Source organism: Paenibacillus sp. 276b (assembly GCF_900107875.1).
In the GTDB taxonomy this organism is placed as follows: domain Bacteria; phylum Bacillota; class Bacilli; order Paenibacillales; family Paenibacillaceae; genus Paenibacillus; species Paenibacillus marchantiae.
The window spans coordinates 1-115343 of record NZ_FNRR01000004.1 but is presented as its reverse complement, the minus strand read 5'-3'; the positions used below and the strand labels follow the sequence as shown (position 1 = coordinate 115343).

The following is a 115343-nucleotide window of genomic DNA, read 5'->3' as shown; positions in this document are numbered from 1 at the left end:
ACAAGCTTCTCAAATGAACTGGCTGCCGTATCAAACGTATGATTGTACACCACATCCATAATGACTCCGATCCCCTTCTCATGAAGGGCGAGTACCATCGATTTGAACTCTCGAATTCTTGTCTCCGGCTCATCTGCACGGGATGCATAAGAACCTTCTGGAACGTTGTAGTGGAGCGGATCATATCCCCAGTTATAACGTGAGCAATCGGAAGTCCCGTCATCTTCCTTCGATTCGTCCACTGTCGCAAAATCAAAAACCGGTAGCAGATGTACATGTGTAATTCCCAGCTCAGCCAAATGATCGATCCCCAGTGTATTCCCGTTTGAATCGTGCAAACCTGTCTCGGTAAAAGCAAGATACTTTCCTTTGTGCCTCATGCCGGATGACTCATGGATCGAGAAATCGCGCACATGCAGCTCATATAAGACCGCATCTACCGGGCTCGCCAGTTTTGGACGAATATCCTCATTCCAGCCATTCGGGTGGGTCTGTTCCAGCCTGACGATGACTCCCATTTCTCCATTCATGGTCACAGCCCGTGCATAGGGGTCAACCGCTATCTCCTGCCGTCCGTCCTCAAAGGTGGCTCTATACATATAACGATAACCGCTCCACTCACCTTCGAGCTTTAGGGACCAGATGCCCTGATCCTGTTTGTTCATTGGTATTTCTTTCTGTTCGTCCTGATTCTTCTGTTCATTGGGACTTCCCCCTGTTGAAGGCGGGTAAATCAGCACATCCACCTGCTTTGCGGCAGGAGTCCACACTTTGAAACCACAGGCTTGTGGTTCCATCGTGACACCCAGATCTCTTCCTTGGTATGTATCTAATACGTTTAATACGTCTAACTTGTGATGGTCATCAATCATGCTGTATATTCCCCTCTCGATGAGCAATAAAATGAATGTGAACAAATGCTCCTTACCTTTTATACCCCTTCTGTCACCTAACCATAATCTCGGGGAAGAAAAAGAACATAAAAAACAAGCCATGCTTCACGTCATTTCACGCAAAACACAGCTTGTTCTTCAAATTACTTCCCGTTTAGCTGGGCATAAGACGCTTCAAATTCGGAAATGAGCTGTTCGCCACCGGATTTTCTCCAGTTCGCCACTTCCTGCTCCCATCCAGCATCATCGATTTTGCCCATAATGTATTTGGTCTGTGCATCCCAGATCATCTGGTCCAGCTCCTGGCCTCGCTCAGTATAGATGGCAGAAGACAAGGTCAGCGCCGGATTTGGAATAGCATACTGCTCATTCTCACGTGCCATCTTCGTGCCCTTCATACCGATTGGTACATCGACAAGTTCAGGCACGTTATATCCTTCAATGCTTAGCAGATTGTCACGATAAGGCTTCACTTCACGCTGATACCCGTCGAAGTCCTTGAACTCGGTTTTGCCATCCGAAGTCTTCGTATAGTGCACGTCTTCCAGACCACGCAGCTGAAGCGTACTCAGTGGTTCGTCCATCAGTTGATCCAGGAACGTCAGCACCTGTTTTAACTGTTCTTCGTCCGGTACGGAAGCTTTGGGAATGACAAGCATGCCATAGTTCCCTGGTTCCCCGGCAATTCGAATGCCATCCGGTCCTTGGAACGGAGCCACATCAATCTCGCCATCAGGCACGTTTGGTGTCAGCCGCTGTTGAAACGACTTTCCGTTCTGAGCAACACCGTTCAGCTTCATAGCTACAAGACCGGAGTCGATTTTTTTGTCCGCATCAGAAGGGTCCAGCGCTGGGAAGTCACTGTTGATCAATCCCTCACTGAACTGACGCTTGAACAGCTTCATCGTGTCCACATATTCTGTGGTCAGGAATTCAGGGGTAAGTTTACCCGCATCGTCCACACCCCACTTGTTCACCCCACCAATACTTACGGCGATCCGTGTCAGCGGAGAGGATACTCCTTCGTTGTACTTTTTGAATAGTACCGTTCCATACGTATCTTCCTTGCCGTTACCATCAGGATCATCCTTGCGAATGGAGCGCATCACTTCGTACCAGTCATCCAGCGTTTTTGGTACATCCAGCTTAAGCTTGTCGAACCAGTCCTTGCGGTACACCATGGCTGTACGCCCAATATCGCGGAAGTTGGGTACCCCGTAGACCTTTCCTTCGATCTTGATATTGTCAAAATAAGCCTCGGATTGGGCAGACAGGTTCTTATAATCCTTCAGATAGGGTCCAATTTCCCAGAACAGCCCCGTTTTGGCTGCGTTAAATGTTGTGGGTACATAATTCACACGCATGATGGTCGGCATCTCGCCCGAAGCTACCATGACATTAACTTTATCATCAAAAGCAGACTGCGGAATCCACTGTACACTGACATCCGTATTCGTATATTCCTCAATCTTTTGTTCAATCCCATTCTCCTTGGCCGGCACATCACCAACCTGCATCAAAGAAATCGAAATGGGAAGCTTGCCTTCCCCTGCCGCAGGCGCTTTTTCTCCCCCACAGCCTGCAAGCAGCCCGGCGGACATTGCACCAACCACGACCAATCCGCCTAAACGGGACATCCGACCTTTTGGACTCATGAACCATCTCTCCTTTGGATAAAGGTTATGTACATAAGCACTCCGATGACAGAACAACCTTCTGATCGCTGTTATCCCCAGATTTTTTTGATTCCCTTCTTCAGCAGGGAAAATCCGGTGATAAGCGTATGCTTCCGATGCAGCTTTCTTTCAGAAAGCTTTTAGGCGAACGCTTCGCTTCCTCAAGTTATTTCTGTCCTCTCCGTTCTCATGTACATGTTAGTTGGGCTTGTAAAGTTCCATTTCCACTCCTGCCAAAATAAATGGAGCAACCGATTTCGGATCATTAATCCGAATGGATTCAGTTACATAATACTCGTACGACCCGTCACGATACGGGGTACCGCCCAGACCTGCCCCACCGTTACACTGCGTCAGGGACAATACACCTTCACGGTCCGTTTGCAGCAGATGCAGCAGCAGACCCTGATACCCCTTTTCTGCGATAGCTTTAAACTTGCCACTCAGATAACCCTTACGTACGCCCTTCGCAAGTGCATACACAAACATTGAGGTTCCCGAAGCCTCCAAATAATTACGCTCACGCCCCGGCTGATCGAGCAAATGAGGCCATAACCCGGACTGTTGGTCCTGTACATGTACAAGTGCATTCGCTACACGTTCGAAAATCCCCACAATCTGACCCCGCTGCTCATGATCTACAGGCAGATGATCCAATGTATCCACTACCGCCATCACATACCAGCCCATCGCCCGGCTCCATACATGCGGAGAGCATCCGGTTTCTCCCGAGCTCCAGCGCTGTTCCCTGCTCTCATCCCAGGCATGGTACAGTAGACCGCTGCGTGGATCACGTGTACGTTTCTCCACCAGCAGTAGCTGTAATGCCGCCTTGTCAAACCACTTCTCCTCGCCAGTAACCGCACCATATTGCGTCAGGAACGGCGTGGCCATATACAGCCCATCCAGCCACATCTGAAACGGGTAGACCTTCTTGTGCCAGAATCCGCCTTCACTCGTACGAGGCTGTCCCTTAAGCTGTACCATGAGCAAATCCGCGGCTTTACGGTACTTTTCTTCGCCCGTTTTGTCCAGCAATAGGAACAGCGATTTCCCCTGGTTAATCTGGTCCAGGTTATATTCCTCAACCGCATAGGAACGAATCGAGCCATCTTCCTGAATGAAGTTATCCATCAGTTCATGAATGTAATCGAAATATTTCTGTTCTCCGGTATGGGTGTACAGCTCTTCCAGCGCTTTCAGTAGACAACCATTTTCATAATGCCAGGTAGGGTACAACTCATGATTGCGATAACTTTCCATGAACTGTTCAGCCATCCGTACCGGTGTGAATTGCAGGGTTTCTTTCATGATGTTCCTCCGCTTCCGGCTTTTTATTTAGCCTGTTTTTTGTAGTCTTCGGCATATTCCTCACGAATTTTGGTACCGCCCGCATTGCCCCAATTCTCGATCTCCTGTTTCCAGCCATTTTCATCGATTTTGCCCATAATATATTTGGTCTGCGCATCTGCAATCATCTGATCCAGATCTGCCCCACGGTCGCCATAAGTAGACGAATACAAGGTTAATGCAGGGTTTGGCACAGCGTGTTCGGCCAGCTCTTTGGCAAGTTCCGTACCCTTCTCACCGAGTTCGGTATCTTTCAATTTCGGTACGTTGTAACCTTCTACGTAAGGCAAGTTATCACGATATGGCTTCACTTCACGCTGGAATGCATCGAAGTCGCTCATCTCCACCTGGTCCTCGCCAGCCTTCTTATAATGTTTGTCTTCAATACCACGCATCAGCAGCGTTGCCATCTCCGGGTCCATCAATTTATCCAGGAAAGACAACAGGTTTTTCAGCTCGTCTTCCGATTTCACCGTCGCTTTCGGGAAGGCCAGAATACCGGAGTTACCCGTCTGCCCCGCCACACGGTCGCCACTCACACCAAGCAAACCTGCAATGTCTACTACGCCATCCGGGTCATTCTTAGAAAGACGCTCTTGTTGGCTCTTTCCGTTCTGGGCGACACCGATACGCATGCCGACAACACCTGTATCATATTTCTTCTCCGCTTCTGTGGAGTCAAATACGGCAAAGTCCTGATTCAGCAGTTTCTCGCTATACAAACGTTTCAGCAAATCCAGCACCTGCATATATTCCGGTGTCATGAATTCCGGCGTAAAACTGCCGTCATCTTCTACCTTCCACTTGTTTGGTGCACCAAAACTTACGCCAAGACGTGTAGTGAAGGAATATTGATCCTCGTTATACTTTTTGAAAAGCATGAGTCCAAACGTATTATCCTGACCGTCTCCATCCGGATCGGAGGTCGCCAGCGTCTTGATCGTTTCATACCATTCATCCGGTGTCGTTGGTACCTTGAGATTCAACTTATCAAACCAGTCTTTACGGTAAATCACCGTTGCACGGGCAATATCAGAGAATACGGGTACCCCGTAGATTTTGCCTTCCACCTTGATATTGTCAAAGAAACGCTCGTTCTGTGCAGACAGATTTTTATAATCCTTCAGCAAAGGTCCAACTTCCCAGAATACATCGTTACGCATCGCACTGGTTACGGTTGGGTTATACTGTACTTTCACAATTTTGGGCATATCGCTTGATGCAATCATGACATTGATTTTGTCATTGTAAGCCGAAGCCGGAATCCACTGAATGTCTAGTTTGGTGTTCGTATACGCCTCAATCTTTTGCTGGACCTCATTGCCTTTGCTCGGTACGTCGCCCACCTGTGCTATTGCAATGGACACATTCTGCACGCCGCCCTCGGCATCCTGACCTTCATCCGATCCGCATCCTGCCAGCAGGCCTGTTACCAATGCCAGTGTGCTCAAGACAGCTACGGCTTTCTTTTTTGTTGCTTTCATTAAACGAAAACCTCCCCTTTTTTATACAGTCATGAACCCGTTTTGATGTACAACCATGCGCAATTTCAACCTTTTACCGATCCCAGCATCACTCCTTTGGCAAAGTGTTTTTGCAGGAATGGATACACCAGCATGATTGGAATCGTGGAGAACACGATAACGGCCATGCGTATGGTGAGCGGCTGAATCTCGGTCTCTTCGATACTGGTATCCCCGATCCGGCTCTGAGCCAGGATGACAATCTCACGCAGCCACACTTGTACGGGCCACTTTTCACTATCGTTGATATAAATGACAGCGTTGAAGAAGCTGTTCCAATGAGCCACCGCATAAAAGAGAGAGAATGTAGCCATTGCTGGCATCGACAAAGGCAAAACAATACGGAACAATACGCCAAAATCGTTACATCCATCGATTTTGGCGGCATCCTCCAGTTCATCCGGAATGGCTTGGAAGAAGTTCTTAAGTACGATCAGGTTGAACGCACTAATCGCGGTAGGCAGCATCAAAGACCATAATGTATCCGTCAGGTGCAATGATTTTACGACAAAGTAGGTTGGAATCATCCCACCGCTGAACAGCATGGTGAACAGTACACCCAGCAAGATCGGCTGGCGTCCACGCAAGTATCTTCTGGAAAGCGGATACGCCATAAGCGAAGTGAACAACAGGTTAAGCAGTGTTCCGATTACAGTGATATAAATGGATACACCCAGACTGCGAATCAATGTGTCTGTAGAGAAAATGTAACGGTAAGCAGCGAGGGAGAATTCTTTTGGAAAAAGAATGAATCCTCCCTTAGCCACTTCATGCGGACTCGTAAACGAGACGGCCAAAATATAAATGAACGGGATAACGGTCACGATTCCGATCAAAAGTAGAAAACCATGATTGAGGATATCAAAAATCCGGTTGCCCCACGTTTTATCCTGTTGCATCTTAATGTTCACTCCTGTCTGGTGAAGAACGTCTGCTGCCAAGCGTTAGTAGACGCCTTCCTCCCCGAATTTTTTGGCCATCGTGTTGGCACCCAGTACAAGTGCCAGTCCGACCACCGACTTGAACAAACCAACAGCAGCACTATAACTGTACTGTGCCTGTGTGAGACCTTTGGTGTAGACGTAGGTATCAAATACCTCACCCACATCCCGGTTCGTCGGCGTGAGCATCAGGAAGATTTGTTCAAAGCCTGTATCCAGGAAGTTACCCAGACGCAGAATGAGCAAAATAATGATTGTACTGCGGATGGCAGGCAACGTAATATGCCATGTCTGACGCCAGCGATTGGCACCATCCATCCGTGCAGCTTCATAGAGCTGTGTATCTACACCGGAGAGTGCCGCTAGGAAAATAATCGTACCCCAACCTACCTCTTTCCAGATGGATTGTCCAACAATCATCGTTCGAAACCAGCCGGGCTCAAGCAGGAAAGCCACTTTTTGTCCCGTCAGGTTATAAAGTAATTCGTTAATAGCGCCGCCCTCGGTTGTGAACAGCATGTAGAACACACCAACCACAACAACCCAGGAAACAAAGTGTGGAACATATACCAGCGTCTGTACAAATCGTTTGAAACGTTCACGGCGAACTTCATTCATCATGAGTGCCAATACAATTGGCAGCGGGAAGAAGAACACCATATTATAAATCGCTAGCAAAAACGTATTCCGGAACAAAGTCCAGAACTGCGGTTCCCCGAAGAAACGCTGGAAGTGCTTAAACCCTACCCAGTCGCTGCCCAGAATGCCCTTGTAAGGCGTGTAATCCTGAAAAGCCATCGTAATACCGTACATGGGTATGTATTTGAAAATAACAAAGTAAAGCACGCCCGGTATCAACATAATATAGAGCCACCGGTTTTTGATGATGTCCCTCCACAGCAGGTTTTTGTCACTGCGGGTAGCGGGTCGTGTCCGAGCCGCCGTTTCGGCTTTCATAGTGTCTTCCTCCCCACATTGGAAACGATTACAAAATATCACTTCCTGAATTCATGTCTTCATTGTGGAGGATAAATGGGTAACTGGCTATGGTCTCATTTTAGCTTCTTGTTTTCCCTTATGCAGCAAGGGTTTAAGGCATTTGTAATTCTGGAATGCTCCTCTGAATGAACCACATTTAACCTCCGATATTCCTGTCTTAACTCTGCTGCAAACGCAGAATAAAGGCTGACCTTGAAACAAAGAAAAACCTGCCTGCCATGGCAGGCAGAGCAGGTTGCTTTTATCGCTGCTGCTCCCGGTATTTTCCGGGGGTAGTTCCCGTAATTTTACGAAATGTACGGATAAAAGCAGTAGGGTTGGTGTAATTGAGTTTCTCGGCAATCTCCGATATTTTCAGGTTGGTCGTCTGCAGCCAGGTTTTGGCTTTTTCCATCCGGTATTCGGCAAGGTATTCCGTAAAGTTCACACCAGCCTCCTTCTTGAACACACGGCTCAGATAGACTGGATGAAAATTCAGTTCTTCTGCGCAAGCTTCCAGCGACAATTCGCGATCATATCGCTCCTCGATCAGCCGAATCATGCGCCGGGCAATATTCAGATATTGAGATTCTTCCTGTTCACGCCAGAATCGAATGACAGGGTGAAATAAACATTTGCGGAACCAGTTCGTCATTTCATCCAATGTGGATAACTTGAGTAGTCGAGCCATAGAGGCCTTTTCGCCCAACACTTCCGCAACATTCCCACCCTGCTCCTGTACAAGCTGATACACACGGGACAACAGTTGAACCATTATAACGGGGTATTCGCTGAAGTGCAGCTTCTTGTCTGAGAGCAATCCGAGATACCGCTTAAAGTACGCATCGGTTTTCTCCTCGTCCCCTTGCTTGAGTGCAGAAGCCAACTGGTCTTCAATCATCCTGAGCTGTGTATATAACGCTGCCTCCGTCTGACCTCGCGGCTGAATATCCTCGTAATGCAAAATAATACGGCTGCCCAGACTTACCCTGCCTTGCAGAGCCTCACGACTCTCCTGGTAAGCCCGTGGCGAATCACCTATTGCAGAATAGGAACGACTAATACCGATACTTACAGGCAGATTCAGATAGGTCACAACCCGCTCACGGATCAATTCCGCTTGAGTGTGCATCCACTCTTTTAGCTGTACTTCATCATCCAACACGGATGCCAATACCGTAACCTGGGCGTCATCAATCATGACAGATGCAAAACGAATATCAGAGGGCAGCAGCTCACCGACCATATTGTTTAACGCAAACAGCAGCAGATCCCGGTCCTGCTCCTCATACCTTGTCCCTTCAAGGGTATCGATCTGAAGTGTAAGTAGCCCAAGTCTGGACCATGAGGTTGGAAAATCGTATAACTGACCCTGATATCTGAAGTCATCTTCCGATATTTTGCCTGTAAGCAGTTTTGTCATAAAAAATTCCTGCAAATGAACATGCTGGCCCTTCATCTGCTCACGCATCGTCTTTTCCGAGCTGAACAAGGTCGATAATCGCTCTTCGATGTATATAAATTCATCCTGACGGCGTCCCGACGGAGCCAATGGAGAATCCAGTCCTTTTGTAAACTGCAGAAGTCTGGAAATGGGAGAATACATCTTGCGACTGCCGTAGATGGCTACTAATCCCGTCAAACATAACATGACTAATGTAGCCACTCCCGTAACCAATGCAATTTTCTGCGATTGGGCGGTTATCTGACTCAGCGATACAACGGATACATACAACCAACCATTGAGTGGGGATTGCCTGTAGCTAACTGCCACCTGACTTCCCTCGACCTCTGCACTGAAGAAACCCTCCGACTGTCCTGTCGTTTGTACCTTTTCATGGATTTCCTGATTCAGCGCGTCGTATTTCCCGTCTTGTTCTGTATCGTTGAGAAAATATTTTTGCTCCCGATCAAGGACGTACATATCCCCTGAATTCGGATTTCGACTTAGAAATGTACTTAGCTCTGTATCGGCTATGTCTATAACCAGAAATCCCTTGGGTTTCACATTCGTTGGTATCATCGGAATCTTGAATACCATGCTTACCACGTTGTCGGATGAAATAAGAGTAGGTGCGTGTTCTGGCGTTGCTTCACCAACTCCCGCCGATACCGGAACACTTTCTTTGGTTGAACTCACATTTTGCGTTACCCAGAACAGGCTGTTTGTATATTTCAAATAAGAGCCTATCCGGTCCCGAATACTGAAATCATCCAATTTTCCAAAAGAACGCATCGAAACGACCCAGTCTTCATCCAGATTCACGAGATAGGCCTGATCGATATTAGTAACCGATTGCAGATTATTAAATCCGGAAGTCAGATCACGAATTTCCTGAAATTCGCTGCTGTCCAGCGGTTTTTTCATCGCTTGTAATACCAGTGGAGAATTCACATATTGGATGGACGATAATTGCAGGCTGCGCAATACTTGCTCTACCCGCATTTGGGTCTGATGCAGAATCTGCAAATTACTCTCCCGGACCTTCTGTTCAATGTCACGTGAAGCAATCGAATAGGAGACTGAACCAATAACAATGACCGGAAGGGCTCCGAGAATCATGGTAAAACAGAGCAAACGCAGCAGGTATTTAGGCAAAAAGAGCATCCTCCTTTGTGCATTTTGCGTTATTTGATCGAGAACGATTTCGGAATCACTACCCGATCTAATGCAAAACGTATGTATAATATCGCTTTCATTGGATTAATTTACTATTGTTATTTTAAAACCCATTGTTATTCAAGTCCACTATTTATTATTGAAGGTTGACTTCAAGGCAATTTCCAGTTTATATTGGTTGCATATTCCTCAATCAAAGGAGAGATTTTGATGTCGGTGAGCGTTCTTAACTAACTAGTTTCATATTCAGGAGTTTGGCCTTCGATTCACTTGTGCCTTGTGGCATACGTGTATTTCATGATGCGCCATTACCCTGTACTTAGTTAAGAACAGCGGATATCATAAATCGCCTCCGGGATTGTACGTGTCCGGGTCTATTTCCGCGCTGTGTTCAGCGTGGATTTTTTTGTATAGACCTATAACGGGCCCTACTTTCCCGTACGTTAAGGGCGGAGAATGACGTTTGTTCATTCTCCGCCCTTTTTGCGTTTTCCGGGAATATGTCCCATCGCTTTAACCGAAATTCCATTTTATATCCAAGGAGAGATCAAGCATGAATGAAAAAACGTTAACCAGTCTGGGTTATCCCCAAATTCAAAAAAACGTTGCAGCCTGTGCCCTATCCTATTTGGGCAAACGTTACGCAAGAGACATGAAGCCAATGGTCGACGCTTCTCTGATTCAAATGCGGCTAGAAGAGACCGCTGAAGCGGCTGCTTTGATTCGTTACGGTGCCAGTGTGCCCATTCCTTCACTGGATGGCATGGAGACCATCATGGATCTGCTCGGCACCGGTTATTTATTTACGGAACGTGATTTCAGCAATCTCGCCCAATTTCTGCGCAGCTGCGCACAGCTTATGAAATACATGGAGGGCAAATCCGAAGTGGCCCCCACAGTTAGTCGCTACGCTTCATCCATGATATGGATGGAATCCCTGCTCAGCGAGATTGAACGCTGTATCCATAGTGGACGCATTCAGGATCAGGCGAGCAAGGAGCTGATACGTATTCGTAAAAAAATGACGGTGAATGAGGAACGCATGAAGCGCAAGCTGGATTCTCTAATAAGCAAACACCGCTCCATCATGCAGGAAAATGTGATTAGTCAGCGTGGTGGAAGAACCGTGCTGCCCATTAAGAAAGAATTCCGCAAACACGTTAAAGGCAGTGTGCTGGATGAATCAGGAAGTGGCCAAACCGTATATATTGAACCTGCTGAATTAGTAGGTCTGCAAATGGAGCTGTCTTCACTGCAAGCCGAGGAATCACGGGAGGAGATGAAAATTCTCGGTGACTTAACCTCCCTTGCAGAGTCTTATAATCGTGAAATTTCGTTAAATACGGAAACGGTAGGGATTCTGGATTTCCTATTTGCCAAAGCGAAATATGCGGCCACCATGGATGGACGAACTGTACGCGTCAATGCCATTGGACGCGTTCGGCTTCATCATGCCCGCCATCCGTTTATGGGTGCATCCATGGTTCCGCTTGATTTTGCAATTGGTCAAACTTATTCCTCGCTAATCATTACCGGGCCGAATACGGGTGGCAAAACGGTTGCACTCAAAACATTGGGTCTGCTCACATTGATGATGCAATCTGGTCTGCTTGTGCCTGTCGCTGAAGATGGCGAGATGGCCGTGTATCATGAAATTGCTGTTGATATCGGCGATGGACAGAGCCTGGAGCAAGCACTCAGTACCTTTTCTGCACATATTCGCAACATGATTGGCATCCTGGAGCAAGCCGATTCATCGACACTTGTGCTTATTGACGAGATGGCCTCCGGTACCGATCCCGGTGAGGGAGTGGGACTCTCGATCGCCATGCTGGAGGAGCTGCACAGCCGTGGAGCTACCGTTATCGCTACAACCCATTTTGGGGAAATCAAACATTTTGCAGCATCCACGCCTGGATTTGAGAATGCAAGAATGGAATTTGATACGGTCTCTCTTCAACCTCTTTATCGATTGCGGATCGGAGAAGCCGGGGACAGCTATGCCTATTCCATTGCACTGAAATTGGGTATGCCACAGCGTATTATTGAGCGCTCCAAGCTCATTTCAGATCAGGGTGTCTCGCAAAGTGTCTCTTCCACCTCCTCTCCATCCGTGCCTAACGTAAGTTCAACGTCATCGCAAATAAACAGCACGGTTGAACAAGAACAATTGAATGAAGCAAGGAACACGATAAAACCTATCAGCCCGTCCGTACAGACTGGAACTAGAAAGCAATCTGCTGATCGGCCTGAAACATTAGAACCCGCGCCCCCTGCCAAAGCATTCCGAAAAGGGGATCGCGTCTATGCAGCTTATCTGAACCAGTCAGGCATCGTATGTGATGTGGAGGACAGTCGCGGAAATATCGGAGTCATGCTGCGTGGACGTAAAGTCAAAATTCATAAGAAACGTCTAACTCTGCACATCTCCGCAGATGAACTATATCCGGGTGACTATGACCTCGACATTGTGCTGGAGTCCAAAGAGAACCGAAAGAAACGCAAACTGATGAGTCGCAAGCATGTGGAAGGACTGAAAATTGAATTGCCTCCTGAAGAATAACCACAGGATTGATATAATGGGTTGAGTTGCTATACTTTAATAAACCTATCGATCGTTCGTGGTGAAATTCATGGGGGAAGGGAGACTCGTATGTCTGTTGAGCAGGATACAAAGAAGGTCACTCCAGAAGTTCTCATATGCCCTTTGTGCGGTGAGCCCAATGGCTGCTCCTATGCGGCTGGTCGTCCTCATTCAGAATGCTGGTGTAACCGGGCTGTGTTCCCAGAAGGGGTATTTGACCCCATTCCGGCAGACCAGCGCAGGAAGTCCTGCATCTGCGAGGCATGTCTGGATACGTATAAAAAGAAGACAGAGCAAAATAAAGAGCCCCACAGTTAACCCTGTGAGGCTCTTCTTCAATCAATATTATTTTGTATTGAAATACAGAACGTTACTTCTGCATTTGTTGATAATGCGCTACAGCCTGCTTCAGTACAGGATGACTCTCATCCATGGACGTATACTGGCTGAGTGCTGCTTCAATCCCTTTTTGCTGGATCGTAGTCTGGAGTTCCACCGCTTCCGGGTCTTCGGATACGTCAAACTTGCAGGCAGCGGCCATACCCATCGCCAAAAGTGTTGTCTCCGTTCCATACTCGTAAGCCTGGAGAGCTGGGCGAACCAGACGGTCATTCGGGGACAGTTTCCGCAGTGGAGAACGTCCTACACGAGTTACCTCATCCGTCAGATGCGGGTTAACGAACCGTTCCAATATTTTGGCAATGTACAACTGATGATCGTCGGCATTGAATCCAAAACGCTTCACCAAAACGGCTCCGGTTTCCTGCAAGGCACCATATACGATGGATTTGACTTTTTCATCGGCAATAGCCTTCTGAATTGTATCAAACCCGTTCACATATCCAATATAAGCGGCAATACAGTGTCCCGTATTTACGGTAAACAGCTTCCGTTCGATATAAGGCTCCAGATCATCCACATACATTACACCCTCAACCGGTTTGAACGCAGGGGCCATTTGTGAACGGTCAACAACCCATTCATAGAAAGGCTCTACCTGTACATGCAATGAATCTTCATGATGCTGAATCGGCACAATCCGATCTACGGCAGAGTCCGGGAAATACACGTACTGATCCGCAAGCAGGCGAGTCCGCTCATCAAGCAGGCCATATACATGTTCTTTCAGCTGAGTGCTGGCTCCAATTGCATTTTCACAGGCAATAATGTGAAGGGGCTGGAAGACATCGCCCGTTCCCAGTCTGGACGTAAGTCCTTTGGCAATACCGGGAGCAATATGTTTCAGAATGTTCACACCCACTGCAGTTGTGATCAATTCAGCTTCTGCAACATTCTGAGCAACGGTATCCAGATTGGTTCCATCGATTGCACTCACACCGGTAACTTTCTCCAGGTCTTTGGCCTCGTTAGCCAGTTCAACCGTATACTCTCCACGCAGCTCTAGATCCTTAACCAGCTCCTGATTAACGTCGGAGAAAACAACATTGTAGCCTGCACGGGACAGAATCAAACCGATAAAGCCACGTCCAATATTACCTGCTCCAAAGTGAAGGGCCTTCATAGTTCCATTTCACTTTCCAAAATAGTGATGACTTCTTCAGCGGTTTGAGCATGACGCAAAGCTTCCATGTTCTCTTCCTCGGCGCAGATGACTGCGATGCTGGTCAGGATCTCCATATGTTCTCCACCTTGAGCGGCGATACCAATTACCATATACGCTTTTTCTTCCCCAAAATCAACACCTTGCGGGAACTGAATGACGGAAATGCCTGTGGACAGGATGAATGATTTGGATTCCTTCGTGCCGTGTGGAATCGCAAGTCCGTTGCCGACATACGTGGAGACAATCTCTTCACGCTCCAGCATTTTGTCGATGTATTCAGCGGTGATATGTCCCGCGTCTTTCAAAATTTGACCTGCCATACGAATCGCTTCGTATTTGTCCTGAGCCGTTGCATTCATGATGACTTTATCTTTAGTTAACACACTCATGTTTGAATACCTCCAATTTCGGTTTTGCTGCGGTAAAATCCCGCAAGTTCTTGGGACAAGTAATGAATAAGATCATCCCGGTTGCCTTTTTCAAGTAATGCAATCATTTCTTCCTGCAACAATAGCGCACTGATTTCACTCAGTACCTCCAAACTTTCCTTCGATAACTGTCTGGGTCCAAGCATCAAGAGCACATGGCTGACACCTGCCGGGTCTTCCGGCGTGCGTAGAAGCGGCTCTGTCAATTGGAACAGCGTAATTGAAGGACTGTGAATGCCATCACTGCGTGTATGAAACAGAGCGAGGGAAGTTCCGGGAATCTTCTGACTTCCAACAGCTTCACGCTCCTCCAGCAGCCTGGCAATCTCATCTGGATTATTCAATACACCGGATTGATGCAAAACGCTGCACATGGCGTAAGCCGTTTCTAAAAATCCGATCTCCTGATTATCCAGCGGGAACACCTGAAACTTGCCGATTATCTGTACGATTTCAATCAGGGTCGCTTCCAGTCCAACCGGATCGGAAATTCGTCCTATTGTCCTTGAGTCTGCTTCAGGTGGGGGACTATGTTCCCGCTGAAGCGTCGTTGTCCTGATGAAGTGTCTTAAACGTTCACTTTCTTCTGCCGTCAGCAGTGGGCTCACCTTGTAGTATTGATGTTTATCCATCGGCAGATCCACAGTAGAGAGAACCAAATCATATTCCGTCTTCGGTATACGTGCGGCTTCATACCAGGACACGCTGTCCACAATCCGAATTTCGGGAATTTCCTTGGACAGACGGCTCGATAACATCCGTGAAGATCCGATCCCACTCGTACAGACGACGACAGCCCTGATTTCACGCTTCAACACCCGCAGCCGTTCAATGGAAGCACCGAAGTGCATTACCAAAAATCCGATCTCCTCATCCGGCACATCCGTATTGGGCCAAGCCTCTCGCACGGCTTTCTTTACATCCTCAAACAGTGATTCATAATCCTTGCGGATCTGCTGAAGCAACGGATTACGGATAAGCTGCCGCCCATCCATACGTTCCAGCACCGGCTCCATATGGGCAATCAGACCTTCACGAAGCAGACGATCCTCATGGAACGAATAATGAGTTTTCTCCTGCATCCGATCTGTAAGGGAACGAACCATGTCGAGTAAGACCAGATCGTCTATGGGCAGCAGACGCGAGGAATGAATCGATTGCTCGATTTCAACTAGCAGCCCGTGAAAATAAGCCTGCTCCTCGCCCACAAACTCCAGCCCAAGCTGGGCAGATAGAACGCCGCACAACCGTGAAGCCAAATATTCCGGCACCTTCCGCTCATCTTGCAGTGGATTTCCAACGTCATTTTTGTCCTGTTGTGTGCCCCGGCCTATGCCAAAACCTTTGCGAATCCGCACAACGGCTACAGACAATTGGATCAGCAGCTTCATGTATTGACGTTCCGGGATATTTTCCAACCACTCAATATCCGGCTGCCATAATGCATTTTCGACCGTAAGTACATCCTCATGCCCTATCATTTCCAGAAGTTTACTGTTTACTTTGGAAACTCCCTGCTCCGCTTGTCTACCGAATAAATCGGATTCATCCAGATATTCAAGAGCGAGCGCGGAAATAGCCATGCGATGAGCGAGCTCGCTTCCATTGATCTTGACCCCATATCCACGTCTGCGAACCAGCTTCAAGCCAGCCAGCTGAATGCGTGGTTCCAGATCGTCCAGATCATTGCTTGCCGTAGACACGGTTACCTTCAGATCTGTGGCCAATGCAAGCAGCTTCACAGGCTCGGATTCATCCAGCAAAATACAAAGCATGAAGAGTTTACGCTCTTCGGGCGTAAACTCCACATATTCGTTAAGCTCAAGTTGTTGACGCAATACGGCCAAATCATCGGAACCGGGATCAATTCGAACCCCGGTTCCCGATTTTTTTTCCAATCTCATGCCAAGGGGCTCAAGCCATTGTTCAATCATCTGCAACTCTCGATGTACGGTACGAGTGCTTACTTTGACCACAACAGCTATATCGCCAGCAGTTACCTCATGAGGATGCTCCAGCAGGAACTCCACGATCTCACGCTGTCTCCTTGTAATATTACTCATCAGGAGTCGGATTTGAGGCGCTCCACCAGTGCCTCATATTCAGGACTCTTCAGGAAGTTATCGATGGAAATATGCTCTGCATTTGGAGCCACGGATTTGGCCCGGTCAGTCAATGTTTTCTGTGTGATGACGATGTCGGCATCTTGTGGAATCTCACTGATCGCCGTGTTGGTTACAGCGACATCCACACCGGCTGCCTTCATTTTCTTCCGCAGAATCGAGGCACCCATGGCACTCGAACCCATACCTGCATCACAGGAGAATACAATTTTATTGATATCCGTTTTTACTGCCGAAGAAGCAATATCGGCTGCACGGTCAGCTTCACGATTGTCTTTATCAACGGTGAGGTTACCCGTTTTGCCCTGATTTTTCATATCTTTCATGCGGTTGGAAGCACTATCCAGATCTTCGTCATCCTTCTGTTTACCTGTTTTGAGCAGTATGGATGCCACGAGGAAGGAGATGACCGCAGCTACGGCTACCCCGGCAAACATGCCAAGATATCCACCCTTAGGCGTTAACAATGAGTAGGCAATGATACTTCCCGGTGACGGTGCAGATACCAAACCAGCTCCTGTCAGCATGAAGGTCAATGTACCCGCCACACCACCAGCCATCGCAGCCAGAATCAGTATCGGTCTCATCAGAATGTAAGGGAAATAAATCTCGTGAATCCCGCCAAAGAAATGAATGATTACAGCACCTGGAGCGGAAGATTTGGCTGATCCGCGACCGAAGAAGCAGTATGCCAGCAAAATGCCGAGTCCAGGTCCTGGGTTGGATTCAAGCATGAATAATACGGATTGCCCCAGTTCTCTTGCTTGATCCGTACCAATCGGTGTCAGAATCCCATGGTTGATGGCATTGTTCAGGAATAATACTTTTCCTGGCTCAATGATCAGGTTGACCAGCGGGAGAAGACCAGCATTCATCAAAGCTTCTACCCCAGCCGATAACACCTTGCTAATCGCTTCAACGAAAGGCCCGATGCCTTTAAGGGCTAGAAGGGCCAAAATCCCACCAATAATACCAGCGGAGAAGTTGTTAACCAGCATCTCAAACCCTGATTTAATTTTGCCATCGACAGCTTTGTCAAATTTCTTAATGACCCAAGCTCCCAATGGTCCGGCAATCATAGCGCCAAGGAACATTGGAATGTCACTGCCGACAATAACCCCGATGGTCATTATTGCACCGACTACACCACCACGTTGGCCGTGTACCATGGTACCGCCTGTGTAACCGATAAGCAAAGGCAGCAAATATTTGATCATTGGATCAACCAGCAATGCAAAATCTGCGTTAGGGAACCATCCTTTTGGAATGAACAATGCCGTAATCAAACCCCAGGCGATAAATGCACCCATGTTCGGCATAACCATACCACTCAGGAAACGTCCAAACTTCTGAACGCCGACCCGTATTCCTCCGCTTTTTTCGGACTTTGCGTCCACTGAACTCATATTGAAAACCCCCTCAACATATTAAACCTTAATTCCACTGAATTTTGACAACGATGATCCAGACGAACAAAGGTACAAATCTTCAATAAATCTTAATTTACAACCATATCGTAAATGAAAACGGTATCTTCTACAACGAAATGAAAACCTACTTCCGTCATGAACGTTGATGACAAGATTTAAATTTAAAGGATTGTCCCATGTTTGAACCTTGTATATGGAATGGAACCTGTTATTCCCTTTCATGTATCATACCCACGAAATGCCCCATTTTAATGACAAATGAAATTGTAAATTTATTCTATTTGAACGAGCTGTTTCTATCTCAATTAGAAATAATGATGAAACACGTTAATTGATATTCATTCCATCCCATTCGTCTGTTAACAACGAAAAAAGCGCAATTACCTCACCCTGTCCCAGGTGAGGCAATTGCGCCTAAGTATTCTCCGAATGAGCTGTATCACCATCCGGATCTATAATTAATCGATTCATTTTATTACGTTAAAGGACTTTTCCATCAAGCTGAAACTCCGTATCTAGCGGAAATTTGTACCTTAATATTATTCCGTATGTTTACGATACGCATCCGCGTTCATCAATGTGGAAAGTGCTGCTGTGAGGTCGCCCTCAACACGAATCTCGATCATCCAGCCTTCCTCATATGGGGAGTTGTTAACCAGCTCCGGGGAATCCTGCAATGCATCATTCACAGCAATAATCGTTCCACTGACAGGAGAAAACAAATCCGAAACGGTTTTGACGGATTCAATCGTTCCAATGCCGTCTTCCGCTTTTACATCCGATTCAAGGTCAGGCAATTCTACAAACACAATGTCACCCAGCTGATGCTGCGCGAACTCGGTAATGCCAATACGTACGGTATCCTCCCCTACGGTCTGCACCCATTCGTGCTCTTCACTGTACAGGAAATCACTTTTCAATTCGCTCATCGATATCCGCCTCGCTTTTCATTAATGAGTGCATGCGTTTCTTTGACCTTAACCTTTTTCCCAGAACATAGCGTATGATATTTTCGATTCAAATGTCAAGATACCTCACAATTTATTTGTTTTTCTTCCTTATATGCCTGTAACTCAAATGGACCCTCCCTACATATAATGGTGAATATTAGAAAAGTAAGCGCACTCTTTATAAATAGACGTACATTATAATGTTAATTAAAAATTTCATTCGGATTTTTTGTTCATATCTATGATATCGTTCTTGACATCAATAGACGATTCAGGCTTTAATGAGAGTAGTAAATGTGTTTAATTAGTCTATGCAATACCCGCGGATGAATGTAAAGGGAGAGATTACCCTTGACACCCGAATCAGGGTGTACATGCGGTAACGCCGAAGGAGTAAGCCACCGACAAGCGGAGGTGAATCTCTCAGGCAAAAGGACTTTTACGGGACGCAACTCTGGAGAGCATCTAATCGCCCTGTATGGGCGTTATGATCACCCAAGGGGAAACCTGCTGCATCATGCGGTGGGGTAACTCTCAGGTACCAAGGACAGAGCCTAAGAATACAGCGTGCTTCTGGCATGCCGATTCTTTGGCCTGTCCTTTTCCTTTTTCCCAAAAAAACGAAAACAGGTTATAGAGCGGCGCTGCCTATAGCGTCCTTACCTTACTTTTATAATAAAATATGATGCCAGATTCATTGATCCACGGTTATACACTCGGCCGGTTGACGGCCCATGACGAGGTGATTGGATGTCCGATTTGCTTAGAACCCCACTCTTTCCACTCTATCAGCAGTATGAAGGCGTACGATGCATTGATTTTGGTGGCTGGGAGCTCCCGGTACAATTCAGTGGAATTCAGAAAGAGCACGAAGCGGTGCGAGAACGTGCTGGATTATTTGATGTATCCCACATGGGCGAATTCACCGTACAAGGTGAACACGCAGAAGCTTTTTTACAGCACATGACCACTAATGATGTAACAACACTCGTTCCCGGGCAGGCCCAATACACGCTAATGTGTTATCCGGATGGCGGCGTGGTCGATGATCTGCTGATCTATAAACTGAAAGACCAGCATTATATGCTGGTGGTTAACGCCTCCAACATCGACAAGGACTGGGCATGGCTGCAACAGCACATGACGCCAGGCGTAACGATGACCAATGATTCGGATCAAACGGCGCTGCTTGCTCTGCAGGGTCCGCTGGCAGTGGATATTCTCAGAGCGGTGACAGACACCGATGTGTCTTCGATTGAGCCTTTCCGCTTTGTGGCAAATGCGAAGGTATGTGGCGTTTCATTGCTGTTATCCCGCACCGGATATACGGGTGAAGATGGCTTTGAGCTCTACGTTCCCGCGGAACAAGCTGCTGAGGTCTGGAACGGATTGATGCAAGCGGGAGAAGGTCACGGACTCGTTCCGACAGGACTGGGTGCCAGGGATACGCTGCGCTTTGAAGCCAAGCTGCCCCTGTATGGACAGGAATTGTCTGCAACCATCTCACCGCTGGAGGCTGGTGTAGGTATGTTTGTGAAGCTAAATGCAGGACCGTTTATCGGACATGAAGCCTTGTTGCAGCAAAAAAATGATGGGCCTGCCCGAAAGCTGGTCGGCATCGAAGTGCTGGAGCGCGGCATCCCTCGCCCTCATTATCCCATTTACGCCGAAGGCGTACAGATTGGTGAAGTAACCACAGGCACCCAGTCGCCTACGTTAAAACGTAATCTGGGGCTGGCCTTGATTGACAGCAAATATGCTGCACTGGGTACCCCGCTGGAGATTGAGATTCGTGGCAAGAAACTGAAAGCCGAGGTCGTGAAGACCCCTTTTCATAAACGGACACGTGCGCCAAAGACACCTACTCAAGGAGCTGATCAAGCATGAGCAAGCATCGCTACATTCCCATGACCGAGCAGGATCAGAGTGCCATGCTGGCAACCATCGGCGTGGAAACGATTGAGGATCTGTTCCATGACATTCCACAGGAGATTCGCTATCAGGGCGAACTGCCTGTTTCCTCCAAACTGGATGAATACGCACTGACACGTCATATGTCGAAGCAAGCGGCAGCGAATGCCAACTTCGAGACACACGCCAGTTTCCTGGGTGCAGGCATTTATGATCACCACGTTCCCTCCGTCATTAATCATGTCATTTCCCGTTCCGAGTTCTATACAGCCTATACACCCTATCAACCCGAGATCAGCCAAGGAGAATTGCAGGCGATTTTCGAGTTTCAATCCTACATCTGTGAGTTGACAGGCATGGCTGTAGCCAATGCCAGCATGTACGATGGTGCAACTGCATTTGCGGAAGCAGGCAATCTGGCCGCAGCGGCAACCCGCCGCAAACAGCTGATTGTGTCACGTACCGTGCACCCCGAATCCCGTCAGGTATTGCAAGCTTATGCTCACGGCCTCAATCTGGAGATTGTTGAGATTGGATATCAAAATGGTGTAACAGACTGGGATGCCCTGCAAGCCGCCGTGTCCGATGACACCGCAGCCGTCATGATTCAAAGCCCGAACTTCTTCGGCGCCGTGGAAAATGTAAAACAGGCCGCAGACCTTGCGCATGCGCACAAGAGCCTGCTCGTGGTCAGCGCCAACCCGCTATCGCTGGGTCTGCTGGAAGCCCCAGGCAAGCTGGGTGCTGACATCGTCGTTGGCGACGCGCAGCCCCTTGGCATCGCCGCTTCACTCGGCGGCCCAACATGCGGATACTTCGCCGTATCCCAGGCTCATATGCGCCGAATTCCTGGCCGAATTGTAGGCCAGACAACGGACCGCAATGGCAAGCGTGGTTTTGTACTCACGCTGCAAGCACGGGAACAGCATATCCGCCGTGAAAAGGCGACGTCCAACATCTGTTCCAACCAGGCGTTGCTCGCGCTGAGCGCCTCTGTATATATGTCCATTATGGGTAAACAAGGCATGATCGACGTTGCTGATTTGAATTTGCAAAAGAGCCATTATGCCCTTAACACGCTTACCGCAATTCCAGACGTCTCTCTTACGTTTACCGCACCTACGTTCAATGAGTTTGTTATCCAACTGCCTGAAGGAACAAATGTGGAACCGCTGCAACTGAAATTGCTCGATGTGGGTTTCATTGGCGGGTATGAACTTGGCCGTGATTATCCCGAGCTCGCTGGACATATGCTGATTGCGGTTACTGAACGACGCAGCAAGGAAGAGATCGACGAATTCGCACGTGTATTGGAGGGATCGCTGTGACTCAGGAAACGACAACAAAGACAACTACGACGACATCAGCACAAGGACAATCGGAAACGGTAACCTCTATCTCCACTTCGGGCCAACCTGAAACTATCACAACAGACACTAACCAGGCTGCCTCTCCAGCACCGGAGCAATCGTTGATTTTTGAACTCAGCAGTCCGGGTCGGGTCGCTTATTCGTTGCCTGAATGCGACGTTCCCCGTCAAGCTGTGGATTCCCTGATTCCCCGGGAAATGCTTCGGTCGGAAGCAGCAGCATTGCCTGAGGTTTTTGAAGTTGACGTCATTCGCCATTACACTGCCCTGTCTCGTCGTAATTTCGGGATAGATAACGGATTCTATCCGCTGGGCTCTTGTACGATGAAATATAATCCGAAGATTAATGAGGATGTGGCCCGTTACAACGGGTTCGCCAAAATTCATCCATATCAGCATGAATCCAGCATTCAAGGTGCACTTGAACTGCTCTACACGTTGCAAAATGACCTTGCCGGACTTACCGGGATGGACGCCGTTACGCTGCAACCGGCCGCTGGTGCACATGGCGAATGGACCGGGCTCATGATGATCCGTGCTTACCACGAAGGTCGTGGTGAACGGCGTACGAAAGTCATCGTACCCGATTCTTCTCATGGGACCAACCCGGCAAGTGCAACCGTAGCAGGTTTCGAAACGGTAACGATTCCTTCCCGCGCAGACGGTCTGGTAGATCTGGACGCACTTCGCGCAGCTGTTGGTTCGGACACCGCAGCGCTCATGCTGACTAACCCGAACACACTCGGACTCTTTGAAAAAGACATTCAGGAGATTGCCTCCATTGTGCATCAGGCAGGTGGCTTGCTGTACTACGATGGAGCCAACTCCAATGCCATTATGGGCATCACCCGACCTGGCGATATGGGCTTCGACGTGGTGCATCTGAATTTGCATAAAACGATGAGTACTCCGCACGGCGGAGGTGGACCTGGTGCCGGCCCGGTTGGTGTGAAGAGCCGCTTGATTCCATTTCTTCCGAAACCGATGGTCATCAAGAATGATGAGGGTATATATGCATTGGATCGCGAAGGTGATCAATCCATTGGCCGGGTCAAAGCTTACTATGGTAACTTCGGTATTCTGGTCCGCGCCTATGCCTACATTCGTACTTATGGACCTGAAGGCTTACGCCGGGTATCTGAATGTGCGGTGCTCAACGCCAACTACATGATGGCCCGTCTCGCACCTTACTACGAGATTCCGTATCCAGGCGTGTGCAAACATGAATTCGTTATGTCTGGCCGGGGGTTGAAACAGTATGGTGTACGTACACTGGATGTTGCCAAACGATTGCTTGATTTTGGGTATCACCCGCCAACCGTGTACTTCCCGCTGAACGTCGAGGAGTGCATCATGATCGAACCAACCGAAACCGAGAGCAAAGAAACCCTTGATGGGTTTGTCGATACGATGATTCGCATTGCCAAGGAAGCAGAAGAAACGCCTGAACTGGTACTCAATGCCCCTTACGGCACACCGGTTACCCGTCTGGATGAAACAACAGCAGCCCGTAAACCTGTACTGAACTGTGCTTGCAGTTAAAAGCTAACCTCTAATAAACTAATGAAAACATATTCAGTCGTTGATAATCATTAATAAATGCCAAAAACAGCCGCATTTTGCTTTCTGCGCGGCTGTTTTCTTTATTGCTTATTAACCTGTCAGCTTTATTTTATCTTCTCCGGTCTAGGGCTTCCAATTGGCCCGTTCCTTCTTGCCCAATCGCGGACAGGTGTAACAATAGGAGCGACCTTGTCGTAAATATTGCAAGCAACAGACGTTTTTGATCGCAAGTCTCTTCGTAGGCTCCAGCGGATGATCAATCATCCGAACCCTGACACGAAGCGGATTCTTGGCCAGACCAAATACATCAGCTTCCAGACCATTTTGCAGCACCAGTTCATCAGCGGCAAACTGACGCAAGAGAGCTTCATCGTCTTGATACGTATTATGAATATTCTCCCTGTAGTTTTGCAGAGCCGTTGGCAACTGCCCCCACAACATGCTGACATGCAACCCAGAAGCTTTGGACAAACACTCCATGAGGGGACGTGCAGTCTGACTGTAAAAACGTCTTAATTCTGCTTCAAGCCAGACCGTTCTTTCCTCCGAATCCTTCGGAGCGAGAGTGACATCCATGTTCTCAAGTTGAAAAGCAATTCGTGTATACCCGGTTTCCTTCATCAAATGTATACTCAGATTGGCTAGCGAAAAATTCGGAGCTGCATCATGGACGGATATGGTATATTGCAGCGCAGCTGCCACATCACCGAACCAACTGGTGAAATAGGCTGCGGCAACCGTTAGATCCTGTCCCTCGATTAACTGTTGATAGGCGGACAAAAAGCTTCTCATTGCCTCCGGATCAACAATAGATTCTCCACATAGCGATGCCACGGGTACACCATTCAGTTCCTGTACAAGATTAAAGTGCTTCCCCAGTTCCTCACGAATCCGGTCATTCATCATTCGCCGAACAAACGATTCAGGTCATCCAGCATGGAAGTAGCCGCATTGGGTCCATACCCGCCAAACCACGAATCTGAAGCCACCTGGAATACCTGATTATTTTTAACAGCCTTCATGTTTTTCCAAATCCCCAAGGTCTGCAGATTGTTATAGATCTCTTCATTATCATTGATAAGGATAATGTAATCCGGATCGATTTCTGGCAGCTTTTCATTAGACAATACTTCATAGCGACTTTCAGCGCTTGTCACGGGGAAAACAGCCGGTCTGGAGAAACCGAAATCATCATAAAGCCATTTGTAGTCCATGTCTCCGTAATACCGAATATCATTTCTTATCCGCAATACCATGAGTGTCTTACCCTCTGCTTTGGCGTGAACTTTTTGGATCGCCTCAGCTTTATGCGTTTCATAGGTTTTTATCACTTCTTCTGCCTTTTCGTTCAGACCAAAGGCCGCCGCGGTAGCTCGAAATGCCGTCTGCCAATCAGGTGCCACATATCCATTCTCAAGCATGGCCGTTGGAGCAATTTTGGCATAATTCTCGTATTGCTCTTTGCTGTTCGTATCCGTCACAATCAGATCTGGTCCAAGAGAGAGCATTTTCTCTACACTGACCTTACCTTGATCACCGATGATAGCCACATCATTCAAGAATGGCTTCAAATATAACGGAAAATCTTCGTTCTGTGATTTCACTGTAGCTTGTGGCGTCATGCCAAGTGCAATCAGGTGATCCGTCAAATATGTCACTGTGGAAGCGATATTTTCTGGCTTTTGTGGTAATGTCTGCTCACCATTTGTATCCTTAAATGTAAACGTGGCATCTTGGGACTCTTCCGAAGCCGCTTGTTCCTGTTTCGTCGGTTCTGCCTCAGACGAACCTGACTTCTCTTTGTTGCCACAGGCCACAATCAATAATAGCACCGCAAGCAAAACTGCTGTTAACGTGAAGTAGCGTTGATTTCGTTGTTTCATTTTCTACAGATCCCCTTATTCATTCGTTATTCTGTTATTTTGTCTTCTGCCGTTCTCTCATTTCTCATTACACGTGTGCTTGTGATCCAGCCCTTTTCATTTCTTAGATTCATAAAAAACGAACTTCCATGCTGTGGAAGACGTATGAGCGCTTTGCAGTTCGTTGTATCCAACGAAGCGGGGATGGACTCCCATCTTGCGGTTCTCCAATTGCGATCATCCACGCACCAATAAAGATTGGCCTCCAGGACAGGAAGGCATGAATCATACCGAACGACAAACCAACCGTCCTCGTGCTTCTCCTCACATATTTCAATAAGCGCAGGTTTCGCTTTAACGATACTGTCTGCAAAAGCGAAGACCTCCTCGCATGCCCATGCCTCCTTGTAAGAATGCCCGAGACCCGGATGAAGGCTTAGTCTGCTATGGTTGTTGTTTGGATGACACTCCAGATGCTGCTCAAAAGACTTGTTAAATATGGTCAACGGAAAATGGGTATCATTACTACCGTTAAGCCATAACATCGGCAAGCGGCTTTCCGACAGATAAGTGGATGGATCCCACAATAGACGAACACGTTCTGCCTCTACCTCCCGCATGGATGCAAAGCTAAGCCCATAATAGGAACCCGGTTCATGCAGATACCCACAGCCATAAACGGGCATGGCAAAAGAAAGCCTGGTGTCTAATCCCGCAACCAAACTTGTGATGATGCCCCCCCATGAAATTCCTGTTATACCTATGCTCTGCTTGTTTACACCCGGAAAAGAGCGGAGCAATGAATGAGCCAATATTACAGCGGCTGCGGCATGATACATCCATTGATCTTCAACAGGCTGTTCGTAATCTGCAAATACACCCTGTTTCTCAGGACCACTCCATGAATGTGAAGGCCATTCCATCCGTTCGGTGTGCTCCTCATCCCCGAATGGAACATGCCCTTCCAGATCCATGGCTATCGCAGCATACCCTCGTGCCATCCATTCTTTCACCCAACTGCTAAAAGCTGTTCCCGCCCCACCGTGAACCAAAATTACCGCGGGAACTTCCTCGTTAGGAGAGACCGGACGCGGGATGCCGCAGTAGGCAAATATGCGAGTAGCACGACCTTTATATGACACACCCTCATAGAAGCAAGCATGTACGCCGGTATGTTGATCTTCGGAAACCGGGTATAATCGAGGTGCTTTAAACAATTGCTCTAGATTCCAAGGCGGCTTTCCAGAAATGGAATGTCACCTCCTCTTTACACTGATAATGATTTTCTTTCTCAATACGTATCATATCATTCATTGCTTCAGCTAAACATGGATATATAAACGGAGTGAACTGGACTTTAGTCAGCCAAATAACCGCATAAAATAAGATAGCGCCCGATCATGCGACCAAGCTGAATACTCAAACAATTTTTCTGTCCCCACCTCGTACACATGTCCATGCCGAACCGCTGTCAAACGATGCCACTGCTCACTGGCCTGAAGTGCCTTCCATTCCCGAGCCGCCTGCTGTGTGGAATCTACCATGATAATCAGCATATCTGCGTCGTATTTTTCCAGAGCTTCTTTAGTCACCGATTCAAAAACATTGATGTCATCGAGACGATGCGTAGCTGCCAATCTAAAATCATCATAAAGGACCGCGCCAGCATTGCGTTTGCCATATATCCGATATTCCGAATCCGTGATACGCCATATGTTGACGGTAGCTCCACCGATGTTACGTCTTACTTTGCGGTAGACCGCTTCCGCCTTGCCATCATATTCTGACAGCCACACCTCCGCCTCTGCCCGATGCTCCATGACTTCTGCAATCATTCGAAGCTGCTCGCGCCAGTCTGCGGATAACCAAGGGATGGCAACTGTCGGCGCAATCTGCTCCAGCTCTTTTCGCGCCCGCTCGCCCAGAATGTCAGTGCAGAAAATAAGCTCCGGCTCCGACGCACGCAATCGATCCACATTTTCTTGCCAGATCTGCCCTTCCCCCAGCTCATAAGAATGTAGACGAGTCATTCGGTTGTATAATTCATGATTTGGATAAAAGGCAGCAGCTTTCGGAAGCAGGCCAAGTGCCAGTAAACTGCCCGAGATTGGATCAGAGACACTTGCGATACTATATCTGCGGCTTTTGACAAACGCATTAGGCGAAAGTCCCATCTTCTGTTTGAATCTGCGGCTAAAATAAAATTCATCTTCATAGCCGACTCGGACCGCGGTCTCTTTTACACCATCACCTGACAAAAGGAGCTCCTTGGCCCGTTTCATTCTGACATCCATCAGATAGGCCGTCGGGGTCTTTCCTGTATATTGCTGAAATGCCCACGAAAAATACCCTGGACTCAGGCCAGCAAGCTTGGACAATTCATCTCGTTTTAATTCATGATCCAGATGTTCATTCATATAATCGGCAACACGGGCAATCGCAGAAGCGGTAGACTCAACGCTTTCCGGCTTGGCCTCCGCTTGAACAAGTGAAGTCATCAAACCGTATAATGCGGCCTGTCTATTGAAGTGTTCCTCGTCACCAGCGACCTCCAGTTGAAGCAATCGATCACAAGAGAGCGCGAGTTGATGCGGATCTTTGCACCAAAACAAACCCTCCATGAAAGCATGGGTAGCGGTCATCTGCTGTTCTCCGCCATATTCGTATACTTCGAAACGGACCATACAGCCTTTTAACGCCTGCTCATCTGCCGCCAGCTTGAACCTCTGTCCAGGAGCCAGCAAATAGACTTCCCCTTCATTCAATCGGGATATGTGTTCGTTCGATACCAAAGTTCCTGAGCCACTTGTACAAAGAATAGCGAAGTGTTCCGCTGTCGCTGCATGAACAATTTCTCCATTCCAGGACACTTCAAACGAATCGATACTGCTATATTTAAGCATCTTGCCTGCCTTTTTTTCATTGACCTTCATGGTAGCCCTACTTTCTCCCTCAGCATGATGTCCATTGTTTGAATTGTTCGAATATCTTAATGATAATGATTTTCAACCAAGATACAAACGGAAAAATGTAACTTCTCAGCAGAATAGTGATATCGGCCCAAAACAAAAAAAGCCGGTATCTGCTGTAACAACAGATACCGGCAAAATCGCTGCAAGACTGCAGCTTTTTTATCGGAAAAAGAAACCCTTAAAATCGGGTGGAAACCCCGTAAAATTACATTACGCTTAAATGCTTTGAACCAATTCAACGACTTGTTCAGCCGTTTGCATATCCAGTGCTTTGGCAGCAAGTTCTTGCATGTCTGCACGGGACAGCTTGGTGATCTGACTGCGAGCTGGCAGAATAGATGTTGCGCTCATGCTGAACTCATCCAGTCCGAGACCAAGTAGCAATGGAATTGCTGTTTCGTCTCCGGCCATCTCACCACACATGCCAACCCATTTGCCTTCACGATGCGCTGCATCGATAACCATTTTAACCAAACGTAAAATGGCTGGGTTGTAAGGTTGGTACAGATATGCCACTCGTTCGTTCATTCGGTCAGCAGCCATCGTGTATTGAATCAGATCGTTCGTTCCGATACTGAAGAAATCCACTTCTTTGGCAAATTGATCCGCCAGAACTGCAGTCGAAGGAATTTCGACCATGATTCCGAGTTGAATGCTGTCAGAAACAGCAATACCTTCAGCAACCAGCTTCTCTTTCTCTTCGAGCAAGACAGCTTTCGCTTCACGGAATTCACCAAGTGTTGCGATCATAGGGAACATGACACGCAGGTTACCATGTACGCTTGCACGCAGCAATGCACGCAATTGAGTACGGAAAATGTCCAGACGGTCCAGACACAGACGAACTGCGCGGAAACCTAGGAATGGATTCATTTCTTTTGGCAGGTCCAGATATGGAAGCTCTTTGTCTCCACCGATGTCGAGTGTACGAACAACAACAGGTTTACCTTCCATTTTTTCCAGTACAGCCTTGTAAGCATTATACTGAATGTCCTCGGAAGGAAGCTTGTCTCTGCCCATGTACAGGAACTCGGTACGGTACAGGCCTACAGCCTCGCCGCCATTCTCCAGAACACCAGCAACATCATTCGGTGTACCAATGTTGGCTGCCAGTTCCACATGAACGTTGTCCACCGTTACCGTTGGCTCATCACGCAGTTTTCTCCACTCGGCACGTTGTGCATCGTATTGCTCCTGTTTGGAACGATACTCAGCAATAACATCATCCGTTGGATTAACCAGTACGTGACCGTCCAAACCGTCAACGATAATCATGTCACCTTGTTTCGCTTGAGCCAGAATGTCCTTGGTTCCAACGACAGCCGGAATTTCAAGCGAACGAGCCATGATTGCAGAGTGAGAAGTACGTCCACCAATATTGGTTGCAAAGCCTTTAACATATTGACGGTTCAGTTGAGCCGTGTCGGAAGGCGTAAGATCCTCCGCAAGCACGATCACTTCTTCACTGATCTCAGCAGGACTCATGAATTCGATACCAAGCAAGTGATTTAGCACACGTTTGGTTACATCACGCATATCCGCAGCACGTTCCTGCAGGTAAGCACTCTTCATATTTTCGAACATTTCGATAAATTGCGTTGCTGTTTCGTTCAATGCGAATTCCGCATTAATCTTATCATCTGCAATTTTCGCTTTAACCGGATCAATCAGTTCCGGGTCATTCAGAATGAGCAAATGCGAAGCAAAAATCTCAGCTTTTTTCTCGCCAAGCTCTTGTAAAGTACGCTCTTTGATCGCCTCAAGCTCAGCCTGGGACTTGCCCAGAGCTGAGTCCAGTTTCGCGATCTCTGCGTCAACGTCGTTGATTTCGCGTTTTTCTACAGAGTAATTGGGATGCTCCAAGATAAACGCCTTGGCGATAGCAATACCCGCCGAAGCCGCGATCCCAGAGACATTAAGCATTAATTTCGCCCAGCCCTTCGTTAACCATAACGTCTGTCAGAGCTTGAAGAGCTTCAGCTTCTCCTTCGCCTTCAACGATGATGTTGATGGTGTCGCCTTGTTCCAGACCAAGGGAAAGTACACCCAGGATGGATTTCAAAGTTACTTTTTTACCGTTAGCTTCTGCGAAGGATTCTGCACCTTTGAATTTGTTTGCTGTATTAACCAGGGCTGTCGCCGGACGTGCGTGGATACCATCTTCGTCTGTAATTCTGAATGTTTGTTGCATTACAATCATCTCACTTTCAATAATTTAGTTTAGGCATTGCATATATTTACACTTGCTTGCCATCGTCGTAACACTTCTTATTTTATCTCAATAATCGGCTGATCGCCAATTTTCAGTAACCCACTTTTCGTAAGCGTTACTGTCGAGCCTTCTGGCAGGTTGGTGAAAATGATCGGAGAGATGATCGACGGAGCATTAGCTTTCACATACTCCAGATCCACTTCCATAATCGGCTGTCCTGCCGATACCAGGTCGCCTTCCTGCACAAGCACGTTAAAGCCCTGACCTTTCAGCTTCACCGTGTTGACACCTATATGAACAAGTACTTCCTTGCCTCCGTCAGACATAATGCCCACGGCATGTTTGCTTGGAAATACGTTAAACACCTTACCATATACAGGAGAAGTAATTTTGCCATCATGAGGCAGAACAGCAAAGCCATCACCTGTCATTTTCTCAGCAAAGACCGGATCAGGAACGTTTGTGATATCCATCAATTCGCCGTTAACTGGCATAACGATGTCTTCCTTAATAATACGTTCACCTTCTTCACCTTGCGCCTTTTCCTGTTCAGGAGCTGGCTTAGCCACAGCTGCTGGAGCTGGTGCCGGTGTCCGTCCTGCAATGATATCCTGCATTTGAGATTTAATCGTATCTGAACGTGTACCGAAGATGGCCTGTACATTATTACCCACTTCAAGTACGCCAGATGCACCCAATTGTTTCAAACGATCTTTATTTACACTGGATTTCTCATTTACTTCAATCCGCAAACGAGTAATGCAAGCATCCAGATGTTTGATATTATCTTGCCCGCCGAAAGCAGCAAGAATATTGTGAGGTAGATCATCCGTTGAACTTGAGCCTCCACCGCCCGAGGCAGTTTCAGGAGTTGCCTCTTCACGTCCTGGTGTTTTGAGGTTGAATTTGCGAATGATCAATCGGAATCCGAAATAGTAGATCACTGCAAGAATCAAACCTACGATGATAACATCCCACCACGGCGTGCGGTTCGGGATAATTCCGAAGATCAGGAAGTCAATAAATCCACCGGAGAATGTCATCCCGATTTTGACTCCAAGAATTTGCATCGTCATGAAAGACAAACCTGCAAAGATACAGTGTACTGCAAACAGGATTGGCGCTACAAACAGGAATGAGAACTCCAGTGGTTCTGTAATCCCTGTGAGGAACGAAGTCAGCGCAGCTGATCCCATGATCCCTGCAACATACTTTTTGTGCTCCGGTCTTGCTTCATGGTACATCGCAAGCGCCGCAGCTGGCAAACCGAACATCATGAACGGGAATTTACCAACTTGGAACGTTCCCGCTGTAAGGTTCACACCATCACGCAGTTGATTGAAGAAGATTTGCTGGTCTCCACGAATGACATCTCCAGCTTTGTTCACATATTCACCGAACTCAAACCAGAATGGTGAATAGAAAATGTGATGCAGACCGAACGGAATAAGTGACCGTTCTACCACTCCGAAAATGAACGCCGACAATGTCGGACTTGTATCTACCATGAAGTGAGATACAGCATTCAGCCCATTTTGAATTGGAGGCCAGATGATCACCAGAAGCAACCCGATTAAGAGGGAAACGACTGAAGTGATAATTGGGACAAAACGTTTACCTGCAAAGAAACCGAGGTAAGACGGCAGTTCGATTTTGAAAAATCGATTGTAACATAGCGCGGCGGTAATACCTATGATAATACCTCCGAACACGCCAGTACTCAATGTAGGGATACCCAAGATGCTGGCATAACCGGGTACTTCACCGATCATGGCCGGCGTAACACCAACAGCCGTACCCAAAGTCACATTCATGACCAGGTAACCGATGATGGCCGCAAGACCTGCGACACCTTCGCCTCCGGCCAGCCCGACGGCTACACCGACAGCGAACAGTAATGCCAGATTATCAAATACGATCTGACCCGCATTCATCATAATCGTCGCGATCGAGCTTACCCATGGGGTATCTAGCGCTGTAGCATATTGCAGAAAATCCGGATTTACAAGCATGTTACCGATCCCGAGCAACAAACCTGCTGCTGGAAGAATCGCTACGGGCAACATGAGAGCTTTACCTACTCTTTGCAATACACCAAAAAGCTTTTTAAACATTGCGTCGTATCCACCCTTTCTTTTAAATTTTTATGTTGTGAAGCAAGCAAGGGAAAACAAAAAAGGCACGAGTTAACAAAGCAAATTGGTCCAACCTTCGGGTATAGCATACCCGGTATAAGGTAAGAACAATCACGCTCTAGATAACTCATGCCTGATCGAATCAGTAACACGTCGTTTGTGTTTATTCAGTTGCTTGATTACGGAGACCATTGTAGCACCACTTCAAAAACGATGCAAGCCTTTACACGAAATTTGTCGAACCAGAATTCCAATGATGGAATTTTTTCACTTACTCTCTTCTTCTTTCCTTTGATTCAAGCGCTGCAAATGAATGGTCAAATAACCTACTTCCGCAGGATACACTGGGAGATTCAACCTTTTTTCCATCACCTTCGTTAGTTTCCATGCAAGCGAGTACATTTCAGGATATTCTAACTTCAACAGGGAATCCAATTTGTGGATTTCTTCCACTTTGTCTCCCCGACGGACACGCTCCAAGGCAAATCGAAGATGAGTCAGTAACCGGGAATAATCCAGTGACTCGGTCTCAAACGAATAATCCAGTTGGGTGGACACCAGGCTCACCAAATCAGTTATCAATTGCGAGTGCTCGCGAACTTGGGAAATATTTTGGTTGGTCATGGCACTGTAGATGTGAAGCGCAATAAAACCGATTTCATCCATTCCTAGATCTACGCCCAGTTTTTCTTTAATCAAACGAACCGCATATTCACCCATACGATATTCGTCAGGATAAATTTCACGGGTCTCATATAGAAACGGATTCTGGATAACAATCCCTTGTTCTTTCCGTTTTAATGCAAAAGAAATATGGTCGGTCAGTGCGATATGAATATGTTCGTTTAAAGGAACGTCCGTACGTTCTGCAATATACGTAATGACTTCGTTAATAATTTCGATCAATGCTTCATCCACTTGTGGAAGAAGCTGTTTATACTGCTCCTGCTCCTGCTGGTTTCTCAAAATGAACATCTTCTCCACAGCCATCAGTGGAATAATATCATTTGTTTTCCGATTGAAGCCGATGCCTTTACCAATCACGACAACTTCTCCATGTTCAGGATGCTGTGCAATAATTACATTATTATTTAGCGCTTTGGCTACTTGCAGGCTACTCAATATTTGCACCTCTTTTTCACACCATCTTAGGTGTGATTCAGTCACACCCTAGTAAGAAAGAAAAGACATCCGGAAGCGGGCAAACCGCGCCGGACGTCTCGCTTAAAAAGTAACAAAAATTCGCCTTAAGGTCAATAGAGCATGACTGCTTTATAATTCGTTGTCTTACTCGTCAACTCCAGCTTTTTCCACAATCTTATCGATTATAGAGGGAGTCGTTACAGGTTCACTCTGTTGGATAGCAACCGGTGCTGGTGTTTTAGGTTTGGTGAGGCCTTTAATTAACTGCTCCACATCAATGCCGGAAACGCTTTTGAGCATCTCAGGGGCCGTCGCCATGAGCTCAGTTACATAATTGCTTACACGAGTGGCGCCTTCACCTTTACCTGTGTCCACAACAGTCAGTTTATCAATCGCAGAGATCGGCTCCGCAATTTTACCAGCAAGTTCAGGCAGCATTTTGACGATGATATCGAGCACGGCAGCTTCGCCGAACTTTTGGAACGCCTCGGCCAGTTTTTCCTTCGCTTCCGCTTCTGCAAGTCCTCTCAGACGAATAACCTCTGAATCCGCTGTACCTTTAGCGAGTTCTGCATCCGCCATAGCCTGCCCTTCAAGACGCTTCTGCTCCGCAGTAGCTTTTGCATGCGTTTCAATGGAGTACTGTACCGCATCGGCTTCACGCATTCTTTTGGCTTTATCCGCTTCGGCAGCCTGCTCCACCGCATAACGATCCGCTTCTGCCTTTTTCTTCACTTCAGCATCATACTGCTTCTCACGTACGATAATTTCTTTCTCTTGCAGATCAATCTCACGTTCTTTACGAACGAGTTCAACTTTCATTTCTTCCTCCACCACGGTTTGTCTCGCACGCGCTTCGTGGATATGGTAAGCCTGATCCGCTTCTGCTTTAGCAGTATCCTGATCCCGCTTAAACGTCGCTACTTTCAGTTCCTTCTCTTTTGCAGCTTCAGCGATATTCGTATCACGCAGCAACTCGGCTTTTTGCCCTTGCTCTTCTGCATTGGCCTTCTGAATACGTGCATCCCGCATCGCTTCCGCTTCCGCAATTTCAGCATCACGCTTGACGGCTGCTATCCTCGGTTTACCGAGGGCATCCAGATAACCTTGTTTGTCACGAACATCTTTGATGGTAAAAGAGACAATTTGCAGTCCCATTTTTTTCAGATCCCTGGCAGCTACACCTTGAACCTCTTGCGCGAAGCGATCGCGGTTACGGTATACTTCTTCCACCGTCATCGTTCCGAGGATGGCCCGCAAATGCCCTTCCAGAACTTCCTGTGCTTCGCCTCTTAACGATTCTACCGGCTTACCAATGAATTGCTCGGCTGCAGTAGCCACGTCTTCTATTGAGCTTCCGACCTTGATAATGGCGACACCATCGGCAATGACCGGTACGCCTTGTTCCGTGTATACTTCCGGTGTGGAAACGTCCAGCTTATGGGACAACAGTGAGATAAACTCTGACTGCTGGAATACTGGCAAGATAAATGCGCCGCCTCCACGAACAATTTTAATTTTGCGTCCGGAGTCATCGTCGGAAATATTTTTACTTCCAAGGAATGAACCCGTAACGATCATGGCTTCATCCGGCCCAACCGTTTTGTACCTCGCCCAGAACGCCAAACCAAGAATCAGAATAACACCGACAACTATTGCAGGAATCAACAATACATCCATATCCAAATTCAAATCACTCATTCCACATCTCTCCCCTTATTCATACATGACTGCTTACACTGCTAACGGTTAAACTACCTTAAACATCTTTAAGTACATCTTCATCCCATTCCGACACACGCAGCACGCCTTCGGTTACATCCACAACTACAACACGCGCTCCCGCCGCAATGGGACGATGTTCAAAGCTGGATGCCGTGTGCACCGTATTACCGGCAGCAATCTTGATCATGACTTCACCAAAACCTTTTTCCGGTACCGGAATGGTAATTTCTCCAATTTTCCCAGATAGCTCTTTCATGGAAAACGCAATGGAAACGTCACTGTTACGCATCGGCTTGATATATGCAAAGAATACCAGCATGGCTGCAGCAATACCTATAAGCAGGGATAGTATCAGTGCCGAAATCGCACTTATCGAGCTATAACGTGTCAGCATAATACCGGCTCCGCCAAAGGTTGTTATGGAACCAGCCAGCACAACAGGTTTGAAAAAATCAAGGCCTGGCAATTCAAAGGCCCCGTCCAGCAAGCCATCAATCAAGTCACCTAGCACAAGGCTGACGACTGCAAATATGGCTCCTCCGATTAGACACCCCCAATAGATTGACTCCATTCCCCGTTCCTCCTCTCTTCTGCCGCAATTCCATCCAACTGGGCATTCCTCATGTAAATAAATACGTAGCAACCCACTGTTATGTTTCAAAATCTTTCCTCATTTGGTTCCTAGACCCGATAATGGTTATTCTGGTTGAAAAATGGTCCAGTTCCTAGAACATTCTCCAATTCGCTCTTATTCACAACAAAAAAACCGCAAATCTCCGTTAAAGGAGACGTGCGGTTCAAGAACACATCGCTGTGTTTTTATGTTTTATTCTTATAGAGAAGCCTTGTAGATAGATACAACGTCTTCACGTTGCAATTTTTTGAAGTTACCAAATGGGCCGAAGAGCATGGCTTTGTCAGCCATCACTTCGATTTGGCTGTCATCGATATCATAATCAGCCAGACGGTTAGGCGCACCAATGGATGTCCAGAATTTGCTCAACGCTTCGATGCCTTCTTCAGCAATCTGTTTGTCCGATTTACCTTCAGGATTAACTTCGAACACATTGATCGCGAGACGTTTGAAACGATCCACATTGACGTCCACATTATGCTTCATCCAATGCGGGAACAGAATCGCGAGCCCTCCGCCATGCGGAATGTCATACACTGCGGATACCGCGTGTTCGATATTGTGAGTAGCCCAGTCACCAGCGAGACCCATGTTCAGTACACCATTCAATGCCATCGTTCCGCAGTACAGAATCGTTTCACGCAGTTCATAGTTCTCCAGGTCTTCAACCAAACGAGGGGCTGCATCCATAACTGTGCGCAGAATCGTCTCACAGAATCCGAGTTGAACCGGTGTGTTGGCATCCAGATGGAAGTAATGCTCCAGTACGTGGGACATCATATCAACCATGCCATAAACCGTTTGGTCCAGAGGAACGGTATATGTATTTACCGGATCAAGAATTGAGAACGCAGGGAACGAATACGCGCTGCCCCAGCCCAACTTCTCCTGTGTATCCTGATTCGTGATAACCGAACCGGCATTCATTTCCGAGCCAGTTGCAGCCATTGTCAGCACGGTTCCGAGCGGAAGAGCATCCTGTGCAACGGCTTTACGCTGGGCAAAATCCCACATGTCACCATCATATTTGGCACCTACGGCAATCGCTTTGGCACAGTCCAGTACACTGCCGCCGCCTACAGCGAGAATCAGGTCAATATTGTTCGTTTTGCAAAGGTCTACGCCTTTGTGAACCGTCGAAAGACGTGGGTTCGGTTCTACACCAGCCAACTCCGTAACCTCAGCTCCAACTTCCTTCAGCAAACCGATCACCTGATCGTACAAACCGCTGCGTTTGATACTGCCGCCACCATATACAAGCAGAACCCGTTTGCCGTATTTCGGCACTTCAGTTTTCAGTGCTTCCAGCTGACCTTTACCGAAAATCAATCGGGTTGGATTATAAAATTGAAAAGATCTCATATCTATTGTCGCCTCCAATGGAGTTTAGAATTTTTTAGTGCAACTCCAATTATAGTACCCCGTTTATAGAAAAACAAATCCATAGTCACTCACTTTATAACAACCCGTTGATTTGCAAGTGGGCTCGAAACATCTCGCTCGTTGAAGGCAAATCTTCAGCATCCACCCAGGTTTCTGAGGCCCATAATCCAGCCTGTTTGAATGCCCGCGGACAATGGATAAAGCACTCTTCCACATCCACAATGACAGCCGCACCAATCGTTTTACCGGTCCAGCCCATACTCGCGATAAATTCTTCATCCTTGGTAATGGACGCTGTACCATTAATGCGCAGCACTTCATTCAGACCCGGAATCAAAAAGAGCATGCCAATACCAGGGTTAGACAAAATGTTCAACAAGGAGTCTATCCGCCGATTGCCCGGGCGTTCGGGATAGATGAGCCGATATGTATCATAAACTTTTACGAATCCCGCTCCATCGCCCCGGGGTGACACATCACTTTTCCCATCACGATCGGACGTGGAGAGGAAAAATAATGGTGATATGGATAGAAAGTTCTGAACATGTGAATCCACAAATGAGATTGCCTTGTTACGCACATGTTCATGCGGTTCACCCACCATGCCTTGCAGTTCCTCAGCATCTGTGATCAACGGAATATCCAATGCCTTCTTTTCCATATTATTAACCCCATTTCCTCAATTCATTGTGGTACTCTAGGACTTCCCTCTATTATAACTGGCTCGGTAGTTCATTCCAATGCACACAAATGTCAAGAACGACAAGAACACCCGCTCATGATTGGGCGGGTGTTTTGGTTAGTTGACTACTATTCGGTGTATCCCATGCTGCTTACAAAACGACGGAAGGCTTGACGTCCCGCCTCATCATATTTGTACACACCTGCATGCTCCAGAATCTCGGCGAATTTCAAGCCGACTTCCTGTTGCACAAGCGCAACAGCTTGCTCCTTGTTCAGGTTGGGACCGAAACGTTCGATCAGTTCTTCTGCCCAGCCCAGATGTTTGTTCAACACATGTTCGGAAGCTTTGGCCGCCTCAGCAAGTTTGGTATCCCCAGAGAGAATATCCGCGATGCTGTCCAGCTCTTCTTTCAAACGACCTGGCAGGATTGCAAGCCCCATCACTTCGATGAGTCCAATGTTCTCCTTCTTCAGATGATGCATTTCACGGTGAGGGTGGAAAATCCCTTCGGGATGTTCATCATTCGTACGATTGTTCCGCAGAACGAGGTCCATCTCATATCCTCCGTCTGCACTGCGACGAACGATTGGAGTCACTGTATTGTGTGGAATCTGTTCTCCGTCAACCTCACTGAAGGCCTCAATCTCCACCGTAGAATCGCTGTACACCTTCCATGCTTCATAAACGGCATTCCCCGCTTCGAGCAACTCCGCCGGATCCTGTGAGGCCAGCCGCAGTACGGACATTGGCCATTTCACAAGACTGAGCGTAAGGCCCGGTGAACCAGCGTGGCGGAATACCGCCTCTGGCTTCGCATTTTGAATGGCAAAGGTATGGCGTCCACCCTGGAAATGGTCATGAGTCAGGATGGAGCCGCCAACGATAGGCAGATCGGCATTGGAACCGATAAAGTAATGCGGATACTCCCCCACGAAAGCCAGCAGCCTACGCAGCGTATCCTTCGTTAATTTCATCGGCACATGATCGTGATGGAAAATAATACAGTGCTCGTTGTAGTACACGTATGGCGAGTATTGGAAGAACCAAGGTTCGCCGTTCAATTCCAAAGGAATGACACGTAGGTTTTGACGGGCCGGGTGGTTGACCCGTCCCGCATAGCCCACATTTTCACGACAAAGTTGGCATTTCGGATATACCGGAGGCGGAAGCAGCTTTGCCATCGCGATTTCCTTTGGACTTTTCTCCGGCTTGGACAGGTTGATTGTAATCTCCATATCTCCATAAGCTGTATCCTGTGTCCAATACACATTCTTGGAGATACGGTCCATCCGAATGTAGTTGGAATGAATTGAAAGCTCATAAAATTGCGAGGTAGCCGCCTCAATGCCTTCGGTCTGCTCCGTATGACGGAATGCGCGCACCACCTCAGATGGACGTGCCATCAATTGACCCATAATTTTTGCATCGAGCAAATCACGGAACGTATCGCTATTTTCAGGAATAAGTCCAATGGTGAACCCATAATCAATTAACGTATCCAGCAATGGTTGGGGTCCATCCAACACCGTCTCGTTCAATACTCCAGCATACGGCTCGGAGAACCCAAACTGTTCTAGCAGTAGATTACGGCTGTAATCCCGATCCGCTTCTTCAATCAATTTGTTCTGCAAGGAAAATGCTACCAGACGTTCAATGGCATGCAGTGCTTCCTGCTGCTCCGGTGTCCGCTCTGTGGCACCTGCTGCAAGTTGAGTCTGTGACATATCGATGTTCGCCTCCTAGTTTTTTCCGTAGCCGTCAGGGTGGGACTGATGCCAGCTCCATGCGCTTTGAATGACATCTTCCAGATTGGTCCATTTTGGATTCCAACCCAGTACGGATCTTGCTTTGGCAGACGAAGCCACCAGTACAGCTGGATCACCCGCACGACGTGGTTCCTGTACAACCGGAATATCCAGTCCGGTTACTTTCTTAGCCGTCTCAATAACCTGTTTAACAGAGAAGCCTTGACCGTTGCCCAGGTTGAACACGTTGCTGTTCTCCCCTTTACGGAGATAATCTACGGCCCGCAGATGCGCATCCGCCAGATCACTTACGTGGATGTAATCACGTACACAGGTTCCGTCTTCTGTCGCGTAGTCGTCACCGAACACGGCGATGTGTGGACGTTGTTTCAATGCCGTTTGCAGTACGAGTGGGATAAGATGACTCTCCGGCTGGTGATCTTCACCGATTTTGCCGCTATCATGGGCTCCGGCAGCATTGAAGTAACGAAGGGAGACGTATTTGATTTCCTGTACTTTATCGAACCAAGACATCATGCGCTCCATCATCAGCTTGGTTTCACCATATACGTTCGTAGGCTCTGTGCGATCGCTCTCTTCAATCGGCACTTTCTCCGGCTCGCCGTAAGTAGCAGCCGTGGAGGAGAAGACGATGCGACGTACATTCGCTGCATTCATCGCTTCCAGCAGGCACAATGTGCCAAACACGTTGTTGTCATAGTATTTCACAGGATCTTTCATACTCTCGCCAACCAGTGAGTTAGCTGCAAAGTGGATGACTGCATCAATGGAGTTCTCAGCGAACAGCTTCGCCAGAAGTTCCTTGTCACGCAGATCACCTTCATACAATTTTCCGCCCAGCAGAGCTTCACGATGCCCTGTCTGCAAGTTATCCAGTACAACTACCTCTTCGCCACGCTCCAACAAAGCCGCTACCGTATGAGAACCAATATATCCTGCTCCACCTGTCACCAAAATCGCCATCTTACTTCGCCTCCTTCAATTCTTTAACGCCGTCGCCTACTCCGCATACATAGAACTCGCCTTTGAGACTGGTGCGTGCTTCATATGCCGCTCCAACTTCGCTTACAAAACGCTCTACATCGTCCTCATGCACAAGGGATACCGTACATCCACCGAATCCTGCTCCTGTCATGCGTGCACCTAGAGTGCCTGGAATCCGTTGAGCTTCTTCAACCATCACGTCCAGCTCTTCGCAGCTCACTTCATATAGATAACGAAGGGATTCATGAGAAGCATTCATCAGCTTGCCGAAGGTTTCCAGATCGTTATCACGCAGTGCATCCACTGATGCAAGTACACGTGCATTCTCTTCCACGACGTGCTGGGCACGCTGTCTTACCTTCTCATCCTTGATGTGATCCTGTAGTGTAACGAATTGTTCAGGTGTAAGTTGCGCCAGATAGTTCAGTGCAGGCAGTTGTTCTTTTAAAATGGCAAGTGCTTGCTCACATTGGGAGCGACGTTCGTTATAAGCCGAGTCCACCAACCCCCGACGTTTGTTCGTGTTACCAATGACCAGCTTGTAGGCACCCGTACGGAATGGTACTTTTTCATATTCAAGGGTGTCACACATCAGCAGGATCGCATGATCCTCTTCTCCATTAGCTACAGCGAACTGGTCCATGATGCCACAGTTGACACCAACGAATTCGTTCTCTGCCTTTTGGGACAGCAGCGCCAATTGAACCGTATCAATATCATTCAAACCTTCAAGCGACTGGATAGCAAACCCGGTAAGAACCTCCAGCGATGCGGAAGAGGAAAGTCCTGCGCCGTTCGGAATTTCTCCATGATAGAGGAAGTCATAACCTTTGGTTACTTTTACGCCTTTGCCTTGCAGTTCAACCATGACGCCTACCGGGTAATCCGTCCATTCCCCTGTTTTCTCTTTGCCAATGGAGGACGTATCCAGCGTTCCTTCATAGGGCATATTCGTGGAAGCCAACTGCAACTTGTTGTCCTCACGCTCACGGATAATCAAAGTGGTACCGAATTCAAGCGCAGCCGGAAGCACGTACCCCCCGTTATAGTCAATGTGCTCACCGATCAGATTCACCCGCCCAGGGGCATGGAACACACGGATGTCCGCTCCACTCTCTCCGTACTTGTCAATAAACTTTTGTTTCAATTCATTTATGTTCATTGCTGCTGCACCCCATCTCAATGTTGTTGGTTTTCTTAATGTTATTATACAAGAAGGCGGTTCCTCTTGAAATGCAACCATGTGTGTTCCATATGGATAAATGTGACCTTTCGACGTATAATGAATGGAACATCTAGGAAGGAAAGGAATGTCATCATGACTGAACAACGTAAGGAAGGTCTAACGGGGGATCCGATAAAACAAATTCCGGAAACCTCTGGCAAAAGTGGAGCACTCAGCTACTCGGTTGCCTCCAATCCTGTTTATTATGAAAAAGGGGCATTGCATGTCCTCTTTGCAGGGGCAAGCCAGACCCTTCCCGGTCACGCCCTTGGCCCGAAGCTATACGATTATTATCTATTGCATTATGTAGAAAAAGGAGCCGGTACGTTCCGTACTGAACTACATACCTACGAACTATCCGCAGGAGATTGTTTCCTTATTCAACCAGGGCAGCTTGTAAGCTACCAATCCCATGCCCGGAATCCCTGGCAATACCGCTGGATGGCCTTTACCGGCAGCCAGACTGCCAAACATATAGAGGAAGCAGGTTTCCGTCCGGAAAAATCCGTCTTTCATGCCGGTCCTTCCTGCGGTATTTCCGATTGGTTATCCGTGATGCAGACGGCTTTTGCCGAGCGAAAAGAAAGCTCTCATTTTACATCATTGGGTACGTTATATATGATTCTAGCCGAGGCACAAAATCACCTTTCTCAGGGGCAAACCTTAGTACCAGGTGAATCTTCCATACGACGAACTGTAAAACAGATGATTCAATACATGTCTACTCAATATGCCTACCCTGTCTCGATTGAGCAAATGTCGGCCAGTCTTGGCTATAACCGTGCTTACCTGTCCCGCATTTTCAAACAGGAAACCGGACTATCACCAGTTACCTACCTGCTTAAACTGAGGATCGACAAATCGCGCCAGCTGCTGCGGGAACGTCCGGATCTGTCCATTGAACAGGTATCGGCCTCCGTGGGGTTGCCAGATGCGCTGTATTTCTCCAAACAGTTCAAACGATTCCACGGGGAAGCCCCTAGTCTGTACAGGGAGAACATTCTTAACAGGCCCTTGCATCAAGCGACACGCCAAGTACCACCGAACCAGCGATAATCCTGTAATCAAATGTAGGATCTCCTATCGCCTAGGTCAGCATAAATAATAAAAGACAAAAAAGGTGCATCCCGCCATTATGGCTAAGATGCACCTTTTGAACTTTATTTATGATCCGGTTCTGGACGAAGAATCGATTCAATGCGCTCCAATTCCTCTGAGGAGAATTCCAACTGGCTGAGAGCAGCCACATTCTCTTCAATCTGCGAAGGACGACTTGCACCAATCAGCGCAGAGGTTACTTTGCCATCACGCAATACCCAGGCCAGAGCAAATTGGGCCAGACTCTGACCACGTGATGCTGCAATCTGGTTCAGAGCACGCACTTTGCGCAATGTCTCTGGCGAGATGTTGTTCTCATTCAGAAACACAGACGGGCCCTTGGCACGTGAATCTTCTGGAATACCGTTCAGATATTTGTTGGTGAGCACGCCTTGTGCCAATGGACAAAAAGCGATGCTGCCTGTTCCATACTCATCAAGTACATCCTGCAGCCCATCCTCAATCCAGCGATCCAGCATTGAATATTTGGGTTGATGAATCAACAGAGGTGTACCCAGACCTTTGAGAATCTCGGCCGCCTGCTTCGTCTGTTCTGCAGGATAGTTGGAGATGCCGACATACAATGCTTTGCCGGAACGAACAATATGGTCCAGCGCCATCATGGTTTCTTCCAGAGGTGTTTCGGGATCATAACGATGAGAATAAAAGATGTCTACGTAATCGAGACCCATGCGCTTCAAGCTCTGATTGAGACTGGAAACCAGGTTTTTACGAGAACCCCACTCACCGTAAGGTCCAGGCCACATATAGTACCCGGCTTTGGTGGAGATGACGAGTTCATCTCGATATGGCTTCAGATCCTGTGCCAAAACCTGACCGAATAACTGCTCTGCCGAACCTGCCGGCGGACCATAATTGTTGGCAAGGTCAAAATGCGTAATGCCCAGATCAAACGAACGGGTAATCATATTTCGGCCGTTCTCCGCATTATTAATGCCACCAAAATTATGCCATAACCCAAGTGAAATCGCTGGCAGTTTCAAACCTGAACGTCCAACGCGGTTGTATTTCATTGTTTCGTAGCGTGCATCGCTGGCTACGTAGACCATCATGAATCCCTTCTTTCCCCAGGTTCCGCCTCTAGTTCCCGGTCCGTATGCCGGAGAATGCGGTTATTCGGACTATGTCGACTTACGTTTAACCAAGAAGCTGGTCCACCTTATTCATTACCTCACCAATAGGGTCTGTAATCAGCAAATCAGCTCGCCTGTCGTAAGCCGTAGGTGTAGCGTTAAGCAAGACCGTATGTTTCCCTTGAAAATACGTAATCAATTGTGCGGCAGGATACACCGTTAGTGAAGTTCCACCAACCAGCAGCAAATCTGCCGAGGACAGTGCGTCAACCGAACGATATAATATCGTCTGGTCCAGTTCTTCTTCATACAGCACGACATTCGGCTTGATCACGCCACCACATGCAGTGCAACGAGGAACCGTATCTTTTGCCGTAATAATGTCATCCAACCCGTAAAATCTCTTGCAATCCATACAAGCGTTTCGATGGATCGAACCATGAAGCTCCAGGACATTGCTGCTGCCAGCCTTCTGGTGCAACCCGTCGATATTTTGCGTGATAACCGCCTGAAGTTTTCCTTCCTGCTCCAATCTGGCGAGCAGTCGATGGCAGCCGTTGGGCATCGCATCGGGATGAAGCATTTTGCCTCGATAAAAATCATAAAAAATATCAGCATGCTGATCAAAAAAATGTCGGCTCAGCAGCTCTTCCGGTGGGTAGGGTGAATGCTGCTCTGTCTGGTATAAGCCAGCGGCAGAGCGGAAGTCGGGAATCCCGCTTTCCGTTGAAGTTCCGGCCCCTCCGAAAAAAACAATATTTGAACTTTCCTTAATCCAGGCAGCCAGTTGTTCTGTTGCGTTCATCCTCTCTCCTCCTTTATGAGATCACCCCTGTGAAGAATATTCAGAGATGATTTTTAACTCATCATAATTTTGGATAATGGCATCGGCGTCATGTAAATAGTGGCTTCTCTCGATTTCTGGACAGAAACCAATCCTATAGGACACCCCTGCGTTACGTCCCATCTGCATATCCCCATTGCTGTCACCGATCACAACAGCCCCTTCAGGAAGAATATGTAATTCCCGGCAAGCCAGAACCGCAGCCTCTCCATCCGGTTTGCCCCGAGTCACCCGGTCACTTCCAACAACCGATGTAAAATACGACCGGATGCCCATCCACTCCAGATGTTCCTCGGCAGCAGCTGTGCTGTCCGAAGTGACGACTGCCATGGGAATCGATGCTTCCTTGCAGCTCTGCAAAAATACATTTAGTCCAGGCAGCGATTCAGCCATTTTTCTCTGCCGTACCTCACCCATGGCGACACTGGAAAAACGGCGGATCGCAGTGATTGCTTCATTCCAAGGCATGCCTGCTGCATACAACTGCCCTGCAAGCAAACCGTTGCTCTCGTCCACTGTGGCAATAGCCAATGGCCCTTGAAGATCATATCCGATCAGATGACCTTCACGATTGCGGACCGTACCCAGAACTTGCTCACGCTCCACCGTGAACGAGGCCCCAAGCTCTGACAGCTGTAATTCCAACTGATTCAGCAAAGAATCCGCCCACGGCCCCCATAGCTGTAAGAAATCCAGCAGCGTTCCATCCTTATCAAATAGAATGCCTCGGCAGGTAACTTGCTTACCATGAATTTGAAGCATGGACATACGTATCACCCCCAGTTCCCATCTGCTATGGATTCGTTCCATTCACCGTTGAAATTGCAGCTTACTTGATTGTATCCAGCCAGCCCACAGTCGTTTTAACCGTTTGAGACAGTTGTTCCTCTTCACTGACCCCAGCTTCGCCGTCACCGCTCTGGTGGCCATAGTCACCAAACTGAGAATGGTTACCACCTTCAATGGTGTAATACACCGTATCTTCTGGCAAATATGCCCGACCATTCTGATACTTTGTTGCATTCACAACTTCGTCATTCGTACCCAAGATGGATAACGCGGGTATCCCCAGTGACTTCACACTGCCTTTTTCATCCGGATAAGATGCCAGGAAAAAGATGCCCTGAAGTGCATCTGGATGCGAAGCCGCATAACGTGCTGCCATTGATCCACCAAGAGAATGCCCTCCCATAACAAATTGTTCATCTGGATAGGCTTTAATAATATCATCTGCGAGATTCTGCTTGATTACCGCCAGATTAAAAGGCATTTTTGCAATAATGGTATGATGTCCTGCTGCCGCAAGTTCATGGGCAAGAGGTGCATAACTTTCCGGTTTAACCAATCCACCTGGATAAAAAATAACACTCACCCCAACAGATTTGTCCGGTACAAAATCAATCCAGTTGTCTTTTTCAGTTACAGTCACCTGATTTGCAGTTTCCATGGCTGTCTGAGCCATCTCCTGTGGTCCATAAGGCGTAAACAGCTTCCAGGCCACAAACCCACATCCAATGACAATGAGCGCCAGAAGAACGAGCAGGAATTTCCCGATGCCCCTCTTCTTGCGCCCTGTATTATATCGGTTTCTCAACGTTCATCACCTTTCTGCACTTCCGCAGGTGCCGCGGCTTGCAGAACGGGAGCCTTCATTCCTGAGGCTCCCCTTCTTCATCATTCATCGCTATTCAGCCTTGGCCTTGCGGTAAGCATCCATATATTGTTCCGCTTTGCGGCGAACATGACTCAAGTCCCCCGTCTTCACTGCTTCCGCTGTAAGGTCCGAGCCAATACCTACAGCAACGGCGCCTCCCTTAATCCAGTCACCTAGATTGGACAAGGACACCCCACCAGTCGGCATGAAATTCGCTTGTGGCATAGGTCCCTTCATCGTTTTGATAATGGACGGATCGTAGAGATTACCGGGAAACAACTTCACAATATCCACGCCAAGTTCCAATGCACGTTGAACATCCGCAATGGTCATCACCCCTGGAAGAATCGGAATCCGGTACAGGTTGCAGATTTTCACAGTGTCCGGGTTCAGGGAAGGACCCACAACAAACTCGGCACCTGACATAATCGCGGCACGCGCTGTCTGAGGTTCAAGTACTGTTCCAGCTCCAATAATGGCAAATTTCTCTGGATCTTGTGTGTTCCAATGGTATACACGGCTTAATTTCTCGATGGCTTTGAGGGCACTAGGCACCGTCATCGTAATCTCGATAATCTTGATGCCACCCGCGATGGCTTGTTCGGCCATGGCGATAACCTGATCAGCAGAATCTGCACGCAGAACCGCAACAACCCCACTATCCGTTATTTTTTGTAGCAGCTGAAGCTTCTTCATTTCATTCTCTCCCTTGTCAATGTGGTTGTCTATTACAAGCCTTACATTAATGAACGAAGATGAGACATATATGATATCAGCAGCGACTAGCGCTCAACATGAGCTACATTGTTCAGCTTGGCCTCGACCTGCTCCCACGTCGGGAGCGCCTCCCAATCGCCAACAGCCTGTATAACCATGGAACCGGTCAAATTCCCGAGACGGGTAGCCTCCTGCGGAGAATATCCTTTGATAAGGCCGGACAAAAAGCCCGCACAGAATCCATCTCCTGCCCCAACCGTATCCAAGACATGATCTGCCTTGAAGTACGGAACTTCCGTTAGGGTACCATTCACCAATACGTAGGTCAAATCAGGGCCGCCCTTCACGATACAGACTGCATTCATGGCGGACAAACGCTCAAGTACTTTTTGATCATCTTCTTCGTTATACAGAAGTTTCATTTCGTCCAGACCCGGCAAGAAATAATCCGCTAGCTCAGCCAGACGAAGCAGAACAGGACGCGCTTCTTCAGCTGACCACAGTTTAAGACGCAGATTCGGATCAAAACTCACTTTCACACCAGCCTGCTTAGCTATATGTATAGCAGCTTCAACAGTAGCAAGTCCCGACGCGCTTATTGCTGCGGTGATGCCTGTAACGTGAAGGATTTGCGCACCCGCAATATAATCCGTGTCCAGGTCTTCAGGAGTAATCGCACTTGCAGCGGATAGCTTCCTATAATAGTGCACCGAAGCTTTCCCGGAAGCGTTCTCACGAATCATCAAACCAGTGGGCTCTTTGTCGCTCATCCTTGCTCTGGATACATCTACACCTTCACCACGAATTGCCTTCAAGATCATGTTACCGATCGGATCATTACCCAGGCGGCCAAACCAGCCGCTGGTATGCCCAAGCCGGGATACACCAATAGCCAGATTACTCTCTGCGCCGCCAAATGATTTGTCTAATGTCGCTGCATATTCGAGACCTCTTGTATCCTTTGCTGTCAGCAAACCCATGCTTTCGCCAAACGTAACAATTTCAGGGCTAGGGCGGGTATTCGTCGACATGAATTCTCCCCTCCTTATATTTACAATTTCTCATCTTCTTTCCCCATTGTCAGCCTCTATGCAACCGTTGTCAATCCCGGAGCGTTCATTTTGTTGTCACAGCTTTGAGAAAGGATAGCGCTTACTCTTGTGAAATATATCACAATGAATGTTACACATCCATATTACCCTTATTACAGAAGCAGATTGCAATCGCCAAGGGTTATCAGGGGGGGCTACAACATGAACAAACCGACCATCATTCACAAAGATCAGGATTCCTTTTTTTACAACTTGCGCTTCATGCTCATTGTCTGTGTACTAGCAGGCAATGCTCTCGAACCAATCATTACGCGTTTTGCAGGAGCAGAGGCTCTGTTTCTGTGGATATATACGTTTCACATGCCGCTGTTTGTATGGGTAACCGGCTACTTTGCCAGACATTCACTCAAAGGTACATCTGGCCGCAATGTACTTAAGCAAATTGCATTACAGTACCTTCTATTTCAGTCTCTGTATGCAGTAATGGATTTCACCCTATTCCACACACCGCATATGCGTTTGTCTTTCTTTGCACCTTATCTATTGCTCTGGTTTCTGGCAAGTCATTTCTGCTGGCGGCTGTTGCTTCGTCTTACACTCTCCTGGAAACCGATCTATAGATTACTGGGTGCCGTGATGTTGGGAGTATGTGCCGGATATTTACCCATTGATGGTTTCTGGTTGAGCCTCAGCCGAACGTTTGTGTTCCTTCCTTTCTTTGTTATCGGGTATGACTACGGAGCGTCCATCCGCTCCCATTTGCGATCCGGCTGGGGCCGAAGAATTGCAGCTACGTTATCTGCTGCTCTTCTTGGTTGGATTGGACTCGGAGGGTTCAACATTTCACCAGGCTGGTTACTGGGAAGCATGACTTACGCAGAGCTTGGACATCATGAGTGGTTTGCAGGAATTTACCGCCTCGGAATCTATGCACTTGAAATTGGATCAGGAGCATTATTTCTCGCCTGGGTCCCTTCATTAACATCCAGATTGACTGAATTGGGACGACGCACTCTGTATGTGTTCCTTTTACATGGATTTCTCGTTCGCTTGGCGGTCTGGTCCGGGGTTTACAACTATATGGAGACCAGCTTGTACATTCCGGTGATTGTCTCCATTGCGTTACTGTTCGCTATAACGCTGGCCCACCCAGCCGTCCGTCATGCCTTTCGGCCTCTCATTGAGCCCGATATTTCCCGCTTTCACTTCAACCATCAGGGGGTATTAAAACGTTCAGCATCCTGGTTTAGATAAACTGAAATCCTGCTCCTTTCCATTCAAATCGACTTGTTTCAGGCTGGAAATGTTGTGGTAAGTAGGAATACGCGCTACAACAATCTACTTATGATATAAGGAGTGATTTGTAATGGCACGTCCACAGACGTCTGAACACAAAATGAGTCGCGAGGAAGCGGGTAGATTAGGTGGCAAGGCTACATCCAAAAAGCATGATCGGAGCTTCTACCAAATGATAGGTAAAAAAGGTGGAGAAGCGACTTCAGATGCGCATGATTCTCAGTTCTATAAGGAAATTGGACGCAAGGGTGGAGAAGCAACTTCAGAAACTCATAATAAAGAATTCTATCGGGAGATTGGCCGCAAAGGCGGGAGCAGTTAGTCTATCCCCATAGGTAGCGGTGAAAGATCACCTGATGCAGTGCATCAAATCAAGAAAGCTTCATTCCACTAATGGATTGAAGCTTCTTTCTATTGAATTGTAGAATTATGACGACGGTTGTGATAGACTCTATAGAAAAACCGGGTTGTTCACGGGTTTAAAGCAGCAAAGAACTTCACAAACTACGGGAAGCTCGAAACCAGTATCACTGGTCAATTTTTTTAGAGTACGGATGAAATTAAACGACAGATGCACTGCCATTTATATTTCCATTCATGTTGCTCAATATTATAAATTTGGGGGGAAATACACCATGTCAGCCAAGAAGATGCGTTCCGATATGATCAAAAAAGGTTTTGACCGTGCACCGCACCGCAGTTTGCTCCGCGCAGCGGGCGTTAAAGAAGAGGACTTTGGCAAACCATTTATTGCCGTTTGTAACTCTTACATCGATATCGTGCCCGGCCATGTCCACCTGCAGGAATTCGGTAAAATTGTAAAGGAAGCTATTCGTGAAGCCGGTGGCGTTCCATTCGAATTCAACACCATCGGAGTTGACGACGGAATCGCCATGGGACACATTGGTATGCGTTACTCGCTGCCAAGCCGTGACATTATTGCGGATTCCGTGGAAACCGTTGTATCTGCACACTGGTTCGACGGCATGGTATGTATCCCGAACTGTGACAAAATCACACCAGGTATGATGATGGGCGCACTCCGCTGTAATATCCCTACCGTGTTTGTCAGCGGCGGTCCAATGAAGGCAGGTCGTGACAGCAATGGTAAAGCTCTGTCCTTGACCTCCGTTTTTGAAGGCGTAGGTGCTTATCAAGCTGGTAAAATCGATGATAAGAGCTTGCTTGAACTTGAACAGTTCGGCTGTCCAACATGTGGATCATGCTCCGGTATGTTCACTGCGAACTCCATGAACTGTCTGGCTGAAGCGATGGGACTGGCTATGCCAGGTAACGGAACCATCCTGGCTGTTGCTCCTGAGCGTCGTGAGTTTGTTAAACAATCCGCTAAACAACTGATGGAACTCATCAAATTGGATCTGAAACCACGCGATATCGTTACTGTAGAAGCCATCGACAATGCTTTTGCACTGGATATGGCTATGGGTGGTTCCACGAATACGGTACTTCATACATTGGCACTGGCTCATGAAGCAGGCATCGAGTATCCAATCGAGCGAATCAATGAAGTTGCTAACCGCGTTCCTCACTTGGCCAAATTGGCACCTGCTTCCGATCTTCACATCGAAGACGTTCACAATGCGGGTGGCGTAAGTGCAGTTCTGAACGAATTGCTCAAGAAACCAGGTGCAATTCATGGCGACTGTATCACGGTAACAGGTAAAACGATCCGTGAGAACGTTGAAGGTCAGGAAATCCAAGATACCAATGTCATCCACCACCTGGATAACCCGCATTCCGAAAAAGGCGGCTTGGCTGTATTGTTTGGTAACCTTGCACCACAAGGCGCCATCATCAAGGTTGGTGCTGTTGACGCTTCGGTTGGTGGATATCACAAAGGTCCTGCTATTTGCTTCGACTCCCAGGAACAAGCGCTCGAAGGCATTGCAAACGGCAAGGTAAAAGAAGGACATGTTGTCGTTATCCGTTATGAAGGACCAAAAGGCGGACCAGGTATGCCTGAGATGCTCGCTCCTACTTCCCAAATCGTAGGTATGGGCCTTGGTGCCAAAGTAGGTCTGATCACCGACGGACGCTTCTCTGGCGCATCCCGCGGAATCAGTATCGGACATATCTCTCCAGAAGCTGCTGAAGGCGGTCCAATCGCTTTTGTTGAAGAAGGAGACATCATTGAACTTGATCTGAACAACCGCATCATCGAATTGCATATCAGTGACGAAGAATTCGAACGTCGTCGCGCAGGTTGGAAAGGCTTTGAACCGAAAGTAAAAACCGGTTACCTCGCTCGTTATTCCAAACTGGTAACGAATGCAAGCAACGGCGGCGTACTGAGTATCTAATTCAAGTATGAGATATCCGGTGAATTTCTATATCGGAAACATAAATAAAGGGTTGCTCTTCAGCCGACTTCGGCGAAGGGCAACCCTTTTCTTTATTCATTTCGCAATCAGTTTCGTTCAGGTACAAGATCCTGTTCAGGAACCAACAATTCCTCAGAGGACTGTTCCGCCGTTGCAGCTACCAATGCGTGCTGACCATATCGATCCAGCAACACGTCAAGCGGCATGGCAATCATTTTTGGAACCAATTGTTCGGATCGCTGCTTCAGACGTTTCGTTCCTGCCGGATGAATGACGCTTAGCAGAAGTTTCAGATACACTTTGGATGCAGAACTGAACGGCCCAGGAGCCAACTCCCGAACCGTAAACCCGAATTTCTCCGGTCCCCGGTTAATCATGCTCACACCGTATAGAGCCTTGGCTGAACGAAGTTCAGGTTCAAGTGCGACCTGCCGGGCCAAATCAGGAAGTTGCTGTTCCATGGCCCGAATCATGCGAATGGCCAGATGCATACTTGAGCGTGAAGTCATACCTAGATCGAAAAGCTTTTTATTATCAAAATGAAGTTCAATAACCGGATCTCCGTTACGAATCACATGACCATCATTCATTTCAACCAATGCTCCATGATATACGCGGGAGCGGTAATGCAGCAATGGGTCCTCCGGTGACGCGGTATGCAGATGGTATACCCAATGAAACAACTTCTCCCACCCTAGCCACAAAGCAACAACCATCCGTTTCCAAGGGGATAAATGTGTTTGTGGTTGATTTGTACTTTTAGGTTCGCTCACCGTAACGCCTCCCATCAACGTATCGATGCGTACACTGTGCAACTGCTGCCTGTTTGCCTCCTGCAATACGACTTCGAGCGCCTGGAGCATCTGCTCCGGCGCGTGTGCATCAGCGCCGAGGGTAGTCCCTCGATCATGCAGCAACATGACCTCTCCGCCCCTTAGCTCCTTCAACATTCGTTCTGTCAATTTCTCAACGCCTACACTACTTCTCCAGTCCTCAAACATGGACGACCACAGAATAATCCGACGATCTTTTTTACTGAAAAAATCAAACAGATTCATAATCCCCCACGGTGGACGATAATAACAAGTTCTTACCCCCGTAACCTCCTGAATAATCTGACCTGTTCGTTGAATCTGATCTCGAACCGTACGCGGCCGCATCAACCAATTCGTTTTGTGAATATAATTATGAATTCCGAGAAGATGACCTTCCTCATGTATACGCTGAATGAGTTCGGGATGACGGGCTGCATGCTCCCCGACTACAAAAAACGTTGCCTTTGCCCCATACTGGTGTAGTAAATCAAGCAATCTGGGTGTGTATTCCGGGTCCGGCCCATCATCAAAGGTTAAGGAAAACTCCGTCTCACTTCTCCCGCGCCTGAACACACGAAAACCGAAAAATCTGCTAACTAAACTCGGAATAAAGGCGTAAAACGATGAAATGTACAATAACCACAGTAATATGCTCTGAAGTAAATTTGTCATGCTACAAACTCCCCGCTTCTCTTGCTGAATTACCGTGCCATAATATAGCACTAACCAAAATAAACCGCCTTTAATTTTATCATAATTCAGCCTTTTCTTGAATCCTCTTTTCCCAAAAAGATAGCTATCGTGTACAATAAATGCATCCTAATTTTTACCTTAATGACCAACAAAGGAGCCCTGCCCATGCTGCCGCTTTACAAAAAATATGGGCGCACCGTCTTTGACATTGCGCTGCTCGTATTAACCGTGTACTTTATCATGTACGGATTCAGTCGATTATATCAATTGGCTGCGCCAGTTTTTCTTTCATTTATAGTGTATTGGATGATCGAACCCCTGGCAAGATTTCTGCACCGCAAAGGATTGCCCAAAACCTTGGGCGCCGCTATTTCGGTTTTGTTGTTTCTTGCTGTTATTGTTGCTGCCTTTTTTGGATTGGGATTAATTATCGTATCCCAAATTTCTAATTTGCAGGATAATTTTCCTTATTATATCGAGATGGTCCAGCGTGAATTCACCAATCTGGTTTATTTTATTCAGGACAAGTCCGATGCTTTACCTGACGGAATAACCGAGAAGGTTAGTGACTATTTTGCTACACTGACCGGATTCCTGTCCAAATGGGTGACCAGTGGTGCACAAATCGTCATCGGTTTTCTCAGTTCATTTTCTTCCTTTATTACTAATTTCGGGATTGCCATTATTCTCGCGTTCTTTCTCAGTATCGAGATTGAATCCTGGAGGAAATTTGCCCGGGCCAAAACACCAAAAACGTTGAAGCTGGCTCTTGAATTTATGCGTAATCATGTGTTCAAGACGATCCGTTCGTATTTGAAGGCCCAAATGATTATGATGCTGATTACTTTTGTATTGATTTATGCAGGCTTGTTGATTCTTGGAACTGCCAATGCCTTCACCATCGCAGCCATCTGCGCCGTTTTTGACCTTGTGCCTTTGCTTGGTGTTCCAGTTATATTCATTCCGTGGATTGTGTATCTGTTCATTGTGGGAAATAGCAGCCTTGCGATTGGCTTAATTGTAGTCCTTGCTGTAACCATGCTGACACGCCAACTGCTGGAGCCCAAAATATCGGGTAATTCAATCGGAGTCTCTTCCGCATACTTGATGCTTTCTTTTATGCTGATCTCGCTCTCTGTCTTTGGTCTGGCCGGTGTGGTATTGTCTCCGGTGCTGCTGATTCTGCTCAAAGAACTACTGCAACAAGGATATCTCCAGCAATGGATTCACTTGCCGAAGGATGAATTCGAATCCTCCCCATTAGTGATGGACACACCGGGTAGCACCACCTCTGGTATGAATGCTGAGCCTTCGGTGCAAGAACCTGCTCCTCCCGGTAATCATGAGGATTCAGCCAAATAGTCCATCACTTTTCTGAACATCGCCGTTGCTTGATGACGGCTGCTTGGAGCAACGTTTTGGACAAGGACAGCTACAGCATATTTGGGTTGTTCCGTAGGTCCATACCCGATAAACCATTGATGGTTACGTTTCTCTCCATGCTGCTGTACCTGTGCTGTGCCTGACTTCCCTGCCACCTGCCACCGTGCATGTTGCAGGGATTTTCCCGTTCCGTCACTGACAACCTTCTTCATCCAAGATAACAGTTGATGCGCCGTAGCTGGAGAGATCCGTCCTGCCGAAGATGGTGAATCATGCATCGGCATATCCAGCATCGTATCGCCATCGGCATATCGGATACGCTGAACAAGGCGTGGAGCACTCACCTTGCCATCATGCAAGAGCGTAACGATCAGATTAGCCGCTTGTAATGGAGTCACCAGAACGTCCCGCTGACCGATAGCCGTCTGTACCTTGGCTCCTTCATCCAGAGGAGAGACGGATGGCAGTCTCACTCTTCCTGCGTCCTCATGATCAAAATGATGCAGTACCGTCATTCCTGCGATTTGCTTTCCCTCCCAGCCAACTGGACGTGCCAATCCCAAAGCATCTGCCGTACGTTCCAACTGCTCCATACTGAGCCGACGAGCAGTTTCAGCAAATACAATATTGCAGGACTCGGCAAACCCTTGCTCCAGATTCAATGTCCCATGCCCATGCTCCTTCCAGCAGGACAGACCATATTTCCCCCACTCGCCACCACAATGAAAAGTCTCCCTTTTGGATACTGCGTGATATTCCAGCGCGGCCGCTGCTGTAACGATTTTGAATATGGAACCCGGTACAGCCCCCTGCACGGCACGATTCGACCAAGCCGTTTGTTTAGGGTCTACATGCTGCGGATTATAGAACGGTGCCGAAACCATTGCACGTACGTCTGCATTGGCTGCATCCAGCACAACGATAGCTCCTTCCTTCATTCCGGACTTCTTCACAATCTGCTCTATCCCTTGCTGCACATCGATATTGATCGTCGTCTCTGCATGCAATGGATAGTGTGTATTGGAGGGGGCAATCACGCGTGGTTGGATATCCGGAATAACTTCTCCTGAACCTGTTACCATGCGTGTTAACAGAGTAGGCCCAATGCCCATCAATAAAGGCTCCATTGTTCTTTCCAACCCAGCTGCTCCAGATTTCATGGCAAAAGGCTGCTTCACCTCATTTTTGTGACCCGACTGCACATTCGAGAACCCAGGCTGTTCAGCAAGATAACCCAACCATTGCATGCCCGTAGCTGCTTGTCCATAACGTGTCATGAGAGGATACACACTCGCTCCGTCTGCCCTCAATTCACGTAGTCGGTTAACCTGAGAATCGGTCAACGTACTCGGCTGGTTGGCACCTGCTGTCCAGAAATGGGGTGCGTTCCCTTGATTCCATTCCTTTTGTAACGACTTCACATCAGTATGTAAGAGAGCCGCCAATTCCTTAACTTCCGAATTTGCCATTGTGGATAGATATGCATGACTTGTTTGATCTGAATGTGGAAAAAGGACCAACCCCCATTCCAGCTTGCCTGTTAGGGGTTGCCCCTTATAATCGGTAAACTGTCCTCGTCCCGTATCCAGTACCACTCCACGCTCTCGCTGCAATACAGACATTTCACGAACGGTACGTTGAAATCCTGGCATCGTGCGGTTGATTTGAATGCCCTGAACCCAAGCCAAACGAATCATAAGCAAAATAAACAAACCCGTAAGAAGAATACATGTAATATAAATGCGCCGCTTCAGTTGTACATGCATCAGGACACCCCGTTCAGCGTTTTGGCATAGTATTCTTTATTCGGAATGGAATTATTCGGCAACAACAAGAAAACCTGTCCCTTATTAGGGACAGGCTTCTCAAATGAAGCAAACAGGTTCAAATTAGACTGTAAAGCGAGACAATGTATCTTTCAATTCTGTCGATACATTCTCTAGTTTTGCTGACAAATTCACCAGTTGGTTGCTGATATTTTGTTGTTCACTGCTCAAGGAGGCAACTTCCTGGGACGTTGCAGAAGATTGTTCAGCTACTGCGCTGACATTACTCATCGCTTCGGACAACGTACCTTGAGATTGATTCAAATCTCCGATTGAGCCGGTGACCATGCTCAGACTCTCAACAAAAGCACCCATTTGTTGCTGTACTGAAGCAAATATTACATTGGTATCTTTTACGGCATCCATCTGTTCCTTAAATAATGGATAAGCTGCAGACAGTTGATCTACCGTCTCATTCATTTCGGTCATAATCTTGTCTGTAATGTCGCCGACCATATCAATGGACTGTCTTGATTGTTCAGCCAACTGACGAACCTCATTTGCTACCACCATGAACCCGCGTCCAGCTGTACCAGCACGAGCGGCTTCAATTGTTGCATTCAAGGAGAGAATGTTCGTTTGTTTGGTAATATTCTGCATGACGTCAAGCACCTTCAGAACAGAGGATGTGCTCTCTTTCAAGGAATCCACTTTGTTCACCAACGCACCAATCATTTCTTCTGTCTTCTGTGTTTTGGTCATCAACTGGTTCAGATGCTGTGTACCTGTCTGACTGGATTTCTCTACATGGCGGGCTGAATCACCCATTTGTTCATTTGCGGCGACCACACTCTCCATCTGACGGGAGATATTGTCGGTCAATTCGTTTCCACGCTCCGCTTCTGTTGCCAAACTGCTTGCTCCACCTGCAATTTCTTCAGTGGCAACGGCAATCTCTGAAGCAGAGACTGCTGTTTTCTTGGATGCACTGCTTAGCTCAGAAGCAGTATCCAATACTTCCTGTGCAGATCGGTTGGTTTGCTCCACGAGTTTCGTAATTTGCTCCATCATCAGATTGAATGCAGCCGATAATTGGCCAATTTCATCCTGGGAGCTATAAGGTGTACGCACCTTGAGGTTCCCTTTTGCACCTTCTTGCATCAGATCTTTCAATTTGCCCATTGGGCGGGCAATCATACGAACCATCCAAATACCGATCAGTATCGCAATAACGGCATCAATCAATGCCATCCACAAAGTCAGTGTAAGAATACCCTTGGCATCTTTCACCAGGATCGAAGTTGGAACCATCCCAATCAGTTTCCAATCGGATGTATCCATGGTGCTGTATGACGCCAGCATATTGGTTGAATTTCCATCCACCGTATACTCCGTATTCGTGCTGCCGGATTTTTCTTTCAACTCTTTTATAAAAGCCAAATCCGTATCTTTTCCTGTACGATCAGCAATCGTTGAAGCTACAACCTTGTTGTCCGGAGCAATGAGCTGGAGGACTGCGCCTTCACCCAAGTCAAGTGATTTCAATTGCTGCTCCAGAACCTCCAATTTCAATTCAATGATTAACACATAGGACTGGGTTGTCCCTTGCAGGTTCTTCATTGAACGGGCAATTCGGAACGTTGGTGTGCTGCCGTCCTCTTTGACTTCCGTTGGAAGCCAGCGATATCCACCTGCTTGTACCAACTCGTCGTACCAACTCTCATTCCGAATGTCGCCCATGGAAGAACTGCTGTTACCTGTGCCCATTGTAGATCTTGTTTCGTCTGTAGGCACAAGATAAATCGCTTCCATAGATTTATTCGTAAAAGCAATATTCGATAATTGTTTGTTGATGGAGCTTGAATTCACAAACGTATCATATGCTGACAAATTCTTATCAGACATCTTTTGAAGCAAGGACTGCATTTCCGGATCGAAGAAAATTTGTGTAGATGTGTCTACAAACCGTTCCAGGATAATGTCCATTTTTTGTTTGGTTTGTTCAATCGTTTCCTGATTTGATCGGGATGCATTCTTCTCAATCGTATCTTTGGCTTTAGCATAGGATAATAGACCTAAACCAATAACAAAAAACATGATTCCTACAAAAAAGACCAAAAACAGCTTGACGCCTACCGATTTAACCGGATTAGCCTTCTTAATCTGTGTAAACGTGGTTCCCCCAACATCTTTCCAGTTTTGATTCTTCAACTGGTTTTTGGTCTTGTTCCACCCCGACTTCAGCTTACCTGAGCCCAATGTAAAAGACTTTTTGCCTGAGGCATCCCCTGTCTTACTTTTAACACCTTTTTCTTTCTTCACTTTCTGAACCTTCTCGGGCTTAACCTTCTCGGGTATTTTCAACTCTTCCCCACTGTCCTTCTGCTTCTTTTGAACCAATCCCATTCACCTGCCAGTAATTTACTTGTTGGATTTTTCTTTCTCTCCCCTATAAATATGTAGTATTCGACAGCTTTCTCCTTTCCCCTTTCGTTTTTTCGAAATTTATTACAACTTTTTTCCTATTTTTCTATAAAAAAAAGACCCCCCTATACCGATATACGGAGGTCAAATTTGTAAATTTTATAACACTATATTGTTAAAACATAATATTATTTTGTTAAAAACTAGGCATTTGAACCTACTTCTTTTTTCTCATCATATCAAAGTAGGAAACAGGTTGATCCACCTTCATTTTTACACGCTGTAACGGGTGACGAGCTGCATCGAGCACATTGCCTTCTTCATCCTGCAGTTCCCCAACCACCTGTTTGAAAAAGTGGCCTCCCGGACCGAAAAATTCGATTTCCTGTCCAGGTTTGAAATGATTGCGCTGTTGAATGGTCGCCATTCCTGTAGCCGCATCATAGTCCATCACCAATCCAGCAAAGTCAAAAGGTACCGCTTTTTCTTCCGGTTCATAGATGTGATCCTCATGATCCGGTGTATCATAGAAAAATCCGGTATTCAGTGGACGATTCGCTGCCTTGTTCATTTCCTCTACCCACTCAGGCTTCAATACATAGTTCTCCGGGTCAGCCATATAAGAATCGATAGCCTGACGATATACGTTAACCACGGTAGCCACGTAGTGAATCGACTTCATGCGACCTTCGATTTTGAAGCTATCCACACCAACATCAATCAGCTCAGGAATATGCCCAATCATGCACAGATCCTTCGAACCCATGGAAAAAGAATTGTCCTGTTCCTGGAATAGGGGCAGCTGGTTCTCGCCCAATTTGAATGGTGCAGGTGCCTGCATTTGCATTTCTTCTTCGCTGACCCACACGGTATCTTCCCGGGCATCTTCAAAGAGATCATACTTCCAGCGGCAGGATTGGCAGCAGCCACCCCGGTTGGAGTCCCGATCCGTAAAATGGTTGGACAACACACAACGTCCGGAATATGACGAACACATCGCTCCATGAATAAAGGCTTCGATCTCGATATCCACATTGGCTTTGATTTCTTCAATCTCCTCAAAGCTTGTCTCACGACCAAGAACGACGCGTGGAAGACCTTCATCCTTCCAGAACTTCACAGCTTGCCAGTTCAAAGTGGATTGTTGTGTACTCAAATGCACTTCCAGACCCGGTACTGCACGCTGAGCCACTTCAATAATTGCTGGATCTGCTACGATAATAGCTGCAATTCCTGCATCATACAAGTTTTGCAAATACGCTTGAATACCTTCGATATCTTCATTATGAGCATAAATATTGGTTGCCACGAAAACTTTAGCTCCATATTTTTTAGCAAATTCCACACCTTCACGCATCTCTTCAAAGCTAAAGTTATCCGCGTTGGAACGCAATCCGTATGCCTGTCCACCGATATACACAGCATCTGCACCATAATGGATTGCAAATTTAAGTTTTTCCAGGTTGCCCGCCGGAGCAAGCAGCTCCGGTTTGTCCAGACGGTTACGTTTACCCGAGAACTTCCGCTGTACCGCCACTGTTTCCATGTTGTTCACCTCGTCTATTAATACACCTGTTCTTTATAGAAAAATCCAAACGACAATTCCCGTTCAGGGTCCTGCAACTGACGAACCTCGTCCAGCCATTCTTCACAAAATGCATAAGCATCGGCATCAGCTGCATAACTGTCCAGAGCTATACGGTATGCACGTACAACAGCTTCGTTATACGCAAGCGATTTTAACATGCCTTCGATTTTGAAGCTGTGTACCCCGGCCTCCATCAATAGATGAAGATCTTCGAGAATACAAATATCCTCCGAACTCATGATGTGAGTTCCGTTCAGATCTTCATAGATCGGGAACTTCTCATCCCGGCGTTCAGCCTCGATCAGAAATAAACCACGCTCTTTACCCAAATGCCCCTCTACAGGACGCCCCTGATGGGACATATAACTTTGCACCAGACTCCGTTTGGAATGATAAATGTTCGTCATGCCATGCACCTGAACCTGAGCTTCCACCTTCAGAAATGGAACCATCTCTGTAAGCTCGTCCATATTCAGCTCCCGAGCAAGCACGACACGACTCGCTCCTTTAGTTCCCCAGTAGTTGGCTGTTGCATAGTTGGTCGATGTCATCTCAGCGTTCCAGTGCAGCTGGATATGCGGAGCATGCTCCTTAATAGCGGCGAGCACAGATGGATCGTTGAACTCCACCCCATGAACACCGATTTTACCCAGTGCTTGAACATATTCAGGTAATTCCTTTAGCAGCTCGTTGGACATCAGATTGTTCATGGACACGTATACACGAGCCTGATGTTTCGCTGCAACGGCAACGACCTCTGCTGTTTCTTCCACACTGAAGCTGCCGGGAAGACGCATGCCGAAGCGATCATCCCCAATTAACAAAGCATCTGCTCCTGCTTGGAGCAGCACCTCTGCCTCTTTCACATTTGCCGCCGTAACGAGCAGTTCATGTTTCGTACTCATATACATCCCCTCCGCTTATTGCGCAGCCTTACTTTTGGCTATATTTTGCTGATGTTCCTTATACGTTTTGGCAAACAGATGTCCAGACGAGCCATCCTTTTTCGTCACATAGAACAGATACTCCGAAGCTTCCGGATTTAGCGCTGCCTCAATGGACGGAAGACTTGGACTGGCAATTGGACCTGGTGGCAAGCCTTTATTCAGATACGTATTATAGGGACTTTGCACCTTTAGATCCTTGAAAAACAACCGCTCCTTCGGCTTGTCGAGCAGATATTGCACGGTAGCATCAATCTCCAGCTTCATATCCTGATTAATCCGATTGTAGATTACACCTGCAACCAGAGCACGTTCCTCATCCACTACAACTTCTTTCTCCACCAGTGACGCAATGGTCAGCAGTTCATGCAGGGAAAGGTTCTTCTCTTGGAGCTTGGCTTCCAAATCAGGAATGGAATTAATCTTGGTCTGAAATTCTTCCAGCATCCGTTGCATCACATCATGCGTGGAACTTCCTTTTTTCAGCTCATACGTTTCCGGGAACAGATACCCTTCCAATACGTAGCGAAGTTCTTCATCCACTGGAATATTTTTGACGATATCTACATCAAAGGCCGAAGGATCATTGGCCAGCTTGATGAATTCATCTCGATCTACGACATGCTCATAAGAAAGCTTACCCGCCATTTGCAGAACAGTATAACCCTCCGGAATCGTAAATTTCACCATTTCCTCTGGTACAACTTCGCCACTACTCAACTTGCTAACAATCTCATCATATGTCACGCCAGGATTCATAGAATATGTACCCGCCATGAAATTAGAACCTAGGTTTTTCCACTTTAAATACCCTTTAAATGTTAACCCGCTTCGAATGAGGCCTTCCTCTTGAAGCTGATCCGCGATTTTCGAAGTTCCCGATCCGCTCTTAATCTCGAATACGACCGGTTCTGTAGAAGCTTCCACGGGACGCATCATACTCCATACGTAACCGCCTGCGCCTCCGGCAAGAACTACAATGATAAGCAGTATGACTACTATTGCTTTCCCTTTCAAAAAAGAAACAACTCCTTTACACAACCAAAAAGAGCGGACTTCTCCGCCCTCCCGGTTTCTTCAATTTGAAGCTGATTAATCTTCGTCAATGGGGAGTGTACATTCATCATACAGTTCCGAGATGTTCTCCCACTCATCATCATCGTCAATCGTAACTAATTCCGGCATGATCTGGCCTTCACTTCCCGGTAAAACCCGCAGAAGTTCAACTTCGTCATAAGGACGTAATGAACTGCGGAGCACCGCATACTGTTGGCCCTTCACTTCAAACTCAGCCAACAGGTCATACGGATGCGATTTACCGTTCTCTTCTTCCAGCTCAACGTGAGCACCAAAAGCCAGACGCAGCGAATCTGTCCATTTCAAGTCTTCGCGGCTGTATTCTGTCATTTAGTTCGCTTCCTCTTCATCTTCTGCAAGAAATGTATTAAACGTCTCCTCGACGATATCCCATTCGGCATCATCTTGGATGACGAAAAGTTTAATATCGTCGCCCTCTTCTTCATAACGGAATGCATAAACATCCGTCTCTCCATCTTCGGGTTCAACCGGAGCAACCATCATGTACTTGGCCTCCGAACCGTCCACTTCGAATTTCATGATGACTTCGAATTCCTCTTCATTACCCTCGTCATCCGCAATGTAAATAATCTCCGATTCTTCTTCCATACCCAGTTGATCTTCAGCCATTGTTGATCCCCCTCACCTTTTACTATTGGCATCCAAATAATTTTGCAAAATCAAGCTTGCGGCCATTTTGTCCACAACCTGCTTGCGTTTTTTGCGACTGACATCCGCTTCAAGCAACGTTCGTTCTGCTGCCATGGTTGTCAGCCGTTCATCCCAAAGGTGAACAGGTAAATTCAGTTCGCCCCGCAGGCGGTCGGCAAAAGCGATGCATATTTCACCACGCGGCCCTACGGTGCCGTTCATGTTTTTGGGAAGTCCGACTACGATCTCGCCAATCTCATGCTCACGCACAAGTTCAGCAATCCGAACGAACTCACCTTCATCCCGGCGGCGTTCAAGTACTTCCAATCCCTGGGCAGTCCAACCGAAGGCGTCACTAGCGGCAACTCCGATTCTTCGGTCCCCATAGTCCAAACCTAATATTTTCATCCATGCTCTCCCATCCTCAAGCCTGCTTAGGTCGATTAATAATCGCCTTCTCAAGCTTCAGGCTGTCTTCTGTCGGTTCATTTCCCGCTGCCTGCATAGCTGCATCACAGCGGAAGCGATGTACATTACCGGTGATTGGCCAGATAAGAACGAACAAGCTCTTCAATCAGCTCATCACGCTCTTTTTTACGGACCAGACTGCGTGCATTGTTGTGACGAGGGATGTATGCGGGGTCTCCAGAAATCAGATACCCGACAATCTGGTTAATAGGATTATACTCCTTATCCACCAGTGCATCATATACCGTGAGAAGAATCTCTTTGGAGGATGCTTCCTGCTCGTCGGCTTTCACATTAAATTTAACCGTCTTATCCATGGAGTCCATTGATGACACCTCGCTCCTGCATGAACATGGGGACCATGTCCTGCCGAATTGATTTCTGCTTATATAATAACATATTCTGACTGCCACAAGTAAACAAAGGATAAGCCAATTGTGTTTTTTGCTTGTCCTTTACTGGCTTCAGCATATTGCATCATTCGATTCCACTCGCTTTCGGGTACAAAATATAAACGAACAGAACCATTTCGATTTATATTTTGAAGATTGAAAGCCGCTCAATGGATTTATGCAATATGCCCGCTAACCAGTGAAACCGCCAGTTTCAACGCTTCATCCAGCTTGGTTGCATCCTTGCCTCCGGCTTGCGCCATATCAGGACGTCCGCCACCTCCGCCGCCGCATACTGCCGCAACTTCCTTGACGATTTTACCTGCATGCAGCCCTTGTTTTACTTGTTCAGCAGGGACAGCTACAACAAAATTCACTTTGCCGTCAGATGGAGCACCCAGTACGAGTACTGCATTAGGCAGTTTTACTTTCAATTCATCAGCCACTGTACGCAGTGCATCCATGTTCGGAGCATCCACACGAGCTGCAAGCAATTGTGTATTTCCTGCTTGTACCACTTGATCTGTCAATGCGCCTGCTTCCATGGCACTCAGTTTGCTTTGCAGTGATTCAGTCTCTCTCGCAGCTTCTTTCAATTGCTGATTCAAACCTTCAATGCGTTTAGGAACATCCGCCACATTTGCTTTGAGCAGGGATGCGGATTGTTTGAGCAATTCAAGCTGACTTTCTACATACAGATACGCGCCACGGCCAGTCACAGCTTCGATCCGACGTACGCCGGAGCCGATTCCGCTCTCGCTCAACAGCTTGAAGATACCAATCTCTGATGTATTGTTTACGTGACAGCCGCCACAAAGTTCCAAACTATAGTCTCCGACTTGTACCACACGTACGATATCGCCGTATTTTTCACCGAACAGTGCCATTGCACCCATTTCTTTAGCTTCATCAATAGCTTTCAGTTCAATGTTTACGTTCAGACGATTCCAGATCTGTTCGTTTACCTGACGCTCGATCTCTGTTAATTCTTCCGGCGTAATACTGCCGAAGTGCGAGAAGTCAAAGCGCAGACGTTGAGGCTCTACGAGTGATCCTGCCTGATTGACATGCGTTCCGAGCACATCTTTGAGCGCTTTGTGCAGCAAATGAGTTGCGGTATGGTTTTTGATAATATCGCCGCGTTTGGACGCATCCACTTCAGCTTTAATCACATCACCCACACGCAGTTCACCGGACTCTACAGTCACCAGATGTACGTGTTGTCCCAGCGGAGCTTTGAACAGACCTTGCACTTTCGCCGTTACACTGGCTCCGCGCAGCAAGCCCTGGTCACTCACTTGTCCGCCACTTTCCGCATAGAACGGAGTCTTATCAAGGATGACCTGGCATGTCTGTCCTTCGCTTACGGAGTCTACCAGTGCGTCACCAGCAACGATGGCTACCACTTTTGCTTCCGTCAACAGGTCATTATAACCAACAAACTCGCTTTTAACCGCAAGATCGGCAAGCGGTCCGCCTTGAACCTTCATGCTCTCGCTTTCTTGGCGTCCTGCACGTCCCAGCTCACGCTGCTTCTGCATCGAAGCATCAAAACCTTCACGATCTACCGTCAGACCATGCTCTGCTGCATAATCTTCTGTCAGGTCAAACGGGAAACCGTACGTATCATATAGTTTGAACGCTTCAGGCCCGCTAATAACCGTACGTCCTTCGGACTTGGCTGTGCCGCTGATATCCGCAAGAATAGCCAGACCATCTGTGAGTGTTTCGTGGAAACGCTCTTCCTCGGTTTTGATCACTTTAGCGATAAACTCCTGTTTGTCCACGACTTCCGGGTAGTACATCCCCATCACTTCACCAACAGTCGTTATCAGTTCATATAGGAATGGACGGTCCAGTCCCAGTACTTTTCCATAACGTACGGCACGGCGGAGCAAACGGCGAATGACATATCCGCGTCCTTCATTACTTGGCAGAACGCCATCACCTACAGCAAAGGCAACGGTCCGAATGTGGTCGGCAATGACTTTAAGTGCAACGTCAATCTCTACGCTGTCATTATATTTCACACCGGCAAGAGCCGCTGTTCTTTGAATCATTGGTTGGAACAGATCTGTGTCAAAGTTGGAATCCACATTTTGCAGAATGGATGCAAAGCGTTCCAGACCTGCGCCTGTATCAATATTTTTGTTCGGAAGCGGTGTGTAGCTACCGTCCTTGTTGTGATTGAACTGGGAGAATACCAGGTTCCATACTTCGAGGTAACGTTCATTTTCCCCGCCTGGATACATCTCGGGATCATTCATGTCGTTGCCATAAGCTTCGCCACGATCATAGAAGATTTCGGTACAAGGTCCACACGGACCTTCGCCGATATCCCAAAAGTTCTCATCCAGTTTGATGATACGCTCAGCAGGCAAGCCTACTTTTTCGTTCCATAGTTTGAAAGCTTCTTCGTCTTCAGGGTATACCGTTACGGAGAGACGTTCCGGATCAAAACCGATCCATTCTTTGCTTGTGAGAAATTCCCATGCCCAAGTAATCGTCTCTTCCTTGAAATAGTCTCCGATGGAGAAGTTACCGAGCATTTCGAAGAACGTATGGTGACGGCGAGTTTTGCCGACATTTTCAATATCGTTCGTACGAATACATTTTTGGGAGTTGGCAAGACGTGGATTCTCCGGTTTCTCCCGACCGTCAAAATACGGTTTCAATGGTGCCATACCCGCATTGATCCACAGAAGGGATGGATCATTATGAGGTACAAGCGATGCGCTTGGCTCGATTTTGTGACCTTTACTTGCAAAAAACTCTATCCATTTGGACCGGATTTCACTGGCTTTCATACGGAGTGCCCCCAATTAATTATAATAGTCCGGTGCGTATTCGCTCCGGGTTGTTAACAAGTAAAAATAAACACAAAAAACGCCCCTGATAGTCAGGGACGATTGTAATCGCGGTACCACCCTGGTTATTGCTGTTCATCCGCAGATGAAACAAACAATCTCCTCGTTGATGCGAAATAACGGTCGCTCCCGGCAGGGTTGTCCTGCACTCCGAAATCAGCTTTCCGCCGCTTCAACTTTCAAGACTCTTCCAGCCATCGGGCTCAGATTACATCTGATCCGAAGAAGTCTATTCTCTGAGGAAAGGAACCTCGGCGTACTTCATTTCATCATCGATTTCTTGTTCTAAACATACCCCTCCATTATATCGATATGCCTATATGGTGTCAACGCACCCTTTAGGACCAGACTGTTGCTACGATTAGTCCGTTCTTCTTTTGATGTAATAGGCAAAAAAGTGCTGCACAATGACCTTCAGAACAGCAAAAACTGGCACCGCTAGAATGAGACCTACTATGCCCGCCAGTTCGCCTCCCACAAGGAGCGCGAAGATAATCGACAACGGATGTAAATGCAAAGTCCGCCCTACCACCTGAGGGGAGATGACGTTGCTCTCCAGCACCTGGCACAGTGTGTTCACAATGACAACGAAGAGCACCATTTTGAACGATACCGTAGACGCCATCACCACAGCAGGAGCTGCTCCAAGAAACGGGCCCAAATAAGGTACGATGTTAAATACAGCGACAATGCTCGCGAGCAGCAGTGCATAAGGCATATCAATGACCATGTAACCAATGTAGGCAAAGATGCCCACAATCACACAGACGATAAATTGTCCGCGAATATAGTTTCCCAAGGCCGTGTCAATCTCTTTCATAACCGAAACAATGGCCTTGCGCCGTGAGCGGGGCAGGTACGCCACAATCGTACGCTCGAACACCTCAAAATCTTTTAACATATAGAAAATGAGAAATGGCACGATAAACACGTTGAACAACACATTAATGGTTGTCCCGATATTATCCATCAGCTTCGTAATCCCCTGTGTCAGCCGATCCTCCATCTGGAAAAACCAGCTGTTCATACCCGTGCGCACACTTGGCGGCATTAATTTGTGATCCATATTGTTCATCAGACTCTGAGCACGCATTGACAGTTCAGGCATATGCTCGTTCAGTTCCTCCAACTGTTCAATCAACACTGGAATCACATTCATCAAGATGACCCCGATACAGGTGAGGAAAAAAGCATAGATTAACAGCACGGCAATGGTTCGAGGGACTTTGCGCCCTCCCAGCATGCTTACAATCGGATTGAGAACATAGGATATGATGAGGGCCACGATAAATGGTGCCAGCACTGTTTTCAAAAATCCATATATATGAAGCAGTAATGGCCGCAGCAGCCATATAAAATACAGAATAATCAATCCGAGTAGCAGCCAGATGGCATAACGGAACAGCTTGTTTTTGGTTAATTGTTCCACTTGCATCTCTCCCTTTTGGACTGGCTCTGAAAGTCAGTATATGTAAGGAAGGGAATATTTATTAACACACAAAAAAAGCGTCTCCTTCATAACGAAGGAGACGCATCTTGTGATCCGGGTTAGCATATATTCATACAAGTTCCCTTGAACCACTATGTAACCGCAACTATATACATCTGTCATCATTTCATGACAGCATTCAATGACAGTCTTTGTCATGAAACCGCATATAGAAGAAGTTATGCTTCTTATTAAGAAGAAGCATGAAGATGAGGGAAGTCTTGCGGCAGCTCTTCCCCGAAGAACAGATCATCGAGGGAGCTGAGCGTGCCATCTTCTTCCACTTGGTATACGGACATTTTCTCACCGTTCACTGTTAATTCGATAAAGCATCCCCAGCAATAAAACTGGTGGGAACCGATTTTCCCAATATCTTTGGAACTACAGTTTGGACATTTCATATTCATTCACCTATCCATTAACAGAATGAATGGCATTTTCCAAGCGCTGTTCACTCAGCGGCGGCACCATAATGGCACTTTCCCCAATAGACATATCGCTTGTACATGGCAGCCATTTGCGGCCCTCAATCAAATCGGACACAAAACCGTCCGTAATTTCAATCCCTATTATTGTATTTCCCAACTCCTGGTCAAAATAAACATCAGAGACACGTCCAAGCAGCAAACCTTCTTCGGTGAGCACGGACATCTCCTTCAATTTAGACTGGCCGAGGAGGTACGTGTGTTTTATGTCGTCGGCTCCCGTTTTGCGGACAGCCTGTTGATTACGGATCATGACGGCATCTTCGCCGTAGGCAACGATATCTTGCCACTGCACGATTTTGACATGACTGGTAAACAGGCCTTTGTTTTCAAGTTCAATGCCTTCAATTTTCCAATCGTCATTCACAATGAAATCCTGGATTTTACCGACCTGCTTTCCATCCTCAACGTCAAAAACGGCAAGTCCGATCATTTCCTGAAGCTTCATCGCAGGGTCCCCCTCATCTTCTTATCATTAAATAGTCGCGGCGCTATTGCTAGGTATGCCCAAAGTTGATGAGTGGCAATCAGACGCCGATCATCAAAACCGCTTCTATCCAACCGATGAAATGGAACTTCTTCCCTCCTTCTGTTCCATGTGCAAAGAGCCCCTTAGGCTCTATTACGCAGTCGCCCAAGAATGGTTCCAATTTTTTCGGCGGTTATCATGATTTCTTCCGTAGTATTACCCAACCCCCAGCTAAAACGAATCGCGGAATGCAAAAATGTCTCCGGCAGCTTCATCGCTTTCAGCACATGGGATACTTCGAGGGAACCGGAAGTACATGCCGAACCGCTCGCAACTGCGATGCCTTCCATATCCAGATTCATGAGCATCGTCTCTGTGGATACTTCCGGAAAGCTGATGTTTAGGATATTAGGCAGCGTAAATTCCGGATGTCCGTTGACATGAAAATGCTCCGCCCCTACATGCTGCTCCAGTTGTTCCAGAAGTACTGATCGCAATGCCAAATCATGTTCACGGCGAGCATCCGCTTGTTCTCCTGATATTTTCAACGCCTCCGCAAAACCAGCGATACCCGCTATATTCTCGGTACCCGCCCGTCGTTGCCGTTCCTGAAGGCCACCATGAGATCTCGCTTCCAGTACAATTCCGCGCCGTACGTATAGTGCACCCACGCCTTGAGGGCCATTAGTTTTATGAGCAGAGAAGCTGATCAGATCCACAGGCAGTTCCTTGCAAGATATTTCCTGGGTGCCAAGAGCCTGAACTGCATCGGTATGGAACAAAATATCATGTTGACGAGCCAGTTCACCAATTTCGCGGATAGGCTGAATCGTACCCACTTCATTATTGGCATACATCATGGTGATCAGCACTGTGTCTGGCCGGATGGCATCTTTCAGCTCTTCCAAACGTATTCTTCCGTACTCATCTACAGGCAAATAGGTCACGTCATAGCCTTGTCGCTCCAACTCCTGACAAGTATGCAGTACCGCATGATGCTCAATGGCCGTTGTAATGATGTGCCGTCCCCGTTCATTTCTCGCTGAAACTGCGCCAAATATCGCCAGATTGTCACTTTCCGTGCCGCCTCCGGTGAATACGAGTTCATCTGGGAAACAACCCAAAGACGCCGCAATGACATCCCTTGCTCCACTGACGGTCCGTTTGGCTTCACGCCCAAAGGCATGGATACTTGATGCATTGCCATATTGCCCTGTCATAACTTTCATCATCGCTTCCGCGACTTGTGGGTGCATAGGTGTCGATGCGGCGTGATCCAAATATATTCTTTTCATTGATTTCACCCCGTTATATGTTGGACTTCCATATTTTCAAACCATTAAAGAAGCTTGTTGCACGGCTAAAGCCCCCAAATAGGGGGCTTTAGTGTGTCGTCTGTGATGCTCATCATCAACTATATTAGATATAGAACATGTAGCTGTCTTTTTGCTCCTGATCCTGGAATGTAATCAGATCCTTCAGCGTTGTTGAATCCAATACTTCTGCAATGCCATCACGGATGCGCAACCACAAATCGCGCTTCGCCGGATCATCTTCCTCCGTGAAATCCACTGGAGAGATTGGACCTTCCAGTACACGAATAACATCCCCTGCCGTTACGGTAGCAGGATCGCCTGCCAGAATGTAACCGCCGTAGGCGCCACGGATACTCTTGACCAGTCCTGCATTACGCAGGGGAGCGATCAATTGCTCCAGATAATGCTCCGAGAGCTGGTTGCGCTCGGCAATACTTTTCAAAGATGTAGGGCCTTCGCCTGTTCTGGCTGCCAGCTCCATCATGATTGTGAGCCCATAACGGCCCTTTGTCGATATTTTCAAAGGAGTCACCTCTTTCAATTTTCGAAAAAACAAGTTGTAAAACATAAAATAACAGGATGTGGTCCAAGACCGTCTTTCTAGGATCCGCCACAGCGGGATATGAAAAATACAGACCTATTCCCTCTAATCCTCCGTATTCCGATCATAACCCTCAGCTAATGTTAACATATCTGCATGCTTTATGGAAAAAAAAGATTGACGAAATTCCAAAATGTGCGCCTGTGGTGGACACTATCCAAAGTTGGCCGGGTGTATCGTAACTTGAGTCCGGTTATGCTAGAATAAGAAACGAAACACATTTATATAGAGAAATGGTGATAACGATGTCCAAAACAATTGAAAATACACGGGTCGTCGTTGGCATGTCCGGAGGTGTCGATTCTTCCGTCACCGCACTGCTGCTGAAGGAGCAGGGTTACGATGTCATCGGCATTTTCATGAAAAACTGGGATGACACGGACGAGTTCGGCCACTGTACTGCTGAAGAAGATTCAGAGGACGTACGCCGGGTTTGCGAACAGATCGGCATTCCTTACTACACTGTCAACTTCGAGAAAGAGTACTTTGATAAAGTATTTTCCTATTTCCTTGATGAATATAAGTCGGGTCGGACTCCGAATCCTGATGTCATGTGTAATCGTGAGATCAAATTCGGCGAATTCCTGAACAAAGCACTGGATCTCGGCGCTGATTATGTGGCTACAGGCCACTATGCTCGCCTCATTGAAGAAGATGGAACGTTCAAACTGCTGCGCGGTGTGGACAGTAACAAAGACCAAACGTACTTCCTCAATGCACTGAATCAGAACCAGCTGTCCAAAGCCATGTTCCCGATTGGTCATCTTCCAAAACCGGAAGTGCGCAAGATTGCAGAAGCAGCTGGCCTGTACACCGCGAAGAAAAAAGATAGCACAGGTGTCTGCTTCATCGGCGAGCGCAACTTCAAAGAGTTCCTGAGCAACTATCTTCCTGCCAAAGGTGGAGACATGGTTGATATTGCAACCGGAGAAGTGAAGGGCCGTCATGATGGTCTGATGTACTATACGCTTGGACAACGTCAAGGTCTCGGCATTGGCGGTTCCGGTAATGGTGAACCCTGGTTCGTGGCAGACAAGGATTTGGAGAAAAATCAACTGCTTGTCGTTCAAGGCGATGCACATGCAAGCCTGTATTCAACCGGTCTGACTGCAACAGGTGTAAACTGGATCGCAGGTGCAGCACACATGCCTAACGTACCATTCCGTTGTACCGCCAAATTCCGCTATCGTCAGCCGGATCAGGGTGTAACCCTGACATGGCAGGAAGATGGCAGCGTGGATGTACAGTTTGACCAACAGCAAAAAGCGATCACGCCAGGTCAAGCCGTTGTGTTTTATGATGGAGATGTGTGTCTCGGCGGCGGAACGATCGATCAGGTTCAAAAAGTGCCTGTACCGGCGCTGCAATAGATTCAATAACAGAAATGAATCCATCCCCATATGGATTTTGTATAATACCGTGTATTCCTATAACAAAAGCCATCTTTCATGTATACCATGACGGATGGCTTTTTTCCTTCTTTTTCCTGCAAAAAAAATAATTATTTTCACTTATGCAGCCAGCCACACTCCTGCAAAAGAAGCCGCAACCCCCAGCAGTACCGAACTGATGACGTATATAAATGCTCTTAAGTAACGTTCCTGCCCCATCAAACCAAGGGTCTCATATCCAAATGTAGAGAATGTGGTATACGCTCCGCAAAATCCAGTCCCCCAAATCACCCAGACTTCTTCCGGGATTGAAGCTGACTTATGCCAGCCATAGAGTAATCCAAGTAACAGAGAACCACTGATATTAATGACCCATGTCCCCCATGGGAAGGCCGTTCCGAGCGAACCGGATATCCATCGACCCAAACTGTAGCGAATCACCGCACCCAGCATTCCTGCAAGTCCAATCCAGATGATCATGGTGCAACACCATCCTGCGTCGGTTTACTCAGCATTCGCTGTCCAACTTTAATCCCCAATGCACACAGCAATAACCCTGCAAATACACTCACAACGAGGTATATAACAGCCTTACCCCACATTCCTCCCTCGGATAAACGGACCATATCGAGAGTAAAGGTGGAGAATGTAGTGAATGCCCCGGTAAACCCCGTACCAATTGCAAGACGAAGTTGAGGCGTTATTTTACCTGGAACAGCTATGGTGAAGAACCAACCCAAAAACAGGCTCCCGATGGCATTGATCAGCAGCACTGCCCAAGGAAAGCCCTCATTGGCTGCTGGCATCCATAACTGTATCCCATATCGGCATAACGTACCCAAAATTCCACCGATTCCAATATAGAATATTTCTTTCATCGTTCAAGCATCTCCCGGGTCATGGATCTTACAGCTCTCTGCGCCGCTGCTGGTTTAGACGAATCTTGGATTCATTGCCTTGTTCTGTTGCTTCATAGAAAATACGGCGTGAGAGCTGTTTCGGTAAATATTCCTGCTTCACATAATGGCCCGGATAATTATGAGGGTATTGGTAACCTTCATGTCCCAGCTTCACTGCACCGGAATAATGGGTATCCCTCAGATGAAGAGGGACTTCAGCCGATTTCACCTCATCAATGGCATTCATCGCTTTCGAGATCGCAGTGTACACCGCATTGGACTTCGGACTTTCAACAGCAAACAGGATCGCTTGGGCAATGTTCAGCTTGGCTTCAGGCCAGCCATTATTGCGATAAGCATCCAGCGCCCCAATGGCCTGGGTCATCGCTTGCGGATTCGCAAGTCCAATATCTTCACTGCTCGCTGCAATCAGACGACGTATAAACGTCATCGGGTCCATGCCCAGCTTCTCTACCGCATACAAAAACCAGAACAGTGCTGCATCACTGGAACCCCGGATACTTTTATGAAATGCCGACAATACATCATATTGTGTCGATTCATCTGCCTTCACAATCGGACGACGAATAGATTCTTCAGCTACATCAAGCGTAATGTGAATCGAGCCGTTCTTCTCTGGCGGTGTAGTCAGTGCAGCAAGTTCCAAGGCGTTCAGCGCACGCCGAATATCGCCATTTGCCATCGTCGCAATATGCTCCAATGCCTCCTCGTCTGCCTGCAGATCCATGAATCCCAAACCTTTATCCACATCCGTCAGTGCCCGGCGCATCGCAATCAGGGAATGCTCTTTGTTCAAAGACTCCAGCTGAAACAGCGTGGAACGGCTCATCAAGGCCCCATTCACATAATGAAAGGGATTCTCTGTCGTTGCACCGATAAAAATGATCGTGCCCTTCTCTACTGCAGGCAGCAGTGCATCCTGACGTGAACTATTAAAACGGTGTACTTCGTCGAGGAACAAAATGGTTTTTGTTCCGTACAACTGCTTGTTCGTTTGCGCCTGCTCGATGACTTCACGTACATCTTTGACAGAAGCATCCACCGCATTCAGACGGACAAACTGTCCTTGGGTATGCTGGGAAATAATATGTGCCAGTGTCGTCTTGCCACATCCCGGAGGACCATAAAGCAAGATAGACGAGATCTGATCCGCTACGATAGCGCGCCGAAGCAATTTCCCCGGTCCAATAATGTGTTCTTGCCCAATATATTCATCAAGACGCTCTGGCCGCATGCGGTCAGCGAGCAGTCTTGCTTGAGGTTCTGAATCTTGCTGAAACGAAAATAAATCCATTGCTCATCACTTCCTTAACGGATTGCCTTTACTTGTTCCTTATTAAATTCTGATTAATCGCTATTCTCTATCATATCATACTCCCGCGGCAGCATACCCATAAATGCGCCAAGCGCACTGCTGACAAAAGCATCCTTGCGCGTAATAAAATGAGTCATCATCCGATTCATGCCTGCCGGGAGTGTGTGCTTGCGCAGTGATCCATTTTCGATCTGATGCCGAATGACGATTTCGGGTAACAGTGAAATTCCCATACCGGATGTAACCCCGCTAATAATCGCTTCAAGGGTTCCAAATTCCATAATGACCGGACGGGTTACACCGCTAGCCGATAACCATTCCTCCAAAATCTGACGATACGAACATCCCATGCTGTAGACCAGAATCGGTTTACTGGTGAGTTCTTCATCTTCTGGTCCCATACCAGAGGAGACAACGAATAGTTCTTCATCGAATACGGGAGTAGAAGCAATATCAGGGTGATCACATGAACAACCGATAAACGCCCCTTCCAATTCATACCCAATAACCTGATCCATAAGCACTTGAGAGTTACCTGTATTCAAAGATAAGGAGACAGCCGGATGCTGTTTATAATATTTCGCAAAAAGCTCAGGTAAACGTACTGCTGCGGCAGTCTGCGTGGAGCCTATGCGTAGTGGTCCAGAAGGTTCAATTGTAGAGCTCAACGCTTTACCAGCCTCATCGAGCAGGCCTACAATTTTATCCGCATACGTCAGAAGCATCTCACCTGCTGGAGATAACGTCATCCCCCGATTATGACGAATAAACAGCACTGTCCCTACTTCGGATTCCAGATGTCGTATCCTTGCTGTCACATTGGACTGCACGTAACCGAGGCGCTCCGCAGCTCGGGTCAGATTCCCCTCTTGTGCGACACATTGAAATATCCTTAAATCCCCACTTTCCATAGTAACCTCCCAAATAAAACGATATCCATTCTGACATCATTTAAAATGATATCTAATCCATTAACAATCATTATACAGTATAGCTGCTTCGAGCTACAATCGGGGTAATCAGAACACAGCAACTTACTACTGGCTGAGTTCACTTAAGGAGTGTTAATAATGATGAACTGGACGAACACTGTAGCTTTGGTAACAGGAGGTGGTACGGGTATAGGCCGAGCTACCAGTATACTGCTCGCTAATCGTGGAGCAACCGTTGCCGTCAATTACTCCCGTTCCCAGGATGAGGCCGAAGAGACTGTACAACATATTCTGAATGCGGGAGGTCAAGCTTTTGCAGTTCAGGCTAATGTGGGTTCAGATGTCGAGGTTCGTCAAATGGTAGCCTTTATCACTAATAAAGTTGGCCCTGTGACCGCACTCGTAAATAACGCCAGCATTACGCATCATATCCCAATGAAGGATCTGGAATCCGTAACGGATGACATATGGAATGAACTATATGACGTTAATGTTAAAGGCATGTTTTACTGCGCACGAGCTGTAGCGAAAGGAATGCAGCAGGCAGGTCAAGGCGCAATCGTTAACCTAGGCAGCATCGCTGGCAGCACAGGATCTGGGTCCTCCCTTCCTTACGCAGTTTCCAAAGCAGCAGTACACGGTTTGACGAAGTCTTTGGCACACTCGCTATCCCCCGATATTCGGGTTAACGCTATCATTCCGGGTGCAGTCGCAACCCGATGGTGGGCAGGAAAGGAAGAACAAATGCATCGTCTGGGTGGTGAATTATTGTTGCAGCGAATAGCGGCAAGCGAAGACATTGCACATATGATATGCGCCGCGTTGGAGCAACCATCCATGACCGGGCAACTGATTACAGTAGATAGTGGTCAGACGTTATGAGCACGATAAGCCAAAGGGAGGAATCCTGATGAAGCCTTTAAAATATACGTTGCTGATCCTTGTTACAACTCTCATCATGGGAACCTCGTTTCCCGTAGGCAAAATCGGTATGATGTATGCTCCTCCCTTTTTGTTAATGGGACTTCGCTATATATTGGCAGGAGCACTACTTGCATGGCTCATCAGAAAACGCCCCATGCCTGTGGGGTGGAAACAGTGGATGCAAATCGCCGTAATCGGTCTGTTCCAGTCAGCGGGAGTGATGGGCTGTGCCTACTACAGCATGAACTGGATCAGTTCGGGAGAGTCCGCCATAATCACCTTTACGAATCCGTTGCTTGTCATCATCCTGAGTGCTGCTCTATTTGGTGTGTCCTATCGTTTTAGCCAGTGGACCGGTGTGGTTCTCGGATTTGTCGGAGTGGCGTTGACCTTTGGATTTCATCTGAGCTTGAGTCCTGGGACATGGATTGGGTTTGGCGGCGCTGTCTCCTTTGCTGTATCCACGTTGCTCATTAAGCGCTGGGGAGCTGCTCATGATACATTTGTACTTACCGCTTACCAAATGCTCGCTGGAGGGGCAGTACTGCTTCTACTGAGTGTGTTTACAGAGCAGCCTCATTTTATCGTAAATACAACGTCCATCGTTGTCCTGGTTTGGCTGACAATTTTCTGTTCCATCATTCAGTTCACCCTCTGGTTTTATTTGCTGCAGAACACAGATCCGGCCAAAACCAGTTCCTTTCTTTTTCTGGCACCGCTGTTTGGACTGCTGTCGAGCTTCGTCTTGTTGGAAGAGCATGTCGGCTGGATTGTGGGTGCAGGTGGGGTAATGATCTGTCTGGGCATTTTCCTGGTTAATCGTCATCCCGCCAGTCATAAGTCAGTTCTGGATAAACCGGGTTTGACCCAACGCACACCTGCAAGTTGACCAGCAGAAGAATAACAGCGAAACTTTAGGTTAGCCACTCGATAATAATACTCATCTGAAAAGTACAAAAAAGAGCATGGTGCTTTAACGGCGCCATGCTCTTTCTATATTCATGCTATGTTCAACAACAAGGATTCACTCTGCCTTGCTGTCAGGCCAACCCTGGATGGCAACAGACTCACCTTCCAGATTGTGGGTTGCAGCAGCATAGTCTGGCAATGGGCCGTCGTGGAATAACCACAGTTCATGCAATGCCCGTGTACAGCCAACGTACAACAGCTTCGCATCACCCGCATTGGGCAAATAGTGTTTCTCATCGCTATCCGCTACGATAACTGCATCAAACTCCAACCCTTTCGACAAATAGACAGGTAAAACGGAATGACCGCCTGTGTACTGTTTTTTGCCGCCGTCAATCAAGTTCAGATCCCAGCCTGCCGCCTGGAGTTCATGGTGAAGCTCCTTTGCCTCACGCAGGGTACGGGTCAGAATAGAGACTGTGCGATAGTCTTTGACCGTTAAGAGCTTCAGAGCCTGTTCGAGGCTTGCTGTGCGCCCTTCTACCCCATAGGATAATGTCCGTACAGGATCACCACTCCGGAATACAGGAATCGCCGTAATACCGCTCTTGACGCCCCGCTCCAGAATCGTATTGGCATAATCGATAATTTCCATTGTCGAGCGATAACTCCGGGTCAATGCAAAGTATGCATTCTGTTCCTCGGGAAACAGGGAACTCATCTCTTCCCACGCGTGAACACCACGGTACTCATGGATACCTTGGGACAGATCACCCAGTATGGTGAAGGAATGCCCTTTGACGAACTGATCCAATAGCGCCACATGAAAAGGAGAAAAGTCCTGCGCTTCATCAATGACGACGTGATCGAATCGCTCGGAGCCTTCAATATCATGAACCAAGGTATGAATGTACACCAATGCAGGCAAATCCTCTTCACGGATAATATCCTGCTTCAGATCTGCAGCCGTTTGCTTCATCACCAATTTGGGAATAAGCCCGCTGAGCGAGGCAGGTACCGAACCGCCTTTAACAACCTTAAACAGCTGTTTGTACAGCGTAAGCGGTTCATATTGAGGCCATTTTTTGGCGTAGGCCTTCTCACGGGTTGCCGCTTTCTTCTTACGCTCTTTGCGAACAGCTTCCGGGGAAGGTTTCTTGAGTTCCATCTCAATCCAGCGGTGAATACGCGCCATAACCCGCTCTTTGCGTTTCGCCAGCGGATAATGTTTGTACTCATCCCCGAACCAGTTCTCAATCTCGGCTTTGCTGAGCACTGCACCATCCCATGGGCTGAAGTCCATATCAGGTACGGATTCCTCTTCCATCCCGGATAGCCACTCCCCAATCAGTTCCATGAAGCGGATCGAGCCTTTATAACGCCCGGGCACATCATCATTGAGTTCAGGACGTGCATCCGGCGTTTCAAACCAGGTGTTCAATGTCTCCGACGTGTCCGCCAAAGGCAGGTCCAGCCCCAGTAGGTTCATCGCCCAATCCGGGAATGTACGCTGCTGAATATCTCCTACACCGAGCTCTGGGAGTACATCTGATATGTAATCCAGGAACATGTGGTTGGGTGCGAAAATAACCATTTTCTCCGCTGATACCTGTTCCTTGTATTGATATAGCAAAAAGGCAAGCCGATGCAGTGCGACGGTTGTTTTACCCGAACCGGCCACACCCTGAATGATCAATGCGGTGTTTCTCGCCGCACGAATGATCTGATCCTGCTCCGCCTGAATGGTGGATACGATATCACGGAGCTTGTTGTCCTTGTTCTCTCCCAATCGATACACAAGGAATTCATCCGATACAGCTGGCTGGTCACTGTCCCGATTGTACGTATCCGCTACACGTTCCAATATACGCTGCCGAATAACAACGTTTCGTTTCAGATAAACCAGGCCCTCAATAAGTCCCTCTGGGGCTTCATACGTTGCGGAGGCTTCCCCTCCGGTAAATGAGTAAAACAGGCTTGCGACAGGAGCACGCCAATCGATGACGAGCGGATGCTCTCCCACCTCTTCGCGGTCTACGCCGATTTTGCCAATATACAGCGGTTTCCGTGCACCACTGCCCTGTTCTTCGAAATCCAAGCGTCCGAAATAGGGTTGCTGCGCGCTCTTGGACAAGGCGGTGCGGCGCTCTTCACGTCCGGCCTCCAGCACTTGCTCTGTGAAGTCGTGGCCGGTGTATACCGGGATATTCTGCAGCCGTTCCAGCTGACTGTCCACTTCCTTCATCGTTCGCTCTAACCTGTACTCTTCTTCTTGATAGGCACTTTGAAAGCTGTCTGACATGTTTCAGTTACCTCCTAAGAATATGTTTTGCTCTGCATAGTCAATCGCTGACGACACAAAAGGATACCCACTATATCATATTGATGTATAAAAAGCTACAGTAGCCTGGATAGCAAAATGAAAGAAACCGCTGTTCCTGTTCGCAAAGAACAGATGAACAACGGTCATCCTTTAACATCATACCGGCTCAGAATCCGGCTTCCCATCCTGTGCCACAAACTGTTTCTGTGCCAGTTCACGGTATACCGGATGGTTGCTAATTAGCTCCGCATGTGTTCCGGTTCCCGTCACATGTCCCTGTTCCAGAACAACAATCTGATCAGAATCGACAACGGTGGACAATCGATGTGCAATAACAACTGTCGTTCGTCCTTCCATCAGATTGGACAAGGCTTGCTGTACCTCATGTTCCGAGGTGCTGTCCAGACTGGACGTCGCTTCATCCAGCATCAGAATATCCGGGCTGCGCAGCAGTGCACGAGCAATAGCGATTCGTTGACGTTGACCACCGGAGAGCTTGATTCCGCGTTCTCCCACTTCTGTATCGTAGCCCTGAGGCAGTTTATCAATAAAAGCGGAGGAATAAGCCATTTCTGCCGCCTGTCTAATTTCGTCCATACTCGCCTCACGGCCCAGCCCGTATGTCATGTTTTCCTTAATTGTGCCTGCCATCAGAGGGCTCTCCTGTGATACATATCCAATCTTGCTTCGCCAGGAGGCTAATGAATAATCCGTTATAGCTTGTCCACCATACGATATACTGCCCGACCCCGGAAGATAGAACTGTTCCAACAGGGAGAACAGCGTTGATTTCCCACTGCCGCTTGGCCCAACAATGGCCGTCACTTTACGGGCCGGAACGGTCAGATTAATTCCATGCAGTACCTCTTCCCCTGTTACATAAGAGAAGTGCAGGTTGTTAAATGTAATTGTCTCATTGCCCTTAGGAGCTATTGCTGTGCTATGACGAGGTTCTTCTTCATGTGCCAGAATGGCCTGAATGCGTTCTGTCGCACCGACAACCTTTTGCAGACGTGAGTACAGTGTCGTAAATTGCCCCATCGGCATAATCACTTGGAACAACAACAGAATGAAGGCGACCAGTTCACCCGGAGACAGCAAGCCAGAAGCTACCCGCATGCCGCCAACACCCAGAATAACAACCAGTACAGCCGTCATGACAAACGTAAAGAGTGGACCAATCAACGCCAAAATCCGCGCTTCCTGGAGTCCAAAAGCAAACATCTTCCCAATACGGGAATCGCCTGCTTCCGCCTCCTGTTTCTCCGTACCATAAGCTTTCACCAAACGAATCTCGCCAATGACTTGGCTGAGCACCGAAGTAAGACCTGCCATTTCGTCCTGCTGCTTTTTGGAGATTTTGTACATTTTACGACCAACAGGCAGCAGGATGAGTAGCGTTAGCGGCACCAGACTCAGAATAATGAGTGACATGACCCAGTCCAGATAGAAAAGCAACGCTACCCCGCCCACAACCGCAACGATATTGGATACAAAAGAAACGAGATAATCCGCAATTAGCGTCATAATCTGACTTGTATCATTCGTGATTCGACTCATCGTATCACCCGTACGATTCCGGTCGAAATATGGCATCGGCAAGGATAACACCTTGTTCCACAGCTTCGTTCGCAATGTCGCAACCACCCGTTGACCTGCATAGTTCAACATATAGATGCTGATGCCTGAAGCGATAGCCTGAATAACAAATGCCCCCAGCAGCAGGAAAATAACGGACTTGTTCAGCGCAGACATCGTGAGCCCATCAATCAGGCCTTTGGTCATCAGCGGAACAATCAGTCCGGCTGTCGTCTGAATAAGTGTCAGGATCAACGCTATGATCAGAATAAGCTTCGGTGGATTTGTGGCAGCAATCAGCTTCACAAAATCCTTGAATCCCTTTTTTCCTATTTTCGATTCAGCTTGACCTGCCTGTTGTTGCTCTTCCATTTCCGTTCCCCCGTTCTCTCCTTGTTCACCAGAGATCATACGTACGAACTACATTACGTTTCCTGTCTTTTACAATATCCCATGCAGCACGAAATTGGCCAAAAACAGGATGGCAATGCCATACATGACTTTAGGCACCTGTTTGCCCTGACCCGCCGCCAGCTTCGCCACCGGATACGCAATGAATCCAAATGCCATACCGTCCACGATGCTATACGTAAATGGAATCATGACCATGATCAAAAAAGCCGGAAAAGCTTCCGTGAAATCACTGAAATCCATATCCTTCACACTTTGTACCATCAAGCCGCCAATAATGATCAAAATCGGTGCAATAGCACTGTCCGGAATATAACCCAACAGCGGAATAAAGAAGAACGTTGCACCAAACAGCACTGCGGTAACCAGTGGAGTCAAGCCTGTCCGCCCACCTGCTGCTATGCCCGCTGTTGTCTCCGCCGCAGCTACAGTAGGGCTGCTGCCAAAAATTCCAGCAAAAATATTCGAGATCGACAGCGCCCGCAAACTGCCCTTAAACCTTTGGGGGCGACCAATAAGATGGGTTTGGGCTGTGATCAGGCCGATGTTCTCAAATACAACAATCAGCAACAACAGAAATACAGCAATCCAGAACGATAGATCCAACAGATTTGCGAAGGACAGCTGGGCAAACAAACCGCCGTATTGATGCAGTGCTTCTGTGGCAGACACCGGATCACCTGGTTTTACAGCACCAAGCACATAAGCTAGTCCTGTTCCCGCCAAAATACTTATCAGAAGCCCGCCTTGTACATTGCGTATAAATAAAATCAAGGCGATAACAAGAGTGACACAGGCGGTGATCACTCCAGGATCATTAAAATGTCCGATCGCCACAAACGTGGTCTGGTGTGCGATGACGATTCCGCTTTTTTGCAGACCGATGAACGTCAGGAACAAACCAATCCCCACCGTAATGCCATGCTGCAGGTTTTTCGGAATGGCCTCACTAATCATTTTATATAACGATGTAAAAGCTACGACTGCAAATAGCACACCTGTGACAGATACAACCGCCAAGGCTTCCTGCCAGCTCAATTTCATCGAATGTACAAGTGTATAAGTGAAAAATGCATTGATGCCCATGCCAGGTACAACGATAATCGGCGACTTACCCCCAAATGCCATCAGCAAACAACCTGCGATGGACGTCAGCAGTGTACCCACCATTGCCGCCTGTAGCGGCATTCCGGCATCGGCCAGAATTGTTGCATTGACCATTACGATATACACCACGGCAAAATAGGAAATGGCCCCCGCCACAATTTCCTTCTTCCACTGGTCCCCCGGCTCCATGCCAAGACGTCTGGTCATCCATCCTTGTTTCATTCGTTCCGTTCCCCTCTCTCTATGTAAGCCGAACAAATGTAGTTATTAGTTACCATCATTTCGCACAGCACCACATATCATACACGGTTTTGGGATTGAAGTACATCACGTAACCCTGACATTTGTTAAGGTTTTGCGCATGCAAAAAAAGCGCAGGTACCTTGTCGGCACCTTCGCTTTTCCATTCACAACAGATTACTGCTGCTTATTCTCTGCAATTTCGATCAGTTCCTTGACGGCCACACTGACCATGATCAGTCCGGCTACCGGAGGAACAAAGGCGTTACTCGCTGGCGGCTGTTTGGCCTTGCGAATCTCCGGCGCATTCTCAGGAACGATTTTCTGTGTTACATCTTCGCGTGGTTTGAGCGGCTTTTCGGTTGAAAAGACCACTTTCACACCTTTTTTAATACCGTCTTTGCGAAGTGTCGTACGGACAACACGAGCAATCGGGTCCATGGTCGTTTTCGAAATGTCCGCAACCTGGAATTTCGTCGGGTCCATTTTGTTTGCCGCACCCATGCTGGAAATGACCGGAATCTTCCGTTTGAGGCATTCTTTGATCAGGTGGATTTTGTAAATGATCGTGTCCGACGCATCCAACACATAATCCAGCTCATATTTGAACAATTCCTCATACGTTTCTTCCGTGTAAAACATATTCAGTGCAATCGCGTCGCACTCCGGATTGATGAGCTTCACGCGCTCCACCATCAGATCTGCTTTTTTCTGACCAACGGTCGTGGTCAAAGCATGAATCTGACGATTGATGTTGGTGATATCCACTACGTCTTTATCAATCAGAATGATACGGCCAACACCACTGCGGGCAAGAGCTTCCACTGCAATACCGCCCACGCCGCCGATGCCGAGCACAGCTACTGTACTATTTTTCAGGGCGTTCAGACCTTCAGGTCCGATAGCCAGTTCTGTTCTTGAAAATTGATGGAGCATTGAGAATCGATGCCTCCTTTATTTCTTTTCCGCCACCGGTTTACGGGCTACGCGGATGTGAAGTTGTTCCAATTGGGAGTTATCCACTTCAGAAGGTGCATTCATGAGCAGATCCGTTGCACTTGCCGTTTTCGGGAAGGCAATCGTTTCACGCAGATTCGTGCGACCTGCCAGCAGCATCACCAGACGGTCGAGACCAAAAGCGATTCCGCCGTGTGGTGGCGTTCCATATTCAAATGCTTCGAGCAGATATCCGAATTTCTCGTTGGCCACTTCCGGAGAAAGTCCCAGAGCAGCGAACATTTTTTCTTGAACATCACGTTTGTAGATACGCATCGAACCGCCGCCCACTTCATAACCATTCAGAACAAGGTCATAGGCTTGAGCGCGAATTGCACCTGGATCTGTGTCAAAAAGATGCACATCTTCGTCTTTAGGACGTGTGAACGGATGGTGTTCTGCTACATAACGTTTGGCATCTTCATCGTACCCAAGCAATGGGAAGTCCACAACCCATGCAAATTTGAATTTGCTGTCATCAATCAGGCCCAGTTGACGACCGATTTTCAGACGAAGTGCGCCCAGTACATCTGCAACCACTTTTTTGGTGTCAGCAGAGAAGAGCAACAAGTCGCCTTCTTCAGCGCCAGTACGTTCTTTGACTGCTTCGATCTCTTCTGGCGTAAAGAACTTCACGATTGGCCCTTTGAACTCGCCATCTTTGACTTGAATCCATGCCAATCCTTTTGCACCGTAACGCGCTGCGAATGGTCCGAGGTCATCGATTTCTTTACGGCTCCATGTACCACAGCCTTTGGCGTTCAGAACTTTCACTTCTCCACCTTTTTCGATGACAGAAGCAAATACTTTCACACCACTGTTAGCTACGATATCGTTCATTTCAACCAGTTCCATGCCAAAACGCAGGTCCGGTTTGTCTGAACCGTATTTACCCATTGCATCTGCATACGTAATCCGTTGGAAAGGCAGTTCCAGCTCAATACCTTTCGTTTCACGCAGCAATTTGGCCATCAGCTCTTCCATCATTGGCAGCAGGTCATCCTGTTGCAGGAAGGAAGTCTCGATGTCGACTTGGGTGAACTCCGGTTGACGGTCCGCACGCAAATCTTCATCACGGAAACAACGAGCGATCTGATAGTAACGCTCAAGTCCGCCGACCATCAGCAATTGTTTGTAAATTTGCGGGGATTGCGGCAGGGCGAAGAATTCACCTTCATGCACACGGCTTGGTACGAGATAATCACGCGCACCTTCCGGGGAGCTCTTGGTCAGGATTGGTGTTTCTACTTCAACGAATTCTTCTCCATCCAGATAATCACGGAACACTTTGGATGCTTTGGAACGCAATTTCAATGTTTCAAACATTTCCGGACGACGCAAGTCCAGGTAACGATATTTCAAACGAAGCGACTCGTCGACTTCCACACCATCTTCGATGAAGAATGGAGGTGTTTTTGCCGCGTTCAGTACTTCAATCTCGGTAATTTGCACTTCGATTTCACCTGTAGGCAGGTTTTTGTTTACTGTCTCTTCGTCACGTTTAACCACTTTACCCGTTACTGCGATAACGTACTCGCTCCGCACTCTGTCAGCGATTTGCAATGCTTCGCCAGAGTAAGCCGGGTTGAAAACAACTTGTACAATTCCGCTGCGGTCACGCAGATCGATAAACAGTACGCCCCCCAGGTCACGGCGGGTCTGTACCCAGCCGTTCAATGTTACGGTCTCACCGATGTGTGCGGGTGTTAATGCGCCGCAATGATGACTTCTTTTCATAACCAAACTCCTCTTATGTGAATTTCCGTTCTGTATGGGCGGGCAGAGCCCGCTATTCAACAGTGCGGTTGCGTGAAGACGATTTTATTCAAATGGCATGTTATTACCTCTGGCTCTCCAACTTCCGATTAATCGGAAACATTGGTGAACCTCCGTAATTTTGCCGGATCAATTGTTGCTATTTTACAGTTTCAAACTCGTGCTTATTTACTTCCGCGTATAGCAGATACCAGATCATCCAGCTTCACCGTTTGTTGTTCACCTGTATCCATGGACTTCAGGGCAATTTCCCCGCGTTCCAGCTCATCATCACCCAGAATGGCAGTGTAACGGGCTTTGAATCGGTCAGCAGATTTCATCTGAGCTTTCATCTTGCGACCGAGATAGTCGCGTTCACCGGACAGACCGGATTGACGAAGCTTAAACAGCTGACGGTTGACTTCACGATCGGCAGCTTCACCGAGAGCAACAAAATACACATCCAGTGGAGCAAGGGAACTAACATCAATGTTCTGGTGTTCCAGAATCAGTTGAATACGCTCCAGACCGATACCGAAACCAATACCAGGCTGATCCGGTCCACCGATATCTCCAACGAGGCCATTGTATCTGCCGCCACCGCCGACTGTATCAATCGCCCCAATACCTTGGGCTTTCAGTTCAAAAGCAGTCAATGTGTAGTAATCCAAGCCGCGCACCAGACGATTGTTCACCGCGTAATCTACGCCAAAATCATCCAGATACTCTTTCAGCTTAGCAAAGTGGTTCAATGATTCTTCATCCAGACTATCCAGTATGGACGGTGCCCCTACGAATTTGTCCTGATCAACTTTGCAGTCAAGCACACGCAGCGGATTACGTTCCATCCGGGATTGGCAGTCCTTGCACAGGCTGTCCTTCATCGGTCTGAGGAATCCAAGCAATTTTTCGCGATATTCTGCACGGCTAGTTGGGTTACCCACCGAGTTGATCTCGACTTTGACATCTTTCAATCCCAGTTCCACACACAGTTGATACCCAAGCGCAATGACTTCAGCATCGATTGCTGGATCAAGGGCACCGATGGCTTCTACACCGAACTGGTGGAACTGACGCTGGCGACCTGCTTGCGGACGTTCATAACGGAACATCGGACCGATGTAATAGAGCTTGCTCACATCCGGTTCGCCATAAATTTTATTTTCCACATAAGCGCGGACAACACCCGCTGTCCCCTCCGGACGAAGGGTCATGCTGCGGTCCCCTTTATCATTGAAGGTGTACATTTCTTTTTCAACAATATCGGTTGTTTCCCCAACGCCACGTACAAATAAAGAAGTCTGTTCGAAGATCGGTGTGCGAATCTCGCGGTAATTATAACGGCGACACAGATCACGCGCTTTTTCCTCTACGAACTGCCACTTTTCCACAACACCAGGCAGCAAGTCTTGCGTTCCAGTCGGTTTTTGAAAAGCCATCTTTCATCCCTCCAGCATCTATTTTTCTCTGTATATCAAAAAAATCCCTCGCCCTGTCGCTGTATAAACAGCAAACAAAGGGACGAGGGATTGTGTTTACACATTCACCCGTGGTACCACCCACATTCCGGAATCCCTGACACTTTCGCCGTTCAGGTGATCATGTAATGATCTAAGGTTGCTCCAGGCAAGCCGATCACACAGATCATTCCGCTCTACGTATAACGCACGCCCTGCGCAGGCCAGCTAATAACCATCAGATGTAAATCTAATGTGTTCGCTGTCTGTTCTCGGGGAAGTCATTCGTCCGCTCATCAAGAGAATCCTTACAGCCAAGGGATTCTTCTCTGTTCATGTGGGCACGGAGTACTTGGTCCCGTCATCAAATCATCAAGTTATATCGTTTAAAGTTATTATATAACGTTTAAAGTTAATTTATTTTCTGATTGTAATGAACCGCAGTGCTAAAGTCAAGGGCTAACACAAAAAGATAGCACTAGAAAAAAATATTCACACGTCATACGGAATGCATAGTCCACAGAAATCAAGACTAATAGAAGCTGGACTCATCAAATGAATTCCAACTTCTATTGCCTTCTTATATCTCTATTGTTTCAGCATCCACTTCAGCAGATCCGGCACATTCGCCCATAGACGGGAGTGCATAATGACATATTCAATCGCTTCGTCGGAATTGCCCATCCCGACAAAATCAGGGAGGTTATACGGCAGCTGCTTCAAACCCAGCAGATAATCAGGCACATGGTTGTTCACACCCCGGGCCACACGGTACAGCATTTTGAGCTGGGAGGTGATTCCGTTCTTCTTATACTCCAGAATGATCTGGTCATAGGCAAAGGCGGCTGCAGCGTCATCTTTCCCATACTTCTCCATCAGTTGCTCTGCCTGCTCCAATTGGTTGCTGTACAAATACACAGCAGCGAGCAGGTAACGCGCTCCGGTATTGTCTTCCGTATTAAGCTCCAAAATATGCTCCAGGATTTGTGCCGCTTCGTTGGCATCTCCGCCAAACCAGCAGGATTCAGCGTAGCTTTTGCATATTCGGATATATGGACGAGTCTCATGAAGCGCCCAAAAGTTCCCCTTATTCTTCTCAAAAAACAGTTCGCCCAGTTCGCGTTCGCCAGCAGCGATTCCGCCCTTGAGGTAAGCTCGTGCATCAGACTCATTGTCCGATTCCTCAGCCAGAATACGATACGCATCAGAGCTGTCAGAATACATCTCCAGGGCCGTTTTCGCCAGCTGTATTCTGCGTTTGGAAGAACTGGCTTCCATCGCCTTATGTAGCAGAGCCTGCGCTTTGTCCTTCGATGTACCTGGGCTGTTCAGAATCATCAGCTCGTCCGTTTCTCCACCCATGCCGTATTCTTCGATGTATTCGAACATCTCCTTAACCTTTCGGGAGATCGTTGATGTCGTTACCTCATATTTATCTGACAGCTCAGCCTTCGAAACATTGAAGCCGTATTCCTCAGACAGCAAGTACTCGATTGCAGCAAAGAACGAGCCTGTCTTCTTCACAGTAGGGCGGGTCTGACGGGAATAGCCATTCCATAGCAACAGAGCTTCCAATATCAGCTCCCGCTCGTAATGGTTCCTCATGTTCTCAATAAGCTGCAGGGCCAGCTGTTCGTGAGCCTGATGCTCCCATTTCAGTTCGCGCTCCACCATCTTTTTCAGTTTGGTCAAGGTTAGTTTGCTCTCAGGCTGAATCGAGACTTCCTGGACATGCTGCTCCGTTGATATCAGCCCCAGTATGGATTCTACCGCAGAAGGCTCCTTGCCCAGACAGCATTTCTTATATTTTTTCCCGCTTCCGCACGGGCATAAATCATTTCTTCCAACCTTACTCAAAACTAATTCCCCCTTAAATCTGTCACTAGCCATTCGAATGAGAACACTGTTGCTTTAGCATTATAGGTGTCATTTCTCAAACGAGGCATTCTATATAACTTACAATTTCTAGCATCAAGCAGAAACGGTTGCCGCCCTTATATAAGGGCGGGGCCGTTTCAGCGAGTATATGTTCATCTAGAATATAACGATCACTCTGGCGATGAATTCCTCATACTCTCGATCATAGGATTGGATTTGCCTGAGCCCAATCGCTGGAAGCTTGATTTACCGTCCAATATAGCCCAACTATGAAAACAATGCGCTTTAAAATACATTAACCCATTTCTCTATTCTAGCAAAAAATTTAAATAAGGGGTAAGCTTCGCCCAAAACATACAAATTCTCATCTCAAAAAAAAAACCTGCACACGGTGTGCAGGCTCAAAGGATATATAAAAAAAGGGGGTCATGTGTGTTATTATAAACGGGCTATGTTAAAGGCTTATGTAACTAATATTACAGTAATATTACAAAAATGATAGCGCTTTATAATTTGTTGTTTTCTCCATTATAAAAGCCCCTGCAGATGGCCCTGACATGGAAGTCAGACCCTGCAAGGGCTTCATACTACATATTAATTCAATTCTTCCACATAAGCTTGGTTGGAACGAAGTTTATGAACGATTTCCTCATAATCCTCATCCCTTACTTTGGCAGACAAAACATAATGCAGATCGTCATAGTCAGCCGAGGACACATCCGCAGCATCCAACAGATTGCCATCCCCATTAACATTATCTCGGGTACCTCGCTCGGTATCACGATCCACATTGCTGACGACCGGGATTACATTTTCGCTGGCGGGAACCCCAGGTGCTGCACCCACTCCCATGGCTCCATTGGTTCCTACGCCACCCGCTGTGTTATAAGGCACCAGAGGTACCATAATCCGTTTGTCTCTGCCAACCGCGCTATCCAGTTGCCCTACCTCCAAATGCTCTGTACGGAACGTCTGAAGTGAGGTTCTTGCCCCCTCTGCCTCGTCCTCGGTCCGAAAATACGCCTGAATATGTTTTGTCATGTCAAACCCTCCTTTATCGGAATAAATGCATTGGTGTAACGAAAACTTAGAAGCTTTGAGCTTCAATCTTCATTTTAATCAGTAATCACATTATCGTACGGTCCGCCCCAAGTCATTAAATGACTTTTAACAACTCGCGGACAAATGCCGGTTCATCGGCAGGCGTACGGGATGTAATATAATTTCCATCTACAACAGCTTCATGATCCTTGAATTCTGCCCCTGCGTTCACCATATCATCCTTGAGCGGTGGATAGGCTGTAATCGTACGGCCTTTCAACAGATTCGCACTTGCCAGAATTTGCGGACCGTGGCAGATCGCCGCGATAGGTTTCTTCGCACTGTTGATCTCCGTTACGAATTTCAGGATATGTGCGTCTGTACGCAAATTTTCAGGAGAAGATCCACCAGGAATGACAACTGCGTCGTAATCCGAAGCCGAGACCTCAGCGATCGCTTTGTCCGAAGTATAGGAGGCTTTACCACCTTTACCTTTCAGCGTCTCTCCTGCTTTCAAGCCGATAATTTCCACGTCGTGTCCGGCTTTTTTCACCTCATCATATGGAACCTGCATTTCCGAATCTTCAAAATCATTCGCCAATAAAAAAGCAACTTTACTCATAACGTATGTTCTCCTTTCCGTGTTCGAAATTTCTTGAAATCGGGTATTCGCAGAAATTGTTGGTGTACATTTCTTGTTCATTGCCCGTAATAAATACTGAACCTGGCACGCCATCGTGCCTCGTTCTGTTATTACCCTAACCAGAGCCGTTTATAACATGACGAGCCTGTATTATTTTGACTTTGATCAGACCATCTGATTCAGCTACAGTTAAGTTCCATAACAAAAAAAGTCCTGATTCGATGATCGAATCAAGACTTTTCATTCATTCCAAATGGTCAGCACTCAGTCACGCGGAAGACGGCTCTGCTCCCCTTTGTCCGAATCCTGAAGGGCCCAAACCGTTGTTGTACACTCGGCAGCAGCGCGGGCAAGCTTCAGGGACTCATACAGGTTTCCAGGCAGAAGCAAAGGTTCTATTCGGGAACGTGTTTCCTTGACGGATTGGCGCATAATGGGTGGGATACTCCTTTGATCATCTTATGTTAATGAACCGAATTATCCCTCATTATGGCCTGTTCCCCAACCAATTATGCATGTGTTTCTTGACGAATAGGGCTTTCGAGCATTAAAGTCACCGGTCCCCAATTCGTGAAAGTCACATCCATCATCGCTCCGAAACGTCCGGTTTCCACCTGAATTCCTTTATCACGTAACAGCTGATTAAACGTTTCATACAACAATTCTGCCGCTTCAGGTCTGGCTGCAGCTGCAAAGCTTGGGCGTTTTCCTTTGCGACAATCTCCGTACAATGTAAATTGTGAGACAGATAATACAGCCCCGCCCACATCGATCAGACTGAGATTCATCTTTTCCTGCTCATCTTCAAAGATACGAAGACCAGCGATTTTGTCTGCCAAATATATGGCATCCTTCTCCGTGTCCTCATGTGTAATTCCCACGAGCAACATCAATCCGGATTCAATTCTTCCCGTCAGTTCTTCTCCAACGGTCACCTGAGCCTCTTTACAGCGTTGTACAAGCACCCTCATCTTACAGGCTCCTTACTGCATAATCCGATGCACAGAATAGACATCTTTCACTCGTTTGATCCGTTCCACAACCGAATGCAGATGCTCCGTATTACGAATCAGAATTGTAACGTGCACCAATGCTAATTTATTTTTATCTGTACGTCCGGTGACGGCAGATATATTGGTTTTACTTTCCGAAACAGCCTGAAGCACTTCATTGAGCAAGCCGTTGCGATCATGGCCCGTAATCTCAATATCTACACTGTAGTTGGCTTCAATATTCTCTTCCCACTCGACTTCAATGACGCGAGCTGCTTCTTCCCCATCCGTACTGGACGGGATATTTGGACAGTCCGTTCGATGCACCGAAACCCCACGTCCACGTGTAACATACCCGATAATAGCATCCCCTGGTACAGGGTTACAGCAGCGCGCAAAACGTACAAGCAAATTGTCTATACCTTTGACACGGATGCCATTCGTCGGACGGTTTTTGCGCTCAGGTGCAGGCTTCAGCTCACGCATCTCGGAGTTCAGCTCAAGCAAGCTGGATTCTTCCTGCTCCTTGCGAAGTTTCTCCGTTGCTTTGGTCACGATCTGTGCAGCCGTAATACCACCGAATCCAACAGCTGCGAGCATATCCTCAATATCATTGAAGGCATACTTTTTGGCTGCTTCCTGCAACTTATCGTCCGTCATCCAAGCAGATGGATCAAGTCCCATGCGCTTGAGTTCACGTTCACAACTGTCGCGTCCTTTTTCAACGTTTTCTTCCCGTCGTTCCTTCTTGAACCATTGCTTGATCTTCGCTCGTGCGTGAGAGGATTTTGCAATTTTAAGCCAGTCCTGGCTCGGTCCGTAAGAATGTTTGGACGTCAAAATTTCAATGATATCACCTGTTTTGAGATGATAATCGAGTGGAACGATACGACCATTTACTTTGGCACCAATCGTTCGGTTACCCACCTCTGTATGGATTCTATATGCAAAATCCAATGGAACAGATCCAGTAGGCAATTCGATAACTTCACCTTTTGGCGTGAATACAAACACCAGATCCGAGAAGAAATCCATTTTAAGCGATTCTACAAATTCAGACGCATCCTGCGCTTCATTTTGAAGTTCAAGAATCTCGCGGAAAAACGTAATTTTATCTTCAAAATTATTTCCGTTTCCGTTCGCAGCGCCTTCCTTGTAGGCCCAGTGGGCAGCAATACCGAATTCAGCGGTACGGTGCATATCCCATGTCCGGATTTGAACTTCAGTCGGTTCCCCATTCGGACCTACCACCGTGGTATGCAGCGATTGATACATATTCGCCTTCGGCATCGCGATATAGTCCTTGAAACGTCCAGGCATCGGTTTCCATAACGTGTGTATAATTCCGAGGGTAGCATAACAGTCCTTGATGTTATCCACAATAATACGAATCGCAAGCAGATCATAAATCTCGTTAAACTGTTTGTTTTTCGTTGTCATTTTTTTGAACACGCTGTAGATGTGCTTAGGACGTCCCGACAGATCTGCCTGAATTCCCATCTCATCCAGCTTGCTTGTAATACCGTCCATAACCGTATCAATATATTGCTCACGTTCCGCACGCTTTTTGTGCATCAGGTTTGCAATTCGGTAATATTGCTGCGGATTCAAATAACGGAGGGCGATGTCCTCCATTTCCCATTTGATCGCAGAGATACCCAGACGGTTAGCAATCGGACAGAAAATCTCCAACGTTTCATATGAAATCCGTCGTTGGCTTTCTTCCGACTGAAACTTGAGTGTCCGCATATTATGCAGACGGTCAGCCAATTTGATCACGATGACACGGATGTCCTGCGCCATGGCGATGAACATTTTGCGGTAGTTCTCGTTCTGCTGTTCTTCCTTGGAGCGAAACTGAATACGTTCCAGCTTCGTCAAGCCGTCAACAAGCATGGCACACGTATTGCCGAAATGATTGCGGATTTCTTCAAGTGAAACCGTAGTATCCTCTACTACATCATGAAGAAGCGCTGCAATTATGGAGATGGTGTCCATCTGCATGTTTACAACAATATCGGCAACCGCAAGCGGATGCAGAATATACGGTTCTCCCGATTTTCGCGTCTGTCCATGGTGGGCCTGATCAGCAAATTCGTAAGCTTCACGTATGCGCACCAGATCGGGTTCTTTGATATATGCCCCGGCCTTCTCGAGTAATTGCTCTATGCCCATTCTGATCTGTTCCGTGTCCTTTCTATACAAAATGGAACCCGTGACATAATATCAACACAGGTTCCCCGTAAAAGTAATTTCCTATAATTATGACGCTTCGCCCGTTTCCCGTCAACTACTGACGAATAAGAGCACATATCCAATTTTTTTATACGATATGTGTCATTCCTCAAAGATGCTGCCAGATATTCAACAGAGGTCGAAAATCATCCTCATTTACTATGTATTATTACCGTTATTTGCCGAAATAGAAGGATCAATTCTCAAAATAAAAATGGTTCCGCCATGCTTAGTGGAAAAATGTTATTGCTAAATGAAGAGAAACTCTGTACTATATTGAAGATTTGTGTTTCGGAAAAAAGGAGATGAATATTCATTGCAACGTGAAATTCAGGTTAATCAAAAAATGCCGCTTGGCTCAGGGTCGCTGCTGAGTCTCCAGCATTTGTTCGCCATGTTTGGCAGTACGGTACTCGTGCCGAACCTGTTCGGTGTCGATCCAAGTATGATCTTGCTTATGAACGGTATTGGAACATTGTTGTACATACTCATGTGTAAAGGAAAGATTCCGGCCTATCTTGGATCAAGCTTTGCTTTTATCGCACCTGTTTCTTCCGTATTAATAGCACACCCTGATAACGGATACTCCATGGCACTTGGAGCGTTCATCGTAACGGGAGTTATTTTCTGCATTGTAGCTCTTATCATCAAGTATGCGGGAACAGGCTGGATTAACGTGGTTTTCCCGCCTGCGGTTATGGGTGCCATTGTTGCCCTAATCGGTCTCGAACTTGTACCTGTGGCAGCAGGAATGGCTGGTCTGATCAATTCAAACCCTGCTGAGAACCCAGACTGGGTACCTCAAGCCAAACCAATTATTTTAGCCATGGTTACTCTTGGTATCACTGTTATTGGTGCAGTAACCTTCCGTGGGTTCCCCAAGATCATTCACATTCTAATCGGGATTGTATCCGGTTACGTGCTTGGATACTTTATGGGTGAGGTAAAAACCGAGAATATAGCGAACGCTGACTTTATCTCGCTGCCTACAGTAACGACACCTACATTTGACTGGTCTGTCATATTCACCATTTTGCCTGTGGCACTCGTTGTCATTGTTGAGCACATCGGACATCTGCTTGTAACGAGCAGTATTGTGGGCAAAGATCTGTCCAAGGACCCGGGTCTGCATCGCTCCCTGCTCGGAAACGGCGTTTCAACTATTCTTTCCGGTTTTGTAGGATCCACACCGAATACAACTTATGGTGAAAATATTGGTGTTATGGCTCTGACCCGGGTTTACTCGACGTATGTTATTGGCGGCGCTGCCGTTATCGCAATTGTACTTTCGTTCTCAGGTACGTTCTCGGCACTTATAGCTAACATTCCCGTTCCGGTTATGGGTGGTGTATCTTTGCTTCTGTTCGGAGTTATTGCGGCATCCGGTTTGCGTATTCTGGTCGAACAGAAAGTGGATTTTGCCAAACCGACCAACCTGTTGCTAACTACCCTTGTACTCGTCATCGGACTTAGTGGTACTGAGATCACGTTTTATGGTATTCATCTGAAGGGAATGGCTCTGGCAACCATCGTCGGAATTCTGCTGAGCTTGTTGTTTAAATTATTTGAAGTACTGGGTTGGTCGAATGATCAAACGAAGAAACAGCCTTTAACCGAGAAAACTCCGGATTGATTTCTTACCGATCGGTCTGAACGAACAATGTTTATTCATTCTTCATTTTATACATCGTACAACGCAAAAAGCCTGCTCTCTAACCTTTACGGGTTAAGAGACAGGCTTTTTTTGCAAATAGTTAATGCTGTATATTATTTCCCGGGAAACGGGAGATCCAGTTCACGTGATTTAACAGCAATGAATGCCGGAATTCTAGTAGTTCATCAATGTAAATACATCAATTCCTGGCAATTTTGCACGTCCATTCAAATCAGACAGCTCAATCAGGAATGCTGCACCTACAATCTTGCCACCCAATTGTTCAATCAGGTTAATGGAGGTAGCAATAGTTCCGCCTGTCGCCAGCAGATCATCCGCAATCAGGACATTTTGTCCTTTTTCGATCGCATCTGTATGCATAGCAAGCGTATCTTTGCCATATTCAAGATCATAACCGACTTCGATCGTCTCTCCAGGCAATTTTCCGCTTTTACGGATCGGAGCAAAACCGACACCTAGAGCGTACGCCAGAGGAGCGCCCACAACGAATCCACGTGCTTCAGGTCCGGCAATAACGTCAATTTTGAGATCCGAAACCATTACTTTCAGCTCATTGATCGCCTTGCGGTACATTTCTCCATCCTTCAACAATGTCGTAATGTCTTTGAAGCTGATTCCCGGTTGTGGAAAGTCAGGAATGACACGAATATAATCTTTAAAATCCAAAATAATCTCCTCCTAAAATAAATAGCACAACTTCTATCTAAGATACGCCCTTCATCCGGGATATCATCCATTGTGTCAGCTGAGGGGTCGATGCATCCAGCATCACCTGCTCTGTCTCGGCCATGCTCTCCAGCGCCTGATAATGACGCGAAGCGGTTAGCTCACGCTTGGGTGGGTTATCCACAAACACAATCTTTCCAGCTTCTCGGGTAATGAACGATAACTCCTCAAAAACATCCAACATCATGGTAATCATGCGCGGCGAGCAGCCACACTGACGACTGAGCACAGGAGTGATCTCTTGTTCCTCCACGGGTTCAGCTCTCCATTTGGACACCAGCATATAAATACGCTTGAAGAGTTCTCTGGAGGGCATCTGAAGGCGATCTCGGCGGTTGCCTGATCCGTGCAGAAGGATGATATTCTCGGCTCCGCTGAATAAAGCCAGCATTGCATCAAGTTGTTCCGGGGTTTCCGGCGTATCAAACACAAATAACGTCCGGACCTGTTCCTGCCCATAATGCTGCGCGGCAGCATTGCACGGAAACAAACCGACCTTTCTATCATATACCCAAAGGCACGGTTCATACAATGAATTTCCCTCGGAAACATTCGTTTCTTTCCGAACGATGGCACCAATTGAGCCTGACTTGTATCGTAGATGTATTTCAAGCGAACTCAAGAACTGCTTCATCGCGTTCAGAGGCTCCGTACTACCTCGCAAATCAAACACTTGCGCATGTGGAACCTGGATGTCCTGCAGCATTAATTGTGGTTTCCTCATCCCGTTCCACTCATTAACGGACAACTCGCCCATAACATCAATGATGGAGCCTGGAGGCAGAAACTCAGCTAAAGCTCCCTTGCCAAAGGCTACCGTCTCCAATTGCTGACCATCCTGCTCCAAAACCAATTTCAGATGACGTTTTTCCCGTCCCATCGTCCGTGTTTCTTTGACAGTCACATTGCGCAATACAAAACGTGGAGAAGGATTACTCATGCCAAACGGCTGGAGTCTGTCGATCTCTTGAATGACCTGCAATGGTACATCACTGATTCTGCATTCGTCATCTGCAAGACGATGGGGCACAAAGTCCTCCTCTGTCAGCACGGATGCCGCAAACTCATTCAATCCTGCTTCCAGCTCTTTAAGTTGATCACGATGAAGGCTCATGCCTGCTGCAGCTGGATGACCACCATAATGGTCCATCGTGTGTTTGCAAGCAGTTAATGCCTCATAGATGTCCAGCCCCTCTATGGAGCGTGCTGAGCCTTTACAAGCGCCGCTCTCCGGGTCAATGCCCAGGATAAGCGTTGGCCGATAATACCGTTCAAGTAACTTGGAAGCCACGATACCTACAACTCCAACATTCCAGCCTTCTCCCGCCAAAACGATGACGTCCGGCACTGCTCCGGAATTAAGCTGGATTTTCTGCTCCAACTGGGCTGTCGCTTCCAGAAGTATACCCTCAACAACCTGTTGCCTTTCACGATTCAGCAAATCCAGTTGGCCTGCCAGAGTGTGTGCCTCATCCAGATCCTCGGTTGTAAGCAGCGATACGGCTCGGCCGGCATGATCCAGACGTCCGCTTGCATTAATACGCGGAGCCATTGCAAAGGCAATATTGATTGAGGTGACCTGAGTTTGATCCACACCACTAATTTCAAGCAGAGCACTTACACCAGGCAGACGTGTACCTCGCATGGACTCAACACCATAACTGACGATAACCCGGTTCTCGCCTTCCAAAGGCATCAAATCGGCAACCGTACCAATAGCGGCAATTTCCATCCATTCTCCAGGCACTTCTCCGATCAATGCCTGAGCCAGCTTCAACGCTACACCCGCACCAGCTAACCCTTTAAAAGGGTAAGGACAGTCCGGAAGCTTGGGATTAATGAGCGTATAAGCCTCAGGCAAAACTTCAGGTGGTTCATGATGATCCGTCACAATGACTTCCATTCCCAGTGTTGCAGCATAAGCAATCTGCTCTACCGCACTGATTCCGGTATCTACCGTAATCACCAGCGTGACTCCTTGTTGATGAGCCCAATCCAAGGCGTGATTGTGTAACCCGTAGCCTTCATTGGAACGATGAGGAATATAGATATCATAAGAAGCACCGAGATAACGCATCAGATGGATCATCAGAGATGTACTGGATACTCCGTCCGCATCGTAGTCCCCATATATTAAAATATGTTCTTCACGCTCAATAGCCTGCTGGATTCGGGGCACAGCTTCTTTCATGCCTAGAAGCAGATAAGGATCATGCATCTGATTCAGATCAGGATGCAGAAATTGTTCTGCCTCTGATTCATTATGAACCCCCCGACTGACCAGCAAACGTCCAACAAGTGATGAAACGGAAAGCGCCTGCGAGAGTCCCGCAGCCGCCTCCAAATCGATATTCGGTGTGTTCCACCGGTATTGCGAATAAAGCAATGATAACGCTCCTTTCCTGATCTACTGAACCAAGCTTCATTACTGAATTAATGTCGCTTCAGGATCTGGCAGTTCATGATTGGATTTATAAGGATATCCAGGATCATAAGGTACAGCCTGGATCTGTACTTCTTTCACATGACTGAAACGAGTTAAGAGAAGTGTCTTCGCCCGGTTCGCAATCTCTTGTGCCTCGAGCACGGAAATTCTAGGGTTCACACTAATGACCAGTTCAATCGTAACATCATGTTCCTGTTCACGTGCTACCAGATGTTCAATCGTAATAATGCCATATACACGCTGCACCGTCTCTTTGAAGTCAAGTGCTTCTTCCTGTTCCAGTTCCTGAACAAGTGAACCATATACGGTATCCACAATCATTCTGTAGCCTTTGTGAAGCACAAAACAGGAAGCGATCAATGCAGCTGCGGGATCCATATATCGAAGAATACTCCACCCCATCGTTTCTCCTGTCATGGAACCTACAATACCGACTAAGACGATAAGTGAACAGTAAAGTGCCCGACGATGTTGCTGTGCATAAGCGAGAGCCTGCGATTGATTTCGTTTACGGAAATATCGGTATTGATATTGAAAGATTGCTTCTTTCACAGCCAATGCTGCAAAAGCTACCACAAGTGCATGGGTATACTTCTCTAGCGATTCTGGTTCATCTCCAGACAGACTACTCAAAGCGGAGATGGCGATCTGCAAACCTCCCATAAGGATGAGCACAGATAATAATACCGAAATTCCAGGTCTCGCGATACGTGAATGTTCCTTTGACCGCTCCCTACGAGCCTTTCTTTTTGTTTGTACAGACTTCGAGGGAAAGAGGCCGGACAATGAAGAAGCAGCTTCTGAAGCAGAGTGAAGGCCGTCTGCAAGCAACGATTTGCTGTTTGCCATATAACCGAACCCAGCCTTGATTACTGCAAGTGTCAAATTCCCGGCGATCCCGCTCCACGTGGCAGCGTGAACAGAAGGGAAACGTTCTCTGGTCATGGCGATGCCCCCCTTAATACTCTACCTAAAGTTGCAAAACCGCGCCTAGCAGACGCGGCTTGACAATACAATGTTTAGTTGGATGCTTTGACAGCTGCTTTAGGTTTCTCTGTTTGTTTACCTTTGAGCGCCAGCCACAAAGGAGCGGCGATGTAGATCGAAGAATATGCACCGAACAACGTTCCGATGACCATAGCAAGTGAGAACATGCGAATGGATTCTCCACCAAAAATAAACAAGCAGAGCGAAGCGACAAACACGGTGAATGTTGTATTCAGGGAACGTGTCATCGTTTGCGCCAAACTGCGGTTGACTACTTCACGCAAATCGGCTTTCGAAGTCTTTTTAGCAAAACGCATATTCTCACGAATCCGGTCGAAGATAACGATTGTATCATTGATCGAGAATCCGACAATGGTTAGAACAGCCGTAATGAAGGTCAGATCCACTTCCAATCGGAAGATCGAGAACACACTAATAACTACAAATGCATCATGGAAGAGCGCAATTACAGCAGCCAAACCAAACCGCCATTCAAATCGGATAGCTACATAGATCATAATCCCGATACTTGCGATAAGAACCGCGTATATGGCATTACGTTCAAGCTCTTTAGCCATCTCCGGATCAACCGTGTTGACTTCATAGGAAGCAGTTGGATCAAGCTTAGTAAATTCTTGCTTGAACTTACTTTCCTGGTTTTCATCCAACTCATTCGAGAAACGAACGTTAACCCGATCAGCACCAGTTGTGATTTGAACATCACCTTCGTCAACGCCAAGGTCTTTCACAATAGGATTGATTTGTTCGGTTGTGATCGCCTTGGATACCGTGATATCTACATTTGAACCGGCACGGAAATCTACCGCATAATTCAATCCCAGGGCCAAAATGCTGATGATACCTGCAATCGTCAAAATGATGGAAAAGGTATAGGCAATTTTACTGCCTTTAATATAATCAAAATTCCAATTAAAGCGCACGAATTTCACTCTCCTTCACTCCGAAATACTTAGGCTTCTTCAATACGTTAGCCCGCACAAGCAGGGTCAACAGGAAGCGGGAGAAGAAAATATTCGTGATAATGCTGGTCACGATGTCAAAAATCAGTACCAGTGCGAAACCTTTAACCGCACCTGTACCCAAGAAGAACATAACTGCTGCAGCAATGATGGTTGTAATGTTGGAGTCAATAATCGTACGGAAGGAATGTTTACCTCCTGCTTTAACCGAAGACAATATCGACTTACCACTGCGCATTTCTTCCTTAATCCGCTCGTACGTGATGATGTTGGCATCCACGGCCATCCCTATACCCAGGATAAATGCCGCGATCCCCGGAAGGGTAAGCACGAATTCTCCCATATAGAAGATTGCAAGTACCAACCACGTATGTGTAATTAGGGCAAAACTCGCAATAATCCCCGGAATACGGTACAGACCAATCATGAACACCAGGATAATTACGGAACCAATTAATCCCGCTTTAATCGTCTGGTCCAGAGATAGTTTACCAAGCGTTGCACCAACGCTTTGAGAGTACTTCTCTGTCAGTTTCAACGGCAACGCGCCCAAATTAATGGTATCGCGAAGCTGATTGGCTTCCTCACGTGAGTAGTTACCCGTGATTTGCGCAGAGCCGTCACTCAGCTGCTGTTTAACTTCTGGTGCTGAAAGCAACTGATCATCCAGATAGATAGCCAAAGGTTGTCCAATCAAACGTTTGGTGATTTCAGCAAACTTGGCTTTGTCTTTAACCTGGATATCGATCATCGGTGCGTTCAACTGGCTGAATACCACTTTGGCACCATTCTCCACGAACTCATTTCCCCGAAGCTCGATTTTAGTGTATTCGCCTTCTTTGTCATTCTCAGCTTTACTGCGGAAGGTCATGACAGCAGGCTCTTTCATTTTCGCTCTGACTTCAGCCTCGTCGGTAACCCCGGCCAGCTTCAAGCGGATCCGGTTCGTTCCTTCAGTTGTTACTTCCGGCTCGCTTGTTCCGAGCGCATTGGCACGGCTCTCCAGACTTTTTGCTGTTTGCACCAAAGATGCTTTGGTGACTTGTTGTCCTTGTTCCAGCGGCTCTGCTTCATATAAGATCTCGTAGCCTCCTTTTAAATCAAGGCCCAAGCGTATATTTTTGAGCAGCCCTGGACTTGTGCCCAACATTACTCCTGCGGTCACAAGCACGACCAAAATGAAACTGACGATTCTTTTCATGCCGTTCCTAGATCCCCTTTCGTTCTCAATATTCCTATTATAGCGATGCCGTAAAAAGCAGTCAATTTCCAACAAAAAAGATCCCTTTCGTTAGAAAGAGGACCCCCGGTATGCAGACACGGTCATAAAGTTCATAAAGCTTGTTGCTTTCAGTGACAATATGTCGTTCACCAGTTGGTGAAGCGGTGGAATGCCCTGCTTTTCATATTTATGACTGATGCAATTCCAGACATCTTTGCTGGTGACATATTCGTAACCGACAAGCCTTAATTCCTCTGCCTTGCTGCGGCAGAGCATCTCTATAGACTGTTCCAACTCCACATCATTCATTTCTTCCAACGGGGAGCCTCCCTTCATACATCCAAGCCTTTATGCGGCATCAATATTACATCATTCGACTTTACCCGATCATATTCCTTCTTGCTGGTGATGGATCTTTTTGTTAATCGTGTCCAAGTTGTCATGAGAAGATATTGGACTGGCATAGGATGAAGAACGACGGCTTTGTCCCGTTTATGAATACCTGTACTCCAACCGGGAAAGAGGGGTAGTCTTGAAGAAACAAACTTTTATCCAGGGAGCCATGATCCTGCTCGCCGCAGGCATTATTAATCGGATTCTCGGGTTCATCCCGCGCATTGTGCTGCCACGAGTTATCGGTGCAGAAGGTGTTGGCATCTACCAACTGAGCTATCCCTTTTTCATCGTACTCGTCACATTGATCACTGGCGGTATTCCATTGGCCGTAGCCAAACTCGTAGCCGAAGCGGATACAGGTGCCAACCGTTATTCACCCCAACGGATTCTGCAAATTAGCCTGAGCTTCACACTGACCCTTGGCGTTGTGTTTATGTTTTTGTGCATCATATTCGCTCCATGGGTTACCCGTTATGTTCTAACCGATGAGAGAGTCTATCACACGTTTGTCAGCATGAGCCCTATGATTGCCATCATCGCCGTATCTGCAGTCTACAGAGGGTATTTCCAGGGAAAGCAAAACATGATGCCTACGGCTGTTTCATCAATCGTAGAAACGGTCATTCGTATTATCTGTGTGATCTGGTTTTCCTGGCTCCTCTTGCCCCGAGGAATTGCCCAAGCTGCAGCAGGAGCCATGCTGGGAGCACTTGTTGGTGAATTCATCGGTATGCTCGTATTATTGTGGAACTATGCCAGACAGAAGAAATATATGGATCAACATCTGCCCATACTCGAATCTCCAATCGAACCCAAACCTGCTATTTCAAAAAACTCAACCGGCTCAGAACCTGGACTTCTTCGTCGTTTACTCGCGATTTCCGTACCTGTAACTGCCGGGCGGTTAGTTGGTTCCCTCTCCTATCTCGCTGAGACGATTGTAACCGCACAGAGTCTAGCTATTGCAGGTATCTCCAAAGGGCTCGCCACGGCCCAGTATGGTGCATTACAAGGTATGATTATACCGCTACTTCTACTGCCGGGAGCCTTAACTTCCTCGTTAGCCACGTCACTTGTCCCCTCATTGTCTGAGGCCTCGGCGCAAGGTGACCGTGCTCTCATACATAAACGGATGCATCAGGCTCTGCGTCTAGCACTCGTAACAGGTGCTCCATTTTCTGTTTTTATGTATGTGCTTGCCGAACCGATGTGTCTTGTTCTGTATAATGATGCATCGATTGGAAGCATGCTTAAGCTCATGGCTCCTTTTGCTTTGTTTATCTACATTCAAGCTCCTCTTCAAGCTGCTCTTCAGGCACTTGATCGTCCAGGAAAGGCACTACTCAATACATTTATTGGTGCTGTCATTAAAATTACGTTGATTTTGGTACTCGCCTCCCGGCCGGAATACGGTATTTTTGGAGCGGTAATTGCCATTTGTGTGAATTCAACGATCGTTACTCTTTTACATGCAAGAAGTGTGCGCAGCCTGTTACAGTTCCGTTTCAAGATGATGGATTGGGTCAAAACAGGCACTGGTATGGTCATCATGGGCGCCGCTACTCTGGTCATTTATGAACAGACTGCATCCTTGCTTCCATTTTGGCTCAGAATGCTTCTCGCGCCCCTTGTTGGTCTGATCGTCTATTTCATTGTTATGGGCTGGACCAAAATGATTGATTTTCATGATCTTTCCCGTGCGCCCTTTATTGGTTCCTGGTTTAAACGCCGTTCTTAAACGTCAGTTATCTTTATCATCTTTGGAACTTACATAAATTTTTCCGTTATGATCGATGGAACAGATAAACACGTCTTTAAAGTCCATAATACCTTTGTGCTGAATCTGATTTTTAAGCCAAAATCTGGTTTTTTGGATCAGCTCAAGGTTTTGATCCTGAACTTTGCCATCCATGATCAATGGCAATGGCAGCCCTTCATATTTGATATTTTCAAACCCTTCTAATTTGTTTTTTCGCGCTTTTTGTTTGGAATTAGATCCTGTCGAACCAGATCCTGATGAGCCGCTGTTGCCGCTCGAAGAACTCTGACCTTTCGGAAAAACAGTTAGCTTGCCTGTGGTCTCCAATATGGCAAATTCCACATCTCCAATGCTGTCTACATTTTGTTCGCGAAGCTGTAGAAGCAGATCATCCAGATTGTAACGCTGCTTTCGCATTTCATCTCGATGTAATTTCCCTTTGGAGATTAACACGGTCGGCTTGCCATCAATCATTAACCGAAGCTTGCGGCTTTTGAGACTGAGAAATGCCATAGCAATCTGCACTACTAGTACCGTCAGCATCGGTACAATACCATGGAATAACGGTTTATTGATATCTTCAATGACAAATGCCGCAATTTCTGCAAGCATGATGGATACGACAAGATCAAACATGGACAGCTTCCCGATCTCACGTTTACCCATTATCCGAATTGAGCCATAGACAATAAAGTACATGAGCATGGTTCGAAAGATATGTGCTCCGACATCTGAGAAATTCACAACAGGGTTCCTCCTTCGGATCTGAATTTTATACAGGTACCTGAAGCGTAATCCCTATTTTGGCCTGAAGCTCACATGCTCATGCAAATATAATCCGTTCATTTAATGGAAAATTCAGTTCATAAGTCAGAGGGCTTGACCATACACTGTATTAATTTCAAACTTGTACAAGGGGGTCGCTTCATGCAGTTGATTCGCCGAATGGTTTCATTTCGAATGTCTAACCCGATTCTTTCGGGCCTCTGTCATGCTTTTGTGTGGATGATGTTAGGCGCACTGATTCTATCCTTCTTTCTCTGGATGACCGGAATGCGGGAACAGGATCTTTCCCTGTATACGTACGTTGTTCATGGCTTGTCCTTGCTGGTTGGTGGCTTTGTATCTGGCAAGAGGTCAGGTGAGCGAGGCTGGTACCACGGAGGTATTACCGGAATGGTCTACGGACTAATTGTATTGCTGATTGGGTTTCTAGCACTCGATGCCTCATTCAATTGGAAAGACAGTCTGCAGCTTGCAAGTGCATTTCTGATTTCTGCACTAGGCGGTATATTTGGAGTCAACACACGAAGATCATAGAAGATCGGGGTGTAACGGTTATTTGAGAAAAAGAAAAAGAGAACCGGGTCTCCATGGAGATCCAGTTCTCTGATAGTGAAAAATACGCTGCAAACGTACTCATATCCTTACAGGCTTTTTGAACATCTATGATTTATTCAGCCGTTTCACGTGCAACTGCACTGCTAATTGCATTACGATCGAATGTCAGTTTAGTAACATCGTTTACACGCAATACAACCACATCGTCTGTGATTTCAGCAATCGTTCCGTGAAGACCGCCGATTGTAACAATTTTATCGCCTTTTTTCAATTGACCTAACATGGAATTACGTTGCTTCTGTTTTTTGTTCTGTGGACGAATCATCAAGAAGTAAAAAATTGCAACCATGAGTACCAAAGGTACAATCAAAGATACAATTCCACCGCCAGCTGGAGTTGCTGATGCAGTCATTGCCTGAAACATGTAAAATTCCCCCTTATCGACTATACGTACAGATAATGCTTGTTACTTCGGTTCCGCAAAAACCTGGTCAGAAACCTTTGTCATTGTCATGAAGACCATATTGATCGAAAAATTCATCCCGGAAATCAAGCAAACGATCTTCCATTATGGCTTTACGCACATTGCGCATCAAATTCTGCAAGAAATGAAGATTGTGGATGGTCGTCAAACGTAAGCCAAACGTTTCATCCGCTTTGATTAAATGACGCAAATAGGCTCTTGAATAGTTACGACAAGTATAGCAATCACATTCAGGGTCTAGTGGCCCAAAATCAGTTGCAAACTTGGCATTACGAACTACCAGACGTCCTTGGCTGGTCATCGTTGTTCCGTTACGGGCAATTCGGGTAGGCAGAACACAATCGAACATGTCCACTCCGCGAATCGATCCCTCAATCAATGCATCGGGTGAACCAACACCCATTAGATAGCGTGGTTTATTGGACGGCAACAAAGGAATTGTGTAATCCAATACACCATACATCAAATGTTTCGGTTCTCCAACACTCAGTCCACCAATAGCATAACCCGGGAAATCCATGGAAGTCAAATCTGCCGCGCTCTGGCGACGAAGATCTTCATGCATGCCCCCCTGTACGATAGCAAACAGCCCTTGATCATTGGGACGAGCATGACTTTCCAGACAACGTTCTGCCCAGCGGCTTGTTCTTTCAAGTGATTTTTTCACATATTCATACTCAGCAGGATAAGGCGGGCACTCATCAAATGCCATCATAATGTCGGAGCCCAGTGCATTCTGGATTTCCATTGCCACTTCGGGTGAAAGGAACTTTTTGTCCCCATTTAGATGGGAGCGGAAGTTAACGCCTTCCTCCGTAATTTTACGCATCTCACTCAGAGAAAACACTTGGAACCCGCCACTGTCAGTCAAAATCGGGCGATCCCAGTTCATAAATTTGTGCAGGCCGCCTGCCTGACGAATAATTTCATGTCCGGGTCTCAGGAACAGATGGTAAGTATTGCTCAGAATAATCTGTGCATCCATCTCTTTCAGTTCTTCGGGACTCATCGTCTTCACCGTCGCCTGTGTTCCTACAGGCATGAAGGTTGGTGTCTCAATAATACCGTGAGGTGTATGTACACGTCCCAAACGAGCTCCGGATTGTTTACAGGTTTTGATATGTTCGTACGTAATTGCTGCCATTGGTTTTAATCATCCTCTAAAAATTAATCGTAATACCTTCATATCTTAATAAATCAACATGGCATCGCCAAAGCTGAAGAAACGATATTGTTCTTTAATTGCTTCCTCATATGCATGCATGATTTGTTCTCTACCCGCAAGCGCACTGACCAACATGACCAATGTGGATTTGGGGAGATGAAAATTCGTAAGCATCCCGTCGATTACTTTGAACGTATATCCCGGATAGATAAAGATTTTGGTCCAGCCGCTGCTCTCTTGCAACTGCCCGTCTTCAAAATTGCTTCCTACCGTTTCAAGTGTACGACAACTTGTCGTTCCTACAGCAAATATACGGTTGCCACGTTTTTTCGTTTCATTAATTAGATCCGCTGTCTCTTGAGACAAAGAGTAGTATTCCTCATGCATGACATGCTCTTCAACTTTGTCAACTGACATAGGCCGAAATGTTCCGAGTCCAACGTGAAGCGTGATGAAAGTTACATTAACGCCTTTATCCCGAATCCGATTCAGCAATTCATCTGTAAAATGTAATCCTGCTGTCGGCGCAGCGGCTGATCCTTCATGTTTCGCATATACCGTTTGATACCTTTCGCGGTCGTCCAGCGTCTCTCTGATATAAGGAGGCAGCGGCATTTCACCCAAGCGATCCAGAATCTCTTGAAAGATTCCATCATAGGAGAACGTAAGCAAACGCGCACCCATTTCGCCTTCCTCATCAATGACTGCCCTGAGCTCGTCACTAAAAATGATGACCGAACCGGCTTTCAGCTTCTTGCCTGGTTTAACCAAAGCTTCCCAACGATCGCCCTCCACGTTTTTGAGCAGAAGTACTTCAGCCTTTGCCCCCGTGTCCTCTTTGGTTCCGAACAAACGCGCTGGAAGAACACGTGTATCATTCAACACCAGTGTATCTCCAGGCTGAAGGAAGTCGATAATATCAGGAAACGTGTGATGGTTAACCTCACCGCTTTCCTTATTTAAGGTAAGCAACCGGGACGCCGTGCGGTCAAGCAGTGGCGTCTGTGCAATTAATTGCTCCGGCAATTCAAAATCATATAAGTTCACATTCATATTCAATTCATTCCTTAACAATAGTCGCATTTTGATAATAGTGTTTCAATATTGCCTGGTAATCATACCCTTCATCAGCCATGCCTTTGGCACCCCATTGGGACAAACCTAATCCGTGCCCATTACCCTGACCGATGATCATGAAGCTTTGGCCCTGAGTTACAGCTCGAGCTTGACCATCACCACTCATAACCACAAGAGCATTACCGGATGAAGTTCCTGTGCCCGAGGCAGATAGTACAGCAGCACCCTGTGAGCCGGTTTTGCTTGCTGTTTTGCCGTCAGCGCCTAATACAGTATAACTTCCGGTCCCTGCAATATCAAATAAAGTACTCGGTAATCCACCTAAAGCAGAGCGGTATGTATCTGCATATTTTACCGTCATGGGCTGGCCGTTGGCTGTAACTTCAAGTGCCCTTCCTGATGGCCCACGCTTGGTCACTTCGAGCGTTGAGATCGAAGATGGAACAGTAGAAGTCGTTTTACCCTGCAGGGTTTTAACCAACTGGGCTGACGTGAATGGCCCTCTTACCCAAGCATAATCGTTGGACTGCGGCACTTTGGCCAGAACAACAGCCTCGTTGCCTGGATTCATTTTCGCTACCGGATCAACATTGGATTGAATTAACGGAACGGGACGCACATTGGTATTTTGAGCAGTAACCGTCACTTTGGCTAAACCCGCATCCGTTTTGGTCGTTAAATCTTTTACATTATCCTCGCGGATATATCCGCTGACTCCTGTACTTAACAGCACATGATACCATGTCTGTAATCCAGCTTGAGCCGATGTATCTCCAGGACTATCCACATTAATGAACACATCCGCGCCCCCATTCCATACCTCGGATGGGTGAGCAGTCTGCCCCCCTGCATTGGAAGAGAACACAGCTTCTACGATTTTACCACCGCTCTTGATGACTTCTCCAGAAGTAGCATCAACCGCGCTGGAGACTTTATCATTCTCTGAACCCATTCCGTTGTACGCCTGACTGAGCGTGGTATCCACAACGTTGGCAATTTTAAAACGATCTCCCTGTTGAAGCGCATAAGAGCGTGCAGCGACAGCCTGTACTTTCAGCGCTTCGGCTGGCCAGGATGAATACACTTCTGCACCAACAACAGAGTATAAATATTGCTCCAGTGGAACTACATTAACCAAAGCCAAATCGCCGCTTACAATGCTAATTTCCATGTCACCGCGATATGTCCGTCCGGAACGTTCCACCACTTTGATTCCACTACCGTCTCCTTGCACAAACGCCTTGGCCTCACTGCCGGCAATAGTGTAATGCGGAGCTGTTTTAAGTGTATCTGTGCTTAACCCGGCATCCTGGCGGATTATAAGCGCAGCACTATTACTGTTTACCGGAGACAGGTTTACTCCTGGAACACTGGCTTCCACACTTTTTTTGAATGCAGACAGATCAGTATCTGATGAGGCTTCTCCCACCCATACAGCATACCCTTGACTCCCTCCATCCAGTTGAAGCGCCGTATAAGAACTAACTCCTGCCGATGAAAGGGATGCTTGTGCCGCTTCTGCCTCTGGAAGTGAGCTGTAGACTCCTGCAGACAGACGCTTGCTGCCCGTCACCGCTGGTTTTTGTCCACCTAGTTGGGCTGCAGCCACTTTTTGTACACGTGCTACCGCTTGTCCAGCCAACGCCTCTGTTGCATAGTTTCCGGTGTAGAGTTGATAGGTCGCTTTACCATTCAGAGACGTTGTAAACAACAAGGGTTTATCACTAGTGGCCTGCAACAATTTTGCGGCTGCTGCTGCCGTTTTGAAATCCCCTGTTTCCAACACTTTGACGCGGAATCCATCCGCACTGAAACGGATTTGTCCTGCTGGAAGAGTTATACTTGCTCCGCTTTCCGAACCGACATTCCATTTTCCACTCGACTCAAGCGTAATCAGTGGTGTAGTCGATTTATACGTACTTCCCAGGTTCGCAAACATGGCTACCCGAATCATCTGCCCATCACCTTCAGCGGCATAAACCGGCACTTGCAGGCATCCTACCGTCAACAGAGCTGCGGCCAACACCTTCAAACGCCGACTCCACTTCCTTGTTTGTATTGCTTTCACGATCAGTCTCCTCTCCATGTTTGTCCCAAGTTGTATATTAAGATAATCTCATTGATATATAGTCACAATTATTTGGCGTCTCTCGGTGGAACTGGCAAACCCAGATGATGATAGGCCAGGTCCGTTACAATTCTGCCCCTCGGTGTGCGTTGAAGCATGCCAATCTGCAATAGATAAGGCTCGTAGACATCCTCAATGGTCTGACTCTCCTCACCAATCGTAGCGGCAATCGTATCCAGACCCACAGGGCCTCCCCGGAAACTGTTAATCATTGATTTGAGCATTTTATGATCGATCTCGTCCAGACCACGCGGATCAATCTGAAGACGTTGCAGCGCTTCTTCCGCCAGAGCCTGTGTGATGATACCATCACCCCGTACCTGGGCAAAGTCACGCACTCTTTTTAGCAGTCGATTGGCAATCCTCGGTGTCCCACGGGAGCGCAATGCGATCTCTTCGGCGGCATTACCAACAATCTCCACCCCTAGAATCTCTGAGGCCCGTGAGACGATGTAGGCCAGCTCATCCACCGTGTAGAACTCCAGTCGACTGATAACACCAAACCGGTCTCTGAGAGGCGCAGAAAGCAAGCCTGCACGGGTTGTAGCACCAATCAGCGTAAAGGATGGCAGATCAAGACGTACGGAGCGGGCACTTGGCCCTTTTCCGATCATGATATCCAACGCGAAGTCTTCCATGGCGGGATACATCACTTCTTCTACCGTCCGATGAAGGCGATGAATCTCATCAATAAACAGGACATCCCCTTCTTGCAGGTTTGTAAGCAATGCAGCCAGATCACCTGGGCGTTCAATCGCCGGTCCCGATGTTGTACGTAAGTTAACACCCAATTCATTGGCAATGATATTGGCAAGTGTTGTTTTACCCAGTCCAGGCGGGCCATATAACAACACATGATCGAGCGCCTCATTGCGCATCTTGGCGGCTTCAATGTATATTTTCAAATTCTCCTTGACCTGGTTCTGCCCGATATATTCATTCAAATACCGGGGACGAAGGCTAAGCTCCACAGCTTGATCCTCCATCATCAGGTTCGCGGAAATAATCCGGTCATCCATGTTCATCCCTACCTTTTTTATGCGGCTTACTGCTCTATTATAGAGGCAAAATTAATTATCCCGTAAACAGCATTTGCAGTGCCCGTTTCATCAACACATCAACAGAATCGGCCGAAGTAACATCTTTCTTCAGTTTGAGCCATACTTTATCCAGTTCACTGTCGGTATAACCCAGCGCCTTAAGACCTTCACGTGCCTCATCCCAGGCAGAGCCGCTTCCTGCTTCTTCCGAAGGAGGAGCAAACAAACCTGTTGCATACGTGGCAGCACCGAAACCATCCAATTTGTCCTTAAGGTCCAGTATCATACGCTGCGCTGTTTTCTTACCAATCCCCGGCAGTTTGGTCAGGAACGTCAGATTCTCTTGATAAATTGCAGTCACGACATGGTCCGGCGTACCGCCAGCGAGTATACCCAGAGCAACTTTGGGTCCAATACCTGATACCTCGATCAGCTTGCGAAATAACTTCTGTTCTTCACGAGTCCCAAAACCAAACAGCAACATCGCATCTTCACGTACATGGTGATGGGTATACACCATAATTTCGCCTTCTTGCTTCGCAAATGCAAAAGGATTCGGACAGAATACACGATAACCAACGCCATGTACATCAAGCACAATATATTCATTTTCCAGATGTACGAACTGTCCTCTTAGGAAATCAATCATTTTCGCAATACCTCATTCAACTTAGAGTTTAATGTATATGAGTGTGCATGACACACTGCTACAGCCAAAGCATCTGCTACGTCATCCGGCTTCGGAATCACCTGTAAACGTAAAAACATTTTGACCATCTCCTGCACTTGCCGCTTCTCTGCTTTTCCGTATCCAACAATCGCCTGCTTAATCTGCATCGGCGTATATTCGGCAATAGGCAGTCCCTTCTGGGCAGCAGCCAGTACCATAACACCTCTAGCCTGACTTACAGACATCGCTGTTGTGACGTTACGATTGAAAAAAAGTTTCTCCAGTGCTACCGCGTCCGGTTTATATTTATCAATCAGCTGTACCATGCCCTCATATACATGAAGCAGCCGTTCCTCTTCAGGGGTATGAGCTTCTGTCTGAATACAGCCATATTGTACAGGTGTTACCTTACTGCCGATTTTATCCACAAAACCAAAACCGACAATCGCAATCCCCGGGTCAATTCCCAAAAAACGCAAATCCATCTCTCCCTTACAAAAGCGAACATATGTATCGTTCATTTCATTATAACAAAAGATAGGCCATACGGCAGGAAAAACTTTGTCCTTCCATTTACTCGCCTCAATTCGTGAATAACCTACAATCTTTATCTCCTATATTCAGGTGTATCGGTCATGGAACGACAAAAAGGACATCTTTCGATGTCCTTCGTTTCCCCTCGTATGTTGTATGACCTACGAATATCCTTCCACCAGAAACTTCTCCTCTACTGGATGTAAACAGATCCACTCAATGCAGATCAGCCTGTTCTTTTATCCGCCATTACGGATTTCTTTATTGGCCTCATCCACCGCATAATCGCTGAACGTAGAGATTACACTGTCGTACTCATCCTTGTCCTGAATACGAATACCCTGCTGCAATTGCTCCAACACACCTTCAGGCAATGATGTCTCTAACGTGCCTACGTCCATTTGAAAAAAAGTACGGATGACTTTCTCTTCTGTGGGCCGTCCTTCATAAAGATTGAGATTACCCACAGCATCTATGCTAATATACGCCTGCTCTTTACATAATGGAGAAAGATCATCCACATGTTGCTTAATGCGTAACACTTCTGCCGATTCAACCTGAGCACCCCAATCCGGATGTTGAACGAGCAGCATCTTCAATTGAGGAATCGCCATCTTACCTAATTGTTCCGTTTCTACCCCACAGATATATTGCGTCTCCAATACAACACTCGTTAAACGGTCCGGATCAGACCCGAGTTGTTCCATCAACGTCTGAATTTCTTGCTCTGACCTTTGTTCACTCGCAACAGGTCCCATTACAGATACAGCCTCACTGAAATTGGTCGTTAATAAACGCTCGATCGCAGAAGAAATCGGCAAACCACTGTAAGCCAGTATAGCTACGGCAACCAACGCTGCAGTCATCCACAATGTTCTTTTCCATCGACGCCAGCGTCTCTTAAATTGTTTTTTGAAGTTAAACGTGTTCACATGAACCCCTTCTATCACTTTTTAAACCTATTGTGACCGAAAGAACTGGGGTTTATGCAAAATTAACCTAAGGCACCAGCAATGTGATGCACCTGAGCACTAAAAGGAGGAAAAATATAATTATTCCTTCCTTATTAAAGGTTGTCATGAATTAAGAGGTTATGATTGCTTAGAGCACAACCATCTTTTAAACATAAATAAAAAGACGGACTATCTATAAATAGATAGTCCGTCTTTTTTGAGATCGGGATGACACGATTTGAACATGCGACCCCCTGGTCCCAAACCAGGTGCTCTACCAAGCTGAGCTACATCCCGTTATATATACCGGCGAGAGGACTCGAACCTCCACGGTTTCCCACTCGATTTTGAGTCGAGCGCGTCTGCCATTCCGCCACGCCGGCATATGAAGTTATAAATGGCGCGCCCTGAGAGATTCGAACTCCCGGCCTTTTGATTCGTAGTCAAACGCTCTATCCAGCTGAGCTAAGGGCGCAAATATTGGAGCGGAAGACGGGAATCGAACCCGCGACCCTCGCCTTGGCAAGGCGATGCTCTACCGCTGAGCCACTTCCGCATA

The 115343-nt window shown here is 47.2% G+C and carries 95 protein-coding genes, 4 tRNA genes, 1 pseudogene and 1 riboswitch (1 of these 101 running past the window's edge); of the genes and pseudogenes, 16 read left to right on the top strand and 84 right to left on the bottom strand.

What is annotated here, in order from left to right:
• The 7 genes from pulA to BLV50_RS19685 all read right to left on the bottom strand — a co-directional run.
• Positions 1-872, bottom strand: partial view of a type I pullulanase gene (gene pulA, locus BLV50_RS19715; RefSeq protein WP_090809536.1) — the beginning only. 1180 nt of this gene lie to the left of the window's left edge; the window shows 872 of its 2052 coding nt (coding positions 1-872); it begins with the start codon at positions 870-872; the stop codon falls past the left edge of the window.
• 164 nt (positions 873-1036) lie between these two features.
• A complete protein-coding gene (locus tag BLV50_RS19710) occupies positions 1037-2548 on the bottom strand; it encodes an extracellular solute-binding protein (protein WP_090809534.1) in 1512 nt (503 codons plus the stop codon).
• A gap of 219 nt (positions 2549-2767) precedes the next feature.
• The gene (locus BLV50_RS19705) at positions 2768-3880 is read right to left on the bottom strand and encodes a glycoside hydrolase family 88/105 protein (RefSeq protein WP_090809532.1); all 1113 of its coding nucleotides are present in this window, start codon (positions 3878-3880) and stop codon (positions 2768-2770) included.
• A 23-nt stretch (positions 3881-3903) separates the two neighbouring features.
• On the bottom strand, positions 3904-5403 hold the full coding sequence (locus BLV50_RS19700) for an extracellular solute-binding protein (RefSeq protein ID WP_063566890.1): 1500 nt from the start codon (positions 5401-5403) through the stop codon (positions 3904-3906).
• 65 nt (positions 5404-5468) lie between these two features.
• A complete protein-coding gene (locus tag BLV50_RS19695) occupies positions 5469-6341 on the bottom strand; it encodes a carbohydrate ABC transporter permease (protein WP_090809530.1) in 873 nt (290 codons plus the stop codon).
• A 45-nt stretch (positions 6342-6386) separates the two neighbouring features.
• Positions 6387-7340, bottom strand: a complete 954-nt coding sequence (locus tag BLV50_RS19690; protein ID WP_063566889.1) for an ABC transporter permease — start codon at positions 7338-7340, stop codon at positions 6387-6389.
• A gap of 283 nt (positions 7341-7623) precedes the next feature.
• Entirely contained in the window at positions 7624-9960 is a 2337-nt protein-coding gene (locus BLV50_RS19685; protein ID WP_177031222.1) for a helix-turn-helix domain-containing protein, read from the bottom strand.
• Between the two features lie 574 nt (positions 9961-10534).
• On the opposite strand from BLV50_RS19685, the gene BLV50_RS19680 reads away from it, so the two are divergent.
• Together BLV50_RS19680 and BLV50_RS19675 are read left to right on the top strand one after the other, a co-directional pair.
• Positions 10535-12544 (top strand): endonuclease MutS2, encoded by a 2010-nt coding sequence (locus BLV50_RS19680; protein WP_090809527.1) that lies wholly within the window; start codon positions 10535-10537, stop codon positions 12542-12544.
• 90 nt (positions 12545-12634) lie between these two features.
• A complete protein-coding gene (locus BLV50_RS19675) occupies positions 12635-12883 on the top strand; it encodes a cysteine-rich CWC family protein (RefSeq protein WP_072734737.1) in 249 nt (82 codons plus the stop codon).
• A 52-nt stretch (positions 12884-12935) separates the two neighbouring features.
• Here the strand turns inward: BLV50_RS19675 and BLV50_RS19670 are convergent, their stop codons facing one another.
• The 5 genes from BLV50_RS19670 to gcvH all read right to left on the bottom strand — a co-directional run bounded on the left by BLV50_RS19670 (position 12936) and on the right by gcvH (position 19039).
• On the bottom strand, positions 12936-14087 hold the full coding sequence (locus BLV50_RS19670) for a mannitol-1-phosphate 5-dehydrogenase (protein WP_090809525.1): 1152 nt from the start codon (positions 14085-14087) through the stop codon (positions 12936-12938).
• The gene (locus BLV50_RS19665) at positions 14084-14518 is read right to left on the bottom strand and encodes a PTS mannitol transporter subunit IIA (RefSeq protein ID WP_024633110.1); all 435 of its coding nucleotides are present in this window, start codon (positions 14516-14518) and stop codon (positions 14084-14086) included. The genes BLV50_RS19670 and BLV50_RS19665 overlap by 4 nt, the downstream gene beginning before the upstream one ends.
• Complete coding sequence (locus tag BLV50_RS19660) at positions 14515-16620, bottom strand: BglG family transcription antiterminator (protein ID WP_090809524.1); 2106 nt, start codon at positions 16618-16620, stop codon at positions 14515-14517. Before BLV50_RS19660 ends, BLV50_RS19665 begins: the two co-directional genes overlap by 4 nt.
• Entirely contained in the window at positions 16620-18086 is a 1467-nt protein-coding gene (locus tag BLV50_RS19655) for a PTS mannitol transporter subunit IIBC (RefSeq protein WP_063566883.1), read from the bottom strand. The genes BLV50_RS19660 and BLV50_RS19655 overlap by 1 nt, the downstream gene beginning before the upstream one ends.
• A gap of 563 nt (positions 18087-18649) precedes the next feature.
• Positions 18650-19039, bottom strand: coding sequence for a glycine cleavage system protein GcvH (gene gcvH, locus BLV50_RS19650; RefSeq protein WP_063566882.1), 390 nt, complete (start codon positions 19037-19039; stop codon positions 18650-18652).
• A gap of 347 nt (positions 19040-19386) precedes the next feature.
• Positions 19387-19509: riboswitch (glycine riboswitch) on the top strand.
• A gap of 301 nt (positions 19510-19810) precedes the next feature.
• Between gcvH and gcvT the strand changes: the two genes are divergently transcribed.
• The 3 genes from gcvT to gcvPB all read left to right on the top strand — a co-directional run bounded on the left by gcvT (position 19811) and on the right by gcvPB (position 23882).
• Entirely contained in the window at positions 19811-20947 is a 1137-nt protein-coding gene (gene gcvT / locus BLV50_RS19645) for a glycine cleavage system aminomethyltransferase GcvT (protein ID WP_090809522.1), read from the top strand.
• Positions 20944-22299, top strand: a complete 1356-nt coding sequence (gcvPA, locus tag BLV50_RS19640; protein WP_090809520.1) for an aminomethyl-transferring glycine dehydrogenase subunit GcvPA — start codon at positions 20944-20946, stop codon at positions 22297-22299. The genes gcvT and gcvPA overlap by 4 nt, the downstream gene beginning before the upstream one ends.
• 95 nt (positions 22300-22394) lie before the next feature.
• Complete coding sequence (gene gcvPB / locus BLV50_RS19635) at positions 22395-23882, top strand: aminomethyl-transferring glycine dehydrogenase subunit GcvPB (protein WP_072734812.1); 1488 nt, start codon at positions 22395-22397, stop codon at positions 23880-23882.
• 144 nt (positions 23883-24026) lie between these two features.
• On the opposite strand, the gene BLV50_RS19630 is transcribed toward gcvPB, so the two are convergent.
• From BLV50_RS19630 to BLV50_RS19555, 15 genes are all read right to left on the bottom strand, one after another.
• Complete coding sequence (locus BLV50_RS19630; RefSeq protein ID WP_090809518.1) at positions 24027-24806, bottom strand: hypothetical protein; 780 nt, start codon at positions 24804-24806, stop codon at positions 24027-24029.
• Positions 24806-25786: an ABC transporter substrate-binding protein gene (locus BLV50_RS19625; protein ID WP_090809516.1), complete on the bottom strand. Its 981-nt coding sequence runs from the start codon at positions 25784-25786 to the stop codon at positions 24806-24808. The genes BLV50_RS19630 and BLV50_RS19625 overlap by 1 nt, the downstream gene beginning before the upstream one ends.
• A 26-nt stretch (positions 25787-25812) precedes the next feature.
• Positions 25813-26982, bottom strand: a complete 1170-nt coding sequence (locus BLV50_RS19620; protein ID WP_177031221.1) for an alpha/beta hydrolase family protein — start codon at positions 26980-26982, stop codon at positions 25813-25815.
• 144 nt (positions 26983-27126) lie between these two features.
• A complete protein-coding gene (locus tag BLV50_RS19615; RefSeq protein ID WP_072734744.1) occupies positions 27127-28698 on the bottom strand; it encodes a helix-turn-helix domain-containing protein in 1572 nt (523 codons plus the stop codon).
• Between the two features lie 255 nt (positions 28699-28953).
• The gene (gene ptsP, locus BLV50_RS19605) at positions 28954-30660 is read right to left on the bottom strand and encodes a phosphoenolpyruvate--protein phosphotransferase (protein WP_072734746.1); all 1707 of its coding nucleotides are present in this window, start codon (positions 30658-30660) and stop codon (positions 28954-28956) included.
• Positions 30653-30928 carry an HPr family phosphocarrier protein gene (locus BLV50_RS19600; protein WP_024633102.1) on the bottom strand — a complete coding sequence of 92 codons (276 nt, stop codon included), beginning with the start codon at positions 30926-30928 and terminating at the stop codon, positions 30653-30655. Before BLV50_RS19600 ends, ptsP begins: the two co-directional genes overlap by 8 nt.
• 77 nt (positions 30929-31005) lie before the next feature.
• Positions 31006-33063, bottom strand: a complete 2058-nt coding sequence (gene ptsG, locus BLV50_RS19595) for a glucose-specific PTS transporter subunit IIBC (RefSeq protein ID WP_090809512.1) — start codon at positions 33061-33063, stop codon at positions 31006-31008.
• A 288-nt stretch (positions 33064-33351) separates the two neighbouring features.
• Positions 33352-34206 carry a glucose PTS transporter transcription antiterminator GlcT gene (glcT, locus tag BLV50_RS19590; protein ID WP_063566872.1) on the bottom strand — a complete coding sequence of 285 codons (855 nt, stop codon included), beginning with the start codon at positions 34204-34206 and terminating at the stop codon, positions 33352-33354.
• Between the two features lie 165 nt (positions 34207-34371).
• The gene (locus BLV50_RS19585) at positions 34372-35928 is read right to left on the bottom strand and encodes a flotillin family protein (RefSeq protein ID WP_177031220.1); all 1557 of its coding nucleotides are present in this window, start codon (positions 35926-35928) and stop codon (positions 34372-34374) included.
• Between the two features lie 58 nt (positions 35929-35986).
• Positions 35987-36523: an NfeD family membrane protein gene (locus tag BLV50_RS19580; protein WP_063566870.1), complete on the bottom strand. Its 537-nt coding sequence runs from the start codon at positions 36521-36523 to the stop codon at positions 35987-35989.
• A gap of 261 nt (positions 36524-36784) precedes the next feature.
• Positions 36785-37948 (bottom strand): iron-containing alcohol dehydrogenase, encoded by a 1164-nt coding sequence (locus BLV50_RS19575; RefSeq protein WP_063566869.1) that lies wholly within the window; start codon positions 37946-37948, stop codon positions 36785-36787.
• Positions 37949-38042: 94 nt separating this feature from the next.
• The gene (locus BLV50_RS19570) at positions 38043-38630 is read right to left on the bottom strand and encodes an MSMEG_1061 family FMN-dependent PPOX-type flavoprotein (protein WP_090809510.1); all 588 of its coding nucleotides are present in this window, start codon (positions 38628-38630) and stop codon (positions 38043-38045) included.
• Positions 38631-38779: 149 nt separating this feature from the next.
• On the bottom strand, positions 38780-40378 hold the full coding sequence (locus BLV50_RS19565; protein WP_090809507.1) for a UDP-glucose--hexose-1-phosphate uridylyltransferase: 1599 nt from the start codon (positions 40376-40378) through the stop codon (positions 38780-38782).
• 15 nt (positions 40379-40393) lie between these two features.
• Positions 40394-41383: a UDP-glucose 4-epimerase GalE gene (galE, locus tag BLV50_RS19560; protein ID WP_064635876.1), complete on the bottom strand. Its 990-nt coding sequence runs from the start codon at positions 41381-41383 to the stop codon at positions 40394-40396.
• A 1-nt stretch (position 41384) separates the two neighbouring features.
• Complete coding sequence (locus BLV50_RS19555; protein ID WP_090809505.1) at positions 41385-42566, bottom strand: galactokinase; 1182 nt, start codon at positions 42564-42566, stop codon at positions 41385-41387.
• 156 nt (positions 42567-42722) lie between these two features.
• Between BLV50_RS19555 and BLV50_RS19550 the strand changes: the two genes are divergently transcribed.
• The gene (locus tag BLV50_RS19550) at positions 42723-43685 is read left to right on the top strand and encodes an AraC family transcriptional regulator (RefSeq protein ID WP_063566865.1); all 963 of its coding nucleotides are present in this window, start codon (positions 42723-42725) and stop codon (positions 43683-43685) included.
• A 104-nt stretch (positions 43686-43789) separates the two neighbouring features.
• Here BLV50_RS19550 and mgrA read toward each other — a convergent pair whose 3' ends face one another.
• The 6 genes from mgrA to BLV50_RS19520 all read right to left on the bottom strand — a co-directional run bounded on the left by mgrA (position 43790) and on the right by BLV50_RS19520 (position 49067).
• Positions 43790-44797, bottom strand: a complete 1008-nt coding sequence (gene mgrA / locus BLV50_RS19545; protein ID WP_063566864.1) for an L-glyceraldehyde 3-phosphate reductase — start codon at positions 44795-44797, stop codon at positions 43790-43792.
• An 88-nt stretch (positions 44798-44885) separates the two neighbouring features.
• Positions 44886-45626 carry an NAD-dependent protein deacylase gene (locus BLV50_RS19540; RefSeq protein ID WP_090809503.1) on the bottom strand — a complete coding sequence of 247 codons (741 nt, stop codon included), beginning with the start codon at positions 45624-45626 and terminating at the stop codon, positions 44886-44888.
• A 21-nt stretch (positions 45627-45647) separates the two neighbouring features.
• Positions 45648-46433 (bottom strand): HAD family hydrolase, encoded by a 786-nt coding sequence (locus BLV50_RS19535; RefSeq protein ID WP_090809501.1) that lies wholly within the window; start codon positions 46431-46433, stop codon positions 45648-45650.
• A gap of 61 nt (positions 46434-46494) precedes the next feature.
• Positions 46495-47259, bottom strand: a complete 765-nt coding sequence (locus BLV50_RS19530) for an alpha/beta fold hydrolase (RefSeq protein WP_090809499.1) — start codon at positions 47257-47259, stop codon at positions 46495-46497.
• A 90-nt stretch (positions 47260-47349) separates the two neighbouring features.
• The gene (locus BLV50_RS19525; protein ID WP_063566860.1) at positions 47350-48015 is read right to left on the bottom strand and encodes a bifunctional 2-keto-4-hydroxyglutarate aldolase/2-keto-3-deoxy-6-phosphogluconate aldolase; all 666 of its coding nucleotides are present in this window, start codon (positions 48013-48015) and stop codon (positions 47350-47352) included.
• Positions 48016-48101: 86 nt separating this feature from the next.
• The gene (locus BLV50_RS19520; RefSeq protein WP_090809497.1) at positions 48102-49067 is read right to left on the bottom strand and encodes a sugar kinase; all 966 of its coding nucleotides are present in this window, start codon (positions 49065-49067) and stop codon (positions 48102-48104) included.
• Between the two features lie 222 nt (positions 49068-49289).
• On the opposite strand from BLV50_RS19520, the gene BLV50_RS19515 reads away from it, so the two are divergent.
• The 3 genes and pseudogenes from BLV50_RS19515 (at position 49290) to ilvD (ending at position 52705) form a co-directional block, all read left to right on the top strand.
• Entirely contained in the window at positions 49290-50342 is a 1053-nt protein-coding gene (locus BLV50_RS19515) for an acyltransferase family protein (protein ID WP_090809495.1), read from the top strand.
• A 112-nt stretch (positions 50343-50454) separates the two neighbouring features.
• Positions 50455-50703, top strand: a pseudogene (locus BLV50_RS19510) (KGG domain-containing protein); the annotation flags it as partial.
• 316 nt (positions 50704-51019) lie between these two features.
• Entirely contained in the window at positions 51020-52705 is a 1686-nt protein-coding gene (gene ilvD, locus BLV50_RS19505) for a dihydroxy-acid dehydratase (protein ID WP_063566857.1), read from the top strand.
• A gap of 107 nt (positions 52706-52812) precedes the next feature.
• Here the strand turns inward: ilvD and BLV50_RS19500 are convergent, their stop codons facing one another.
• Entirely contained in the window at positions 52813-54213 is a 1401-nt protein-coding gene (locus BLV50_RS19500; protein ID WP_072734753.1) for a polysaccharide deacetylase family protein, read from the bottom strand.
• Positions 54214-54399: 186 nt separating this feature from the next.
• On the opposite strand from BLV50_RS19500, the gene BLV50_RS19495 reads away from it, so the two are divergent.
• Positions 54400-55596 carry an AI-2E family transporter gene (locus tag BLV50_RS19495; protein WP_064635866.1) on the top strand — a complete coding sequence of 399 codons (1197 nt, stop codon included), beginning with the start codon at positions 54400-54402 and terminating at the stop codon, positions 55594-55596.
• Here the strand turns inward: BLV50_RS19495 and BLV50_RS19490 are convergent.
• The 15 genes from BLV50_RS19490 to cymR form a co-directional block, all read right to left on the bottom strand.
• On the bottom strand, positions 55575-57383 hold the full coding sequence (locus tag BLV50_RS19490) for a peptidoglycan D,D-transpeptidase FtsI family protein (RefSeq protein ID WP_177031219.1): 1809 nt from the start codon (positions 57381-57383) through the stop codon (positions 55575-55577). The genes BLV50_RS19495 and BLV50_RS19490 overlap by 22 nt on opposite strands.
• Before the next feature lie 123 nt (positions 57384-57506).
• A complete protein-coding gene (locus BLV50_RS19485; RefSeq protein ID WP_256336624.1) occupies positions 57507-59789 on the bottom strand; it encodes a methyl-accepting chemotaxis protein in 2283 nt (760 codons plus the stop codon).
• A 235-nt stretch (positions 59790-60024) separates the two neighbouring features.
• Positions 60025-61353, bottom strand: coding sequence for a peptidase U32 family protein (locus BLV50_RS19480; RefSeq protein ID WP_090809493.1), 1329 nt, complete (start codon positions 61351-61353; stop codon positions 60025-60027).
• Between the two features lie 17 nt (positions 61354-61370).
• Complete coding sequence (locus tag BLV50_RS19475; RefSeq protein ID WP_064635862.1) at positions 61371-62300, bottom strand: peptidase U32 family protein; 930 nt, start codon at positions 62298-62300, stop codon at positions 61371-61373.
• Between the two features lie 15 nt (positions 62301-62315).
• A complete protein-coding gene (gene mltG / locus BLV50_RS19470) occupies positions 62316-63356 on the bottom strand; it encodes an endolytic transglycosylase MltG (protein WP_256336625.1) in 1041 nt (346 codons plus the stop codon).
• A 75-nt stretch (positions 63357-63431) separates the two neighbouring features.
• Positions 63432-63746: a DUF1292 domain-containing protein gene (locus BLV50_RS19465; RefSeq protein WP_024633076.1), complete on the bottom strand. Its 315-nt coding sequence runs from the start codon at positions 63744-63746 to the stop codon at positions 63432-63434.
• Positions 63747-64046, bottom strand: a complete 300-nt coding sequence (locus BLV50_RS19460) for a DUF1292 domain-containing protein (protein WP_024633075.1) — start codon at positions 64044-64046, stop codon at positions 63747-63749.
• Between the two features lie 12 nt (positions 64047-64058).
• A complete protein-coding gene (gene ruvX / locus BLV50_RS19455) occupies positions 64059-64475 on the bottom strand; it encodes a Holliday junction resolvase RuvX (protein ID WP_063566850.1) in 417 nt (138 codons plus the stop codon).
• Positions 64476-64600: 125 nt separating this feature from the next.
• On the bottom strand, positions 64601-64861 hold the full coding sequence (locus BLV50_RS19450) for an IreB family regulatory phosphoprotein (protein ID WP_024633073.1): 261 nt from the start codon (positions 64859-64861) through the stop codon (positions 64601-64603).
• A gap of 242 nt (positions 64862-65103) precedes the next feature.
• Positions 65104-67734, bottom strand: a complete 2631-nt coding sequence (gene alaS / locus BLV50_RS19445) for an alanine--tRNA ligase (RefSeq protein ID WP_090809491.1) — start codon at positions 67732-67734, stop codon at positions 65104-65106.
• Positions 67735-68155: 421 nt separating this feature from the next.
• Positions 68156-69223 carry an AI-2E family transporter gene (locus BLV50_RS19440; RefSeq protein ID WP_063566848.1) on the bottom strand — a complete coding sequence of 356 codons (1068 nt, stop codon included), beginning with the start codon at positions 69221-69223 and terminating at the stop codon, positions 68156-68158.
• A 251-nt stretch (positions 69224-69474) separates the two neighbouring features.
• Complete coding sequence (locus BLV50_RS19435) at positions 69475-69684, bottom strand: hypothetical protein (RefSeq protein ID WP_024633070.1); 210 nt, start codon at positions 69682-69684, stop codon at positions 69475-69477.
• Between the two features lie 10 nt (positions 69685-69694).
• Positions 69695-70216 carry a PRC-barrel domain-containing protein gene (locus BLV50_RS19430; RefSeq protein WP_024633069.1) on the bottom strand — a complete coding sequence of 174 codons (522 nt, stop codon included), beginning with the start codon at positions 70214-70216 and terminating at the stop codon, positions 69695-69697.
• A gap of 164 nt (positions 70217-70380) precedes the next feature.
• Positions 70381-71532 carry a cysteine desulfurase family protein gene (locus tag BLV50_RS19425; protein WP_090809490.1) on the bottom strand — a complete coding sequence of 384 codons (1152 nt, stop codon included), beginning with the start codon at positions 71530-71532 and terminating at the stop codon, positions 70381-70383.
• A 124-nt stretch (positions 71533-71656) separates the two neighbouring features.
• On the bottom strand, positions 71657-72076 hold the full coding sequence (gene cymR / locus BLV50_RS19420) for a cysteine metabolism transcriptional regulator CymR (RefSeq protein ID WP_063566846.1): 420 nt from the start codon (positions 72074-72076) through the stop codon (positions 71657-71659).
• Between the two features lie 323 nt (positions 72077-72399).
• On the opposite strand from cymR, the gene mnmA reads away from it, so the two are divergent.
• Positions 72400-73524, top strand: a complete 1125-nt coding sequence (mnmA, locus tag BLV50_RS19415; RefSeq protein WP_064635858.1) for a tRNA 2-thiouridine(34) synthase MnmA — start codon at positions 72400-72402, stop codon at positions 73522-73524.
• Between the two features lie 141 nt (positions 73525-73665).
• Here the strand turns inward: mnmA and crcB (BLV50_RS19410) are convergent, their stop codons facing one another.
• The 4 genes from crcB (BLV50_RS19410) to BLV50_RS19395 are packed head-to-tail and all read right to left on the bottom strand — an operon-like array spanning position 73666 to position 76691.
• Positions 73666-74025 carry a fluoride efflux transporter CrcB gene (crcB, locus tag BLV50_RS19410; protein WP_090809487.1) on the bottom strand — a complete coding sequence of 120 codons (360 nt, stop codon included), beginning with the start codon at positions 74023-74025 and terminating at the stop codon, positions 73666-73668.
• Complete coding sequence (crcB, locus tag BLV50_RS19405) at positions 74022-74423, bottom strand: fluoride efflux transporter CrcB (RefSeq protein ID WP_090809485.1); 402 nt, start codon at positions 74421-74423, stop codon at positions 74022-74024. Before crcB (BLV50_RS19405) ends, crcB (BLV50_RS19410) begins: the two co-directional genes overlap by 4 nt.
• A 28-nt stretch (positions 74424-74451) precedes the next feature.
• Positions 74452-75759, bottom strand: a complete 1308-nt coding sequence (locus BLV50_RS19400; RefSeq protein ID WP_090809483.1) for a replication-associated recombination protein A — start codon at positions 75757-75759, stop codon at positions 74452-74454.
• Between the two features lie 53 nt (positions 75760-75812).
• A complete protein-coding gene (locus BLV50_RS19395; protein ID WP_090809481.1) occupies positions 75813-76691 on the bottom strand; it encodes a LysR family transcriptional regulator in 879 nt (292 codons plus the stop codon).
• Positions 76692-76853: 162 nt separating this feature from the next.
• On the opposite strand from BLV50_RS19395, the gene BLV50_RS19390 reads away from it, so the two are divergent.
• Both BLV50_RS19390 and BLV50_RS19385 read left to right on the top strand, forming a co-directional pair.
• The gene (locus BLV50_RS19390; protein WP_090809980.1) at positions 76854-77594 is read left to right on the top strand and encodes an SDR family NAD(P)-dependent oxidoreductase; all 741 of its coding nucleotides are present in this window, start codon (positions 76854-76856) and stop codon (positions 77592-77594) included.
• Between the two features lie 28 nt (positions 77595-77622).
• Positions 77623-78525 (top strand): DMT family transporter, encoded by a 903-nt coding sequence (locus tag BLV50_RS19385; RefSeq protein ID WP_090809478.1) that lies wholly within the window; start codon positions 77623-77625, stop codon positions 78523-78525.
• Between the two features lie 135 nt (positions 78526-78660).
• Here BLV50_RS19385 and BLV50_RS19380 read toward each other — a convergent pair whose 3' ends face one another.
• The 12 genes from BLV50_RS19380 to BLV50_RS19330 all read right to left on the bottom strand — a co-directional run bounded on the left by BLV50_RS19380 (position 78661) and on the right by BLV50_RS19330 (position 95141).
• Positions 78661-80847: a HelD family protein gene (locus BLV50_RS19380; protein ID WP_090809476.1), complete on the bottom strand. Its 2187-nt coding sequence runs from the start codon at positions 80845-80847 to the stop codon at positions 78661-78663.
• Positions 80848-81024: 177 nt separating this feature from the next.
• Positions 81025-82818, bottom strand: coding sequence for an ABC transporter ATP-binding protein (locus BLV50_RS19375; protein ID WP_079697681.1), 1794 nt, complete (start codon positions 82816-82818; stop codon positions 81025-81027).
• Positions 82819-82887: 69 nt separating this feature from the next.
• On the bottom strand, positions 82888-84186 hold the full coding sequence (locus BLV50_RS19370; protein ID WP_090809474.1) for an NCS2 family permease: 1299 nt from the start codon (positions 84184-84186) through the stop codon (positions 82888-82890).
• A 195-nt stretch (positions 84187-84381) separates the two neighbouring features.
• A complete protein-coding gene (locus BLV50_RS19365; RefSeq protein WP_024633055.1) occupies positions 84382-85140 on the bottom strand; it encodes a tRNA threonylcarbamoyladenosine dehydratase in 759 nt (252 codons plus the stop codon).
• Between the two features lie 18 nt (positions 85141-85158).
• Entirely contained in the window at positions 85159-86937 is a 1779-nt protein-coding gene (gene aspS / locus BLV50_RS19360) for an aspartate--tRNA ligase (protein WP_063567716.1), read from the bottom strand.
• Between the two features lie 203 nt (positions 86938-87140).
• On the bottom strand, positions 87141-88394 hold the full coding sequence (gene hisS, locus BLV50_RS19355) for a histidine--tRNA ligase (protein ID WP_072734765.1): 1254 nt from the start codon (positions 88392-88394) through the stop codon (positions 87141-87143).
• A gap of 606 nt (positions 88395-89000) precedes the next feature.
• A complete protein-coding gene (locus BLV50_RS19350) occupies positions 89001-90269 on the bottom strand; it encodes an SEC-C metal-binding domain-containing protein (protein ID WP_090809472.1) in 1269 nt (422 codons plus the stop codon).
• A 615-nt stretch (positions 90270-90884) separates the two neighbouring features.
• Positions 90885-91331, bottom strand: coding sequence for a hypothetical protein (locus BLV50_RS19345; RefSeq protein ID WP_063567713.1), 447 nt, complete (start codon positions 91329-91331; stop codon positions 90885-90887).
• Positions 91332-91446: 115 nt separating this feature from the next.
• Positions 91447-91953, bottom strand: coding sequence for a type 1 glutamine amidotransferase domain-containing protein (locus BLV50_RS19340; RefSeq protein ID WP_072734768.1), 507 nt, complete (start codon positions 91951-91953; stop codon positions 91447-91449).
• A 285-nt stretch (positions 91954-92238) separates the two neighbouring features.
• A complete protein-coding gene (locus BLV50_RS32840) occupies positions 92239-92406 on the bottom strand; it encodes a hypothetical protein (RefSeq protein WP_157258400.1) in 168 nt (55 codons plus the stop codon).
• A 77-nt stretch (positions 92407-92483) separates the two neighbouring features.
• The gene (gene dtd, locus BLV50_RS19335; protein ID WP_063567712.1) at positions 92484-92945 is read right to left on the bottom strand and encodes a D-aminoacyl-tRNA deacylase; all 462 of its coding nucleotides are present in this window, start codon (positions 92943-92945) and stop codon (positions 92484-92486) included.
• 12 nt (positions 92946-92957) lie between these two features.
• A complete protein-coding gene (locus BLV50_RS19330; RefSeq protein ID WP_063567711.1) occupies positions 92958-95141 on the bottom strand; it encodes a RelA/SpoT family protein in 2184 nt (727 codons plus the stop codon).
• A 376-nt stretch (positions 95142-95517) separates the two neighbouring features.
• Here BLV50_RS19330 and uraA point away from each other — a divergent pair, with 376 nt between their 5' ends.
• Positions 95518-96834 (top strand): uracil permease, encoded by a 1317-nt coding sequence (gene uraA, locus BLV50_RS19325; RefSeq protein WP_090809470.1) that lies wholly within the window; start codon positions 95518-95520, stop codon positions 96832-96834.
• A gap of 195 nt (positions 96835-97029) precedes the next feature.
• Here the strand turns inward: uraA and BLV50_RS19320 are convergent, their stop codons facing one another.
• The 6 genes from BLV50_RS19320 to BLV50_RS19295 form a co-directional block, all read right to left on the bottom strand.
• Complete coding sequence (locus BLV50_RS19320; protein WP_024633046.1) at positions 97030-97542, bottom strand: adenine phosphoribosyltransferase; 513 nt, start codon at positions 97540-97542, stop codon at positions 97030-97032.
• A 37-nt stretch (positions 97543-97579) separates the two neighbouring features.
• Positions 97580-99988, bottom strand: coding sequence for a single-stranded-DNA-specific exonuclease RecJ (gene recJ, locus BLV50_RS19315; RefSeq protein ID WP_079697665.1), 2409 nt, complete (start codon positions 99986-99988; stop codon positions 97580-97582).
• A 39-nt stretch (positions 99989-100027) separates the two neighbouring features.
• Positions 100028-100993 (bottom strand): cation diffusion facilitator family transporter, encoded by a 966-nt coding sequence (locus BLV50_RS19310; protein WP_063567708.1) that lies wholly within the window; start codon positions 100991-100993, stop codon positions 100028-100030.
• 74 nt (positions 100994-101067) lie between these two features.
• A complete protein-coding gene (secF, locus tag BLV50_RS19305; protein WP_079697664.1) occupies positions 101068-101976 on the bottom strand; it encodes a protein translocase subunit SecF in 909 nt (302 codons plus the stop codon).
• Positions 101966-103216: a protein translocase subunit SecD gene (gene secD / locus BLV50_RS19300; protein WP_079697663.1), complete on the bottom strand. Its 1251-nt coding sequence runs from the start codon at positions 103214-103216 to the stop codon at positions 101966-101968. Before secD ends, secF begins: the two co-directional genes overlap by 11 nt.
• A gap of 90 nt (positions 103217-103306) precedes the next feature.
• Positions 103307-103546: a post-transcriptional regulator gene (locus BLV50_RS19295; RefSeq protein WP_175383441.1), complete on the bottom strand. Its 240-nt coding sequence runs from the start codon at positions 103544-103546 to the stop codon at positions 103307-103309.
• A gap of 223 nt (positions 103547-103769) precedes the next feature.
• On the opposite strand from BLV50_RS19295, the gene spoVB reads away from it, so the two are divergent.
• Positions 103770-105371 carry a stage V sporulation protein B gene (spoVB, locus tag BLV50_RS19290; protein WP_090809468.1) on the top strand — a complete coding sequence of 534 codons (1602 nt, stop codon included), beginning with the start codon at positions 103770-103772 and terminating at the stop codon, positions 105369-105371.
• 3 nt (positions 105372-105374) lie between these two features.
• Here the strand turns inward: spoVB and BLV50_RS19285 are convergent, their stop codons facing one another.
• Positions 105375-106097 (bottom strand): YetF domain-containing protein, encoded by a 723-nt coding sequence (locus BLV50_RS19285; RefSeq protein WP_063567726.1) that lies wholly within the window; start codon positions 106095-106097, stop codon positions 105375-105377.
• Positions 106098-106319: 222 nt separating this feature from the next.
• Between BLV50_RS19285 and BLV50_RS19280 the strand changes: the two genes are divergently transcribed.
• Complete coding sequence (locus BLV50_RS19280; RefSeq protein ID WP_063567706.1) at positions 106320-106712, top strand: TIGR04086 family membrane protein; 393 nt, start codon at positions 106320-106322, stop codon at positions 106710-106712.
• Positions 106713-106845: 133 nt separating this feature from the next.
• On the opposite strand, the gene yajC is transcribed toward BLV50_RS19280, so the two are convergent.
• The 12 genes from yajC to BLV50_RS19220 all read right to left on the bottom strand — a co-directional run bounded on the left by yajC (position 106846) and on the right by BLV50_RS19220 (position 115340).
• The gene (gene yajC, locus BLV50_RS19275) at positions 106846-107157 is read right to left on the bottom strand and encodes a preprotein translocase subunit YajC (RefSeq protein ID WP_072734772.1); all 312 of its coding nucleotides are present in this window, start codon (positions 107155-107157) and stop codon (positions 106846-106848) included.
• Positions 107158-107224: 67 nt separating this feature from the next.
• A complete protein-coding gene (gene tgt, locus BLV50_RS19270) occupies positions 107225-108361 on the bottom strand; it encodes a tRNA guanosine(34) transglycosylase Tgt (protein WP_064635839.1) in 1137 nt (378 codons plus the stop codon).
• Between the two features lie 45 nt (positions 108362-108406).
• Positions 108407-109435 (bottom strand): tRNA preQ1(34) S-adenosylmethionine ribosyltransferase-isomerase QueA, encoded by a 1029-nt coding sequence (queA, locus tag BLV50_RS19265; RefSeq protein ID WP_063567703.1) that lies wholly within the window; start codon positions 109433-109435, stop codon positions 108407-108409.
• A 7-nt stretch (positions 109436-109442) separates the two neighbouring features.
• Complete coding sequence (locus tag BLV50_RS19260; protein ID WP_090809466.1) at positions 109443-111545, bottom strand: SpoIID/LytB domain-containing protein; 2103 nt, start codon at positions 111543-111545, stop codon at positions 109443-109445.
• A 50-nt stretch (positions 111546-111595) separates the two neighbouring features.
• Complete coding sequence (gene ruvB / locus BLV50_RS19255) at positions 111596-112606, bottom strand: Holliday junction branch migration DNA helicase RuvB (RefSeq protein ID WP_053779099.1); 1011 nt, start codon at positions 112604-112606, stop codon at positions 111596-111598.
• Between the two features lie 55 nt (positions 112607-112661).
• Positions 112662-113276 carry a Holliday junction branch migration protein RuvA gene (ruvA, locus tag BLV50_RS19250; RefSeq protein ID WP_063567701.1) on the bottom strand — a complete coding sequence of 205 codons (615 nt, stop codon included), beginning with the start codon at positions 113274-113276 and terminating at the stop codon, positions 112662-112664.
• Complete coding sequence (gene ruvC, locus BLV50_RS19245; RefSeq protein WP_053779097.1) at positions 113273-113776, bottom strand: crossover junction endodeoxyribonuclease RuvC; 504 nt, start codon at positions 113774-113776, stop codon at positions 113273-113275. The genes ruvA and ruvC overlap by 4 nt, the downstream gene beginning before the upstream one ends.
• 294 nt (positions 113777-114070) lie before the next feature.
• Positions 114071-114697 (bottom strand): BofC C-terminal domain-containing protein, encoded by a 627-nt coding sequence (locus BLV50_RS19240; RefSeq protein WP_218135410.1) that lies wholly within the window; start codon positions 114695-114697, stop codon positions 114071-114073.
• A gap of 310 nt (positions 114698-115007) precedes the next feature.
• Positions 115008-115081: transfer RNA gene (locus tag BLV50_RS19235), tRNA-Pro, on the bottom strand.
• A 7-nt stretch (positions 115082-115088) separates the two neighbouring features.
• Positions 115089-115167: transfer RNA gene (locus BLV50_RS19230), tRNA-Leu, on the bottom strand.
• Positions 115168-115182: 15 nt separating this feature from the next.
• Positions 115183-115259: transfer RNA gene (locus BLV50_RS19225), tRNA-Arg, on the bottom strand.
• 6 nt (positions 115260-115265) lie between these two features.
• Positions 115266-115340 (bottom strand) — tRNA-Gly (locus BLV50_RS19220).
• Between the last annotated feature and the right edge of the window lie 3 nt (positions 115341-115343).

Excerpts from the sequence above, each read along its gene's own strand:
- BLV50_RS19710 (WP_090809534.1), bottom strand. The coding sequence starts at position 2,548 with ATGAGTCCAAAAGGTCGGATGTCCCGTTTAGGCGGATTGGTCGTGGTT.
- BLV50_RS19705 (WP_090809532.1), bottom strand. The coding sequence starts at position 3,880 with ATGAAAGAAACCCTGCAATTCACACCGGTACGGATGGCTGAACAGTTC.
- BLV50_RS19700 (WP_063566890.1), bottom strand. The coding sequence starts at position 5,403 with ATGAAAGCAACAAAAAAGAAAGCCGTAGCTGTCTTGAGCACACTGGCA.
- BLV50_RS19695 (WP_090809530.1), bottom strand. The coding sequence starts at position 6,341 with ATGCAACAGGATAAAACGTGGGGCAACCGGATTTTTGATATCCTCAAT.
- BLV50_RS19690 (WP_063566889.1), bottom strand. The coding sequence starts at position 7,340 with ATGAAAGCCGAAACGGCGGCTCGGACACGACCCGCTACCCGCAGTGAC.
- BLV50_RS19680 (WP_090809527.1), top strand. The coding sequence starts at position 10,535 with ATGAATGAAAAAACGTTAACCAGTCTGGGTTATCCCCAAATTCAAAAA.
- BLV50_RS19675 (WP_072734737.1), top strand. The coding sequence starts at position 12,635 with ATGTCTGTTGAGCAGGATACAAAGAAGGTCACTCCAGAAGTTCTCATA.
- BLV50_RS19670 (WP_090809525.1), bottom strand. The coding sequence starts at position 14,087 with ATGAAGGCCCTTCACTTTGGAGCAGGTAATATTGGACGTGGCTTTATC.
- BLV50_RS19665 (WP_024633110.1), bottom strand. The coding sequence starts at position 14,518 with ATGAGTGTGTTAACTAAAGATAAAGTCATCATGAATGCAACGGCTCAG.
- BLV50_RS19660 (WP_090809524.1), bottom strand. The coding sequence starts at position 16,620 with ATGAGTAATATTACAAGGAGACAGCGTGAGATCGTGGAGTTCCTGCTG.
- BLV50_RS19655 (WP_063566883.1), bottom strand. The coding sequence starts at position 18,086 with ATGAGTTCAGTGGACGCAAAGTCCGAAAAAAGCGGAGGAATACGGGTC.
- gcvH (WP_063566882.1), bottom strand. The coding sequence starts at position 19,039 with ATGAGCGAATTGAAAAGTGATTTCCTGTACAGTGAAGAGCACGAATGG.
- gcvT (WP_090809522.1), top strand. The coding sequence starts at position 19,811 with ATGTCCGATTTGCTTAGAACCCCACTCTTTCCACTCTATCAGCAGTAT.
- gcvPA (WP_090809520.1), top strand. The coding sequence starts at position 20,944 with ATGAGCAAGCATCGCTACATTCCCATGACCGAGCAGGATCAGAGTGCC.
- BLV50_RS19630 (WP_090809518.1), bottom strand. The coding sequence starts at position 24,806 with ATGAATGACCGGATTCGTGAGGAACTGGGGAAGCACTTTAATCTTGTA.
- BLV50_RS19625 (WP_090809516.1), bottom strand. The coding sequence starts at position 25,786 with ATGAAACAACGAAATCAACGCTACTTCACGTTAACAGCAGTTTTGCTT.
- BLV50_RS19615 (WP_072734744.1), bottom strand. The coding sequence starts at position 28,698 with ATGAAGGTCAATGAAAAAAAGGCAGGCAAGATGCTTAAATATAGCAGT.
- ptsP (WP_072734746.1), bottom strand. The coding sequence starts at position 30,660 with ATGCTTAATGTCTCTGGGATCGCGGCTTCGGCGGGTATTGCTATCGCC.
- BLV50_RS19600 (WP_024633102.1), bottom strand. The coding sequence starts at position 30,928 with ATGCAACAAACATTCAGAATTACAGACGAAGATGGTATCCACGCACGT.
- ptsG (WP_090809512.1), bottom strand. The coding sequence starts at position 33,063 with ATGTTTAAAAAGCTTTTTGGTGTATTGCAAAGAGTAGGTAAAGCTCTC.
- BLV50_RS19585 (WP_177031220.1), bottom strand. The coding sequence starts at position 35,928 with ATGAGTGATTTGAATTTGGATATGGATGTATTGTTGATTCCTGCAATA.
- BLV50_RS19580 (WP_063566870.1), bottom strand. The coding sequence starts at position 36,523 with ATGGAGTCAATCTATTGGGGGTGTCTAATCGGAGGAGCCATATTTGCA.
- BLV50_RS19575 (WP_063566869.1), bottom strand. The coding sequence starts at position 37,948 with ATGAGATCTTTTCAATTTTATAATCCAACCCGATTGATTTTCGGTAAA.
- BLV50_RS19570 (WP_090809510.1), bottom strand. The coding sequence starts at position 38,630 with ATGGAAAAGAAGGCATTGGATATTCCGTTGATCACAGATGCTGAGGAA.
- BLV50_RS19565 (WP_090809507.1), bottom strand. The coding sequence starts at position 40,378 with ATGTCACAGACTCAACTTGCAGCAGGTGCCACAGAGCGGACACCGGAG.
- galE (WP_064635876.1), bottom strand. The coding sequence starts at position 41,383 with ATGGCGATTTTGGTGACAGGTGGAGCAGGATATATTGGTTCTCATACG.
- BLV50_RS19555 (WP_090809505.1), bottom strand. The coding sequence starts at position 42,566 with ATGAACATAAATGAATTGAAACAAAAGTTTATTGACAAGTACGGAGAG.
- BLV50_RS19550 (WP_063566865.1), top strand. The coding sequence starts at position 42,723 with ATGACTGAACAACGTAAGGAAGGTCTAACGGGGGATCCGATAAAACAA.
- mgrA (WP_063566864.1), bottom strand. The coding sequence starts at position 44,797 with ATGGTCTACGTAGCCAGCGATGCACGCTACGAAACAATGAAATACAAC.
- BLV50_RS19540 (WP_090809503.1), bottom strand. The coding sequence starts at position 45,626 with ATGAACGCAACAGAACAACTGGCTGCCTGGATTAAGGAAAGTTCAAAT.
- BLV50_RS19535 (WP_090809501.1), bottom strand. The coding sequence starts at position 46,433 with ATGTCCATGCTTCAAATTCATGGTAAGCAAGTTACCTGCCGAGGCATT.
- BLV50_RS19525 (WP_063566860.1), bottom strand. The coding sequence starts at position 48,015 with ATGAAGAAGCTTCAGCTGCTACAAAAAATAACGGATAGTGGGGTTGTT.
- BLV50_RS19520 (WP_090809497.1), bottom strand. The coding sequence starts at position 49,067 with ATGTCGACGAATACCCGCCCTAGCCCTGAAATTGTTACGTTTGGCGAA.
- BLV50_RS19515 (WP_090809495.1), top strand. The coding sequence starts at position 49,290 with ATGAACAAACCGACCATCATTCACAAAGATCAGGATTCCTTTTTTTAC.
- ilvD (WP_063566857.1), top strand. The coding sequence starts at position 51,020 with ATGTCAGCCAAGAAGATGCGTTCCGATATGATCAAAAAAGGTTTTGAC.
- BLV50_RS19500 (WP_072734753.1), bottom strand. The coding sequence starts at position 54,213 with ATGACAAATTTACTTCAGAGCATATTACTGTGGTTATTGTACATTTCA.
- BLV50_RS19495 (WP_064635866.1), top strand. The coding sequence starts at position 54,400 with ATGCTGCCGCTTTACAAAAAATATGGGCGCACCGTCTTTGACATTGCG.
- BLV50_RS19490 (WP_177031219.1), bottom strand. The coding sequence starts at position 57,383 with ATGCATGTACAACTGAAGCGGCGCATTTATATTACATGTATTCTTCTT.
- BLV50_RS19485 (WP_256336624.1), bottom strand. The coding sequence starts at position 59,789 with ATGGGATTGGTTCAAAAGAAGCAGAAGGACAGTGGGGAAGAGTTGAAA.
- BLV50_RS19480 (WP_090809493.1), bottom strand. The coding sequence starts at position 61,353 with ATGGAAACAGTGGCGGTACAGCGGAAGTTCTCGGGTAAACGTAACCGT.
- BLV50_RS19475 (WP_064635862.1), bottom strand. The coding sequence starts at position 62,300 with ATGAGTACGAAACATGAACTGCTCGTTACGGCGGCAAATGTGAAAGAG.
- BLV50_RS19465 (WP_024633076.1), bottom strand. The coding sequence starts at position 63,746 with ATGACAGAATACAGCCGCGAAGACTTGAAATGGACAGATTCGCTGCGT.
- BLV50_RS19460 (WP_024633075.1), bottom strand. The coding sequence starts at position 64,046 with ATGGCTGAAGATCAACTGGGTATGGAAGAAGAATCGGAGATTATTTAC.
- ruvX (WP_063566850.1), bottom strand. The coding sequence starts at position 64,475 with ATGAAAATATTAGGTTTGGACTATGGGGACCGAAGAATCGGAGTTGCC.
- BLV50_RS19450 (WP_024633073.1), bottom strand. The coding sequence starts at position 64,861 with ATGGACTCCATGGATAAGACGGTTAAATTTAATGTGAAAGCCGACGAG.
- alaS (WP_090809491.1), bottom strand. The coding sequence starts at position 67,734 with ATGAAAGCCAGTGAAATCCGGTCCAAATGGATAGAGTTTTTTGCAAGT.
- BLV50_RS19435 (WP_024633070.1), bottom strand. The coding sequence starts at position 69,684 with ATGAAATGTCCAAACTGTAGTTCCAAAGATATTGGGAAAATCGGTTCC.
- BLV50_RS19430 (WP_024633069.1), bottom strand. The coding sequence starts at position 70,216 with ATGAAGCTTCAGGAAATGATCGGACTTGCCGTTTTTGACGTTGAGGAT.
- BLV50_RS19425 (WP_090809490.1), bottom strand. The coding sequence starts at position 71,532 with ATGAAAAGAATATATTTGGATCACGCCGCATCGACACCTATGCACCCA.
- mnmA (WP_064635858.1), top strand. The coding sequence starts at position 72,400 with ATGTCCAAAACAATTGAAAATACACGGGTCGTCGTTGGCATGTCCGGA.
- crcB (WP_090809487.1), bottom strand. The coding sequence starts at position 74,025 with ATGATCATCTGGATTGGACTTGCAGGAATGCTGGGTGCGGTGATTCGC.
- crcB (WP_090809485.1), bottom strand. The coding sequence starts at position 74,423 with ATGAAAGAAATATTCTATATTGGAATCGGTGGAATTTTGGGTACGTTA.
- BLV50_RS19400 (WP_090809483.1), bottom strand. The coding sequence starts at position 75,759 with ATGGATTTATTTTCGTTTCAGCAAGATTCAGAACCTCAAGCAAGACTG.
- BLV50_RS19395 (WP_090809481.1), bottom strand. The coding sequence starts at position 76,691 with ATGGAAAGTGGGGATTTAAGGATATTTCAATGTGTCGCACAAGAGGGG.
- BLV50_RS19390 (WP_090809980.1), top strand. The coding sequence starts at position 76,854 with ATGAACTGGACGAACACTGTAGCTTTGGTAACAGGAGGTGGTACGGGT.
- BLV50_RS19385 (WP_090809478.1), top strand. The coding sequence starts at position 77,623 with ATGAAGCCTTTAAAATATACGTTGCTGATCCTTGTTACAACTCTCATC.
- BLV50_RS19380 (WP_090809476.1), bottom strand. The coding sequence starts at position 80,847 with ATGTCAGACAGCTTTCAAAGTGCCTATCAAGAAGAAGAGTACAGGTTA.
- BLV50_RS19375 (WP_079697681.1), bottom strand. The coding sequence starts at position 82,818 with ATGGAAGAGCAACAACAGGCAGGTCAAGCTGAATCGAAAATAGGAAAA.
- BLV50_RS19370 (WP_090809474.1), bottom strand. The coding sequence starts at position 84,186 with ATGAAACAAGGATGGATGACCAGACGTCTTGGCATGGAGCCGGGGGAC.
- BLV50_RS19365 (WP_024633055.1), bottom strand. The coding sequence starts at position 85,140 with ATGCTCCATCAATTTTCAAGAACAGAACTGGCTATCGGACCTGAAGGT.
- aspS (WP_063567716.1), bottom strand. The coding sequence starts at position 86,937 with ATGAAAAGAAGTCATCATTGCGGCGCATTAACACCCGCACACATCGGT.
- hisS (WP_072734765.1), bottom strand. The coding sequence starts at position 88,394 with ATGGCTTTTCAAAAACCGACTGGAACGCAAGACTTGCTGCCTGGTGTT.
- BLV50_RS19345 (WP_063567713.1), bottom strand. The coding sequence starts at position 91,331 with ATGACAAAACATATTCAGGCGTATTTTCGGACCGAGGACGAGGCAGAG.
- BLV50_RS19340 (WP_072734768.1), bottom strand. The coding sequence starts at position 91,953 with ATGAGTAAAGTTGCTTTTTTATTGGCGAATGATTTTGAAGATTCGGAA.
- BLV50_RS32840 (WP_157258400.1), bottom strand. The coding sequence starts at position 92,406 with ATGCGCCAATCCGTCAAGGAAACACGTTCCCGAATAGAACCTTTGCTT.
- dtd (WP_063567712.1), bottom strand. The coding sequence starts at position 92,945 with ATGAGGGTGCTTGTACAACGCTGTAAAGAGGCTCAGGTGACCGTTGGA.
- BLV50_RS19330 (WP_063567711.1), bottom strand. The coding sequence starts at position 95,141 with ATGGGCATAGAGCAATTACTCGAGAAGGCCGGGGCATATATCAAAGAA.
- BLV50_RS19310 (WP_063567708.1), bottom strand. The coding sequence starts at position 100,993 with ATGACCAGAGAACGTTTCCCTTCTGTTCACGCTGCCACGTGGAGCGGG.
- secD (WP_079697663.1), bottom strand. The coding sequence starts at position 103,216 with ATGAAAAGAATCGTCAGTTTCATTTTGGTCGTGCTTGTGACCGCAGGA.
- BLV50_RS19295 (WP_175383441.1), bottom strand. The coding sequence starts at position 103,546 with ATGAATGATGTGGAGTTGGAACAGTCTATAGAGATGCTCTGCCGCAGC.
- BLV50_RS19285 (WP_063567726.1), bottom strand. The coding sequence starts at position 106,097 with ATGCTCATGTACTTTATTGTCTATGGCTCAATTCGGATAATGGGTAAA.
- BLV50_RS19280 (WP_063567706.1), top strand. The coding sequence starts at position 106,320 with ATGCAGTTGATTCGCCGAATGGTTTCATTTCGAATGTCTAACCCGATT.
- yajC (WP_072734772.1), bottom strand. The coding sequence starts at position 107,157 with ATGTTTCAGGCAATGACTGCATCAGCAACTCCAGCTGGCGGTGGAATT.
- tgt (WP_064635839.1), bottom strand. The coding sequence starts at position 108,361 with ATGGCAGCAATTACGTACGAACATATCAAAACCTGTAAACAATCCGGA.
- queA (WP_063567703.1), bottom strand. The coding sequence starts at position 109,435 with ATGAATGTGAACTTATATGATTTTGAATTGCCGGAGCAATTAATTGCA.
- BLV50_RS19260 (WP_090809466.1), bottom strand. The coding sequence starts at position 111,545 with ATGGAGAGGAGACTGATCGTGAAAGCAATACAAACAAGGAAGTGGAGT.
- ruvB (WP_053779099.1), bottom strand. The coding sequence starts at position 112,606 with ATGGATGACCGGATTATTTCCGCGAACCTGATGATGGAGGATCAAGCT.
- ruvA (WP_063567701.1), bottom strand. The coding sequence starts at position 113,276 with ATGATTGATTTCCTAAGAGGACAGTTCGTACATCTGGAAAATGAATAT.
- BLV50_RS19240 (WP_218135410.1), bottom strand. The coding sequence starts at position 114,697 with ATGACTGCAGCGTTGGTTGCCGTAGCTATACTGGCTTACAGTGGTTTG.